Annotated in this window: 113 protein-coding genes and 1 pseudogene (1 of these 114 only partly in view); 50 read left to right on the forward strand and 64 right to left on the reverse strand. The window is 74.2% G+C overall.

Features of this window, described 5'->3' with window-relative positions; all coding sequences use genetic code 11:
- Nucleotides 1-167: 167 nt before the first annotated feature.
- From dnaE to ACZ6S5_RS20280, 3 genes are read right to left on the reverse strand one after another with little or no spacing between them, the layout of a single operon-like run.
- On the reverse strand, nt 168-3,701 hold the full coding sequence (gene dnaE, locus ACZ6S5_RS20270; RefSeq protein WP_466002554.1) for a DNA polymerase III subunit alpha: 3,534 nt from the start codon (nt 3,699-3,701) through the stop codon (nt 168-170).
- A gap of 51 nt (nt 3,702-3,752) precedes the next feature.
- Nucleotides 3,753-4,364, reverse strand: a complete 612-nt coding sequence (locus tag ACZ6S5_RS20275; RefSeq protein ID WP_466002556.1) for a GNAT family N-acetyltransferase — start codon at nt 4,362-4,364, stop codon at nt 3,753-3,755.
- Nucleotides 4,365-4,396: 32 nt separating this feature from the next.
- Entirely contained in the window at nt 4,397-5,077 is a 681-nt protein-coding gene (locus tag ACZ6S5_RS20280) for a TetR/AcrR family transcriptional regulator C-terminal domain-containing protein (protein WP_466002558.1), read from the reverse strand.
- A gap of 49 nt (nt 5,078-5,126) precedes the next feature.
- On the opposite strand from ACZ6S5_RS20280, the gene ACZ6S5_RS20285 reads away from it, so the two are divergent.
- On the forward strand, nt 5,127-6,119 hold the full coding sequence (locus tag ACZ6S5_RS20285; RefSeq protein WP_466002560.1) for a hypothetical protein: 993 nt from the start codon (nt 5,127-5,129) through the stop codon (nt 6,117-6,119).
- Nucleotides 6,120-6,198: 79 nt separating this feature from the next.
- On the opposite strand, the gene ACZ6S5_RS20290 is transcribed toward ACZ6S5_RS20285, so the two are convergent.
- The 7 genes from ACZ6S5_RS20290 to pgsA all read right to left on the reverse strand — a co-directional run bounded on the left by ACZ6S5_RS20290 (nt 6,199) and on the right by pgsA (nt 12,154).
- Nucleotides 6,199-6,948 (reverse strand): YebC/PmpR family DNA-binding transcriptional regulator, encoded by a 750-nt coding sequence (locus ACZ6S5_RS20290; protein ID WP_466002562.1) that lies wholly within the window; start codon nt 6,946-6,948, stop codon nt 6,199-6,201.
- A 216-nt stretch (nt 6,949-7,164) separates the two neighbouring features.
- Nucleotides 7,165-7,770: a pyridoxal 5'-phosphate synthase glutaminase subunit PdxT gene (pdxT, locus tag ACZ6S5_RS20295; RefSeq protein ID WP_466002564.1), complete on the reverse strand. Its 606-nt coding sequence runs from the start codon at nt 7,768-7,770 to the stop codon at nt 7,165-7,167.
- A gap of 8 nt (nt 7,771-7,778) precedes the next feature.
- A complete protein-coding gene (pdxS, locus tag ACZ6S5_RS20300) occupies nt 7,779-8,696 on the reverse strand; it encodes a pyridoxal 5'-phosphate synthase lyase subunit PdxS (RefSeq protein ID WP_466002566.1) in 918 nt (305 codons plus the stop codon).
- A 137-nt stretch (nt 8,697-8,833) separates the two neighbouring features.
- The gene (locus tag ACZ6S5_RS20305) at nt 8,834-9,328 is read right to left on the reverse strand and encodes a hypothetical protein (protein ID WP_466002568.1); all 495 of its coding nucleotides are present in this window, start codon (nt 9,326-9,328) and stop codon (nt 8,834-8,836) included.
- 90 nt (nt 9,329-9,418) lie between these two features.
- The gene (locus ACZ6S5_RS20310; RefSeq protein ID WP_466002570.1) at nt 9,419-10,579 is read right to left on the reverse strand and encodes a glycosyltransferase family 4 protein; all 1,161 of its coding nucleotides are present in this window, start codon (nt 10,577-10,579) and stop codon (nt 9,419-9,421) included.
- A 16-nt stretch (nt 10,580-10,595) separates the two neighbouring features.
- Nucleotides 10,596-11,537: a phosphatidylinositol mannoside acyltransferase gene (locus ACZ6S5_RS20315; RefSeq protein WP_466002572.1), complete on the reverse strand. Its 942-nt coding sequence runs from the start codon at nt 11,535-11,537 to the stop codon at nt 10,596-10,598.
- Complete coding sequence (pgsA, locus tag ACZ6S5_RS20320; protein ID WP_466002574.1) at nt 11,534-12,154, reverse strand: phosphatidylinositol phosphate synthase; 621 nt, start codon at nt 12,152-12,154, stop codon at nt 11,534-11,536. The genes ACZ6S5_RS20315 and pgsA overlap by 4 nt, the downstream gene beginning before the upstream one ends.
- A 251-nt stretch (nt 12,155-12,405) precedes the next feature.
- Between pgsA and ACZ6S5_RS20325 the strand changes: the two genes are divergently transcribed.
- On the forward strand, nt 12,406-14,568 hold the full coding sequence (locus ACZ6S5_RS20325) for an elongation factor G-like protein EF-G2 (RefSeq protein WP_466002575.1): 2,163 nt from the start codon (nt 12,406-12,408) through the stop codon (nt 14,566-14,568).
- A 134-nt stretch (nt 14,569-14,702) separates the two neighbouring features.
- Here the strand turns inward: ACZ6S5_RS20325 and ACZ6S5_RS20330 are convergent, their stop codons facing one another.
- Complete coding sequence (locus ACZ6S5_RS20330; RefSeq protein ID WP_466002576.1) at nt 14,703-15,761, reverse strand: aldo/keto reductase; 1,059 nt, start codon at nt 15,759-15,761, stop codon at nt 14,703-14,705.
- Nucleotides 15,762-15,863: 102 nt separating this feature from the next.
- Between ACZ6S5_RS20330 and ACZ6S5_RS20335 the strand changes: the two genes are divergently transcribed.
- Nucleotides 15,864-16,400 carry a hypothetical protein gene (locus ACZ6S5_RS20335; protein ID WP_466002577.1) on the forward strand — a complete coding sequence of 179 codons (537 nt, stop codon included), beginning with the start codon at nt 15,864-15,866 and terminating at the stop codon, nt 16,398-16,400.
- Nucleotides 16,401-16,433: 33 nt separating this feature from the next.
- On the opposite strand, the gene ACZ6S5_RS20340 is transcribed toward ACZ6S5_RS20335, so the two are convergent.
- Together ACZ6S5_RS20340 and thrS are read right to left on the reverse strand one after the other, a co-directional pair.
- Nucleotides 16,434-16,907, reverse strand: a complete 474-nt coding sequence (locus ACZ6S5_RS20340; protein ID WP_466002768.1) for an HIT family protein — start codon at nt 16,905-16,907, stop codon at nt 16,434-16,436.
- 220 nt (nt 16,908-17,127) lie between these two features.
- A complete protein-coding gene (gene thrS, locus ACZ6S5_RS20345) occupies nt 17,128-19,140 on the reverse strand; it encodes a threonine--tRNA ligase (RefSeq protein ID WP_466002578.1) in 2,013 nt (670 codons plus the stop codon).
- A 215-nt stretch (nt 19,141-19,355) separates the two neighbouring features.
- Here thrS and ACZ6S5_RS20350 point away from each other — a divergent pair, with 215 nt between their 5' ends.
- The gene (locus tag ACZ6S5_RS20350; protein WP_466002579.1) at nt 19,356-20,327 is read left to right on the forward strand and encodes a DUF1775 domain-containing protein; all 972 of its coding nucleotides are present in this window, start codon (nt 19,356-19,358) and stop codon (nt 20,325-20,327) included.
- 314 nt (nt 20,328-20,641) lie between these two features.
- Here ACZ6S5_RS20350 and ACZ6S5_RS20355 read toward each other — a convergent pair whose 3' ends face one another.
- Nucleotides 20,642-21,571: an ADP-ribosylglycohydrolase family protein gene (locus ACZ6S5_RS20355; RefSeq protein ID WP_466002581.1), complete on the reverse strand. Its 930-nt coding sequence runs from the start codon at nt 21,569-21,571 to the stop codon at nt 20,642-20,644.
- A gap of 73 nt (nt 21,572-21,644) precedes the next feature.
- Between ACZ6S5_RS20355 and ACZ6S5_RS20360 the strand changes: the two genes are divergently transcribed.
- The 3 genes from ACZ6S5_RS20360 to ACZ6S5_RS20370 all read left to right on the forward strand — a co-directional run bounded on the left by ACZ6S5_RS20360 (nt 21,645) and on the right by ACZ6S5_RS20370 (nt 24,268).
- Nucleotides 21,645-22,334 carry a response regulator transcription factor gene (locus ACZ6S5_RS20360; protein WP_466002583.1) on the forward strand — a complete coding sequence of 230 codons (690 nt, stop codon included), beginning with the start codon at nt 21,645-21,647 and terminating at the stop codon, nt 22,332-22,334.
- Nucleotides 22,335-22,363: 29 nt separating this feature from the next.
- Nucleotides 22,364-23,755 carry a HAMP domain-containing sensor histidine kinase gene (locus ACZ6S5_RS20365; RefSeq protein ID WP_466002585.1) on the forward strand — a complete coding sequence of 464 codons (1,392 nt, stop codon included), beginning with the start codon at nt 22,364-22,366 and terminating at the stop codon, nt 23,753-23,755.
- A 234-nt stretch (nt 23,756-23,989) separates the two neighbouring features.
- Nucleotides 23,990-24,268 carry a hypothetical protein gene (locus ACZ6S5_RS20370; protein WP_466002587.1) on the forward strand — a complete coding sequence of 93 codons (279 nt, stop codon included), beginning with the start codon at nt 23,990-23,992 and terminating at the stop codon, nt 24,266-24,268.
- Here ACZ6S5_RS20370 and ACZ6S5_RS20375 read toward each other — a convergent pair.
- Nucleotides 24,225-25,250 carry an adenosine deaminase gene (locus ACZ6S5_RS20375; protein WP_466002589.1) on the reverse strand — a complete coding sequence of 342 codons (1,026 nt, stop codon included), beginning with the start codon at nt 25,248-25,250 and terminating at the stop codon, nt 24,225-24,227. The two genes, ACZ6S5_RS20370 and ACZ6S5_RS20375, sit on opposite strands and share 44 nt — an antisense overlap.
- Entirely contained in the window at nt 25,247-26,077 is an 831-nt protein-coding gene (locus ACZ6S5_RS20380; protein ID WP_466002591.1) for a trans-aconitate 2-methyltransferase, read from the reverse strand. The genes ACZ6S5_RS20375 and ACZ6S5_RS20380 overlap by 4 nt, the downstream gene beginning before the upstream one ends.
- A gap of 84 nt (nt 26,078-26,161) precedes the next feature.
- Here ACZ6S5_RS20380 and ACZ6S5_RS20385 point away from each other — a divergent pair, with 84 nt between their 5' ends.
- Nucleotides 26,162-27,145, forward strand: coding sequence for an aldo/keto reductase (locus ACZ6S5_RS20385; RefSeq protein WP_466002593.1), 984 nt, complete (start codon nt 26,162-26,164; stop codon nt 27,143-27,145).
- A 91-nt stretch (nt 27,146-27,236) separates the two neighbouring features.
- Nucleotides 27,237-27,434 carry a hypothetical protein gene (locus ACZ6S5_RS20390; RefSeq protein ID WP_466002595.1) on the forward strand — a complete coding sequence of 66 codons (198 nt, stop codon included), beginning with the start codon at nt 27,237-27,239 and terminating at the stop codon, nt 27,432-27,434.
- 106 nt (nt 27,435-27,540) lie between these two features.
- Here the strand turns inward: ACZ6S5_RS20390 and ACZ6S5_RS20395 are convergent, their stop codons facing one another.
- The 7 genes from ACZ6S5_RS20395 to ACZ6S5_RS20425 all read right to left on the reverse strand — a co-directional run bounded on the left by ACZ6S5_RS20395 (nt 27,541) and on the right by ACZ6S5_RS20425 (nt 31,954).
- Nucleotides 27,541-27,744 (reverse strand): cold-shock protein, encoded by a 204-nt coding sequence (locus ACZ6S5_RS20395; RefSeq protein WP_007075740.1) that lies wholly within the window; start codon nt 27,742-27,744, stop codon nt 27,541-27,543.
- Between the two features lie 288 nt (nt 27,745-28,032).
- The gene (locus ACZ6S5_RS20400; RefSeq protein ID WP_355354688.1) at nt 28,033-28,305 is read right to left on the reverse strand and encodes a DUF4235 domain-containing protein; all 273 of its coding nucleotides are present in this window, start codon (nt 28,303-28,305) and stop codon (nt 28,033-28,035) included.
- Entirely contained in the window at nt 28,302-28,643 is a 342-nt protein-coding gene (locus tag ACZ6S5_RS20405; RefSeq protein ID WP_466002598.1) for a DUF3618 domain-containing protein, read from the reverse strand. Before ACZ6S5_RS20405 ends, ACZ6S5_RS20400 begins: the two co-directional genes overlap by 4 nt.
- The gene (locus ACZ6S5_RS20410) at nt 28,640-29,074 is read right to left on the reverse strand and encodes a phage holin family protein (protein WP_466002600.1); all 435 of its coding nucleotides are present in this window, start codon (nt 29,072-29,074) and stop codon (nt 28,640-28,642) included. Before ACZ6S5_RS20410 ends, ACZ6S5_RS20405 begins: the two co-directional genes overlap by 4 nt.
- A gap of 316 nt (nt 29,075-29,390) precedes the next feature.
- The gene (locus tag ACZ6S5_RS20415) at nt 29,391-30,626 is read right to left on the reverse strand and encodes a mechanosensitive ion channel family protein (protein ID WP_466002602.1); all 1,236 of its coding nucleotides are present in this window, start codon (nt 30,624-30,626) and stop codon (nt 29,391-29,393) included.
- A gap of 77 nt (nt 30,627-30,703) precedes the next feature.
- Complete coding sequence (locus tag ACZ6S5_RS20420) at nt 30,704-31,525, reverse strand: DUF1206 domain-containing protein (protein ID WP_466002604.1); 822 nt, start codon at nt 31,523-31,525, stop codon at nt 30,704-30,706.
- 63 nt (nt 31,526-31,588) lie between these two features.
- Nucleotides 31,589-31,954, reverse strand: a complete 366-nt coding sequence (locus ACZ6S5_RS20425) for a hypothetical protein (RefSeq protein ID WP_466002606.1) — start codon at nt 31,952-31,954, stop codon at nt 31,589-31,591.
- 74 nt (nt 31,955-32,028) lie between these two features.
- Here ACZ6S5_RS20425 and ACZ6S5_RS20430 point away from each other — a divergent pair, with 74 nt between their 5' ends.
- Complete coding sequence (locus tag ACZ6S5_RS20430) at nt 32,029-33,255, forward strand: cysteine desulfurase-like protein (protein WP_466002608.1); 1,227 nt, start codon at nt 32,029-32,031, stop codon at nt 33,253-33,255.
- Nucleotides 33,252-33,539 carry a GNAT family N-acetyltransferase gene (locus ACZ6S5_RS20435; RefSeq protein ID WP_466002610.1) on the forward strand — a complete coding sequence of 96 codons (288 nt, stop codon included), beginning with the start codon at nt 33,252-33,254 and terminating at the stop codon, nt 33,537-33,539. The genes ACZ6S5_RS20430 and ACZ6S5_RS20435 overlap by 4 nt, the downstream gene beginning before the upstream one ends.
- Before the next feature lie 56 nt (nt 33,540-33,595).
- Here ACZ6S5_RS20435 and ACZ6S5_RS20440 read toward each other — a convergent pair whose 3' ends face one another.
- Complete coding sequence (locus tag ACZ6S5_RS20440) at nt 33,596-35,095, reverse strand: glycoside hydrolase family 3 protein (RefSeq protein WP_466002612.1); 1,500 nt, start codon at nt 35,093-35,095, stop codon at nt 33,596-33,598.
- Nucleotides 35,096-35,231: 136 nt separating this feature from the next.
- Between ACZ6S5_RS20440 and ACZ6S5_RS20445 the strand changes: the two genes are divergently transcribed.
- From ACZ6S5_RS20445 to ACZ6S5_RS20465, 5 genes are all read left to right on the forward strand, one after another.
- Nucleotides 35,232-35,354: a hypothetical protein gene (locus ACZ6S5_RS20445; RefSeq protein WP_466002614.1), complete on the forward strand. Its 123-nt coding sequence runs from the start codon at nt 35,232-35,234 to the stop codon at nt 35,352-35,354.
- Nucleotides 35,355-35,421: 67 nt separating this feature from the next.
- Nucleotides 35,422-36,372, forward strand: a complete 951-nt coding sequence (locus ACZ6S5_RS20450) for a TIGR03557 family F420-dependent LLM class oxidoreductase (RefSeq protein WP_466002616.1) — start codon at nt 35,422-35,424, stop codon at nt 36,370-36,372.
- A 157-nt stretch (nt 36,373-36,529) separates the two neighbouring features.
- Nucleotides 36,530-38,161 (forward strand): RecQ family ATP-dependent DNA helicase, encoded by a 1,632-nt coding sequence (locus ACZ6S5_RS20455; protein WP_466002618.1) that lies wholly within the window; start codon nt 36,530-36,532, stop codon nt 38,159-38,161.
- A 66-nt stretch (nt 38,162-38,227) separates the two neighbouring features.
- On the forward strand, nt 38,228-38,731 hold the full coding sequence (locus ACZ6S5_RS20460) for a hypothetical protein (protein ID WP_466002620.1): 504 nt from the start codon (nt 38,228-38,230) through the stop codon (nt 38,729-38,731).
- A gap of 97 nt (nt 38,732-38,828) precedes the next feature.
- Nucleotides 38,829-39,872, forward strand: a complete 1,044-nt coding sequence (locus ACZ6S5_RS20465; protein WP_466002622.1) for an AraC-like ligand-binding domain-containing protein — start codon at nt 38,829-38,831, stop codon at nt 39,870-39,872.
- 204 nt (nt 39,873-40,076) lie between these two features.
- Here the strand turns inward: ACZ6S5_RS20465 and ACZ6S5_RS20470 are convergent, their stop codons facing one another.
- From ACZ6S5_RS20470 to ACZ6S5_RS20505, 8 genes are read right to left on the reverse strand one after another with little or no spacing between them, the layout of a single operon-like run.
- Nucleotides 40,077-41,066: a DNA topoisomerase IB gene (locus ACZ6S5_RS20470; protein WP_466002624.1), complete on the reverse strand. Its 990-nt coding sequence runs from the start codon at nt 41,064-41,066 to the stop codon at nt 40,077-40,079.
- The gene (locus ACZ6S5_RS20475) at nt 41,050-42,018 is read right to left on the reverse strand and encodes a glycosyltransferase family 9 protein (protein ID WP_466002626.1); all 969 of its coding nucleotides are present in this window, start codon (nt 42,016-42,018) and stop codon (nt 41,050-41,052) included. The genes ACZ6S5_RS20470 and ACZ6S5_RS20475 overlap by 17 nt, the downstream gene beginning before the upstream one ends.
- Nucleotides 42,015-42,719 carry an SDR family oxidoreductase gene (locus tag ACZ6S5_RS20480; protein WP_466002628.1) on the reverse strand — a complete coding sequence of 235 codons (705 nt, stop codon included), beginning with the start codon at nt 42,717-42,719 and terminating at the stop codon, nt 42,015-42,017. The genes ACZ6S5_RS20475 and ACZ6S5_RS20480 overlap by 4 nt, the downstream gene beginning before the upstream one ends.
- Nucleotides 42,716-44,212: a PfkB family carbohydrate kinase gene (locus tag ACZ6S5_RS20485; protein WP_466002630.1), complete on the reverse strand. Its 1,497-nt coding sequence runs from the start codon at nt 44,210-44,212 to the stop codon at nt 42,716-42,718. Before ACZ6S5_RS20485 ends, ACZ6S5_RS20480 begins: the two co-directional genes overlap by 4 nt.
- Before the next feature lie 11 nt (nt 44,213-44,223).
- The gene (locus tag ACZ6S5_RS20490; protein WP_466002632.1) at nt 44,224-44,904 is read right to left on the reverse strand and encodes a D-sedoheptulose-7-phosphate isomerase; all 681 of its coding nucleotides are present in this window, start codon (nt 44,902-44,904) and stop codon (nt 44,224-44,226) included.
- Nucleotides 44,904-46,121 carry a glycosyltransferase gene (locus ACZ6S5_RS20495; protein WP_466002634.1) on the reverse strand — a complete coding sequence of 406 codons (1,218 nt, stop codon included), beginning with the start codon at nt 46,119-46,121 and terminating at the stop codon, nt 44,904-44,906. The genes ACZ6S5_RS20490 and ACZ6S5_RS20495 overlap by 1 nt, the downstream gene beginning before the upstream one ends.
- A complete protein-coding gene (locus ACZ6S5_RS20500; RefSeq protein WP_466002636.1) occupies nt 46,106-47,080 on the reverse strand; it encodes a glycosyltransferase in 975 nt (324 codons plus the stop codon). Before ACZ6S5_RS20500 ends, ACZ6S5_RS20495 begins: the two co-directional genes overlap by 16 nt.
- Nucleotides 47,077-48,765: an HAD-IIIA family hydrolase gene (locus ACZ6S5_RS20505; protein ID WP_466002638.1), complete on the reverse strand. Its 1,689-nt coding sequence runs from the start codon at nt 48,763-48,765 to the stop codon at nt 47,077-47,079. Before ACZ6S5_RS20505 ends, ACZ6S5_RS20500 begins: the two co-directional genes overlap by 4 nt.
- Nucleotides 48,766-48,941: 176 nt before the next feature.
- Here ACZ6S5_RS20505 and ACZ6S5_RS20510 point away from each other — a divergent pair, with 176 nt between their 5' ends.
- Both ACZ6S5_RS20510 and ACZ6S5_RS20515 read left to right on the forward strand, forming a co-directional pair.
- Nucleotides 48,942-49,274 (forward strand): SRPBCC family protein, encoded by a 333-nt coding sequence (locus ACZ6S5_RS20510; RefSeq protein WP_466002640.1) that lies wholly within the window; start codon nt 48,942-48,944, stop codon nt 49,272-49,274.
- A 202-nt stretch (nt 49,275-49,476) separates the two neighbouring features.
- The gene (locus ACZ6S5_RS20515; protein WP_466002642.1) at nt 49,477-50,244 is read left to right on the forward strand and encodes a polyprenol monophosphomannose synthase; all 768 of its coding nucleotides are present in this window, start codon (nt 49,477-49,479) and stop codon (nt 50,242-50,244) included.
- 98 nt (nt 50,245-50,342) lie between these two features.
- Here ACZ6S5_RS20515 and ACZ6S5_RS20520 read toward each other — a convergent pair whose 3' ends face one another.
- A complete protein-coding gene (locus tag ACZ6S5_RS20520; RefSeq protein WP_466002644.1) occupies nt 50,343-51,935 on the reverse strand; it encodes a phytoene desaturase family protein in 1,593 nt (530 codons plus the stop codon).
- Between the two features lie 72 nt (nt 51,936-52,007).
- On the opposite strand from ACZ6S5_RS20520, the gene ACZ6S5_RS20525 reads away from it, so the two are divergent.
- Nucleotides 52,008-53,441: an aldehyde dehydrogenase family protein gene (locus tag ACZ6S5_RS20525; protein ID WP_466002646.1), complete on the forward strand. Its 1,434-nt coding sequence runs from the start codon at nt 52,008-52,010 to the stop codon at nt 53,439-53,441.
- Nucleotides 53,442-53,501: 60 nt separating this feature from the next.
- Here the strand turns inward: ACZ6S5_RS20525 and ACZ6S5_RS20530 are convergent, their stop codons facing one another.
- Nucleotides 53,502-53,906, reverse strand: coding sequence for a ChaB family protein (locus ACZ6S5_RS20530; protein WP_466002648.1), 405 nt, complete (start codon nt 53,904-53,906; stop codon nt 53,502-53,504).
- 144 nt (nt 53,907-54,050) lie between these two features.
- Here ACZ6S5_RS20530 and ACZ6S5_RS20535 point away from each other — a divergent pair, with 144 nt between their 5' ends.
- The 4 genes from ACZ6S5_RS20535 (at nt 54,051) to ACZ6S5_RS20550 (ending at nt 56,414) form a co-directional block, all read left to right on the forward strand.
- A complete protein-coding gene (locus ACZ6S5_RS20535; RefSeq protein WP_466002650.1) occupies nt 54,051-55,028 on the forward strand; it encodes a YihY/virulence factor BrkB family protein in 978 nt (325 codons plus the stop codon).
- A gap of 84 nt (nt 55,029-55,112) precedes the next feature.
- Complete coding sequence (locus ACZ6S5_RS20540; protein WP_466002652.1) at nt 55,113-55,529, forward strand: DUF2795 domain-containing protein; 417 nt, start codon at nt 55,113-55,115, stop codon at nt 55,527-55,529.
- Between the two features lie 55 nt (nt 55,530-55,584).
- On the forward strand, nt 55,585-56,046 hold the full coding sequence (locus tag ACZ6S5_RS20545; RefSeq protein WP_466002654.1) for an SRPBCC family protein: 462 nt from the start codon (nt 55,585-55,587) through the stop codon (nt 56,044-56,046).
- 104 nt (nt 56,047-56,150) lie between these two features.
- Complete coding sequence (locus tag ACZ6S5_RS20550; RefSeq protein WP_466002656.1) at nt 56,151-56,414, forward strand: hypothetical protein; 264 nt, start codon at nt 56,151-56,153, stop codon at nt 56,412-56,414.
- 48 nt (nt 56,415-56,462) lie between these two features.
- Here the strand turns inward: ACZ6S5_RS20550 and ACZ6S5_RS20555 are convergent, their stop codons facing one another.
- Nucleotides 56,463-57,764, reverse strand: a complete 1,302-nt coding sequence (locus ACZ6S5_RS20555) for an MFS transporter (RefSeq protein ID WP_466002658.1) — start codon at nt 57,762-57,764, stop codon at nt 56,463-56,465.
- A 179-nt stretch (nt 57,765-57,943) separates the two neighbouring features.
- On the opposite strand from ACZ6S5_RS20555, the gene ACZ6S5_RS20560 reads away from it, so the two are divergent.
- A complete protein-coding gene (locus tag ACZ6S5_RS20560) occupies nt 57,944-58,156 on the forward strand; it encodes a hypothetical protein (protein WP_466002660.1) in 213 nt (70 codons plus the stop codon).
- Here the strand turns inward: ACZ6S5_RS20560 and ACZ6S5_RS20565 are convergent.
- Entirely contained in the window at nt 58,153-58,590 is a 438-nt protein-coding gene (locus ACZ6S5_RS20565) for a hypothetical protein (RefSeq protein ID WP_466002662.1), read from the reverse strand. The two genes, ACZ6S5_RS20560 and ACZ6S5_RS20565, sit on opposite strands and share 4 nt — an antisense overlap.
- Nucleotides 58,591-58,764: 174 nt before the next feature.
- On the opposite strand from ACZ6S5_RS20565, the gene ACZ6S5_RS20570 reads away from it, so the two are divergent.
- Nucleotides 58,765-59,127 carry a DUF6401 family natural product biosynthesis protein gene (locus ACZ6S5_RS20570; RefSeq protein WP_466002664.1) on the forward strand — a complete coding sequence of 121 codons (363 nt, stop codon included), beginning with the start codon at nt 58,765-58,767 and terminating at the stop codon, nt 59,125-59,127.
- Nucleotides 59,128-59,186: 59 nt separating this feature from the next.
- On the opposite strand, the gene ACZ6S5_RS20575 is transcribed toward ACZ6S5_RS20570, so the two are convergent.
- Nucleotides 59,187-60,050: a membrane protein gene (locus ACZ6S5_RS20575; RefSeq protein ID WP_466002666.1), complete on the reverse strand. Its 864-nt coding sequence runs from the start codon at nt 60,048-60,050 to the stop codon at nt 59,187-59,189.
- 198 nt (nt 60,051-60,248) lie between these two features.
- Here ACZ6S5_RS20575 and ACZ6S5_RS20580 point away from each other — a divergent pair, with 198 nt between their 5' ends.
- The 3 genes from ACZ6S5_RS20580 to ACZ6S5_RS20590 all read left to right on the forward strand — a co-directional run bounded on the left by ACZ6S5_RS20580 (nt 60,249) and on the right by ACZ6S5_RS20590 (nt 64,520).
- On the forward strand, nt 60,249-62,387 hold the full coding sequence (locus ACZ6S5_RS20580) for an ATP-binding SpoIIE family protein phosphatase (protein ID WP_466002668.1): 2,139 nt from the start codon (nt 60,249-60,251) through the stop codon (nt 62,385-62,387).
- 41 nt (nt 62,388-62,428) lie between these two features.
- Nucleotides 62,429-63,106: an HAD family hydrolase gene (locus ACZ6S5_RS20585; protein WP_466002670.1), complete on the forward strand. Its 678-nt coding sequence runs from the start codon at nt 62,429-62,431 to the stop codon at nt 63,104-63,106.
- 118 nt (nt 63,107-63,224) lie between these two features.
- Entirely contained in the window at nt 63,225-64,520 is a 1,296-nt protein-coding gene (locus tag ACZ6S5_RS20590) for a cation:proton antiporter (protein WP_466002672.1), read from the forward strand.
- Nucleotides 64,521-64,573: 53 nt separating this feature from the next.
- On the opposite strand, the gene ACZ6S5_RS20595 is transcribed toward ACZ6S5_RS20590, so the two are convergent.
- The 3 genes from ACZ6S5_RS20595 to ACZ6S5_RS20605 form a co-directional block, all read right to left on the reverse strand.
- Entirely contained in the window at nt 64,574-65,518 is a 945-nt protein-coding gene (locus ACZ6S5_RS20595) for an NAD(P)/FAD-dependent oxidoreductase (protein ID WP_466002770.1), read from the reverse strand.
- A 283-nt stretch (nt 65,519-65,801) separates the two neighbouring features.
- On the reverse strand, nt 65,802-66,581 hold the full coding sequence (locus tag ACZ6S5_RS20600; protein ID WP_466002674.1) for an SDR family oxidoreductase: 780 nt from the start codon (nt 66,579-66,581) through the stop codon (nt 65,802-65,804).
- Nucleotides 66,578-68,410 carry a glycoside hydrolase family 15 protein gene (locus ACZ6S5_RS20605; protein WP_466002676.1) on the reverse strand — a complete coding sequence of 611 codons (1,833 nt, stop codon included), beginning with the start codon at nt 68,408-68,410 and terminating at the stop codon, nt 66,578-66,580. The genes ACZ6S5_RS20600 and ACZ6S5_RS20605 overlap by 4 nt, the downstream gene beginning before the upstream one ends.
- Before the next feature lie 120 nt (nt 68,411-68,530).
- Here ACZ6S5_RS20605 and ACZ6S5_RS20610 point away from each other — a divergent pair, with 120 nt between their 5' ends.
- Nucleotides 68,531-69,118 (forward strand): YflT domain-containing protein, encoded by a 588-nt coding sequence (locus tag ACZ6S5_RS20610; RefSeq protein ID WP_466002678.1) that lies wholly within the window; start codon nt 68,531-68,533, stop codon nt 69,116-69,118.
- Between the two features lie 52 nt (nt 69,119-69,170).
- Here ACZ6S5_RS20610 and ACZ6S5_RS20615 read toward each other — a convergent pair whose 3' ends face one another.
- Both ACZ6S5_RS20615 and ACZ6S5_RS20620 read right to left on the reverse strand, forming a co-directional pair.
- Nucleotides 69,171-69,755 carry a DUF1684 domain-containing protein gene (locus ACZ6S5_RS20615; protein WP_466002680.1) on the reverse strand — a complete coding sequence of 195 codons (585 nt, stop codon included), beginning with the start codon at nt 69,753-69,755 and terminating at the stop codon, nt 69,171-69,173.
- A 78-nt stretch (nt 69,756-69,833) separates the two neighbouring features.
- Nucleotides 69,834-70,361, reverse strand: a complete 528-nt coding sequence (locus ACZ6S5_RS20620; RefSeq protein ID WP_466002682.1) for a GNAT family N-acetyltransferase — start codon at nt 70,359-70,361, stop codon at nt 69,834-69,836.
- Between the two features lie 149 nt (nt 70,362-70,510).
- Here ACZ6S5_RS20620 and ACZ6S5_RS20625 point away from each other — a divergent pair, with 149 nt between their 5' ends.
- Both ACZ6S5_RS20625 and ACZ6S5_RS20630 read left to right on the forward strand, forming a co-directional pair.
- Nucleotides 70,511-70,993: a MarR family winged helix-turn-helix transcriptional regulator gene (locus ACZ6S5_RS20625; protein WP_466002684.1), complete on the forward strand. Its 483-nt coding sequence runs from the start codon at nt 70,511-70,513 to the stop codon at nt 70,991-70,993.
- A gap of 10 nt (nt 70,994-71,003) precedes the next feature.
- Nucleotides 71,004-71,993: a pirin family protein gene (locus ACZ6S5_RS20630; protein WP_466002686.1), complete on the forward strand. Its 990-nt coding sequence runs from the start codon at nt 71,004-71,006 to the stop codon at nt 71,991-71,993.
- A gap of 49 nt (nt 71,994-72,042) precedes the next feature.
- On the opposite strand, the gene ACZ6S5_RS20635 is transcribed toward ACZ6S5_RS20630, so the two are convergent.
- Nucleotides 72,043-72,171, reverse strand: a complete 129-nt coding sequence (locus tag ACZ6S5_RS20635) for a hypothetical protein (protein ID WP_466002688.1) — start codon at nt 72,169-72,171, stop codon at nt 72,043-72,045.
- A gap of 139 nt (nt 72,172-72,310) precedes the next feature.
- Between ACZ6S5_RS20635 and ACZ6S5_RS20640 the strand changes: the two genes are divergently transcribed.
- Nucleotides 72,311-73,900 (forward strand): phospholipase D family protein, encoded by a 1,590-nt coding sequence (locus ACZ6S5_RS20640; protein ID WP_466002690.1) that lies wholly within the window; start codon nt 72,311-72,313, stop codon nt 73,898-73,900.
- Here ACZ6S5_RS20640 and ACZ6S5_RS20645 read toward each other — a convergent pair.
- Nucleotides 73,849-74,604: a hypothetical protein gene (locus ACZ6S5_RS20645; protein WP_466002692.1), complete on the reverse strand. Its 756-nt coding sequence runs from the start codon at nt 74,602-74,604 to the stop codon at nt 73,849-73,851. The genes ACZ6S5_RS20640 and ACZ6S5_RS20645 overlap by 52 nt on opposite strands.
- Nucleotides 74,605-74,948: 344 nt before the next feature.
- On the opposite strand from ACZ6S5_RS20645, the gene ACZ6S5_RS20650 reads away from it, so the two are divergent.
- Nucleotides 74,949-75,773 carry a SigB/SigF/SigG family RNA polymerase sigma factor gene (locus tag ACZ6S5_RS20650; protein WP_466002693.1) on the forward strand — a complete coding sequence of 275 codons (825 nt, stop codon included), beginning with the start codon at nt 74,949-74,951 and terminating at the stop codon, nt 75,771-75,773.
- A gap of 90 nt (nt 75,774-75,863) precedes the next feature.
- Here the strand turns inward: ACZ6S5_RS20650 and ACZ6S5_RS20655 are convergent, their stop codons facing one another.
- Entirely contained in the window at nt 75,864-76,595 is a 732-nt protein-coding gene (locus ACZ6S5_RS20655; protein ID WP_466002695.1) for a class I SAM-dependent methyltransferase, read from the reverse strand.
- 95 nt (nt 76,596-76,690) lie between these two features.
- On the opposite strand from ACZ6S5_RS20655, the gene hrpB reads away from it, so the two are divergent.
- The gene (hrpB, locus tag ACZ6S5_RS20660) at nt 76,691-79,312 is read left to right on the forward strand and encodes an ATP-dependent helicase HrpB (RefSeq protein ID WP_466002696.1); all 2,622 of its coding nucleotides are present in this window, start codon (nt 76,691-76,693) and stop codon (nt 79,310-79,312) included.
- 1 nt (nt 79,313) lies between these two features.
- On the opposite strand, the gene ACZ6S5_RS20665 is transcribed toward hrpB, so the two are convergent.
- Together ACZ6S5_RS20665 and ACZ6S5_RS20670 are read right to left on the reverse strand one after the other, a co-directional pair.
- Nucleotides 79,314-80,045 (reverse strand): PP2C family protein-serine/threonine phosphatase, encoded by a 732-nt coding sequence (locus tag ACZ6S5_RS20665; RefSeq protein ID WP_466002698.1) that lies wholly within the window; start codon nt 80,043-80,045, stop codon nt 79,314-79,316.
- Between the two features lie 237 nt (nt 80,046-80,282).
- Nucleotides 80,283-80,552, reverse strand: coding sequence for a flavin reductase (locus ACZ6S5_RS20670; RefSeq protein ID WP_466002700.1), 270 nt, complete (start codon nt 80,550-80,552; stop codon nt 80,283-80,285).
- A 477-nt stretch (nt 80,553-81,029) separates the two neighbouring features.
- Between ACZ6S5_RS20670 and ACZ6S5_RS20675 the strand changes: the two are divergent.
- Together ACZ6S5_RS20675 and ACZ6S5_RS20680 are read left to right on the forward strand one after the other, a co-directional pair.
- Nucleotides 81,030-81,754: pseudogene (locus tag ACZ6S5_RS20675) on the forward strand (Scr1 family TA system antitoxin-like transcriptional regulator).
- Nucleotides 81,742-81,939, forward strand: a complete 198-nt coding sequence (locus ACZ6S5_RS20680) for a DUF397 domain-containing protein (protein WP_466002702.1) — start codon at nt 81,742-81,744, stop codon at nt 81,937-81,939. Before ACZ6S5_RS20675 ends, ACZ6S5_RS20680 begins: the two are co-directional and overlap by 13 nt.
- Here ACZ6S5_RS20680 and ACZ6S5_RS20685 read toward each other — a convergent pair.
- Nucleotides 81,936-82,457, reverse strand: coding sequence for a GNAT family N-acetyltransferase (locus ACZ6S5_RS20685; RefSeq protein ID WP_466002772.1), 522 nt, complete (start codon nt 82,455-82,457; stop codon nt 81,936-81,938). The genes ACZ6S5_RS20680 and ACZ6S5_RS20685 overlap by 4 nt on opposite strands.
- Before the next feature lie 22 nt (nt 82,458-82,479).
- Here ACZ6S5_RS20685 and ACZ6S5_RS20690 point away from each other — a divergent pair, with 22 nt between their 5' ends.
- Complete coding sequence (locus ACZ6S5_RS20690; protein ID WP_466002704.1) at nt 82,480-82,800, forward strand: DMT family transporter; 321 nt, start codon at nt 82,480-82,482, stop codon at nt 82,798-82,800.
- A 427-nt stretch (nt 82,801-83,227) separates the two neighbouring features.
- The gene (locus ACZ6S5_RS20695) at nt 83,228-84,136 is read left to right on the forward strand and encodes a hypothetical protein (RefSeq protein WP_466002706.1); all 909 of its coding nucleotides are present in this window, start codon (nt 83,228-83,230) and stop codon (nt 84,134-84,136) included.
- Nucleotides 84,137-84,279: 143 nt separating this feature from the next.
- On the opposite strand, the gene ACZ6S5_RS20700 is transcribed toward ACZ6S5_RS20695, so the two are convergent.
- On the reverse strand, nt 84,280-84,792 hold the full coding sequence (locus ACZ6S5_RS20700; protein WP_466002708.1) for a GNAT family N-acetyltransferase: 513 nt from the start codon (nt 84,790-84,792) through the stop codon (nt 84,280-84,282).
- A 60-nt stretch (nt 84,793-84,852) separates the two neighbouring features.
- Between ACZ6S5_RS20700 and ACZ6S5_RS20705 the strand changes: the two genes are divergently transcribed.
- The 3 genes from ACZ6S5_RS20705 to ACZ6S5_RS20715 all read left to right on the forward strand — a co-directional run bounded on the left by ACZ6S5_RS20705 (nt 84,853) and on the right by ACZ6S5_RS20715 (nt 87,369).
- The gene (locus ACZ6S5_RS20705) at nt 84,853-85,458 is read left to right on the forward strand and encodes an HAD family hydrolase (RefSeq protein WP_466002710.1); all 606 of its coding nucleotides are present in this window, start codon (nt 84,853-84,855) and stop codon (nt 85,456-85,458) included.
- A 153-nt stretch (nt 85,459-85,611) separates the two neighbouring features.
- Complete coding sequence (locus tag ACZ6S5_RS20710) at nt 85,612-86,823, forward strand: MFS transporter (RefSeq protein ID WP_466002712.1); 1,212 nt, start codon at nt 85,612-85,614, stop codon at nt 86,821-86,823.
- A gap of 12 nt (nt 86,824-86,835) precedes the next feature.
- Nucleotides 86,836-87,369, forward strand: a complete 534-nt coding sequence (locus ACZ6S5_RS20715) for a GNAT family N-acetyltransferase (RefSeq protein WP_466002714.1) — start codon at nt 86,836-86,838, stop codon at nt 87,367-87,369.
- Nucleotides 87,370-87,373: 4 nt separating this feature from the next.
- Here the strand turns inward: ACZ6S5_RS20715 and ACZ6S5_RS20720 are convergent, their stop codons facing one another.
- Genes ACZ6S5_RS20720 through ACZ6S5_RS20740 form a run of 5 tightly spaced genes read right to left on the reverse strand, consistent with a single transcriptional unit; the run spans nt 87,374 to nt 91,932 of the window.
- On the reverse strand, nt 87,374-87,631 hold the full coding sequence (locus tag ACZ6S5_RS20720; RefSeq protein WP_466002716.1) for a UBP-type zinc finger domain-containing protein: 258 nt from the start codon (nt 87,629-87,631) through the stop codon (nt 87,374-87,376).
- On the reverse strand, nt 87,628-89,208 hold the full coding sequence (locus ACZ6S5_RS20725; protein ID WP_466002718.1) for a Na+/H+ antiporter: 1,581 nt from the start codon (nt 89,206-89,208) through the stop codon (nt 87,628-87,630). The genes ACZ6S5_RS20720 and ACZ6S5_RS20725 overlap by 4 nt, the downstream gene beginning before the upstream one ends.
- Before the next feature lie 37 nt (nt 89,209-89,245).
- The gene (locus ACZ6S5_RS20730; protein WP_466002720.1) at nt 89,246-90,211 is read right to left on the reverse strand and encodes a TIGR03885 family FMN-dependent LLM class oxidoreductase; all 966 of its coding nucleotides are present in this window, start codon (nt 90,209-90,211) and stop codon (nt 89,246-89,248) included.
- 41 nt (nt 90,212-90,252) lie between these two features.
- On the reverse strand, nt 90,253-91,665 hold the full coding sequence (locus ACZ6S5_RS20735) for an NADP-dependent succinic semialdehyde dehydrogenase (RefSeq protein WP_466002722.1): 1,413 nt from the start codon (nt 91,663-91,665) through the stop codon (nt 90,253-90,255).
- 12 nt (nt 91,666-91,677) lie between these two features.
- Nucleotides 91,678-91,932 (reverse strand): DUF6343 family protein, encoded by a 255-nt coding sequence (locus ACZ6S5_RS20740; protein WP_466002724.1) that lies wholly within the window; start codon nt 91,930-91,932, stop codon nt 91,678-91,680.
- A 174-nt stretch (nt 91,933-92,106) separates the two neighbouring features.
- Between ACZ6S5_RS20740 and ACZ6S5_RS20745 the strand changes: the two genes are divergently transcribed.
- Complete coding sequence (locus ACZ6S5_RS20745; protein WP_466002726.1) at nt 92,107-92,724, forward strand: antibiotic biosynthesis monooxygenase; 618 nt, start codon at nt 92,107-92,109, stop codon at nt 92,722-92,724.
- Nucleotides 92,725-92,824: 100 nt separating this feature from the next.
- Nucleotides 92,825-93,670: a GDSL-type esterase/lipase family protein gene (locus ACZ6S5_RS20750; protein ID WP_466002728.1), complete on the forward strand. Its 846-nt coding sequence runs from the start codon at nt 92,825-92,827 to the stop codon at nt 93,668-93,670.
- Between the two features lie 7 nt (nt 93,671-93,677).
- Here the strand turns inward: ACZ6S5_RS20750 and ACZ6S5_RS20755 are convergent, their stop codons facing one another.
- The 3 genes from ACZ6S5_RS20755 to ACZ6S5_RS20765 form a co-directional block, all read right to left on the reverse strand.
- Entirely contained in the window at nt 93,678-94,415 is a 738-nt protein-coding gene (locus tag ACZ6S5_RS20755; protein ID WP_466002730.1) for an EcsC family protein, read from the reverse strand.
- Nucleotides 94,416-94,453: 38 nt separating this feature from the next.
- Entirely contained in the window at nt 94,454-94,600 is a 147-nt protein-coding gene (locus ACZ6S5_RS20760; protein ID WP_466002732.1) for a hypothetical protein, read from the reverse strand.
- A 110-nt stretch (nt 94,601-94,710) separates the two neighbouring features.
- Nucleotides 94,711-95,601, reverse strand: a complete 891-nt coding sequence (locus ACZ6S5_RS20765) for a peptidase M23 (protein ID WP_466002734.1) — start codon at nt 95,599-95,601, stop codon at nt 94,711-94,713.
- Between the two features lie 436 nt (nt 95,602-96,037).
- Here ACZ6S5_RS20765 and ACZ6S5_RS20770 point away from each other — a divergent pair, with 436 nt between their 5' ends.
- The 3 genes from ACZ6S5_RS20770 to ACZ6S5_RS20780 all read left to right on the forward strand — a co-directional run bounded on the left by ACZ6S5_RS20770 (nt 96,038) and on the right by ACZ6S5_RS20780 (nt 98,416).
- Nucleotides 96,038-96,958, forward strand: coding sequence for a proteasome assembly chaperone family protein (locus tag ACZ6S5_RS20770; protein WP_466002736.1), 921 nt, complete (start codon nt 96,038-96,040; stop codon nt 96,956-96,958).
- A 220-nt stretch (nt 96,959-97,178) separates the two neighbouring features.
- On the forward strand, nt 97,179-97,976 hold the full coding sequence (locus ACZ6S5_RS20775) for an exodeoxyribonuclease III (protein ID WP_466002738.1): 798 nt from the start codon (nt 97,179-97,181) through the stop codon (nt 97,974-97,976).
- Nucleotides 97,977-98,095: 119 nt separating this feature from the next.
- Nucleotides 98,096-98,416 (forward strand): antibiotic biosynthesis monooxygenase family protein, encoded by a 321-nt coding sequence (locus ACZ6S5_RS20780; RefSeq protein WP_466002739.1) that lies wholly within the window; start codon nt 98,096-98,098, stop codon nt 98,414-98,416.
- A gap of 4 nt (nt 98,417-98,420) precedes the next feature.
- Here the strand turns inward: ACZ6S5_RS20780 and ACZ6S5_RS20785 are convergent, their stop codons facing one another.
- The 3 genes from ACZ6S5_RS20785 to ACZ6S5_RS20795 are packed head-to-tail and all read right to left on the reverse strand — an operon-like array spanning nt 98,421 to nt 100,143.
- Nucleotides 98,421-98,813, reverse strand: a complete 393-nt coding sequence (locus tag ACZ6S5_RS20785; RefSeq protein WP_466002741.1) for a nuclear transport factor 2-like protein — start codon at nt 98,811-98,813, stop codon at nt 98,421-98,423.
- Nucleotides 98,814-98,869: 56 nt separating this feature from the next.
- Nucleotides 98,870-99,538 (reverse strand): class F sortase, encoded by a 669-nt coding sequence (locus ACZ6S5_RS20790; RefSeq protein ID WP_466002742.1) that lies wholly within the window; start codon nt 99,536-99,538, stop codon nt 98,870-98,872.
- Nucleotides 99,539-99,546: 8 nt separating this feature from the next.
- Nucleotides 99,547-100,143 (reverse strand): hypothetical protein, encoded by a 597-nt coding sequence (locus ACZ6S5_RS20795; protein ID WP_466002744.1) that lies wholly within the window; start codon nt 100,141-100,143, stop codon nt 99,547-99,549.
- Nucleotides 100,144-100,326: 183 nt separating this feature from the next.
- Here ACZ6S5_RS20795 and trmB point away from each other — a divergent pair, with 183 nt between their 5' ends.
- Complete coding sequence (gene trmB, locus ACZ6S5_RS20800) at nt 100,327-101,031, forward strand: tRNA (guanosine(46)-N7)-methyltransferase TrmB (protein WP_466002746.1); 705 nt, start codon at nt 100,327-100,329, stop codon at nt 101,029-101,031.
- A 47-nt stretch (nt 101,032-101,078) separates the two neighbouring features.
- Nucleotides 101,079-103,583 (forward strand): DEAD/DEAH box helicase, encoded by a 2,505-nt coding sequence (locus ACZ6S5_RS20805; RefSeq protein WP_466002748.1) that lies wholly within the window; start codon nt 101,079-101,081, stop codon nt 103,581-103,583.
- Between the two features lie 10 nt (nt 103,584-103,593).
- Here the strand turns inward: ACZ6S5_RS20805 and ACZ6S5_RS20810 are convergent, their stop codons facing one another.
- The gene (locus tag ACZ6S5_RS20810; protein ID WP_466002750.1) at nt 103,594-103,881 is read right to left on the reverse strand and encodes an ArsR/SmtB family transcription factor; all 288 of its coding nucleotides are present in this window, start codon (nt 103,879-103,881) and stop codon (nt 103,594-103,596) included.
- 104 nt (nt 103,882-103,985) lie between these two features.
- Between ACZ6S5_RS20810 and ACZ6S5_RS20815 the strand changes: the two genes are divergently transcribed.
- Together ACZ6S5_RS20815 and ACZ6S5_RS20820 are read left to right on the forward strand one after the other, a co-directional pair.
- Nucleotides 103,986-104,633: a hypothetical protein gene (locus ACZ6S5_RS20815; RefSeq protein WP_466002752.1), complete on the forward strand. Its 648-nt coding sequence runs from the start codon at nt 103,986-103,988 to the stop codon at nt 104,631-104,633.
- A gap of 158 nt (nt 104,634-104,791) precedes the next feature.
- Nucleotides 104,792-105,685, forward strand: coding sequence for an endonuclease domain-containing protein (locus ACZ6S5_RS20820; RefSeq protein WP_466002754.1), 894 nt, complete (start codon nt 104,792-104,794; stop codon nt 105,683-105,685).
- Between the two features lie 111 nt (nt 105,686-105,796).
- Here ACZ6S5_RS20820 and ACZ6S5_RS20825 read toward each other — a convergent pair whose 3' ends face one another.
- The 3 genes in view from ACZ6S5_RS20825 to ACZ6S5_RS20835 are tightly spaced (at most 37 nt apart) and all read right to left on the reverse strand, a layout consistent with a single transcriptional unit that may run on beyond the window.
- The gene (locus ACZ6S5_RS20825) at nt 105,797-106,741 is read right to left on the reverse strand and encodes an ABC transporter substrate-binding protein (protein ID WP_466002756.1); all 945 of its coding nucleotides are present in this window, start codon (nt 106,739-106,741) and stop codon (nt 105,797-105,799) included.
- Nucleotides 106,742-106,778: 37 nt separating this feature from the next.
- A complete protein-coding gene (locus ACZ6S5_RS20830; protein WP_466002758.1) occupies nt 106,779-107,621 on the reverse strand; it encodes an ABC transporter ATP-binding protein in 843 nt (280 codons plus the stop codon).
- Nucleotides 107,618-108,375: the 3' portion of a FecCD family ABC transporter permease gene (locus ACZ6S5_RS20835; protein WP_466002760.1), read on the reverse strand. Its footprint extends 289 nt past the window's final position; the window shows 758 of its 1,047 coding nt (coding positions 290-1,047); its start codon lies beyond the right edge, outside the window — the gene reads right to left on this strand; its stop codon occupies nt 107,618-107,620. Before ACZ6S5_RS20835 ends, ACZ6S5_RS20830 begins: the two co-directional genes overlap by 4 nt.

A 108,375-nucleotide genomic window follows, 5' to 3' on the forward strand; every position in this document is an offset into this window, starting at 1 on the left:
GGGTGGGGTGCGAGGTGGGGGGGGGGGGGGGTTCGACGACGGAACCGCCCCCCCCCCAAACCCCCCCCCCCCCCCCCCCCCCCCCCCCTCGGGGGGGCTCCCCCCCCCCCCCCCCCCCCCCCCCCACCACCTCGCGGATCGAGTGGAATCCGGCGCGCCGCGACCGGTCAGCTGACGTTGGCCGGGCCGAGGACGCTCTTCAGGTCGCCCATCAGGGCGGTGGTGGCCGCCACCCGGAACGGGCCGAGGCGCAGCGTGGTGACCTTGCCGCCGTTGAGCAGCTTGACGTGCACCTCGGTGTCGCCGGGGTGCAGCACCAGGGTCTCCTTGAGCTTCTCCACCAGCGGCGGGGTGCAGCGGTGCACCGGGATGGTCAGGGTGACCGGCTTGTTGGCCGGGTTGCTGCTGATGTCCGGCATGGACATGTCCATCGCCATGATCCGCGGGATGTCGTCGCGCCGGTCGACCCGCCCCTTGACCACCACGATCGCGTCCTCGGCGATGTACTGGCCGATCACCTCGTAGGTGTTGGGGAAGAAGAGCGTCTCGACCCCGCCGGCCAGGTCCTCCAGAGTGGCCGAGGCCCAGGCCCGGCCCTGCTTGGTGACCCGGCGCTGCACGCCGGAGAGAATGCCGGCCAGGGTGACCACCGCGCCGTCGGGCACGGTCCCCTCCTCGGAGAGCGCGGTGATGGTGCAGTCGGCCGCCGCGCCGAGCACGTGCTCCAGGCCGAAGAGCGGGTGGTCGGAGACGTACAGACCGAGCATCTCGCGCTCGAAGGCGAGCTTGTCGCGCTTGTCCCACTCCCCCTCGGCGATGGTCGGCATCACCGTGGTGCTGCCGCCGGTGTCGGCGTCGCCGAAGCCGGCTCCGAACAGGTCGTACTGGCCGACGGCCTCCTTGCGCTTGACGTCGGCGTACGCGTCGATCGCGTCGGCGTGCACCGCCAGCAGGCCCTTGCGCGGGTGGCCCATCGAGTCGAACGCCCCGGCCTTGATCAGCGATTCGATGGTCTTCTTGTTGCAGACCACGGCGTCCACCTTGGACAGGAAGTCGTAGAAGTCGGCGTACGCGCCCTTCTCCTCCCGGCACCGCATGATCGAGGTGACCACGTTTGCGCCGACGTTGCGGATCGCCGCCAGGCCGAACCGGATGTCCCGGCCGACCGGGGTGAACGGCCCGGCCGAGGTGTTCACGTCGGGCGGCAGCACCTGGATGCCCATCCGGCGGCACTCGGAGAGATAGAGCGCCATCTTGTCCTTGTCGTCGCCGACGGAGGTGAGCAGCGCCGCCATGTACTCGGCCGGGTAGTGCGCCTTGAGGTACGCCGTCCAGTACGAGACCAGGCCGTACGCGGCCGAGTGCGCCTTGTTGAAGGCGTAGCCGGCGAACGGGACGAGGACGTCCCAGACGGCCTGGATGGCCTCGTCGGAGTAGCCGCGTTCGCGGCAGCCGTCCCGGAACGGGATGAACTCCTTGTCGAGGATCTCCTTCTTCTTCTTGCCCATCGCCCGGCGCAGCAGGTCGGCCTGGCCGAGGCTGTAGCCGGCGAGGATCTGCGCGGCGCGCTGCACCTGCTCCTGGTAGACGATCAGGCCGTAGGTGGGCGCGAGGATCTCCCGCAGCGGCTCCTCCAGCTCCGGATGGATCGGGGTGATCTCCTGGAGCTGGTTCTTGCGCAGCGCGTAGTTGGTGTGCGAGTCGACGCCCATCGGGCCGGGCCGATAGAGGGCCAGCACGGCGGAGATGTCCTCGAAGTTGTCCGGCTTCATCAGCCGCAGCAGTGAGCGCATCGGCCCGCCGTCGAGCTGGAACACGCCCAGCGTGTCACCGCGGGCGAGCAGCTCGTAGGCGGCTTTGTCGTCCAGCGGCAGGGCCAGCAGGTCCAGCTCCTTGTGGTGGTTGAGCTGGATGTTCTTGACCGCGTCGTCGATGATCGTCAGGTTGCGCAGGCCGAGGAAGTCCATCTTCAGCAGCCCGAGCGACTCGCAGGTCGGATAGTCGAACTGCGTGATGATCACGCCGTCGGAGTCGCGCCGCATCAGCGGGATGTGCTCGATGATCGGCTCGGCGGACATGATCACGCCGGCCGCGTGCACGCCGGTCTGCCGGATCAGCCCCTCGATGCCCTTCGCGGTCTCGATGACCTTCTTGACGTCCGGGTCGGACTCGTAGAGGCCGCGGATCTCGCCCGCCTCGGCGTAGCGCGGGTGCTTCGGGTCGAAGATGCCGGACAGCGGGATGTCCTTGCCCATCACCGCCGGGGGCATCGCCTTGGTGATCCGGTCGCCCACCGCGTACGGGAAACCCAGCACCCGGGCCGAGTCCTTGATCGCGGCCTTCGCCTTGATGGTGCCGAAGGTCGCGATCTGCGCGACCTTGTCCTCGCCCCACTTGTCGGTGACGTACCGGATCACCTCGCCGCGCCGGCGCTCGTCGAAGTCGATGTCGACATCCGGCATGGAGATCCGCTCGGGGTTGAGGAACCGCTCGAAGATCAGGCCGTGCGGGATCGGGTCCAGGTCGGTGATGCCCAGCGCGTACGCGACCAGCGAGCCGGCGGCCGAGCCACGGCCCGGACCGACGGCGATGCCCTGGCTCTTCGCCCACTGGATGAAGTCCGCGACCACGAGGAAGTACGACGGGAAGCCCATCTGGATGATGACGCCCAGCTCGTACTCGGCCTGGACGACGTGCCCCTCCGGGATGCCGTTGGGGAAGCGGCGCTTCAACCCCGCGAAGGTCTCCTTGCGGAACCAGGACTCCTCGGTCTCTCCGTCGGGGATCGGGAAACGCGGCATCAGGTTGTGGAACTCGAACATCCCGGCGGGGTCGACCTTCTCGGCGACCAGCAGGGTGTTGCGACAGCCCTGCTGCCAGAGCTCCGAGTTGTTGACCGCACGCATCTGGTCGGCCGACTTGATGTAGTAGCCGCCGCCCTCGAGGCGGAACCGGTTGGGGTCGTCGATGTTGCTGGCGGTCTGCACGCAGAGCAGCACGTCGTGCGCCTCCGCCTGATCCTCGCGTGTGTAGTGCGAGTCGTTGGTGACCACCGGCGGGATGCCGAGCTTCCGGCCGATCTCGGTGAGCCCGTCCCGGACCCGGCGCTCGATGTCGAGGCCGTGGTCCATGATCTCCAGGAAGTAGTTGTCCTTGCCGAAGATGTCCTGGTACGCGGCGGCGACCTTGAGCGCCTCGTCGAACTGCCCGAGCCGCAGCCGGGTCTGCACCGCGCCGGACGGGCAGCCGGTGGTGGCCATGATGCCCTCGGCGTACTCGGCGATCAGCTCCATGTCCATCCGGGGCCACTTGATGTAGTGGCCCTCCATGGAGGCGCGCGAGTTGAGCTTGAACAGGTTGTGCAGCCCCGTCTTGTTCTGCGCCCACATGGTCATGTGGGTGATCGCGCCGTTACCGGAGACGTCGTCGCTCTTCTGCTCCGGGCGGCCCCACTTGACCCGCTGCTTGTGGAAGCGCGACTCCGGCGCCACGTACGCCTCGACGCCGAGGATCGGGGTGATCCCGGCGGCCATCGCCTGCTTGTAGAAGTCGTTCGCGCCGTGCATGTTGCCGTGGTCGGTCATCGCCACCGCCGGCATGCCGAGCCGCGCGGCCTCGGCGAGGAGGTCCTTGAGCCGGGCCGCCCCGTCGAGCATCGAGTACTCGGTGTGCACGTGCAGATGCGCGAACGAATCAGCCATGCGTGGCGCCCCCCGGCGGTGTGGATCTTGATGGTCGGAACCGACCGGCACCTACCCTACCGAGGTGATCCGGCGGCCTCCACCGTCCGCGCCGGGGGTGGTCTCCGTCTCCTCCCGCCACTCCGGGGCCAGCAGGGCGTACACCAGCTCGTCGGTCCACTCGCCCTTCACGAACTCGTTCTCCCGCAGGTGCGCCTCGCGGCGCATGCCGAGCCGTTCCAGCACCCGGGCCGAGGCGGTGTTGCGGCCGTCGAGGCGGCCCACGATCCGGTGCAGGCCGAGGCCGTCGAAGCCGAGCCGCAGCATCTCCCGGGCCGCCTCGGTGACGTACCCGTGGCCGGCGTGGTCCGGGTGCAGCACGTACCCGATCTCGCCCTGGCGATGCTCGGCGCTGGTCCAGATCAGCAGCACGTCGCCGATCACCTCCCCCGTCTCCGGCAACACCAGCGCCAGGTTCAGCGCGTCCCCCTGCTCGCGCAGCGCGGTGCGCACCCGCATCCGCTCGATCGCCGCCACTGCGGCGGCCCGGTCGTAGGGGTCGTGGTAGAGGTAGCGCGTGACGTCCGGGCGGGAGCGGTAGGCGTACAGGACGTCGAGGTCGTCGGCGGTGAAGGCGCGCAGCACCAGGCGGTCGGTGCGCAGCGGCAGATCGGGGACGAGCATCCCGGCAGGCTAGGGCCACGCCCGGCGGTCGGTCACCCGAGTTTCCCGGCGATGCCGTCGAGCACGATCTCCAGGCCGGCGTCGAACGCCTCGGTGGCGTCGAGCTGCCGCCCCGCGCTGAAGATCCGGGCCAGGGTGGGGTGCCGGCCGTCCCCCACCGCACGGGCCAGATAGGCGAGCTGCTCGGGCGCCGGCACGTGGGCGGTCCCCCCGGCCGGCACCCGCAGCAGCTCCAGGTGCAGCTCGCCGACCAGATAGCCGAGGAAGACGTTCGCGGCGTGCATCAGCGTGGTCGGCGACCGGCCCGGCCCGTCCAACGCGGCGAAGAGCCATTCCTGGTACGCCAGCCCGTGCGGCCCGTACGGCGGGCGGCTGCCGAGCAGCGTCACGTACCAGGGGTGGCGGCGGGCGACGGCCACGGTGGCGGCGGCGAGCAGGCGCAGTCGGTCCCGCCAGTCGCCGGCCTCGGGGGCGGGCAGCTCGATCTCGCCGCAGGTCGCGTCGGCGAGCAGGTCGAGCAGGTCGTCGCGGGAGTCGAGGTGGCGGTAGAGGCGCATCGGCATGACGTCGAGCCGGGCGGCGACGCCGCGCAGGGTCACCGCGTCGAGGCCGCCGTCGTCGGCGAGGACGCAGGCCGCGGCCACGATCGCCGGTCGGTCCAGCGGGGGCCGGTGCCGGCGGGCCGGCTCGGGGCGTTCCCAGACCACGCTCACGGCGGTACAGTGTACCGGCACCGATACGGCGTATCGATAAGGAGTGGCCATGCGGATCCGGGGCGTCGTCTACGACACCGGTGTCGAGCTGCTACCCGGCCGGCCCTCCCGTCCCGACTTCGACCCGGACCAGGTTCGCGCCGACCTGCGGGTGATCGCCACCGAACTGCACGCCACCGCGGTACGCCTGATCGGGCACGACCTCGACCGGCTGCGGCTGGCCGCCGAGGTCGCCGCCGAGGCGGGGATGGCGGTCTGGCTCTCCCCCAGCCTGCCCAACGCCACGCCGGCCGCCGCCCGCGCGCACCTTGCGGCCTGCGCCGGCGACGCCGAGCGGCTGCGTGCCCGGGGCGCGGAGGTGGTGCTGGTCGCCGACTGGGAGGCGACCCTGTTCCTGCGCGGCATCGTCGCCGGGGCCACCGCCGCCGACCGGATGGCCACCATGACCAGCCCGCGCCGGCTGTTGTGCAGCACGCTGCGGCACGGCCCGTTCCCGTACGCCCTCCGCCGCCACCTGCGCCGCGCCGCCGCCACCGCCCGGACCCGGTTCCACGGCCCGGTGACCTACGCGGCGCTCGGCTTCGAAAGCGTCGACTGGCGACCGTTCGACTACGTCGGGGTCGACCACTACCGCGCCGGGCAGTCGCCGGAGGACTGGGCCGCGGCGATCGGGCGGTGGCGGCGGTCCGGCCGGCCCGTGGTGCTGACCGAGCTGGGCTGCGCCACGTACGCGGGCGCCGAGTCGCGGGGTGCGCTCGCCTGGACGGTGGTGGACCGCGCCGCGGACCCGCCCCGGCTGCGCGAACCCGTGGTCCGGGACGAGCGGGCGCAGGCTGCGGAGGTCGGCCGGCTGCTGGACCTGGCCGCGGGCGCCGGCGTCGAGGGCGTCTTCGTCTTCACGTACGCCGCGTTCAGCTACCCGCACCGGCCCGAACCCGAACTGGACCTGGACACCGCCGGCTACGGCCTGGTCGCGGTCCGGCCCGACGGCTCGGTACGCCGCAAGGCGGCCTTCGACGCGGTCGCCCGGCGCTTCGGCTGACCCGCCGAGCCGGCACGACGAATCGCCGGGCCGGTGAGGGCACCGACCCGGCGTCCGCTGTTCCGCCTCGGCGCCGTCGTCAGCCGACGGCGGCCATCACCTCATCGGAGACGTCGAAGTTCGCGTAGACGTTCTGCACGTCGTCGCAGTCCTCGAGGACGTCGATCAGCTTGAAGATCTTGCGCGCGCCGTCCTCGTCCAGCGGCACGTTGACGCTGGGGATGAGCGAGGACTCGGCCGACTCGTACTCGATGCCGGCGTCCTGCAGGGCGGTGCGCACCGCGATCAGGTCGGTCGGCTCGGAGACCACCTCGAACGCCTCACCGAGGTCGTTGACCTCCTCGGCGCCGGCGTCGAGGACCGCCATCATCACGTCGTCCTCGGAGGTGCCGGCCTTGGGGACGATCACCACGCCCTTGCGCGAGAACATGTACGACACCGAGCCGGCGTCGGCGAACGAGCCGCCGTTGCGGGTCAGCGCGGTGCGCACCTCGGTGGCGGCGCGGTTTCGGTTGTCGGTGAGGCACTCGATGAGCAGCGCGACGCCGTTCGGGCCGTAGCCCTCGTACATGATCGTCTGGTAGTCGGCGCCGCCGGCCTCCAGGCCGGAGCCCCGCTTGACCGCGCGGTCGATGTTGTCGTTCGGGACGGAGTTCTTCTTCGCCTTCTGGATGGCGTCGAAGAGGGTCGGGTTGCCGGCCGGGTCGCCGCCGCCGGTCCGGGCCGCCACCTCGACGTTCTTGATCAGCTTGGCGAACATCTTGCCGCGCTTGGCGTCGATGACGGCCTTCTTGTGCTTGGTGGTCGCCCACTTTGAGTGGCCGGACATCTCATACCTCCGTCTGTTGACTCACGCCTGCGTCGACTGTCCGCGCCCGCGCCACACCGGGACCGACGTGCGGTCGGATGGGGGGCGGCGGCGGGCGGTGAGCCCTGCCGAACCGCGGCAATCCTACCGAGGTCGCACCCATCGGTGTCACACACGGCACCACAGCGGGCGTGGCACGGCCCCCGACCCGGCGGGTCGGGGGCCGGTGGACGGGGTTCAGGCGGCGCGCACGAGATCCACGAAGTAGCGGTGCAGCCGCAGGTCGCCGGTGAGCTCCGGGTGGAACGAGGTGGCCAGCAGGTTGCCCTGCCGGACCGCGACGACCCGGTCGGCGGCCGGCCCGTCGGTGACCCGGCCGAGCACCTCCACGCCCGCGCCGACCCGCTCCACCCAGGGCGCCCGGATGAAGACGGCGTGGAACGGCTCGCCCGTTACCCCGGCGATCTCCACCGGCGCCTCGAACGAGTCGACCTGCCGGCCGAACGCGTTGCGCCGCACGGTCATCTCGATGCCCTGGAAGCCGCGCTGGTCCGGGCGGCCGTCGAGCACCTCGGTGGCCAGCATGATCATGCCGGCGCAGGAGCCGTACACCGGCATGCCGGCGGCGATCCGCTTGTCGATCGGCTCGCGCATCTCGAAGATGTCGACGAGCTTGCTCATCGTGGTGGACTCACCGCCCGGGACGACCAGCCCGTCGACCGCGTCCAGCTCCACCGGCCGGCGGACCGCGCGGACGTCGGCGCCCGCCCCGGCCAGGGCGGCGACGTGCTCGCGCACGTCACCCTGGAGGGCGAGCACCCCGATCACGGGACGGTTGCTCATCGCGTACGTCACCAGCCGCGCTCGGCCAGCCGGTGCGGCTGCGGGATGTCGTCGACGTTGATGCCGACCATCGCCTCGCCCAGGCCGCGGGAGACCTTGGCCAGCACGTCCGGGTCGTCGTGGAAGGTGGTGGCCTTGACGATCGCGGCGGCCCGCTGGGCCGGGTTGCCCGACTTGAAGATGCCCGAGCCGACGAAGACGCCCTCGGCGCCGAGCTGCATCATCATGGCCGCGTCGGCCGGGGTGGCGATGCCGCCCGCGGTGAACAGCACGACCGGCAGCTTGCCGCTCTCGGCAACCTCCTTGACCAGCTCGTACGGCGCCTGGAGCTCCTTGGCGGCGACGTACAGCTCGTCGGCCGGCAGCGACTGGAGGCGGCGGATCTCCTGGCGGATCTTGCGCATGTGGGTGGTGGCGTTGGAGACGTCGCCGGTGCCGGCCTCGCCCTTCGAGCGGATCATGGCGGCGCCCTCGGTGATCCGGCGCAACGCCTCGCCCAGGTTGGTCGCGCCGCAGACGAAGGGGACGGTGAAGGCCCACTTGTCGATGTGGTTCGCGTAGTCGGCCGGGGTCAGCACCTCGGACTCGTCGACGTAGTCGACGCCGAGGGACTGCAGGATCCGCGCCTCGACGAAGTGGCCGATCCGGGCCTTGGCCATCACCGGGATCGAGACGGCGTTGATGATGCCGTCGATCATGTCCGGGTCGCTCATCCGGGACACGCCGCCCTGCGCGCGGATGTCGGCCGGCACGCGCTCCAGTGCCATGACGGCGACGGCGCCCGCGTCCTCGGCGATCTTGGCCTGCTCGGGAGTGACCACGTCCATGATCACGCCGCCCTTGAGCATCTCGGCCATGCCCCGCTTGACGCGGGCGGTGCCGACGACCGGGGTGGCGTTGGTGTTCGGGGAGGTGGATTCGGACACGGGTCATCGCTCCTTGGACGGTATTCGGGGTGGCTTGCGAACGAGGCTACGACGACGTCAACGCCGGTCCGACAGCCAATCAGACCCCCGGTGGCCTGCTCTGTGGCCGGGGTCACCCCAGCCCGGGACGGTCCGGGTCAGCCGGTGGGGACGTCCGCCGGAACGCTCAGAGTGGGGTCGTCGATGTCGAAGTAACGGGGCCACTCGCGGCCCCGCCCCATCCGGAACAGGCGTACCAGCGGCCGGCCGCGGGCGGCCCGGGCGTCCCGGACCAGGTCGGTGTGCACCTGCCGGGCCAGGGCCAGCCGCCGGCTCGCCGCGATCACCGCCTCGCAGGCGGCGTCGTCCGGGGCCAGCTCGACCGCGCGCAACTGCCGGGTGAGGTCGTTCTCGGCCGCCTCCCGCTCCTCGGGGACGGCGTCGAGGGCGATCCGGGCCGCCGCGTACAGCTCCACGCCGTACCGCCGCTCGGCCAGCACCGCCGCGGCCGCCGCGCGGCGCAGCAGGTGGGCGTCGAGCGCCCGGGCCGCCGACTCCGCCCGGGTCTGCAGCCGTTGGACCCGGCCGGCCGTCCAGATCAGGTACGCCGCGACCAGCCCGACGACCAGGACGCCGCCCACCACCCACCACATGCCCGGCATCGTAGTGCTGCTCCTCCTCCCGCCCGGTCCGAGCGGCCCCGGCCGACGCCCTCATCACACCGGCCCCACCGGTCACGGAGGTCAGCCCAGCCCCGCCCACTCCTGGTCCATGACCCGACCGTCGGTGGCCTCGATCGCCGCTGCGTATACCTCCAGAACCCGGCGGGCAACCACGGGCCAGTCGAAATTCGCCACCACCTGGTCGCCGCAGGCGGTCAGCGCCGCCCGCCGGTCCGCGTCGTCGAGCAGTTCGAGCAGGGCGGTCCGCAGCGCCGCCGCGTCCCCGGTCGGGAAGAGCCGGCCCGCCCGCCCGCCGTCCAGCACCCGGCGGAACGCGTCCAGGTCGCTGGCCACCACGGTGGTGCCGGCGGCGAGCGCCTCGGTGAGGATCATCCCGAAGGATTCCCCGCCGGTGTTCGGTGCGACGTAGAGGTGCAGGCTGCGCAGCATGCGAGGTTTGTCCGCCTCGGAGACCATGCCGAGGAAGGTGACCCGGTCCCGCAGCTCGGCCGGGAACTGCCCGTACAGGTCCCCCCTGTCGCCCGGGCCCGCGACCAGCAGGCGCAGCCCGGGGCGCTCCGGGGCGAGCGCGACGAAGGCGTCCCGCAGGATCGGGAAGCCCTTGCGCGGCTCGGTGAACCGGCCGAGGAAACCCAGCGTCCCGCCGGTGCCCGGCGCGCACTCCCCCGGCCAGCCCGGCAGCGGCTCGACGCCGGCGAACTTCGCCACCGCCACCCCGTTGGGGATCTCCACCGCGCCGCCGTCCATGTGCTCGACCTGCACCTTGCGGGCCAGGGCGCTGACCGCGATCCGGGCGGTGATGCGTTCCAGCAGGATCTGCAGCACCCCCTGGGCGGCGGAGAGCACCCGGGAGCGGGTCATCGCGGTGTGGAAGGTGGCCACCACCGGGCCGCGGGCGCAGAGCACCGCCAGCATCGACAGGCTGGGGGTGAGCGGCTCGTGCACGTGCAGCACGTCGAACTCGCCCCGGGTGATCCAGCGCCGCGCCCGGGCCGTGGAGACCGGGCCGAAGGCGATCCGGGCCACCGAGCCGTTGTACGGCAGCGGCACCGCCCGCCCGGCCGACACCACGTACGCCGGCAGCGGCGCGTCCTCGTCAGCCGGCGCCAGCACGCTCACCTCGTGGCCCAGCCCGATCAGCGCCTCGGCCAGGTCCATCACGTGGTTCTGCACGCCACCCGGCACGTCGAAGGAGTACGGGCACACGATGCCGATCCGCACGTCAGTGCCCTCTCCCTCAGATCGTCCCGGTGGTGGCGGGCGGTGCCGGGGCGTCCGTGCCGCCGCCGCCTGCCGCGCGCTGGTCCAGCCACATCCGCTGCAACATGTGCCAGTCTTCCGGATGCCGGGCGATGCCCGCCGCCAGACCGTCGGCAATCCGCTGGGTCACCGTCCGGACCCGGTCGTCCAGCGGGCCGCTCTCCGGATCGGGCAGCTCCAGCGGGCCCTCGAGCGAGGCGCAGGCGGCGTCCGGCTCGTACCACAGTGAGGCGACGTAGAGCGGGGCGCCGGTTCGGATGGCCAGCAGGGCCGGGCCGGCCGGCATCCGGGTGCGGCCGCCGAAGAACTCCACCTCGACACCCCGGGCGGAAAGGTCCCGGTCGGCCAGCAGCGGCACCACGGCGCCCGCCCGCAGCCGGTCGACCAGCACGTCGAACGCGGGGCGGTCGCCGCCGTGGGTGGGCAGGATCTCCATGCCCAGGCCCTGCCGGAAGGCGAGGAACCGCTCGTAGACGCCCTCCGGCTTGAGCCGTTCGGCGACGGTGGTGATCGGCCAGCCGGTGGCGGCCACCCAGGCGCCAGCGGCGTCCCAGTTGCCGGCGTGCGGCAGGGCGACCACCGCGCCCCGGCCGGACTCCACGTCGGCGGCGAGCTTCTCCACCCCGCCCAGGCGGAACCCGGCGAGGATCTCCCGGCGGCTCAGCGCGGGCAGCCGGAATGCCTCCAACCAGTACCGGGCGTAGGAGCGCAGGCCGCGCTTCACCAGGTCGTCCAGCTCCGCCTCGGACACCTCCGGGCCGACCACCCGGCGCAGGTTGGCGCGCAGCCGGGCCGTACCCCCGCCGCCCCGCCGGTGGGCGCGGTCGGCGCCCGCCCGGAAGGCCGCGGCGACCACGGGCCGGGGCAGCGAGCGAACCAGCCGCCACCCGGCGACGTAGCCCGCCTCGGTGAGATTCACTCCTGGCCGACCAGCTGCGCCTGCTTGTACACGTGGGCCATCCGCTGCCCGACCGTGAAGATCGAGACGGCGGCGAGCAGCCAGAGCGCGATCGGCAGGGCGGGGTCGAGACCGAGGCCGGTGAGCAGGCCGCCCACGCCGACGATCAGCAGCCGCTCGGTACGCTCCGCGATGCCCACGTTGCAGGTCATGCCCAGCCCCTCGGCACGGGCCTTGACGTACGAGACCAGCCCGCCGGCGGCCAGGCAGAGCAGCGCGGCGGCCACCCCGGAGTAGTGGTGCTGGGTGGCCAGCAGGTACGCGACTGCGCCGAAGACGGCGCTGTCGGCGATCCGGTCCATGCTCGAGTCGAGGAAGGCGCCGAACTTCGTGGCGCCGCCGCTCATCCGGGCCATCGTCCCGTCGAGCAGATCGGTGAGCGCGAAGACCGTGACGATCAGCGCGCCGGCGACCAGCTCGCCACGCGCGCCGAAGCCGAGCGCGCCGACGAGCACGCCGAGGGTGCCGGTCACGGTGACCGCGTTGGGGGAAACGCCGGCGCGGAGCAGCCCGCGCGCGACCGGCTCCACGACGCGGGTCATGCCCGCGCGGGCCGTTACTTGGAAGATCTTCGCCATGGCGGTCCCACGATAACGGCCGGCAGCGGCCGGGGACACAGCCGGTCGTACCGACCCGCCAGCCGCTCTTGTGTCGACTCGGTAACGGGTGTGAGATCGAGCGTGGGAGGTGAGCCAGTTCACCGGAACACCGGTCCGCGTACCCGTCGTCCAGGAGACCACCGGAGGATATCGCCGCGGCACCCGCCCGGGCCGCTTCCCCGTCGCGCGCGGCGGTCGCCACCACCACCGGCTGAGGGAGGTGCGCCGCGATGGCGCAGAAAAATCAGGAGAAGGGGGTCACCGGCGGCGCGCCGGTGGTGACCGAACCCGACAGGGTTCGCAACGTGGTGCTCGTCGGGCACTCCGGTGCGGGCAAGACCACGCTGGTCGAGGCGCTGCTCGCGGCCAGCGGCACGATCGGCCGGGCCGGCAGCGTCACCGACGGGACCACCGTCTGCGACCACGATCCCGCCGCCGTACGCCAGCAGCGCTCCGTCGCCCTGGCCTGCGCCCCGCTGCTGCACCGCGACGTCAAGGTCAACCTCCTGGACACCCCCGGATACGGCGACTTCGTCGGCGAGCTGCGCGCCGGCCTGCGCGCGGCCGACGCGGCGCTGTTCGTGGTCTCCGCCGTCGACGGCATGGACGCGGCCACGGCCGCGCTCTGGGAGGAGTGCGCCGCGGTGGACATGCCGCGGGCCGTGGCGGTGTCCCGACTGGACCACCCGCGCGCCGACTTCGACGAGGCCGTCGCGCTCTGCCAGCGGGTCTTCGGCGACAACGTGCTCCCGCTCTACCTGCCGATGCTCGGCGACGACGGCGAGTCCGTCGCCGGCCTGATGGGGCTGATCACCCGGCGCGTCTTCGACTACTCGAACGGGCTGCCGCCGACCGTCCGCGAACCGGACCCGGAGCACCTGCCGGCGATCCAGGAGTCCCGCAACGAGCTCATCGAGGGGATCATCGCGGAGAGCGAGGACGAGACCCTGATGGACCGCTACCTCGGCGGCGAGGAGATCGACACCGAGGTGCTCATCACCGACCTGGAGAAGGCGGTCGCCCGCGGCCACTTCTACCCGGTGGTGCCGGTCTGCGCGGAGACCGGGGTCGGCCTGGACGCGCTGCTCGACGGCCTGGTGGCGGCGTTCCCGTCGCCGCTGGAGCACGAACTGCCGGCGGTCACCGGGGTGGACGGCTCGCCCCGGCCCCCGCTGGCCTGCGAGCCGGACGGCCCGCTGGTCGCCGAGGTGGTCAAGACGACCGTGGACCGGCACGTCGGCCGGGTCTCCCTGGTCCGGGTCTTCTCCGGCACGCTCCGCCCCGACCAGCAGATCCACGTGTCGGGACACGGCATGGCCGAGCGCGGCCACCCCGACCACGACGCCGACGAGCGGGTCGGCCACATCTACAGCCCGCTCGGCGCGACGCTGCGCGAGGTGGCCGCCGCGGTGGCCGGCGACATCTGCGCGATCACCAAGTCGGGCAGCGCGGAGACCGGTGACACCATCTCCGCCAAGGACGAGCCGCTGCTCGTCGCCCCGTGGGAGATGCCGGAGCCGCTGCTGCCGGTGGCGATCGTGGCGAAAAGCCGGGCCGACGAGGACGCCCTGGCCCGCAACCTGGCCCGGCTGGTCGCCGGCGACCCGACGCTGCGGCTGGACCGCAACGCCGAGACCCACCAGTTGGTGCTCTGGTGCATGGGCGAGGCGCACGCCGACGTGGTGCTGGACCGGCTGCGCGCCGGCGGCGTCGAGCTGGAGACCGAGCCGGTCCGGGTGGCGCTGCGCGAGACGTTCACCGCCGCCGCCAAGGGGCACGGCCGGCACGTCAAGCAGTCCGGCGGGCACGGCCAGTACGCGGTCTGCGACATCGAGGTGGCGCCGCTGCCGCGCGGGACCGGATTCGAGTTCGTGGACAAGGTGGTCGGCGGGGCGGTCCCGCACAACTACATCCCGTCCGTGGAGAAGGGCGTCCGGGCCCAGATGGAACGCGGTCTGGTCGCCGGCTGCCAGGTGGTGGACCTGCGGGTGACCCTCTTCGACGGCAAGGCGCACAGCGTCGACTCCTCCGACGCGGCGTTCCAGACCGCCGGCGCGCTGGCGCTGCGCGACGCCGCCGAGAAGGGCCAGCCGGCGCTGCTGGAGCCGGTGGACGAGGTGACCATCCGGGTGCCCGACGCGTCGGTGGGCGCGGTGATGGGCGACCTCTCCGGGCGGCGCGGCCGGGTGCTGGGCACCGAGCCCGACCCGGACGCCGAGGGGCGCACCCTGGTCCGGGCCGAGGTGCCCGCCACCGAGCTGCTCCGCTACGCGGTCGAGCTGCGCTCGATGACCGCCGGCACCGGCACCTTCCGTCGCGAGTTCGCCCGCTACGAGCCGATGCCCGCCCACCTCGCCGAGCAGGTCCGCAAGGAAGCCACCACCCATCCCTGACCCTCACCCCGCCGCGCCCGCCCCGCCGGGCGCCCGCCCTGCGGCGACCAATTCACGGAAACAGTGGTCTCCGCAGCGCGGGAGGCCACTATTTCCGTGAATTTGTACGGATCTTGGCCGCGTGGCGTGAGGCGTCAGGGGCGGGCGGCGGGAACGGGGGGCATCGGCCAGTGCGGGCGATCGGCGTCCCGCAGGGCGGCCGAGCGCAGGGCGGCGAGCTGGCGTTCCACCTCGGCGAAGTGGTCGGCGGCGAGCGGGCCCCAACGCAGCGCCGCCGCGTTCTCCTCGACCTGGGCGACCGTGCGCGCCCCCGGGATCGGCACGGTCCGGCCGCTGCGCGCCCAGATCCAGCCGAGGGCACCCTGGGCGAGGGTCCGGCCGTCGGCGGTCAGCGCGCCCCGCACGGCGGCCACCCGGCGCAGCCACTCGGGCGCCGGCCGGCCGCTGCGGAACCACTCCAGCCAGGTCGGCGCGGTGCCCCGCACGTCGTCGCGGGGCAGCGTGGACTCCGGCGTGTACTTCCCGGTCAGCAGCCCCATCCCGAGCGGCCCGCGGGCGATGCTGGCCAGGTCATGCTTGTCGCAGGCGGCCAGCATGGCCGGTGCGTCGCGAAGCACCGACAGGCCGTGCTGCACCGCCGTGGCCCGGCGGGCGACCTGGGCGAACGCGCCGGCCCGGTCGGCCCGGTCGGTGCTCCAGCCGTACGCCCGGACGAGCCCGTCGGCGACCAGCTCCTCGAGGGTGTCGATCAGCGCCTCGGCACGCGGCACCGGCAGGTCCCCGAGGTGCAGCTGGTAGAGGTCGATCCGGTCGGTGTCCAGCCGGCGCAGCGAGTCGGTGACCGCCCGGCGCAGGTACCCGGGCGAGGCGTCCTCCCCGGTGGCCTGCCGGGTCGCCTCGTCGAAGGTGTAGCCCCACTTGGTGGCGATCACCGCCCGATCGCGGCGGCCGGCGAGCGCCCGGCCGAGGATCCGCTCGCCGTGCCCGGCCCCGTACGTGTCGGCGGTGTCGAAGAGGGTCACCCCGAGGTCGAGTGCGCGGCGGACCGCCCGTACCGACTCCGCGTCGTCGACCGCGCCCCAGCCCAGCGGCCGGGACCCCTCCGCCCACGGCCCGCCGATCGCCCAGCACCCCATGCCGAGGGCGCTGACCTCGATGCCGCTGCGGCCCAACGTCCGCGTGCTGACTGCCATCGCCGCATCCTGCCACTTCGAGCACACTTGACGGGAAGGAAGTCACGACGCGTGCAGCCCGCAGGCACGGTCGGTCGGCGGCCCGTGACCGGCGGAGGAACGATGAGCACGACGACGGACGAGATCGACCGGGCGACCGAGGTGCGGCCGGTGCCGCGCTGGGTGGCGCCCACCTTCGTGGCGCTGGCCCTGCTCACCCTGCCCTGGATCGGCTACCTGGCGCTGACCCTGCCCCGGCACACCGTGACCGTGCACTACCGGGCCGCCTGGGTCGGCTTCGACCTGGGCCTGGTGGCCCTGCTCGGGCTGACCGCCTGGCACGCGTACCGGGGTGACCGGCAGGTGGTGCTCGCCGCCGCCGGCACCGCGACCATGCTGGCGGTGGACGCCTGGTTCGACGTGGTCACCACCCCGCGCGGCCCGGACCTGGTGGTGTCGGTGCTGCTCGCCGTACTGGTCGAGCTGCCGCTCGCCGGGGTCTGCCTCTGGATCGCCCGGCACGGTGACCAGATGGTCGCCCGCCGGCTGCGCCAGCTCGCCGTCCGCGCGCAGCTCGCGACCGACCGGGCCGAGTCGGCCCAGCGCACCGCCGCCACCGCCCGCCGGCGGCTGGCCCGCGTCCGGGGCCGGCTGCGCTGAGGTACGGCCGGCGCGCGGCCGCCGGCGCCCGGGTCAGACCGGCCAGGCCTTGGCGAACAGGTCCCGGGTGTCGGCGAGCAGCTGCGGCAGCACCTTCGTCCGGCCGATCACCGGCATGAAGTTGGCGTCCCCGCCCCAGCGCGGCACCACGTGCTGGTGCAGGTGGGCGGCGATGCCGGCGCCGGCCACGCCACCCTGGTTCATGCCCAGGTTGAAGCCGTGCGCGTTGGAGACCCGGCGGACCACCCGCATGGCGTCCTTGGTGAACGCGGCCAGCTCGGCGGTCTCCGGGACGTCCAGCTCGGTGTAGTCGGCGACGTGCCGGTACGGGCAGATCAGCAGGTGGCCCGGGTTGTACGGGTAGAGGTTGAGCACCGCGAAGACGTGCTCGCCCCGGGCGACGATCAGGCTCTCGTCCGGCGGCAGGCCGGGGGCACGGCAGAACGGGCAGCCAGTGGGCTTCTCGTAGCCGCCCTCGGGACGGTCCTCGCCCGAGATGTAGGTCATCCGGTGCGGCGTCCAGAGCCGTTCCAGCCCGTCCGCCAGACCGTTGTCGGTGCCGTCCTCGAACCGTCGATCCGCCCCAGTCACACCGCAGATCCTACGGCCGTCCCGCCGGGGCCGGCCGCGGGCGCACGGCAGGACCGGGCACCGGCGGCCGGCCCCGGAGACGCGACACGGCGGCGTCCGGTCGCCCGGAACGCCGCCGTGTCGGCAGGTCGTACGGTCAGCCCTCGGCCGACGGCCCCGCGTTGGTCCGCGAGGTGACCACGTCGACCACGTGCGCCACCGCCTCGGCGATCGGCACGCCGTTGCGCTGCGACCCGTCCCGGTAGCGGAAGGAGACCGTGCCGGCGGCCACGTCGTCGTCACCGGCGATCACCATGAACGGGATCTTCTGCTGCTGGGCGTTACGGATCTTCTTCTGCATCCGGTCGTCGCCCGCGTCGACCTCGGCCCGGATCCCCTGCTTGCGCAGCGTGGTGACGAAGTCCTGGAGGTAGTCGGCGTGGTCCTCCCGGATCGGGATGCCCACCACCTGCACCGGGGCGAGCCAGGCCGGGAACGCGCCGGCGTAGTGCTCGGTGAGCACGCCGATGAAGCGCTCGATCGAGCCGAACTTGGCGCAGTGGATCATGACCGGCTGCTGGCGCGTGCCGTCGGCCGCCTGGTACTCCAGCCCGAAGCCCTTCGGCTGGTTGAAGTCGTACTGGATGGTCGACATCTGCCAGGTGCGGCCGATGGCGTCCTTGGCCTGCACCGAGATCTTCGGGCCGTAGAAGGCCGCGCCGCCCGGGTCGGGGACGAGGTCGAGCCCGGTCTCCCGCGCGCACTGCTCCAGCACGGCGGTGGCGGTCGCCCAGTCCTCGTCCGTGCCGACGAACTTGTCCGGCTTGGCGTCGTCGCGGGTCGACAGCTCGAGGTAGAAGTCGTCGATGCCGAAGTCCCGCAGCAGGCTGAGCACGAAGCCGAGCAGGTGCTTGATCTCGGCCGGCGCCTGCTCCCGGGTGCAGTAGGAGTGCGAGTCGTCCTGGGTGAAGCCGCGCACCCGGGTCAGCCCGTGGATCACGCCCGACTTCTCGTACCGGTAGACGGACCCGAACTCGAACAGCCGCATCGGCAGCTCACGGTAGGACCGCCCGCGCGACCGGTAGATCAGGTTGTGCATCGGGCAGTTCATCGCCTTGAGGTAGTAGTCGCTGCCCTCCATCTCCATCGGCGGGAACATCGTGTCCTTGTAGTAGGGCAGGTGTCCCGAGGTGTGGAAGAGACCTTCCTTGGAGATGTGCGGGCTCCCGACGTACTGGAAGCCCTCCTCGATGTGGCGGGTGCGGACGTAGTCCTCCATGACCCGCTTGAGCACGCCGCCCTTGGGGTGGAAGACCGCCAGGCCGGAGCCGATCTCGTCGGGGAAGCTGAACAGGTCCAGGTCGGCGCCGAGCTTGCGGTGGTCGCGCCGGGCGGCCTCCTCCAGCAGCTTCAGGTACGCCTTCAGCTCGTCCCGGGTCGGCCACGCGGTGCCGTACACCCGCTGGAGCTGCGGGTTCTTCTCCGAGCCCCGCCAGTACGCGGCGGCCGACCGCATCAGCTTGAACGCGCCGATCAGCCGGGTGTTCGGCAGGTGCGGGCCCCGGCAGAGGTCCGACCAGCAGACCTTGTCCTCGTTCGCGGCGAGGTTGTCGTAGATGGTCAGCTCGCCGCCGCCCACCTCCATCACCTCGGAGGAGTCCAGCCCCTCCCCCTTGACGTCGATCAGCTCCAGCTTGAACGGCTCGGCGGCCAGCTCGGTCCGCGCCTCGTCCAGGCTGGTGAAACGGCGCCGGCGGAACCGCTGGCCGGACTTGACGATCTCCTGCATCCGCTTCTCGAGCTTGGCCAGGTCGTCCGGCTGGAACGGCTTGTCGACCTGGAAGTCGTAGTAGAAGCCATTCTCGATGGGCGGGCCGATGCCGAGCTTGGCCTCGGGGAAGACGTCCTGCACGGCCTGGGCGAGCACGTGCGCGGTCGAGTGGCGCAGCACGTTCAGCCCGTCCGGGGAGTCGACGGAGACCGGCTCGACGCTGATCTCCTCAGCCGGCTTCCAGTCCAGGTCGCGCAGCTGGCCGAGCGGGTCACGGACCACCACGACGGCCTTCGGGCCGGTCATCGGCAGTCCGGCCGCGGCCACCGCGTCGGCCGCCGTCGTCCCGGCGGCGACGACGACGGGGTCGGCCACGACGGGGGTACGGGGTGCGGACACGGTGACTCCTGTCGTCGATGGGTATCGGAGGTGCCGGTTGCCGGCCCCTGCGATGCTATCGGTCGCCCGTACCGCACCGTCGGCGACGCCGCGTCGTCCCGACCGGTGGCCCCGGCGAGTTCCGTCCCCCGTTGAACCTTTCCGTGCTCCGGACCGAACTACCGGGTGTGGCCGGAGCCGGTGCCGGCCCGCGTTCGAGACGGATGGGGGCGACCATGCGGATGAACCGTCGGGGCCGGTGGTGGGCGGTGGCGTTGCTCGCCGCCGCGGTGGGGGCGGCGGGCTGGCCCGGCGCCGCGAGCGCGGCCGAGGTGACGGTGACGACCTCACCCGCGCAGGTGCGCCAGGGCGACGCGATCGAGTTGGCCGTGGTGCTGCCCGAGGTGCGGTCCGGCAGCCGGACCACCCGGATCGAGCTGCGGATGCCGGCGGACGCGCCGATCGGCGAGGTCTACCCCCTGTCGGTGCCGGGCTGGGCGCCGAGCATCACCACCCGCTCCCTCGACCGGCCGGTCGCCGGCATCCACGCCGCCGAGCTGGACCAGGTGACCGACGCGGTGACCTGGATCCGGATGCCCGGGGCGGCCGGCCCCGCCCGGCTGTCGCTGGGCATGGGCCCGATGCCGGCCACCGACCGACTCACCTTCCAGGTGGTCCAGACGTACGCCGACGGGACCGTGGTCCGGTGGGTCGACCCGCCGGGCGGCGCGCACCCGGCCCCGACGGTGCCGCTGCTGCCGGCGCTGCCGAACGCCGGCGGACACGACGGACACGACGGACACGACGGAACCCTCGCCGAGGCGCCGGCCGACGCGGCGGGACCGGCGGCCGGTCCGGCGGCGGGGCCGGCCGGCGACGACGGCCCGAGCGCGGATCTCCTGCTCGGTGGCGGCCTGCTCGCCGGGCTCGGCGGCGGCGCGGCCCTGGGCTGGCTGCTCAGCCGCCGGCGACGCGAAACGCTGACCCGCCCCGCCGCGGACGACGCCGCGGACGACGGGATTCCCGCCGGCGACGCCGCCGACGACAGGGCCCCCACCGACGACGCCGGCGATCCGGAGCCGGCCGACACGGGCGGGCCCCGCCGTGGTCGGGGCGACACCGGCGAGCCCTACCCCGCCCGGGGCGACACCGGCGAGCCCGTCCTCACCGCCGACGACCGGTCGACCGCCGCCGCGCCCGCCCACTGACCCGACCCCCCGCCCCGCCAACGCCTGCCGCTGGCGGGCCTGCGGAGGCAGCACTTTCCGGGAAAGTGCTGCCTCCACAGGCCCGAAGGGGCCACCTTCACGGAAAGTGCTGCCTCCGACCGGTGAAGGCCCCGGCGCACGAGGCCGCACGCCGGCGGAGGTGGCGCGGACGGACGCGAGCCCACGCTTTCCGGGAAAGAGTGGCCTCGCGGCAGCGGGTAGGGCCCTCTTCCGGGAAAGAGTGGCCTCGCGGCGGCGGGAAGGGCCCTCTTTCCAGGAAAGTGCGCGGATCTTGGAGGGCAAGGCGGGGCGGGTCAAGCGTGGGTGGCCAGCCAGGTGGGGAGCGGCTCGCGGGCGGCGAGCCAGCCGTCCGGGACGCCGCCCTCGGTGCCCACCCCGGTGTACGCGGCGACCACCCCGCCGACGATGGCCGCGGTGGTGTCCACGTCCCCGCCGGCCACCACGCAGGCCCGGATCGCGGACGGGTAGTCGTCGAGGTGGGTGGCGGCGGCCCAGAGGGTGAACGGGACGGTGTCCTGCGCGGTCACCCGGGAGCCGTTGCCGAGCGCGGCGACGGCATCCTCGGCCGGGTGCCCGAGCAGCGCCGCGGCCCGGCGTACGCCCCGGTGCACCGCGCCGACCGGGTCCAGCGCGCCGGCCACCGCACCGAGGAACCGCGCCGGGTCGGGCCGGTCCCCGTCGAGCCGGGCCCGGGCGGCCAGCGCGGCGGCCACCGCCACCGCGACCGCCCCGGCGATGCCCTCCGGGTGGGCGTGGGTCACCTCGGCGGCGGCGCGGGCCTGGTCGGCGGCGCGGCGGGTCGAGTCGGCGTACCAGGCGCCGAGCGGGGCGACCCGCATGGCGGCGCCGTTGCCGCAGGAGCCCTGCCCGTCGAACGCGGCGGCGGCGGCCACCGGCCAGGGGGTGCCGGTCCGGATCAGCCGCAGGATGGTCACCGCCCCCGGCCCGTACCCCCGGTACGGCTCGCAACGCTCGGCGAAGGCGAGCGCCAACCGGTCCCGGTCGATCCGCCCCGACGCGTTCAGCTCGGCGACCACGGAGCAGGCCATCTCCGTGTCGTCGGTCCACGGCCAGGGCGGCGCGGGCAGCCGGCCGGCGGCCAGGTCCGCCGGGCGCCGGCCGGGGACGAAGAACTGGGAGCCGAGGGCGTCGCCGACGGAGAGGCCGGCGAGCGAGTCACGGGCGAGCGCGAGGCGGGTGTCGGGGAAGAGGGTGAACGTCATCGCCGTCCCAGCTTGCCCCGTTCCGCAGAGTGCCGCAACGCGATCAACTTGCCACGCCGAGTACGGTGCTGACGTGGCAACCGTCCTCCTGGTCGAAGACGATCACGTCGTACGCGGCGCGATGTTGCGGTCCCTCACCGACCGGGGGCACGCCGTGCACGCCGTCGGCACGGCGCTGGACGCGCTGCGCCGGGTGGCCGCCGAGACGCCCGACCTGGTCGTGCTCGACCTCGGCCTGCCCGACCTGGACGGCTCCGACGCGCTGCGCATGCTGCGCGGCATCACCGACGTGCCGATCATCATCGCCACCGCGCGGGACGACGAGCAGTCCGTGGTCCGGCTGCTGCGGGCGGGCGCCGACGACTACATGGTCAAGCCGTTCACCGGGGCGCACCTGGACGCCCGGATCACCACGGTGCTGCGCCGGGCCGGCCGGGCCAGCCGGGCCGTACAGCCGGCCGTGCACACGGTGAGCGGCCTGCGGGTCGACGTCGGCGAGCGCAGCGCGGTGCTGGACGGCGAGCCGCTCGCGCTGACCCGCAAGGAATTCGACCTGCTGGCGTATCTCGCCGCACGTCCCGGCCGCGTAGTGTCCCGGCGGGAACTCTTGGAGGAGGTATGGCGGCAGCCATCGGTCGGCGAGGACCAGACCATCGACGTTCACCTGTACTGGCTGCGCCGCAAAATGGGCGAGTCCGCGGCGAAGCCGCGCTACCTGCGCACCGTGCGGGGGGTCGGCTTCCGGCTGGTGGCGCCGGACTGAGGTCGACGCTGGCCTGGCTCACGGCCGGCATGTGCAGCCTCGTCGCGCTCGCCTTCCTCGTCCCCCTCGGGATCACCCTCGGCGACCACTCCCGCGACGAGAAGCTGGACGACGCGGCCCGGCGCGCCGCACTGGTCACCGGCGCCCTCGCGGTCAGCACCGATCCGGTCGTCGTCCGGCGGGCGGTGGCGGCCAGCGGGGACGACCCGGCGCTGCGACCGGTCGTGCACGGCATCGGGGACGACGAGGCCCGCGGCCGGGCCGACGCGGCGACGCTGGCCCGGGCCGAGGCGGAGCGACACTCCCTGGTCACCGACGTGCCCGGCGGCGTGCTCCGGCTGGACCCGGTGGTGCTGGGTGACAAGGTGGCCGTGGTGGAGGTCTTCGTCCCCGACCGGGTGCTCGACGAGGGCGCCCGCGACCGGTGGCTGCTGCTGCTCACCGTGGCGGTGGCGCTGGTCGGGGCCGCGGTGATCGTGGTCGACCGGGTGGCCGCCCGCGCGGCGGACGCCACCGGGGAACTGGTCAAGGCGGCGCTCGCGGTCGGTGACGGCGACCTGGGGGTACGGGTCGAGCCCGCCGGCCCGCGGGAGCTGGCCGAGGTCGGCCATGCCTTCAACCGGATGGCGGAGCGCCTGGTCGCGCTGCGCGCCGACGAGCGGGAGCTGGTAGCCGACCTCTCCCACCGGCTGCGCACCCCGCTGACCGCACTGCGGCTGGACGCCGAGGCGCTGGAGTCCGACGACACGAGCATCGGCACGTTCAGCGAGGCGGAACTGGACCGCCGCCGGGGCATCCGGCGGATCCGGCAGGCCATCGTCACCCTGGAGGGCGAGGTCGACCAGCTGATCAAGACCACCCGCAAGGCGGTCAGCCAGGAGACCGGGCCGGCCAGCTGCGATGTCAGCGAGGTGGTCCGGGACCGGATGGTCTTCTGGTCGGCGCTGGCGGGCGACCAGAACCGGCCGCACCGGGTGACCGGCGCCCAACTGCGCATCCCGGCGCCGGTTCCCCGGGCCGAGCTGGCCGCCGCGCTCGACGCGGTGATCGGCAACGTCTTCCGCTACACCCCTCAGGGCACCGCGTTCGAGGTGGCGGTGAGCCGGCGCGACGGCTGGGTGGCGATCCGGATCGACGACGCCGGCCCGGGCATCGCCGACCCCGACCGGGCGCTGCGCCGCGGCGCCAGCGACCGGGGCTCCACCGGCCTGGGGCTGGACATCGCCAAGCGGGTCGCCTTGCAGGCCAACGGGTCGGTCAGCATCGACCGGGCCGGGCTGGGCGGGGCCAGTGTGGTGATGCTGCTCGCCGACCCGGAGGCGATTCCGCGGCAGGTCAACCGGTTCGGGCTGGTCGGCCGGATGGCCCGGGACGTGCGGGAGCAGAAGAGCAGTGCCCGCCGCTGGCCGCGGCCCCGCTGACCGGTCCGGTTGTGGGCCGACGCAAGTCTTCCTTAGATAAGGGTTAACGACGGCCGGCCGGCCACCCCGGACTGTCAGGATCAGGACCGAACCCATCAGTTCCACCGGCCGGGACGCCCCGTAACACCTCCGGTCGGTGGAGCGTGCGCGCGGCGGGAGTTCGGTCCCCCCACACCTCGCTCCCGTCGCGCGCCACTCCCCGTCGAACCGCACCCCGGGCGTGAGGTGACCGTGATGACACCGACCGTCAGCCGCCTGCTCCGCTGGGCCGCCGTGATCGGGGCGGGTGTCGCCCTCACGCTCGCCGTCTGGCAGGACCCGGTGCTCGCGTACGGCCCGGCCCGCCCCGGGCCCGGCGCGCCCGGACCCGGGCTGGCCGCCTCGGTCGGCGTGCTCGGGGTCGCCCTGGCGCTGTCCGGGCGGCGCCGGCCGCTACGGGTGTCGCGGCGGCCGGTGCCGTCCCGTCCGGTCAGCGTGTCGCGGCCGCCAGGTAGGCGTCGATCTCACCGTTGATCCGGGCCTGCTCGCCGGGCTCCAGGAACGACGCGACGACCGCGTCGCGGGCCAGCGCGGCGAGTCCCTCGGGGCCGAGGTCGAGCAGCCGCGCGGCCACCGCGTACTCGTCGTTCAGGGTGGTGCCGAACATCGGCGGGTCGTCGGAGTTGATGGTGACCGGCACCCCGGCCTCGACGAGCTGCCGCAGCGGGTGCTCCTCGATGGTGGCCACCGCGCGGGTGCGGACGTTGGAGGTGGGGCAGACCTCCAGCGGGATCCGCCGCTCGGCGAGGTGGGTCAGCAGCTCCGGGTCGAGCACGGCGGCGATGCCGTGGCCGATCCGCTCCGCGCCCAGCTCGCGCAGCGCGTCCCAGATCGTCTCCGGGCCGGTGGTTTCGCCGGCGTGCGGCACCGAGCGCAGCCCGGCCGCCCGGGCCTGGTCGAAGTACGGCTTGAACTGCGGCCGGGGCACCCCGATCTCGGGCCCGCCCAGGCCGAAGCTGATCAGCCCGTCGGGCCGCTCCTCCAGCGCGATCCGCAGGGTCTCCTCGGCGGCCGGCAGGCCCGCCTCACCGGGAATGTCGAAGCACCAGCGCAGGGCGATGCCGAAGTCCGCCTCGGCCCGCTTGCGGGCGTCCTCGATCGCCTCGCAGAACGCCGGCGCGGGGATGCCCCGGTGGACGTGGGAGTACGGGGTGACGGTCAGCTCGGCGTACCGCACCTGCTGCCGGGCCAGCTCCCGGGCCACCTCGTGGGTCAGCAGCCAGACGTCGTCGGCGTCCCGGATCAGGTCCACCACGCTGAGGTAGACCTCGATGAAATGGGCGAAGTCGCGGAACGCGAAGTAGTCGGCGAGCGCCTCCGGGTCGGCCGGGACCGGGCTGCGCCCCTCGTGCCGGGCGGCCAGCTCGGCGACGATCCGGGGCGAGGCGGAGCCGACGTGGTGCACGTGCAGCTCCACCTTGGGCAGTCCGGCGATGAAGGTGGGCAGGTCGGTCACGAATTCTCCTCTGCGCGGGCGCCGGTACGGGCCACCACGAAGATCCGGCGGAACGGGAAGTACACCTGACCCTGCCGCACCGGGTACGCCTGGGCGAGGCGTACCCCCAGCTCGGCGCGGAAGTCCGCCCAGCCGGCGGCGTCCAGCGCGGCCCGGACCGGGCGCAGCGCGGTCCCTTCCATCCAGGCGAGCACCGGGTGGTCCGCGTCGGCGGCGGCCGGGAGCAGGTGCACGTAGGTAGTCTCCCAGGCGTCGACCGCGCAGCCGGCACCGACCAGCAGCGCCGCGTAGTCGGCCGGGTCGTCGACGGGCGCCTCGCGCAGCAGCGGCGCGACGCTGTCGCGCCAGCGGTCCCGCCCGGCGACCTCGCGCAGCGCCCGATGCGACGGCGCGGCGAAGTTGCCCGGCACCTGGAACGCCAGCCAGGTCCCCGGCGGCAGCTCGGCGGCCCAGCGGGTGAGCAGCTCCTGGTGGCCGGGCACCCACTGGAGCACGGCGTTGCAGACCACCACGTCCACGTCCGGCTCCGGGTTCCAGGCCCGGACGTCGCCGATGGTGAAGGAGATCGGCTCGGCCAGGGCGCCGGCCCCGGCCAGGGCGCGGACCCGGGTCAGGGCGCGGGCCCGTGCGATCATCTCGGCGGAGGAGTCCAGGCCGGCGATCCGGCTGTCGGGCCAGCGACCGGTGAGCGTGGCGGTCAGCGTGCCCGGGCCGCAGCCGAGGTCGACGACCGCCCGGGGTCGCTCCGCCGGGACCCGGGCCAGCAGGTCGTGGAAGGGTCGGGAGCGCTCGTCGCCGTAGCGCAGATAGGTGGTCGGGTCCCACATGACTTCCTCCAAACCGTACGTACGTCTTGCTAGACCGTACGGCCCGACGCGCGGCTCGGCAAGGGCATCACTAGGCTCGGAGCCGTGGAACAGCGCAGCTTCGACCGGCTCGGCCGGCACGTCGGCATCGTCGGACTCGGCGCCTGGCAGCTCGGCGCCGACTGGGGCGAGGTCAGCGAGAGCGCCGCCCTGGACGTCCTGGCCGCCGCCGTCGACGCCGGGGTCACCTCCCTGGACACCGCCGACGTGTACGGCGACGGCCGCAGCGAGCTGCTGATCGGCCGGTTCCTGCGCGAGCACCCCGGGCACGGGCTCACCGTCGCCACCAAGATGGGCCGGCGGGTGCCGCAGACGCCGGAGGCGTACATCCTGGACAACTTCCGGGCCTGGACCGACCGCTCCCGGGCCAACCTCGGCGTGGACACCCTCGACCTGGTGCAGCTGCACTGCCCGCCCACCCCGGTCTTCGCCGACGACCGGGTCTTCGACGCCCTGGACACCCTGGTCGCCGAGCAGCGGATCGCCGGCTACGGGGTCAGCGTGGAGACCTGCGACCAGGCGCTCACCGCCATCGCCCGCCCCGGCGTGGCGAGCGTGCAGATCATCCTCAACGCGGTCCGGCACAAGCCCCTGGAGCGGGTGCTGCCCGTCGCGGCCGCGGCCGGGGTCGGCATCATCGCCCGGGTGCCCCTGGCCAGCGGGCTGCTCTCCGGCCGGTACGACGAGCACACCACCTTCCCGGCGAACGACCACCGGAACTTCAACCGGCACGGCGAATCCTTCGACGTCGGCGAGACCTTCTCCGGCGTCGACTACGACCTCGGCCTGGCCGCCGTGCGCCGGCTCGCCCCGCTGGTCGGCACCGAGCGCACCATGGCCCAGTTCGCGCTCCGCTGGATCCTCGACCAGCCCGGCGTCACCGTGGTCATCCCCGGCGCGCGCGACGCCGAGCAGGCCCGACGCAACGCCGCCACGGCCGACCTGGCACCGCTCACCGACGCGGAACTGGCCGCCGTCCGCGCGACGTACGACGAGCTGATCCGGCCGCAGGTCCACGACCGGTGGTGACCCCGGCCGACCGGCCGCGCGGCGCGGCGCCGCCGCGGGCCGACGCCGACGGGCATGCTGGGGCCGGACGGGCGTCGTCGGAAGGGGAACGATGAGGGGCTGGTTCCGGCTCACCGTGGGGCTGCTGGCCGTCGTGCTGGGCGCGCTCTGGACCGTCCAGGGGCTGGGCTACGTGGACGGCAGCGTGATGACCGGCCGGCGCGTCTGGGCGGTGATCGGCCCGGTGCTCGTCCTCATCGGACTCGTCGCCCTCTGGTACGGGATGCGGGCCCGCCGCCGGCGTGGCTGAACCCGGCGCGGCCGAGTCTGAAAACGAGCCACGGAAACGGAAAAGCCCCGCATCCCGAAGCGGGACGCGGGGCTTCGCGCCGGCCGGCGGGGGCCGGCTCGGTGGCTCAGATGGGGCGGACCTGCTCGGCCTGCGGACCCTTCTGACCCTGGGCGATCTCGAACTCCACCCGCTGGTTCTCCTCCAGCGTGCGGTAGCCGCTGGTCTGGATGGCCGAGAAGTGGACGAACACGTCAGCACCCCCGCCGTCGACGGTGATGAAGCCGAAGCCCTTGTCAGCGTTGAACCACTTCACGGTTCCCTGCGCCATGTGTATCTCCTTCTAAAACTGGCGGCCGAGCACGCCGTGCGGCCGATTGGCCGTTTTCGAGCAGCGGCGCCTGAGGCGGCCCCCGGTGAAGGAGACTTCTCTCAACCCACGCGTCTCTCAACAGCGTGAGACAGCAAACCACGTACGCAAAAACTTCGCACAGCCTACCCGACGAAATTCTCCGACATGTGACCTGACGGTTGCGGCAGATCCACTGGGTGGACCGGGCGGACCATGCGAAAGGCCCCTTCCCCGGGCTGTGGGAAAGGGGCCGGCACGCGTCGGAGGTCAGTCGGGCCAGTGGCCGGTGAGCCGGCGTACGCCGACCGCGCCGCCCCGGTCCACAGCGGCCCGGACGACCGCGAAGATGGCGCCCTGCAACGCCGCGGCGGCCAGGATCTCGCCCCAGCGGCGGTCCTCGTCGGTGGCGCTGGGCGCCTCGCCGTCGCCCGCCGTGATCTTCCAGACCTGCCGGAAGATCACCCCGGCGACCGTACCGGCGGCCAACCCGAGCAGCACCCCGACGGGCTTGTAGGCGGCCTTGCCGATCCTGTTGCTCACCTGCGCCTCCCTCGGACGATCAGCAGCGCCACCGCGGTCGCCACCGCGCCGGCCGCCACGGCCGCCCACGGCAGCGGGCTGCGCCCGACCGCCCCACCCTTCTCGTACGCCCGCGCCCGCACCAGCCGGGCCTTGCTCGCCGCCCGCCCGCGCACCCGAGCCGCGGTCAGCGACGCCTGCTCGCGCAGCCGCACCTTCGCCTGCTCGGCACCCTGCCGCAGCAGGGCCTTCGGGTCGGCCCGGGCGGCCAACAGCTCCATCGTCTCACCGAGCTCCACCCGAGTCCGGCGGATCTCCTCGCGGAGCGCCGCCACGTCGCCGGTCCCGTTGCCGGTCATGCCCGCCTCCCGTCCTTCACCGCGGCGGTGACGGTGTCCACGTCCGCCCGGACGCTGCGGACCGTCGCCTCCGGCACCGGCGGGACGGCACGGCTGACCTGATTCTTGCCGACCAGCGCGAGTATCCCGGCGAGCAGGAAGAGCGCCACCGCCACGATCAGGGCGGCCAGCCACGCGGGCATCACCAGCGCCAGCAGCAGGATCACCGTGGCGACCAGTGCGCCGGCGCCGTACAGGGCCATCACCCCGCCGCCGCCGAACAGACCGATCCCGATCCCCGCGTGCTTGCCCTTCTGGGCCAGTTCCGCCCGGGCCAGTGCCAGCTCGTCCCGCACCAGGCGGGAGACCTGCTCGGTGGCCCGCTGCACCAGTTCGGCGGTGGACGGCTCGGTCCCGGTCCGGGACGTGCTGCGACTCGCGACGTCAGCCATGCTGTCCTCCTTTCATCATCACCGCGCTGTATGCCCGGAGTCGCCGCCCGTCAATCCTGCGCGGAACGGCCGGTCGGCCCGGCCGCGCGCCGCCGTGCGTCCCGGCCCGTCCGAAGGCGGGCCGGAGGCCGGGGCGTGCGCAGCAGGTCCCCCGGAACGAGCGAAACAAACCCGCGGCGCGCGAATCGGCCCGCACGGTCGCCTTGATCGACTCACGCGCTGCCGCAATCCGGTGCCTCCCGTCATCGGGACAGCCCGCGCTGCCGCAAGTCGAGTCGATCAAGGGCGGCCAGCGGCGCGTACGGCGGTGAAGGGATCAGCGGCGGGCGTCGGCCCGCTCGTCCCGGTCCGCGCCGGCCGCGTCGCGGGCGTCGGTGTCGTCGCTGCCGCCGAAGACCTCGCTGCGGGCCTCGCCGTCGTCGCTGCCGCCGAAGACCCGCGCGTCGTCGGGGATGTCGGTGTCGGGCCGCCGGCGGATCGTCCGGCGCGGCGCCACCACCTGCCAGGGCAGCGGTCCCGCGGCGTCGCCCACCTCGGCGCGCATCCGGGGCAGCGCGGTCGGCCGCTGGTCGCGGATCCACGCCACCAGGTGCTCGCGGACCAGGCAGCGCAGGTCCCAGAGGCTGCCGGCGTCGGCGGCGCTGACCAGGGCCCGGACCTGGATCATGCCGCCCGTGGCATCGGTCACCTGGAGCACGCACACCCGGCCGTCCCACAGCTCGGTGCTCTCGCAGAGCCGGCGCAGCTCCTCCCGCATCGCCTGCACCGGCACCGCCCAGTCGACGTCGAGCTCGGCGGTGCCGAGCACCGCCGCCTCGGTCCGGGTCCAGTTCTGGAACGGGGTGCTGGTGAAGTACGAGGTGGGCAGGATCAGCCGGCGGTCGTCCCAGATCTGCACGACCACGTAGCTGAGGGTCAGCTCCTCGATCCGGCCCCACTCCCCCTCCACCACGACCACGTCGTCCAGGCGTACCGCGTCGCTGAAGGCGAGTTGGAGGCCGGCGAAGACGTTGCCGAGCAAACTCTGCGCCGCGAGGGCGGCGACCACACCGACCACGCCGGCGCTGGTCAGCACGCCGGCGCCGATGCCGCGGACGGCGGGGAAGGTCATCAGCATCACGCCCACGGCCAGGATGACGATCACCGCGATCGTGATTCGGCGGAGCATCACGACCTGGGTACGCACCCGGCGGGCGTGCCGGTTGTTCGGCACGTCCACCCGGAACCGGGCCAGCGCGGTGTCCTCGATCACCACCAGCAGCGAGGCGACCAGCCAGGCGGTCGCCGCGATCACGGCCAGCACGAGGGCGTGCAGCAGGACCTGCCGCCACGGGCTGCCCACCCCGTAGAGGGTGGTGAACCGGACGGCGAGCTGCACGGCGAGCGCGGTCGCCGCCACCTGGAACGGGCGGTGCGAGTGGTCGGTGAGCTCGGTCATCAGCAGCGACCGGCGGCCGAGCCGCCGGGTGACCCGGTGCACCACCTCGACCAGCAGAAGAGCGACCGCCGCCGCGACAATCGCGGCGACGGCCGTTTCGAGGTAGCTCCGCACGAACGCTTTCTCCCTCCAACCGGGGACGGATCGGGCAAGGGCCCAATGGTGCCCGGCGGTCCGGATATCGACCAGGATCAGACGCGGCGGTATCGGGACTGGAGGAAGCAGTAGATGCCGAAGGCGGCGATGCCGAGCGCGGCGAGCGTCAGCAGCACCGGCCCGTACGACTGGTCGCGCAGGGTACGCAGCGCGGCGTCCAGGCCCCGGGCCTTCTCCGGGTCGTATTTGACCGCCGCCACCACGATCAGCAGGCCGGCGAGGGCGAAGACGGCGCCGCGGGCGGCGTACCCGGCCATGCCGAGCCGACGGGCCAGGGTGTGCGTCTTCGGGCTCATCTCACCGATCTTGAGGTTCTTCTCGAACTTCTTCTTGAGGCCGTAGATCACCATGCCGATGCCGACCGCGGCGAGCACCAGACCGGCCAGCCCGACCAGGAATCGGCCGCCGCCGGAGGCCATCAGCTTCTCGGAGAGCTGTTGCTGCTGCTGCGACGCGTTGGCGCTGGCGTCCTGGACGACCTTGATCGCGGTCCAGCCCAGCCAGACGAAGACGATGGTGCGGACGACGGAGGTGATCCGCTCGAAGAGCCGGTCCCGACCCTGCAGGCCGCGCTGGCCGGTGATCGCCTCGAAGGCCTGCCAGATCGCCATGGCGAACAGCCCGACGGCGATCGCCACGAGCAGGAACTTGCCCAGCGGCTGGGCGCCCAACGTGCGCAGGGCCCCGTTCTGGTTGCCCTCCTCCCCCGACTTGCCGAAGGCGATCTGCAGCGCGATCCAGGCGAAGAGGAGGTGCACGATCCCGTAGCCGATGAATCCGGCCCGGGTCAACAGTTCGAGCCACCTGCTGTTCGCGGCCTGGGCGGCGGTGGCTCCGGCGTTCCGGGTGAGTGACATGGCGCCACAATCTCCCGATGCGAAGATTTCCAAACGTCGGCCGCCGCCGCCCGCGCCGGCGGGTCAGCTGTTGGGGTTGCGCGCGACCCGGATGACGACGTTCTGGTCGGTGACGCTGTCCAGGCTCACCTGGAAGCCGCCCACCTCGGTGGCCTGCTGACCGACGGTGAGCGACAGCTGCTCGCCGGCGACCTCCACGGTGACCTGGTCACCCTGGGCGCCGATCAGCTTGGCCTCGACGCCGAGGATGGTGGCGCTGGCGTCGACGCCCCGGTCGAAGGTGACCGTGCAGGAGTCCAGGCCGCAGTCGGTGGAGGCGCCCTCCGAACTGCACCCGGCCAGCAGCGCGGCGCCGAGTGCGAGGCCGGCGAGCAGGCCGGCGGCGCGACGGACGGGGGTCGGCGAGGGGGAAACGCGTCGGTTCGTCACCCGGCCAAGGGTACGAGACTCCGGCCAGGCCGCCGCCACCCGGTGATCATCGGGCGGCACGTTAGGGTCCCGGCATGCCCTTCGACATCGCCCGGACCCGGGCCGCCTACCCCGCCCTGACCGAGGGATTCGTCCACTTCGACGGCGCCGGCGGCACCCAGACCGCCCAGCCGGTGATCGACGCGGCCGCCGCCGCAATGGGCGCCGCGACCGGCAACCGGAGCACCGCCTTCGTACCCGGCCGGCGGTCGCTCGAGCTGATCGCCGCCGCCCGCTCGGCGGTGGCCGACCTGGTCGGCGCGCAGCCCGAGGGCGTGGTGCTCGGGCCGAGCGCCACGGCGTTGACGTACACCCTGGCCCGGACGCTCGGCGCGGGCTGGCGCCCGGGCGACGAGGTGGTGGTCTCCCGGCTGGACCACGACGCCAACGTGCGGCCGTGGGTGCAGGCGGCGGAGGCGGCGGGCGCGACGGTCCGCTGGGCGGAGTTCGACCCGGCGACCGGCGAGTTGCCCGCCGGCCAGTACGCCGACCTGGTCGGCGAGCGCACCCGGCTGGTCGCGGTGACCGCCGGCAGCAACGCCATCGGCACCGCGCCGGACGTGGCGGCGATCGCCAAGACCGCCCACGCGGCCGGCGCGCTGGTCTGCGTGGACGGCGTGCACGCGGTGCCGCACGGCCCCACCGACGTGGCCTCGCTGGGCGCGGATTTCCTGGTCACCAGCGCGTACAAGTGGTCGGGGCCGCACCTGGCGGCGATGGTCGCCGATCCGGCCCGGTGGGAGACGCTGCGCCCGGCGAAGCTGCTGCCCTCCTCCGACGCGGTCCCGGACCGCTTCGAGTACGGCACGCCGAGCTTCCCGCTGCTGGCCGGGGTGGCCGCCGCGGTGGACCACCTGGCCACCCTCGACCCGGCGGCGACCGGCAGCCGCCGGGACCGGGTGCGGGCCGGGCTGGCCGCCGCCCAGGCGCACGAGGAGGCGGTCTTCGACCGGCTGCTCGCCGGCCTGGCCGCCCACCCGGCCGTCACCGTGTACGGCTCCCCGGCCCGGCGCTGCCCCACGGTGTCGTTCCGGCTCGCCGGGCGGACCCCGGCGGAGACCGCGGCGGCGCTCGGCGCCGTTGGCTGCTGCCTCTCCTCCGGCGACTACTACGCCTACGAGTACTTCCGCGCCATGGGGCTGCGGGACAGCGGCGGCGCGGTCCGGGCCAGCGTCTACCACTACAACACCGTCGAGGAGGTGGACCGGTTGCTGGCCGAACTGGACCGGCTGGCCGGCGACGGGGAGAGAATGGCCCGGTGAGCTTCCTGGTCGAGGAGAACCCCGCCAAGCACCGGTTCGAGATCCTGGTCGACGACGCGCTGGCCGGGTTCACCGCGTACCTGCCGCGGGGCGAGGTGCTGGTCTTCACCCACACCGAGGTGGACGAGCGCTACCAGGGCATGGGGGTGGGCGCGGCGCTGATCCAGGACACCCTGGACCAGATCCGCGCCCGCGGCGGCCGGGTGGTGCCGAAGTGCCCGTTCATGGCCGCGTTCATCAAGCGCCACCCCGACTACGCGGACCTGGTGGTCCCGGAGCCCTGAGCCCCCTCGCCGGCCCGGACCGGCCGGGGTTCGCCGCCGCCCGGCCGGACCGGGGGTCAGCGGGGGCCGGCGAGCAGCTCGGCGGCGGCCTGCGTGGCGGCCCGGGTCGCGCCGTGGGTGGCCACGTGCACCGCGCCGGTGACCAGCTCGGGCACGCCCAGCTCGACCACCACCGCGTCGGGGCGGGCGGCGAGGGCCCGGGTGACGGCCGCCCGCATCCACTCGTGGCGGTGCAGGTCGCGCACCACCAGCACCAGCGGGCGGCCGGCCGAGTCGGCGGCCGGGTCGGCCGGCACCTCGCCGTCGGCGTACCGGGCGGTGGTGGTGCCGGGCACCAGTCCGGCCAGCGGCGCGGCGATCCCCCACGGGGTCTCCTCGCCGATGGCGATGTTGCGGGGCGGGGCGAACTCCACCACGTGCGCCGGGCCGGCCAGCGGCAGCCGGCCCGCCTCGGCGGCCACCCGCACCGCCCGCCGGGCGGCGGCCAGCCCGACCGCCGAGCCGTCGCCGCCCCGGACCGGGGCCGGCCGGTCGGCGCGCGCGGCGACGCTCCACGCGGCGAGCTGACCGACCCGCTTCGCCGCCTCGGCCAGCCGCTCCTCGGGCAGCTCCCCGGCGATCACCGCGGCCACGATGGCGTCCCGCAGCTCGGCGGCGTCGGCCTCGGTGGCCCGCTCCCCGCCGATGCAGATCGCGTCCGCCCCGGCGGCGAGGGCGCGCACCGCGGCGCCGGTGAAGCCGTACCGGTCGGCGACCGCCCGCATCTCCACCGCGTCGGTCACCACCACCCCGTGGAAGCCCAGTTCGTCGCGGAGCAGCCCGCCGAGGATGCGCGGGCTGAGGGTGGCCGGCAACTCCGGGTCGAGCGCCGGCACCAGCAGGTGCCCGGTCATCACCGCCTGCACCCCGGCGGCCACCGCGGCCCGGAACGGGGCCAGCTCGACCGCGTCCAGCCGGGCCCGGTCACCGCCGATGCGGGGCAGGTCGTGGTGCGAGTCGACCCGGGTGTCGCCGTGGCCGGGAAAGTGCTTGGCGCAGGCGGCCACGCCGCCGGCCTGGAGTCCGCGTACCCAGGCGGCGGTGTGCCGGGCCACCAGGGCCGGGTCGGGACCGAACGAGCGGACCCCGATGACCGGGTTGGCCGGGTTGGAGTTGACGTCGGCGTCCGGGGCGTAGTTCAGGGTGACGCCCAGGGCGGCCAGTTCGGCGCCGAGGTCGCGGGCGACCTCCTCGGTCAGGCCCTCGTCGTCGACCGCGCCGAGGGCGAAGTTGCCGGGCCGCGAGCTGCCGCGCGCCGACTCGATCCGGGTGACGTCGCCGGCCTCCTCGTCGATCGCGACGATCACGTCGGGTCGCTCGGCCCGCAGCGTCGCGGTGAGCGCGGCGAGCTGGTCGTGGTCGACGACGTTGCGGGCGAACAGGACCACCGAGCCGAGTCCCTCGCCGAGCCAGCGGCAGACCCAGGCCGGCGGGGTGGTGCCGACGAACCCCGGCTGCAGGACGGCCGCGGCCAGGGCCGCCAGGTCCGGGCTCGCTCCCACGATCCGCTCGCTCATGCGCTGTCGTACCCCCGTCTCCCCACGGCCCGCCGCCCCGGCGGTGCTGACATGGTCACACCCGCGTCCCTAAATAGTCAACATTCCTAACTGTTAGCTGCTGGCGGACCCGGACCGCCCGTGGGAGAGTGCGAGCATGCCCGCCGCGCTGCTCGCCGACGCCACCACCGCCGCCGACATTCCCGGCGTACGCCTGCTCGGCCTGGTGCTCGGCGGCCTCTTCCTGCTGATCGCGATCCGCGCGATGTTCCGCCGCTGACCGGCGTTCGGACGGCGTCCCTCCGGGTACGGCAATCGTTGTCCGTACGGACCGGCGAGGGGGCAGCGTGAAGATCGGCTATTTTCTGTCCAGCGAGGAATACACCCCCGCGGAACTGCTGGAGCAGGCCCGGGGCGCGGAGCGGGCCGGCTTCGAGGCACTGTGGATCTCCGACCACTACCACCCGTGGGTCGACGCGCAGGGCCAGAGTCCCTTCGTCTGGTCCACCATCGGCGCGCTCAGCCAGGTCTGCCGGCTGCCGGTGACCACCGCGGTCACCTGCCCCACCATGCGCGTCCACCCGGCGGTGATCGCCCAGGCCGCGGCGACCAGCGCGGTGCTGCACGAGGGCCGGTTCGTGCTCGGGGTGGGCAGCGGGGAGGCGCTCAACGAGCACATCCTCGGCGCCGCCTGGCCGCAGACCGACGTCCGGCTGGAAATGCTGGCAGAGGCCGTCGAGGTGCTGCGCGAGCTGTGGCGCGGCGACTTCGTCAACCACCACGGGAAGCACTACACCGTCGAGCACGCCCGGATCTACACGCTGCCGGACACGCCCCCGCCGATCCACGTCTCCGGCTTCGGTCCGAAGTCGATCGAGCTGGCCGCCCGGATCGGCGACGGCTACGTCAGCACCATGCCGGACGCCGACATGGTCCGCCGGTTCCGCGACGCCGGCGGCGGCGACAAGCCGTGTCAGGCCGGCTTCAAGGCGGCGTACGCCGACAGCGTGGACGAGGGGGCGCGGATCGCCTACGAGAAGTGGCCCAACGCCGGGGTGCCGGGCGAGCTGTCCCAGGTGCTCCCCTCGCCGCGCCACTTCGAGCAGGCCGCGCAGCTGGTCCGGCCGGAGATGATGACGGAGTCGTTCGTCTGCGGCAACAGCGCCGACGCGCACCTGGAGATGATCGACAGGTACGCGAAGGCCGGTTTCGACGAGGTCTACGTGGCCAACACCGGACCGCACTGGGCGGGCCTGTTCGACCTCTACCGGCGCGAGGTGCTGCCCCGGCTGCGTTGAGGCCCGGTCGACGCGCACCGGCAATCACGCGCGCCTGCGCGGCGGGCTACCTCGCCGGCGTCTTCGCGGTCGTCGTCACCCTGGTCGCCCTCGCCCCGTTCGTGGGCTGAACCAGCCCGGTTTCGGCGGTGATCGCCGGGGGTACCTGCGGCCACTGATGAGACTGACCACGCACTCGACGACGTTGCGCCGCGCGGCGCGCAGCCTCTTCGGCTGGACCGCGCTCCGGCCCAACCAACTGGCCGCCATGCGCGCGGTGATGAAGCGACGCGACGCCCTGGTGGTGCTGCCCACGGGCGCCGGCAAGTCGGCGATCTACCAGATCCCGGCCAGCCTGATCCCCGGCCCCACGGTGGTGATCTCCCCGCTGCTGGCCCTCCAGCAGGACCAGATCGCGGCGCTCAACGAACGACAGCGTCCCGAGCTGCGGGCGGTGCGGATCAGCTCCGACGAGACCCCCGCGCAGCAGGCCGAGGCGATCGAGGAGGTCCGCCGGGGGCGCGCCGAGTTTCTCTTCATCACCCCGGAGGCGCTGAGCAACCCGGACCGGATGGCCGAGGTCCGGTCGCTGAAGCCGGCCCTGGTGGCGATCGACGAGGCGCACTGCATCTCCGCCTGGGGGCACGACTTCCGCCCCGACTACCTGGCGCTCGGGCACCTGATCGCGGGCATCGGCCGGCCGCCCGTGGTGGCCCTGACCGCCACCGCCTCCCCGCCGGTACGCGACGACATCATCGCCCGGCTCCGCCTGCGCGACCCCGAGGTGGTGGTCTCCGGGCTGGACCGGCCGAACCTCTTCCTCGAGGTGGCCCACTGCCCGACCGACGACTACCGGTGGCGCCGGCTGATCGCGCTGCTGCGCGACGACAAGCGCCCCGGCATCATCTACGTGCCGACCCGGCGGGCCGCCGAGGAGCTGGCCGGCCGGTTGACCGACGCCGGCTTCCCGGCGCAGTACTACCACGGCGGCATGCCGACCAACGCCCGGCACGAACTGCACGAGGCGTTCCTCGCCGACCAGGTGCCGATCATGGTGGCCACCTCGGCGTTCGGCATGGGCATCGACAAGCCGAACATCGCCTGGGTGGTGCACATGGCGCTGCCCGACTCCCCGGACAGCTACTTCCAGGAGATCGGCCGCGCCGGCCGGGACGGTGAGCCGGCCCGGGTGCTGCTGCTGTGGCGGGCCGAGGACATCGGGCTCCAGCGGTACTTCACCGGCGGCCTGCCCGACGAGCGGGAGCTGCGGGAACTCGCCGCGCTGCTGCGCAAGCAGGCGCGGACCAAGAAGGAGCTGCGCGAGCTGACCGGCCTGGGCCCGCGCAAGCTCGGCCAGTACCTGTCCCTGCTGGAGCAGGTGGGCGCCGTCGAGCCGCACGCCCGCCAGCGCGTCGGCTCCCCCCGGTACGCGCCGAAGGCCGCCGAGTCAGGCCGGGCGGCACTGGCCGAAGCGGAACGGCAGCAGGCCGTCACCCGGTCACGTACCGACATGATGCGCGCCTTCGCCGAGACCACCGGCTGCCGCGGCCAGGCGCTCCTGGCGTACTTCGGCGAGCAGATGCACGAGGTCTGCGGGCACTGCGACAACTGCCACGCCGGCACCAGCGTCGCCGACGACCGCGCGGTCGGGCCGTTCCCGGTGCACAGCCAGGTCCGGCACCCGGAGTGGGGCGCCGGCCTGGTGCTCAGCTACGAGGAGGACCGGATGACGGTGCTCTTCGACGAGGTGGGCTACAAGACGCTGTCCGTGCGCGTGGTGTCCGAACAGGGCCTGTTGACGCTGGACTAGCCTGACCCGGGCACCGTGGCGGTGCCCGTTGACGACAACGACGACCACGGCGAAAGGGGCTTGATCGTGATCGAGCAGCCGGCGTACACCGGGTTCGGTTTCTCCGACGAGGAGTGGGGCCTGCTGGTCGGGCTGCCGCAGGCGGTGCTCACCGCGGCGAGCGCGGCCGAGTCCGACGGCACCAAGCGCACCATGACCGAGAACGCCGCCGGGTTGGAGACCATCTCGGCGGGGCGGGAGTCGGCCAGCCCGCTGGTGGCGGCCGTCGCCGGCGAGGTCGTGTCCCGGGTGGGCGACCCGGAGGCCGGCGCGGAGCTGCCGGTGATCACGCCCGCCGAGCCGCAGGCGATGATCGACGACGTCCTCGCCCGGGCCGGCCAGGCGGCCGCCCTGCTGACCGCGAAGGTGGACGAGGGGCAGGCCGGGGCGTACAAGCACTGGCTGGTGGAGATCGCCGAGCAGGTGGTCACCGCGGCCGCCACCGGCGGCATCCTGGGGCTGGGCGGCGACGTGGTGAGCGACTCGGAGCGGCGCTTCCGGGACCGGCTCGCCCAGGTGCTCAACGACTGACGCCCCACCCCTGTCGCACAATGGACGCCCCGCGGCTGTCGCGCCGACGCCGTGGGGCGTCCGCCATGGTGGAGGGCGGACGACCACGGGGAGCCTCATGGACACGAAGCTGAACCGACACATCCTGGACACCGAGCAGGTGCCGCCGCGCGACCGCTTCGGGCTGTGGCTGGACATGCTCGCCGACACCCCCGGGCTGGTGCGGGTACGCACCGAGCACGCCGACGACTTCGTCGCGCGGGTGGAGACCATCGAGCTGGGGCCGCTCCAACTGGTCCGCCACCGCTACCCCTCGCTGGACGCCGTCCGGACCCGGAAGCTGATCGAGCGCTCCGACGCGGACTGCTATCTGCTGGCGCTGACCCTCGCCGGTAACGCCAGCGTGGACCAGGAGGGGCAGCACAGTGTCTGCGGCCCCGGCGACCTCACCTTCTACGACTGCGCCCGGCCGCATGAGCTCAGCCATCACGGCGACGACCGCGGGCGCGGGGCGTCCGGCTCGATCGTGGTCTTCATCCCGTACGACGCCCTGCCGCTGCCGCACGCCCGGCTCGCTCCCCTGTTCGCCGGGCGGATGTCCGGCACCGAGGGGATCGGGGCGTTGCTCGCCGACTACCTCATCCAGCTCACCGGGCATCCCGAGCAGTACCACGCGGCCGACGCGGAGCGGCTGGGCGGCATCGGGCTGGACCTGATCTCCACCCTGCTGGGCCGGCACCTGGTCTCCGAGGACGCGGTCCCCACCGAGGTGCGGCGCCGGGCGCTGCTGGCCCAGGTCCGCTCGCACATCCGGCAGCACCTGGGCGACCCGTCGTTGAGCCCGCAGTTCATCGCGGCCGCGCACCACATCTCGGTCCGCTCGCTGCACCGGATCTTCGAGGAGGAGGAGACCGGCGTCGCCGCGTACATCCGGCACCAGCGACTGGAGCGGTGCCGGCGCGACCTCGCCGACGCGGCGCTGCGCGACCAGCCGATCCAGCTCGTCGCGGGCCGGTGGGGATTCCGCGACAAGGCGCACTTCAGCCGGGCCTTCCGCGCCGCGTACCAGGAGACCCCGCAGGCGTACCGGGCCCGCCACCTGGAACAGGCGCGGATCGTCAACACTCCGGCGTCCGCGGTCAACTCGCGACGGACATACTGATTGCGGGCCGACCACCGGGTGACCGGGGCCGGCCCACTGGTATCGGGGGGCCGTGGCGAGGCGCCCGCGACGGTCCGTCGCGGGCGGCCGCCCGGTGCCGATCCCGCCGCCGACGCGGCCGACTCCCCCGCGCCACCGGCCAACGACGGCCACACCGGACCCCGGCCCCGTCGTACTTCCCCCCAGGACCGGCGACGGGGCCGGTCAGGCCGTCTCCTCCTGCAGCAGGGCCAGCACGGCCTTCTCCACCGACTCCCGGGGCATCTCCGGCTCCACCGAGGCCAGCACCCCGTCGTGGAAGAGGTCGACGACCCGCGGGTCCACGTAGGACGTCCGGGCCACGGTGGGGGTGTTGCCGAGCAGCTCGGCGACCGACCGCATCACCGCCGCGACCGCCCGCCTGCGGGCCGTGGCCGAGCGCTGCGGGCCGGCCGTGGCCAGCTCGGTGGCGGCCAGCACCGTAGCGTGCCAGGTACGGAAGTCCTTGGCGGTCATCTCCCCGCCGCTGGCGTCCCGCAGGTAGCCGTTGACCTCGTCGCTGCGCACGTCCCGCCAGGTCCGGCCGTCCCAGTAGCCGAAGAGGCGCTCCTGCGCGCGCCGCCGGCGGCGCAGGTTGGTCAGCACCCGGCACAGCTCGGCGTCCTCGATCCGGCGGACCTGCTCGACGCCGCCCTTGGCGGGGAACTCCAGGACCACGCAGCCGCCGCGGGAGCGGGCGTGCTCGGGGCGCAGCGTGGCGACGCCGAAGGTGGGATCGTCCCCGGTGGCGTACTGGTCGCTGCCGACCCGGAACATGCCCATGTCCAGCAGCCGCGTCACGGTGGCGAGGACGCGGTCCCGCCGCAGGCCACGCAGCGTCAGGTCGTGGTCGACCCGGTCGCGCAGCACCGGCAGCCGGTGCGCCACCTCCAGCAGGCGGTCGAACTTGGCCTCGTCCCGCTTCTGCCGCCACTGCGGGTGGTAGAGGTACTGTTTGCGCCCGGCCGCGTCGATCCCGGTGGCCTGGATGTGCCCGTTCGGGTACGGCGAGATCCACACGTCCTGCCAGGCCGGCGGGATCACGAGGTCGCGCAGCCGGGCCAGCTCGTCGGGGTCGCGGACCTGCTCGCCCTTCGCGTCGACGAAGAGCCAGCCCCTGCCGCGCCGCCGGCGTCCGTACCCCGGCCTGCCCGGATCACTACGCCGCAATCGCACCGGAGACCCGCACCGCCCGTTCCGCCTCGTGGACGGCGGCCAGCACCTCGTCGACACCGATGGCCGCCAACGTCGGATGGGTACCTACCCCGCCCCGAGCACCGCAGTCCCGCTCGGTCCCCGGGTGGCGCATGACCCCGAGCACGCGGTGCCGGGGGCGGTCCGGTGGCGGACCCCAGTGCGCCGGCGGCACCGGGCCGAAGAGCACCACCGAGGCGGTGCCGTACCCGGTGGCCAGGTGGGCCACCCCGGTGTCGCCGCTGACCACCAGCCGGGCGTCGGCGACCAGGGCGGCCAGCTCGGCCAGGCCGGTCCGGCCGGCGAGCACCGCCGCCGGGGACAGGCCGGCGTCGGCGGCCACCCGGTCGGCCAGCTCCCGCTCGTCCGCGCTGCCGGTGAGCACCACCCGGTGGCCGCGCGCGGCCAGCGTCCGGGCGAGCGCCGCGAAGCGCCCCGCCGGCCAGCGCTTCGCCGGCACCTTGCTGCCCGGGTGCAGCACGGTCGCGCCGGCCGGCACCCCGGCGGCCGGCGGGCGGCGCAGCGCCAGGTCCGCGGGGTCGGCCCGCAGCCCGTACGTGTGCAGCAGCCGGCACCAGCGGCGGACCTCGTGCTCGTCGTCGTGCCATGCCGGCCCGCCGGGATGTCCGGCCTCGGTGTTGCGGTAGGCGAGCAGGCGGCCCGGCCGGGTGGCGGCGAGCGCCCGGTGCGACTGCGGGCCCCGGCCGTGCAGGTTGACCGCCACCTCCGGCGGCGGCCCCGGCCAGGCCAGCCGGTCCGGCCCGCCGGTGGGCAGCACCCGGTCGACCGCGCCGACCAGGTCGGCCAGCGGCGCCAGCCAGGCCGGCGCGGCCAGCACCAGTTCCCGGCCCGGGAAGGCGGCCCGCAGGCCGCGCAGCGCCGGCACGGCCGTCGCGAGGTCGCCGACCCCGAGCGCCCGCAGCACCAGGATCACGGGTACGACGACTCCTGCTCGGCGCAGACCACCATCTCCCGTACCGCGCAGCCGGGCGGCTGGGAGAGGGCGAACATGATCGCGGCGGCGGTGTCGGCGGGCTCGTTGAGCGCGGCGTCCGGCCCGGGGCGGTACTGGGCGTCCCGCTGGTCGAAGAAGGCGGTGCGCATGCCGCCCGGGATGAGCAGGGTGACCCCGACCGTGCCGGCCAGCTCGGCGGCGAGCGCCCGGGTGAAGCCGACCACCCCGAACTTCGCCGCGCAGTACGCGGTCGCGTCGCTGACCGCCTTGACCCCGAGCGTGGAGGCGACGGTGACGATGCTGCCCCGGGACGCCGCCAGGAAGGGCAGCGCGGCCCGGATCACCGCCGCGGTGGCGAGCAGGTCCACCGCGACGATCCGCTCCCAGGTCTCGGCCGGGACGTCGGCCAGCTTCCCCGGGACGTCCATGCCGGCCGCGGTGACCACGGCGTCCAGCCCCCCGGAGCGTTCCGCCAGCTCCCGGGTGGCCGCCTCGGCGGCCCGGGTGTCGGACAGGTCGCACTCGACCCACGGCACCCCGTCGGCCGGCCGCTGCCGGTCCAGCGCGAGGGGGCGGCCGCCCGCCCGGGCCACCGCGGTGACCACCGCCGCCCCGAGCCCGCTCGACCCGCCGGTGACCAGGACGGTAGGGCCGGCCCCGGGTGGTGGACTACTGATCATCGTGCTCCCTCCGCCGTCGGCCCGAGGACCGGCTCGCGGCGCGCCCCGTCCGCCGGGACCGCCACCTCGGGCCAGGCGGCCGAGCCGCGACCGGACCGGGCCGCCGCGATCATGTCGGTGGTGGACCGCCCGTCCAGGTACGGCACGACCACCGTGTGTCCGCCCCAGCGGGCCAGGATCTCCGCCTCGGGCAGGGTCTCCTCGCCACCGCCGGTGGCGTAGTCGCCGCCCTTGACCCAGATGTCCGGGCGCAACCAGGACAGCGCCGCGTGCGGGGTCGGCTCGTCGAAGATCAGCACGGCGTCGACGCAGCTCAACGCCGCGAGCAGCCGACTACGGTCGCCCTGCGGCACGACCGGGCGTGCCGGGCCCTTGAGCCCCGCGACGCTGGCGTCGGAGTTGAGGCAGACGACCAGGCAGTCGCCGAGCTGGCGGGCCGCCTGGAGGGTCGCCACGTGCCCGGCGTGCAGCAGGTCGAAACAGCCGCCGGTGGCGACCACCGTGCCGCCCGCCGCGCGTACCTCGGCCACGACCGCGCCGGCCGCGGCCGCGCCGATCCGGTCGCCGTCCCCGCTCACCACCAGCGGGGAGGCGGCCCGCACCGGCGCGGGCAGCGCGGTGGCGACTCCCCCGCCGGCCACGTACGCGGACGCCTCGGCGACCGCCTGCTGCACCGCCTCCGAGACCAGCGCGCCCCGGGCAAGCGCGAGGGCGGCGGTGGCCGCGAACCGGTCCCCGGCCCCGCAGGTGTCCCCCTCGGCCGCCGGTGCGGGCACCACCAGTGGGGTGGAGCCGGCGTGGCAGAGCAGCGCGCCGTCCCCGCCCAGGGTCACCGCCACCGCGCCGGCCTGCCAGCGCTGCCGCAGCGCTTGGGCGCCCCGCGCGGCGGTGACCAGCCGGGACGCGCCGGCCGGGGCCTTCGCCAACTCCCGCGCCTCAGACTCGTTCGGGGTGGCCAGATGCACCCCGGGCACCGCCGCCGGGCCGCGCGGGTGCGGGTCCCAGACCACCGGGGCTCGGGTGGCGGCGAGCGCGGCCCGCAGCGCCGGCTGCCGGGCGACGCCCCGGCCGTAGTCGCTGACCAGCACCGCGGCGGCGTCGGCGATCAAACGCAGCACCGCCTCGCTGGGCTCGCCCGGCTCGCCGGCCCGGCCGCCCCGGTCGTGGCGCAGCAGCACCCGCCCCCGGACGCGCAGCCGGATCTTCTCGGGCGTGGCCCCGGCCAGCGGCAGCGCGTACAGCTGCACCCCGGCGGCGGCGAGCAGGGCGCCGATCCGGGCCCCGCCGGCGTCGTCGGCGATGGCGGTGACCAGCGCGACCTCCGCGCCCGCAGCGGCGGCGAAGACCGCGGCCAGGCCGGCGCCGCCGGGCCGGTCGACGTACGTGGTCTCGTCGAGCACCGGCACCGGGGAGTCCGGGCAGAGCCGGTTCACCGTCCCCTCGACGTCCCGGTCCAGCAGGGTGTCACCGATCACCACCACGGGTCCCGTCATGCTCGACCTCCTCATCGGGCCTGCACCTCCCGGTCGGGGGCGTCCCCGAGCACCACCTCGACCCCGGTACGCACCGGGGCGGCCCCGGACCGGGTCGCGAGGGCCGCCGGCAGGGCCCGGTCGACGTACTCGCAGAGCACGTGGGTGGCGACCAGGTGCAGTTCCTGCACCACCTGACTCTCCGGCGAGTCGACGGCGAGGGTCTCGTCGCACAGTTCGGCGAGCGGGTTGGGGGTGGGGCCGGTGAAGGCCCAGCAGCGCAGGCCGGTGTCGCGTCCGGCGTGGGCGGCGGTGAGCAGGTTGGTGCTGGTGCCGCTGGTGGACATGAGCAGGAGGATGTCGTCGGGTCGGCCGTGGGCGCGGACCTGGCGGGCGTAGACCTCCTGGTAGCCGTAGTCGTTGCCGATGGCGGTGAGTGCGGAGGTCTCGGCGTGCAGGGCGATGGCGGAGAGGGGTTCGCGGTCGTCGCGGAGTTTGCCGACCAGTTCGGCGGTGAGGTGCTGGGCCTCGGCGGCGCTGCCGCCGTTGCCGGCCACCAGCAGCCGCCCGCCGCCGGCCAGCCGCTGCGCCACCTCCCCGCCCCAGCGGGCCAGCAGCTGCTCGGACTGCCGGAACGGCAGCAGCGCGGCGGCCAGGTGGGTCAGGTGGTCCTCGAGCACCGTGCCGCCGATGGCGGGACCGGGCGCCGCCATCAGGCGACCACCCGGGTGGGTCGACGCACCGTGGACACCTCGGCGTACAGCTCCGCCAGGCGGTCCGCGGTGGTGGACCAGGAGTAGCGGGTGCGGGCCCGGTCCAGCGCCGCCGTGGCGTACGCGAAGCGGCGGATCCGGTCGCCCAGCAGAAGGCGGATCGCCGCGCCGAGCGCCGCCGGGTCACGGGCCGGCACCAGGTCGCCGGTGCGACCCGCGACGACCGTGTCGATCAGGCCACCCACGGCCGTCCCGATCACCGGCACCCCGCACGCCATCGCCTCGAGCGGGGTGAGGCCGAACGGCTCGTACCAGGGGGCGGCGACCAGCACGTCCGCCGAGCGGTACCAGCGCCCCATCTCCTCGCGCGGCACCGCGCCGATCAGCTTCACCCGGTCCGCGACGCCGCACGACTCGGCGAGGACCCGCAGCCGCAGCGCGTACGGGTCGGTCTCCAGCAGCCCGGCCGGCGGGCCGCCGACCACCACGCACTCCGCGTCGGGCACCAGCGCGGTGGCCCGGATGACGTCCTGGAAGCCCTTGCGCTCGACCAGCCGGCCGACGGTGAGGATGCGCGCCCGGCCGCCGTCCCGCCCGGCGACCGGACCGAGCGGGGCGAAGGTGGAGAGGTTCACCCCGGACGGGACGACGGTCATCCGGGACCGGGGCACGCCCATCCGGACCAGCTCGGCGACCTCGTCCTGGCACTGGGCCACCACCCGGTCGACCGAGCGGCCCAGCTCCCGCTCGTGGGTCAGCCGGCCCGGTGGGCTGGTGTCCTGCGCGCCCTGGTGGCGCCGCTTCACCGTGCCGAGCGCGTGGTACGTCTGCACCACCGGCACCCCGGTGCGCCGGCCGGCCGCGAGGGCGGCGAGACCGCTCATCCAGAAGTGCGCGTGGACCACCTCGGGCTGCCAGTCGCCGGTGCGCCACCGCTCGGCCAGCCACTCCCCGAACGCCGGCATGTACGGCAGCAGGTCGTCCTTGGCCACCGGCTCGGCCGGTCCGGCGGGGACGTGCACCACGTCGTACCCGTCCGGGGTGCGGACCGTCACCGGCAGGTCCACGGCATCGAGCCGGGTGTAGACCCGCACGTCGTGGCCGGCGGCGGCGAGCGCGGCGGAGAGCTCCGCGACATGCGTGTTCTGGCCACCGGCGTCCTCCCCGCCGAGGACGGCGAGCGGGCTGGCGTGCTCCGAGATCATCGCGATCCGCATACTTCCTCCTCCAGCAGCCGGTCCCAGTCGGCGAGGAACCGCTCCAGGCCGTAGCGGTTCCGTGCGGCGGCCCGGGCCGCGGCGCCTGCCCGGCGGGCGGCGGACGGGTCGTCGACGAGGTCCCGGGCCGCCGCCAGCAGCACGTCGACCCGGGTGGAGAGGGCGCCGGCGGACGGAGGCACCGCCTCCACGGCCTCGGTGGTGGCCAGCGCCACCACGGGCATGCCCATGGTCATCGCCTCGATCAGGCTCAGCCCGAGGGAGGTCCACCGGCACAGGTGCAGGTACGCCCGCCGCCGGGCCAGCTCGGCGTGCATGGCGTGCTGGGGCACGTCGTCGTGGCTGGTCAGCCGCTCCGGGGGCAGGCCGAGATGGTCGGCGAGCCCGGCGACCTTCATGCCGTAGACGTCCAGCGGGGCGATCTCGGCGAACCGGGCCAGCAGGTCGCTGCCGGTGACCCGCCAGCGGCGTACCGGCTCGTTGATGACCACCGCGAGCCGGTCCAGCTCGCCGGTCCACTCGACGGCCGGGGCCACCACCCCGTGTTCGACCACCGTGGTGCGGGTGCCGCCGTTGTCCCAGAACAGCTCGTTGAAGTGGGTGACGTGGGTGAGCAGCAGGTCGTCCCGGTCGGCCATCGGGTGCCGGGTGTTCGGCACGTCGCCCTTCGGGGTGTTGTGCTCCACGTAGATCGCCGGCACGTCGCGACCCACCCGCCGGCCCAGCCACTCGCAGGCCAGGTCGAACTCCTCCGGGCGTTGCAGGATCACCAGGTCGACCTCGGCGCGGCGCAGCTCCTGCGGGCTCGCCTCGACGGCGGTGTCCGGCCACGGGTACGTCCGGGCCCGACCCAGCCCGTACGGGCCCCGGTCCGGGGTGACCGGCACCAGGTACCGGTGCTTGCCGTGCACGAACGACGTGGTCCACGACCCGTGCACGTGCCAGACCAGGACGTTCATCGCGCCACCCCACCGGGGACCGGGACCGCCCCGACGACCGGCTCCGCCGCGTCGGGGGCCACGCCGAGCAGCCGCAGTGCCTCCAGCACCCGCCCCGGTTCCAGGTCGGTGAGGCAGGGGTGGCCGGGGACCGGGCAGCGGGTGGCCCGGGTGTCCCGGCAGGGCGCCCCGGCGTCGCCGAGCCGCACGGTCGGCACCCGGTACGGCCCCCACTGCCCGAACGGGACGGTCGGCGCGAAGAGGCTGACCACCGGTACGCCGAGCGCGGCGGCCAGGTGCGCCGGGCCGGTGTTGCCGACCACCAGCGCGCCGGCCCGGGCGACCACCGCGGCCAGCTCGCCGAGCCCGGTGCGGCCACCCAGGTCGAGCCCGCCGGCAGCCGCGACCCGGGCGGTCAGTTCCCGCTCGTCGGGGCCGCCGGTGACCACCACCCGGTAGCCGGCCGCGGCGAGCACCCGGACGATCCGGGTGGCCAGCTCGGACGGGCAGGCCCGGGTCTCCGCCGAGGAGCCCGGGTGCAGCACGACGTACCCCGGCGTCCCGAGCGTGGCCGGGGCCGGGGGCAGCCGGTCCGTCCGCAGCCGCAGCCCCGGTTCGTCGCCGGCGGGCAGCGCGAAGCCGGCCGCGGCGGCGAGGGAGAGGGCCCGTTCCGGTTCGGGCACGCCGACGGGTACGCGGTGTCGTACGTCCAGCAGGGAGCCGGGGTAGTCGTCGCTGATCGCGCTGATCCGGGGCACCCCGGCCAGTCGTAGCAGCAGCGCCAGCGGCAGCGGGGACTGGTGGAACGAGGTGAAGACCACGGCCTCCTCAGCGCCGAAGGCGGCGATCCGCGCGACGAGTTCCCGCAGGCCGGCCGGATCGACCGGCGGTGCGGGGGCGTCGATCCACGGCAGCGGCCACTCGACGATCCCGTCGACGCCGGGCAGCAGCTCGGCCGCCGCCCGGCCGCGTGGCCCGCAGAGCAGGACCACCCGCTCCGCACCGGCCGCGACGGCCCGGATGCCCGGCCCGGTGACCAGCACGTCCCCGGCGGCATCGCTGCGCGCCACCAGGACGGTGCCCCGGCGGGGAGTCGGGCCGGGCGCGGCCACCAGCCGCATCCGGCGCAGGATCTCGGCGACCGCGTCCGGCAGGTCCGCCGCCACCGTCGACGCGGCGGCCACCTCCGCCGACCGGGTGGCCGGGGTGGGCACCAGGACGCCGGCGGCGCCCGCCGCGGCGGCGGCGGCCATGTCCGCGCCGATGTCCCCGACCAGCACACAGCGGTCCGGGGTGGTGCCGAGCGCTCGGGCGGCCGCGTGCACCATCCCCGGGGCGGGCTTGCGGCAGGCGCAGCCGTCCGGCTCCCCGTGCGGGCAGATCTGCCAGGTGTCGAACGGCCCGAGCAGTTCCTCCACCCGGGCGTTGACCCGGCGCAGGTCCTCGACCGTGAAGCAGCCCCGAGCCAGGCCGGACTGGTTGCTCACCACCGCTAGGCGCAGGCCGGCCGCGCGGAGCCGGTCCACCGCCTCCCGCGCCCCGGGCATGGGGCGGACCTTCTCCGGGTCGCCGTTGTAGGGCACGTCCTCGATCAGCGTGCCGTCCCGGTCCAGCAGGACGGCGTCGTACAGGCCGGACGGGGGCCGGCCAGCACCCGGGTCAACCCCGGCTGACCTGCACTGATCCCGCTCGTGGTCCCGTCGCACGGGCGGCGGGTTCCCGACCCCCCGAGGAGTAAACATCAACTTCGGCGGAGCCGCCTCCGCCGGTGTTCGCCGGGCGGTCCGTACCGCGCCGCGCCGGCCTGGTCCGGCGATACCCGTCGCCCCCGAGAAGCTAACCCGGGCGGTATCGGCGGACCCGGCGGGGGTATGGGACACCGGTGGCGATTGTGGAGAAAGTGATCGACGCGCCCCCGCAGCAGGTGTTCGACGTGCTCGCCGACGGGTGGACGTACAGCGACTGGGTGGTGGGCACCGCGCACGTCCGCGACGTGGACGACACCTGGCCACGGGTGGGCAGCCGGCTGCACCACCGGGCCGGACCGTGGCCGTTCTCGCTGCAGGACGCCTCCACGGTGCTGGCCTGCGAGGCGCCGCACAGGCTGGTGCTCAAGGCGGGGCTGTGGCCGGCGGGCGAGGCGACCGTGCTGTTCAGCCTGGAGACGTTGAACCGGCTCTCCGACATCGCCACCCGGCAGATGGCGGACCGGTGACTCGGCCTGGCGGGACAACCGGCGCTGTCCGTGGCGGCGCTCGGCGGGCTGCTGCTGGCCGCCACCGGCGTGGCCGGCCGGTTACGCTGACGGGCCGGTGTCGCGACGCTCCGGAGCCTTCCGGTGGGCGTCTGTGCCGACGCGCACGGAGGACTGGCTACCCTCTCAGGTGAACCCTGTCGGCCGACCGAGGAAGTCCGTGATGATCGAACCCGTGCAGTTGCCCTCCCCGTGGCGCGACGCACGTCTGACCGTCGTCGTTCCCACCTACAACGAGGCGGGCAACCTCCCGGTGCTGGTCGAGCGGCTTCTCGCGCTGCCGCTGCCGGGCCTGAAGGTGCTCGTGGCGGACGACAACTCCCCGGACGGCACCGGCGAGGTCGCCGACAAGCTGGCCGTCGAGCACCCGGAGCGGGTGACGGTGGTGCACCGTCCCGGCAAGGAGGGCCTGGGCCGGGCGTACGTGGACGGGATGGGCCGGGCGCTGGACGACGGCGCGGACTTCGTCGCGCAGATGGACGCCGACCTTTCGCACCCGCCGGAGGCGCTGCCCGGCATGCTCGGCGCGCTGCTGTCCACCCAGGCCGGCGTGGTCATCGGCTCCCGCTACGTGCCGGGCGGCGAGCTCGACGAGAACTGGCCGCTGTACCGGCGCGCGCTGAGCGGCTGGGCCAACCTCTACGTGCACACCCTGCTCCAGGTGCGGATCCGCGACCTGACCGCCGGCTTCAAGATCTGGCGGGCGGACGCGCTGCGGGACATCGGCCTGGACCGGGTGCAGTCCAACGGCTACAGCTTCCAGGTGGAGATGCACTACCTCGCCACCAAGCTGGGCCACACGATCCTGGAGGTGCCGATCCGCTTCGAGGAGCGGCGCGAGGGGCTGTCGAAGATGACCACCGCCACCAAGATCGAGAGCGCGCTGATGCCGTTCAAGCTGCGCGCCAAGCACCGCAAGCTGGAGCGCTGACCCCGACCCGCTGGAACGGCCTCGCCCGGTTCGTCGCCGACGGTGACGTCCAGAGCGGGGCCGTTTCCATCTCCCGCACAAGGTGTGAGTCGCGCGGTTCACCGGTAGACCGCCCGGTGCGCCACGTCGATGAGGCCCGCGTACAGGTCGCCGGTGAGGGCGCGGTCGCGGGCCAGGGCGGCCCGGGCGGCGTTCGCGCCGGGCGCGCCGTGCACCCCACCGCCCGGATGCGCCGACGAACTGGCCAGGAAGAGCCGGTCCACCGGGGTGTCCGCCCGCCCGAGCCCGGGGATCGGCCGCAGGAAGAGCTGCTGGTACGCGGCCGCGGTGCCGCCGCCGAGCGCCCCGCCGACCAGGCTCGGGTCGCCGGCCTCCAGGTCGGCCGGCCCGGCCACGTGCCGCCCGACGATCAGCGAACGGAAGCCCGGGGCCGCCTCCTCCAGCACCTCCTCCATCCGCGTCACGTGGGCGGTGATCTCCTCCGCCCGCCAGTGCCGGCGGAACGGCAGGTGGGTGTAGGACCAGAGCGACTCGGTGCCCGGCGGGGAGTGGCTCGGGTCGGCCACCGACATCTGCCCCACCAGCAGGAACGGGTCCCGCGGTACCTCGCCGCGGGCCAGCTCCGCCGAGTACGTGGTCAGCCCGTTCAGGTCCGCGCCCAGGTGCACGGTGCCCGCCCCGACCACCGCCCGGTTCTGCCACGGCACCGGCGCCGACAACGCCCAGTCCACCTTCAGCGTGGAGCCGTCCCACTTGAAGTGGGCCAGGTCCTCGATCAGCCGGGGCGGCAGCGCCACCGCGCCGACCAGGTCCAGATAGAGCGCGGGGGCGGGAACGTCCGCGACGACCGCCCGGCGGGCCTGCCAGCTGGCGCCGCCGACGGTGCGGGCGCCCATCGCCCGGCCCCGGGCGGTGAGCACCCGGTCGACCCGGGCGCCGTAGTCGATCCGGCCGCCCCGCCCGACCAGCCGGGCCACCAGCGCATCGGTGATCTGCTGGGCGCCGCCGACCGGCACCGGCCAGCCGACCTGCTGGCCGAGCATGGCGAGCAGCCAGCCGTACACCCCCGAGCCGGCCTCCTCTGGGGACAGGTCGGTGTGCAGCGCGCAGCCGGCGAGCAGCGCCGGCCCGCCCTCACCCCGGAAAAGCTCCTGGCCGAGCTTGCGGACCGGTACCACGAGCCGGCGGGCCAGGCGCAGCGCGCCGGACACCCGGAGCCGGCGCAGCAGCCCCAGCCCGCCCCTGACCGGCGGGAAGGGGGCGGTGATGGTCGCCAGCATCGGTTCGGCCACCTCGCGCCAGTCGGCGTACGCCTGCCGCCAGCGATCCCCGTCGCCGGGGGCGAACGCCTCCAGCGAGGCGGCGGTGGCGGCGAGGTCCCGGTTGACCACGGCCGCCCGGCCGTCCGGCAGCAGGTGGGCCAGCACGTCCGGGGCGTGCGTCCAGCGCAGCCCGTACCGGTCGAGGTCCAGCCCGCGCAGCACGGGCGAGGCGTACCCGAGGGGGTAGAAGGAGCTGTAGAGGTCGCTCAGGTAGCCGGGAGCGGTCACCTCGGCCGAGCGGACCGCCCCGCCGGCGGCCTGGGTCGCCTCCAGCACCAGGACGTCCCAGCCCGCGTCGGCCAGCAGGTTCGCGGCGACGAGGCCGTTGTGACCGGCCCCGATGACGACGGCGTCGGCGGTCGAAGTCATCCGAGCCGCCTACCCGGCCGGTTACCGGGTGAAACGCGTTTGCCTCGGCCGGGTCGGGGCACTCCCCGACGCATGTACACGGTTGCGCAGCTCATAGGTGGAGTGTGGGGCGCAGGTGGCGAGGGAGGCGAGCTGGTCGTACACGATCCGGCCGACGGCTCCCCGGTGAGCACCGTGCCGGTGGCGACGGCGGACGAGGTGGCGAAGTCGGTCGAGGCCGCCCGCGGCGTGGCGACGGAGTGGGCGGCGACCGACCCGGCGGAGCGGGCGGCGGCGCTGCACCAGGCGGCGGACGCGGTGTCGGCCGCCGCCGAGGAGCTGGCGCAGGCCACCACGGCGGAGATGGGCAAGCCGCTGGACGACGCCCGCGGCGGCGTCGCGGCCGGCATCGGCACCCTGCGGCAGTACGCGGAGCTGGGCCCGCTGCGCGGCGGCCGGACCCTGCACGGCGGCCGCTCCTCGATGGACTTCATGGCCCCCGAGCCGCGCGGCGTGGTCGCCGCGATCACCCCCTGGAACGACCCGGTGGCGGTCTCCTGCGGGCTGCTCGGCGCGGCGCTGGTCACCGGCAACGTGGTGCTCTACAAGCCGAGCGAACGCACCCCGGCCACCGGCTGGCTGCTGGCCAAGGCCCTGGACTCGGCCCTGCCGGCGGGGGTGCTCTCCCTGCTCACCGGCGGGGCGGAGGTGGGCGCGGCGCTGGCCGGCCAGGACGTGGACGTGGTGGCCCACGTGGGCTCAACCGCCACCGGCCGGGCGATCGCCGCCGCCGGCGCCCGCACCGGCGCGAAGGTCCTGCTGGAGAACGGCGGCAGCGATCCCCTGGTCATTGACGCGAACGTCGACCCGGTCTGGGCGGCCGAGCAGGCCGCGCTCGGCTGCTTCGCCAACGCCGGCCAGATCTGCGTCGCGGTGGAGCGGATCTACGTGCACCGGGACATCGCCGAGGATTTCGTCGACGCGCTGGTCGAGCGGGCCGAGGCGCTGACGACCGGTCCCGGCCGGGACCCGAAGACCGAGCTCGGGCCGCTGGTCGACCGGCGGCACCGGGACCACGTGCACGGGCAGGTCACCGCGGCGGTGGCCGAGGGGGCGCGGCTGCGCACCGGCGGGGTGGTGCCGGACGGGCCGGGGGCCTTCTACCCGGCCACCGTGGTCGCCGACTGCCGGCACGACCTGGTCCTGGTCCGCGAGGAGACGTTCGGGCCGGTCGCCCCGGTCGTCGTGGTCGACTCGTTCAGCGAGGGGCTGCGCTGCGCCGCCGACTCGCCGTACGGGCTGGCGGCCACGGTGCTGACCGGGTCGATGAGCCACGCCCAGCGGGCCTGGCGGGAGCTGCCGGTGGGCACCGTGAAGGTCAACGCGGTCTTCGGGGGCGCGCCGGGCGGTGCCGCGCAGCCGCGCCGCGGCAGCGGCCAGGGCTTCGGGTACGGCCCGGAACTGTTGGACGAGTTCAGCACGGTGAAGACGGTGCACATCGAGGCGCCCGGCGGCGGCCACTGGTGACGCATACGCGGAAGCCCGGGACCTGTCCGGTCCCGGGCTTCCGTTTGCTGTCGCCCGCCGTCAGCGGCCGCCCCGCGCCTCGCGGGTGGCCTTGTCGTTCGCCTTCTGGATCGCCTTGACCAGTTCCGGCTTGGTCATCCGGGACCGGCCTGGGACGTCCAGCTTCTTGGCGACCTCCATCAGGTGTTCCTTCGGGGCGTTGGCGTCCACTCCGGCAGCCGTGGGGGCGCGCCGTGCCGGGCCGCCGCCCGCGGCCTGCCGGTCGCTCGGGCCCTTGCGGCCCTTGGACTCCCAGTGGTCACCGACCTTCTCGAACTCGTGCTTCAGGGCGGCGAACGCGGTGCGGTGCGCCCGCTCGCCCTCGCCGTACGTCTCGACCGCCGAGTCGTGCGTCTTCTCCCAGGTCCGCTGCGCCTTCGCCGGGGAGCGCCGCAGCGTGCTGGGCAGTACCTCGCGCCCGGGCATCTCGTCCTCCTCCGTCTCCGTGGGTTCCTATGACCGTTCCCCCACGCCCGGACGGCAAACCGGCACCCGGTTTGTCGATTTTCACCACGGGGTACCGCCGGGCCACGCGCGGGAGGTGCGCCCGGGCGGCGGAGGGAGCGGATCATGGCGGCGACGACGGAGCCGGTGCTCACCGGTCGGCAGCGGGCCCGCTTTCCCCGGCGGATGCGTCAGCTCAGCTGGGCGACCTGGCGCGGGGTGCTGGTGCGCAGCGGGCGGAACTTCGTCAAGGACAACTGCGCCGACTGGGCCGCGGCGCTCACCTACTACGGGGTGCTCGCGCTCTTCCCCGCCACCATCGTGGTGGTCGCCCTGGTCGGGCTGGTCTCCGACGGCGAGCGGACGGTGGACACGGTGATCGGCCTGGCCCGCGAGATCGGGGCCGGCTCGGTGGTCGGCAACGACGCCTTCGTCGGCGTGGTACGCGGCGTGGTGACCCAGCGGGGACCGGTGAAGGTGCTGCTCAGCTTCGGTCTGATCGGCGCGCTCTGGTCGGCGTCCGGGTTCATCGGCGCGTTCACCCGGGCGTCCAACGCCATCTACGGTGTCGAGGAGGGCCGCCCCTTCTATCGGCTGCGCCCGCTGCAGATGGGGCTGGCCGCGGTGTCGCTGCTGATGCTCGCGGTGGTGGCCACCGGGCTGATCGTCAGCGGCCCGGTCACCGACACCGTGGGCGACCGGCTGCACGCCGGCGGGTTGACCCGACAGGTGTGGACGGTGGCGAAGTGGCCGGTGCTGGCCCTGGTGGCGATGACGCTGCTGTCGCTGCTGTTCTGGATCGCCCCGAACGTCCGGCAACCCCGGTTCCGCTGGCTCACCCCCGGGGGTGCGCTGGCCCTGCTGGCCTGGGTGCTCGCCTCCTTCGGATTCGGCCTCTACGTCGCCAACTTCGGCTCGTACGACGTCACGTACGGCAGTCTCGGCGCGGTGATCGCCTTCCTGGTCTGGCTCTATTTGTCCAACTGCGCCCTGTTGCTCGGCGTGCAGGTCAACGCGGAACTCCAGCGGGGCCGGGTGATCCAGGCCGGCAACGACGACCCGGGCGAGCCGATCCTGCCGCCGCGTGCCCCGGCCGACTCCTGACCGGTCCCGACCGCTTCGTGACCCGCCGACCGGGCGGGCGGGCGGGCCGGTTTACCGGCGGTCCCCTCGGGCATGTCTGTCGGCATGGAACGTGGCAACAGCAAGCACTCGCCGAGGGTCGACGACAACATGAGCCAGGATGTCAGCGGCCTGATCCAGGGGCCGGGGGCCGGGGGTTCGCGCGTCGAGGAGTCCCGCCAGCCGGAACCGGCGGGCGAGGACCAGCCGGAGCCCAAGACGCTGACGGCCGGCGCGAGCCGCGGTGGCAACCCGCAGGGCATGAGCATGGACGACGTCGAGGGGCGCAGCCGCCTCGGCCGGTTCATCACGATGACCGCCCTGCCCGGGGACCGCGAGACGCTGCTCGCCAACGCGCGGGAGAACCAGGCGCCGGCCGACATCGTCGCGGCCCTGGAGCGCCTGCCCGACGGCACCCGTTACCAGACGATTTCCGAGGTGTGGGCCGCACTCGGGCACAAGAACGAGACGACTCGCTGGTGAGCGGACCGGCCCACGATCCGCGAGACGACACCGGCGGAACAGGAGGATCCCCGACATGAGCGACGTCATGGAACACGTGGACGTGTCCGTCCCGATCCGGACCGCGTACGACCAGTGGACCCAGTTCGAGGAGTTCCCGCACTTCATGGAGGGCGTCCAGGAGGTCCGGCAGCTTTCCGACACGATGACCCACTGGACCGTGGAGATCGCCGGCGTGAAGCGCGAGTTCGACGCCGAGATCACCGAGCAGTTGCCGGACGAGCGGGTGGCCTGGCGCTCCACCGGGGGCACCCAGCAGGCCGGCGTGGTGACCTTCCACCGCCTCGACGGGGAGCACACCCGGGTCACCCTGCAGATGCAGTTCGAACCGCACGGCGTGGTCGAGCAGGCCGGCGACAAGCTCGGCGTGGTGGACCGGCGGGCCAAGGGCGACCTGGAGCGGTTCAAGCAGTTCATCGAACGACGCGGTCAGGAGACCGGCGCCTGGCGCGGCTCCGTCGACCGGCCGACCCCCTGATCCCGTCCCCCTGGCAGAGTTCGCGCGATGGCCGCCGGAGTTCCGGCGGCCATCGCCGTGTCCGGCGGCCGTTTGCGATCATCCACCCCGGGTACGGCTGGGGAATGACCGACAACGACAGCCACGTCTGGCGTGACGACGACCGCACTCCCCTGCACGAGCTGGACCGGGCGATCGCCCGGTCGACCCTCGACGGGCAGGCCGACGACGCCACCGGCAACGACGCCGGTGAGGAGTCCGCGTTCGGCCACGGGCCGGAGGCGGTGGACCGGGGCGCCGGCCCCGAGGCCGAGCGTCGGGAGATGACCGACGCGGACCGGGCGTACCGGCCGTCGACGACCGGACGTACCGGCCCGGACAGCATGTGAGCCGCCGCCCGGGCGCCTCGTCCCGGCGCCCGGGGCCCGACGCGCCCGTCAGGACCGGGTCACGGCACCGGCGGGCTCAACCGGCCGGGGCTGCCGGGACCCGGCGGCCTGCAGGGCGACCAGCGCCACCGTGAGCACCACCAGGGTGGCCCCGAGCAGCACCACCGAGGTCCGCGCGAGCAGCACCCCGACGGCCGCCGGCACGAGCGCGGCCCCCACCCCGGCCGCGCCGATCTGCAGGCCGATGGTCCGGTCCGCGTGGGCCGCGCCGACCCGTTCCGCCGTGCTGAGGGTGAGCAGCGGGAAGACCGGCGCCGCGGCGAAGCCGACCACCAGCAGACCGGCCACCGTCACCCAGGCCGGGGCCGGCAGCGCGATCAGCACCGCGCCCCCGACCAGGCCGAGCAGGCTGCCCCGCAGCACCCCGGCGGTGCCCAGCCGCTCCGCGACCAACCCCTGCACCACCCGCCCGACGAACAGGCTGCCCCAGTAGCCGGACACGCACAGCCCGGCGACCGGCCGGTCGAGGCCCCTCCCCTCGGTGAGCAGCAGGAACGCCCAGAGCCCGGTGGTCACCTCGACCGCCACGTAGACGGCGAAGGCGGCCCCGCCCAGCCAGACGGCCGGCAGCCGCAGCGTCTCGGCGATCCGGGGCGGCGCCTGGCGCCCGCCCTCCCCCGCCCCGGCGGACGCGACGACCGGCTCGGCGAGCGCGGCGACCGGCTCGGCCGGGTTGCCCGGCACCACGCCGGGCGCGACCGGATCGGCCGGCACCGGGACCGGCGTGCGGTCCCGCCAGGCCCGTACGGTGAGCGCGAAGGCGGTGGCCAGGGCGACCTGGGCGGCGGCGACGAGCCCGTATCCCCAGCGCCAGCTCAGGCCGGCGCCCATCACCCCGGTCATGATCAGTGGGCCGATCGCCACCCCGAGCCCGAAGAACGCGTGCATCCAGTTCATGTGCCGGGGCCCGAAAGCGCCGGCCGCGTATGCGTTGAGCCCGGCGTCGATCGCGCCGGAGCCGAGCCCGAGCAGCAGGGCGAAGCCCACCATGAGGGCGAGCGCGGGGGTGAGCGCGTACCCGGTGAGGGCCAGGCTGGCGAGCAGGGTGCTGCCGGCCAGCAGCCAGCCCACGCCGAGCCGGGCGAGCGTGAAGCCGGCCAGCACGCTGGAGGTGAGGTAGGCCACGGTGCCGGCGGTGAGCACCACGCCGACCGCCTCGGTGGGGACACCCAGGTCGACCCGGATGGAGGGCCAGCCGACCCCGATCAGGCCGTCGGGGAGGCCGAGGCTGACGAAGGCCAGGTAGGCGAGGAGGAGCAGGGACGGCCGGGGCGGGGAGGTGCGGGACACAGTGCGCCATCCTGCCCCACCGGGCGCACCGGCCGAGCACCGGATAACCGCCTTAAACCCGCGGCACCTCCCCCAAAACGACAAAAAGTGAGGTACGGACGGTCGGAAAAACGGACAGCCCATCCAGAATCGACCGAACGGGGGACGGCGATGGCCCGGTCCCGCGTAAGACTTTCGGGATGCAACAGGGCACCGGCTTCCTCACCCCTCGTCAGCGCCGTCTCGCTTGGCTCGGCTTCATGCTCGCCGCCGTCCAGGCACCCGTGGCCGCCAGGCTCGTCTCCGACAGCTCCTGGCTGTTCAGCCTGGTGGTGGCGCTGATGGTCGCGACGGTCATCATCGCGGACGACGCGATGCGGCGCCAGCCGGCGGACGCCCGCTCCTCCGACTAGCCGCCCGCGCCGGGGCGCGCCTCGTGCCCCGGCCGCCCGGGGGTGCGCCGCCGCTCCTTCATCTCCGCCTCGTAGAGGTGCCGACGACCGCCGACCAGTTGGTCGCGGGCGCGCCGGTCCAGCTCGCGGAAGAGCGCGTAGTAGCCGTCGTCGAAGTCCTCGACGATCTGGAACGTCCAACGGCCCGCGATGACGTTGCGGCCGAGCAGGTCCCGGCCGATCCGGTCGGCGAGATCGTGGTGGCCGGCGGACCGGAACAGCGCCACCGCGTCGTCCAGCATGAGGTCGGCGTGGCCGATCAGTTGGTGCAGCGAGTAGAGGTGGCCCCGGGCCCGTTCCACGGTCTCCAGGGCCTCGCTGAGCTTGCCGAGCGCCTCGACCGTGGCATCAGTCACGCCGGCCGGCCGGCGGTGCGCCTCGTCCGGTCCGTCCACCTGCCCGTCCCCTTCCGTTCCGCCTGGGTCGCCCGCGCCGAACGCGCGGTTTCCCTTTGCCCCCGGACGGGCGGGTCAATCCCCGTGGCGGAGCCCGGACGTCAGCCGGACGACCAGGGCATCGGCCGGTCGGACGAGGCCGGCCCCCGGGCCGCGCGGCTAGCCTCGGTCACCATGCGCGTGCCTGACAACCGGGTGGCGACCCGCTCCGCGGCAGTGTCCGCGCGGACCACCCTCACCACGCTGACCGCCGTCGTCGGCACGGCCGGGCTCGCCGCGGCCGCCGCCAACCCCGGCCTGCTCGCCGTGGTCGACCAGCACGCCGCCGCCGTACGGGACAGCCTGCACGGCGATCGCCGGACGCTGACCGTGGCCGCCCTCGCCGGGTACGCCGAGGGGGTCCGCGCCGCGGCCCTCGATCACGGCTGGCAGCCGCCGGCCGAACCGGTCGACTGGTCGCAGCCGAGCTGGCTGTTCACCCGCCTGCTCGCGGTCTGCGCCCTGGCCCGCTCGCTGGACCCCCGCCACCTGGCCTGAGGCACGGCGGAGGGTGCCCGCGATCGCCCCGCGGACACCCTCTCCCACCCCGCTCCCGCTCAGCCGTTCGGCCGGCCGAACTGCTGGGTCTCGTCGCCCACGTTCCCGGACCGGTACTGTCCCCCGGCGCCGGACATCGACGTCTGCGGCGCCGCCGGGCTGGGCTGCCGGCCCCGGTCGGCCATCTGCCGCTCGTAGTCGCTGCGGCCGGCACCCTGTGCCTGCCGCTGCTCGCGGATCGCACGCGACTCCTCGGACATCCGGTCGAGCCAGCCGCCCCAGCGGTCCTGCATCGGCTTCACCAGACCGCCGCCGACGCCGACGATCAGGATGCCGGCCACCGTGGCCAGCACCGCGATCAGCACCGGCGTGGTGACCGTCGTGGCGATGCCGACCTGGTTCAGCGCGGCGATGATGCCGAGCGCCAGGATGAAGACCGCGGTCAGGTCGGCCAGCACCCGGCCGTACGACAGGCCGCCGAGGAATCCGGTGATCAGGTCGCGGACCGCGTTGGCGATGGCGGCGGCGATGACCACGATGACGATCGCCACGAACGCCCGCGGCAGCCACGCCACCACGCCCCGGATCAGGTCACTGATCGCGTTGGGTCCCCAGACGCCGAAGGCGAACTGCAGGGTGAACAGCAGGACGGCGTAGTAGGCCAACTTGGCCAGGATGTCGCTCGCGTCGTACTTCGTTCTCTCGAGCGCGCGTCTGATGCCGCCGCGTTCAACGGCCCGGTCGAACCCCACCCGTTCCAGTGCCGCGTCCACGATCTTGAGGACGGCTCGGGCGATGAGCCAACCCACCACGAGGATCACGATGAATGCGATGGCCCTCGGGATGAAGAGCAGCACCGACTTCCAGAACTCGGTCAGGGCGTAACCGATGTCGGCCTGCCCGACCGCGAGGGTTTTCTGCATGATGTCCCTCCTGTCGCGTGAACTGCGACGCCCGCATACCCGGTGCTTGCGGCAGCACGCCGCGCCGACCAGGGCAATTTCCCGACATGTCCCGCCGAACCGCCCTGACCTGCTTGGACAGCGGCACCGGGCCGACGCGGTACGCCACCCGGACACATGATCGGAACGTCCGCGCCACGCTCCGGATAGGCTGCGGTCATGCCAGGCACCGTCGGGCGGGTTCCCACGCCATCCGCTCCCACCCCGGGACCCTCCCCGCAGCGGCGCGCCGCCACGGCCGGGCCGGCCGGGGCGGTGCTGACCCATTCGTGGGCCGACACTCCGCTCGGCGCGCCCGAGGGCTGGGACCCGGCGGTCCGGGCCGTGGTCGACCTGGTGCTCGCCTCGCCCGTGCCGATGGCCCTGCTCTACGGCGAGGACCTGATCCTGCTCTACAACGACGGGTACGCCGAGCTGATCGGCGCCCGGCACCCCGGCGCGCTCGGGCGCCCGGCGGCGGAGGTGTACGCCGACGTCTGGCACGAGCCGGGCGCCGGGGAGGTGCTGGAGCGGGCGTACCGGCGGGGCGAGCCCTTCCTGGAGCGGGAGGCCGTGCTGCCGGTCGACCGGCACCGGGGCGGCGCTGAGCCGGCCGTGTTCACCCGGGGCTACTCGCCGGTCCGGGACAGCTCCGGCCAGATCGTCGGTGTGCTCACCGTGGCCGCGCAGACCACCCAGGTCACCCAGCAGCTGCAGAGCCTGAGCGACTTCGCCGCCGCGCTCTCCGGCACGCTCACCCTCGACGACGTCGCCCGGGTCACGCTGCGCTACTGCCTGCACTCCTTCGACGCCGACCGGGTCTCGTTCCTGGTGGACGAGGGGACGGCCTGGCGGATGGTCCGCCGGGTCCGCGGCGAGCTGCTGGACGAGGCCGACGAGCGGCTCCCGCCGCTGTGGCGCCGGCTGCCGGCCGACTCGACCGTCCCGACCGTGGTGCCCGCCCGCAGCGGGGTGCCCTCCTTCACCACGGACGGCTATCCGCTGCGGGAGACCGCGGCGGACCGGCACGACGAGAAGATCCGGGCGCTGGCCTCGCTGCCGCTGCGCTCGACCGTGGTCCGGGGCGCGCTGACCGTCGGCTACCAGGCGAAGCATCCCTGGTCCCCGGCGGAGCGGGCCCTGCTCGCCGCGTCGGCCGAGCTGGTCGGCCAGGCCGCCGAGCGGGCCCGCCGGTTCGAGACCCAGCACGGCACCGCCCAGCTGCTGCAGCGCAGCATGCTGCCCGAGCGGCTGCCCGACCTGCCCCGGCTGCGGATCGCCGCCCGGTACGACCCCGGCGTGGACGGCAACGCCGCCGGCGGCGACTTCTACGACGCGTTCGTGCTGCCCACCGGCGCCCTCGGCGTGGTCCTCGGCGACGTGGCCGGGCACGACGTGCAGGCCGCGGCCCGGATGGGCCAGGTGCGGGCCGCCCTGCGCGCCCTGGCGCTCACCGACCCCCGCCCGGACGCGGTGCTGGCCGGCCTGGACCGGCTGGTCGCCAGCCTCGGCGTCGAGGGCGGGACGCAGGAGCTCTTCGTCACCGTGGTGTTCGGGGTGATCGAGGCCGACCGGGAGCGGATCACGCTGGCCAGCGCCGGCCATCCCGCTCCGCTGATCCGGCGCTGCCCGGCCGACACGGAACCCGCCGCCGAGTACGTCGAGCTGCCGCCCGGCCCGCCACTGGGCCTCGGCTGCCGGCCCCGGACCGCCACCGTGCCGTTCCACCCCGGCGACACCCTGCTGCTGTACAGCGACGGCGTGGTGGAGCGGCGCTGGCAGGACCTGACCACCGGCCTGGCCGGGCTGGGTACGGCCGTGACCGCCGCGGGCAGCGGCGACCCGCGGGCCCTCTGCGCGGTGGCCACCGCCGCCGTGCCCGGCGCCACCGAGGACGACGTGGCGGTGCTGGCGGTGGAGCACGCGGTGCACCCGAGCCGCTCGGCCAGCATGGACGTACCGGCCGAGCCGACCGCGCCGAGCCGGGTGCGGCACTGGATGACCGCGCAGCTCACGGAGTGGCAGGTGCCGGAGGGAGTGGTCGGCGCCGCCGTGCTCTGCACGAGCGAGCTGACCACCAACGCGCTGCTGCACGCCGGCACCGCCGCCCGGGTGGACATCGACCTGAGCGCGGAGCGGCTGCTGGTCTCGGTGGCCGACTCGGGCACCCGGGGTCAGGTCACCCGGGCCCGGACCGACACGCTGAGCAGCCGGGGACGCGGCCTGGGCCTGATCGAGGAGTTGAGCGACGCCTGGGGCACCGATCCGACGGTGCGCGGTTCGACGGTCTGGTTCGAGATCCTCATCCCGTCCGGCTGAGCGGCGCGTCGGCGGCGACCCGGCGGGGTAGAACGAGCGCCATGCCTGACGACAACCGCTGCGGCGTCCTCTTCGACGTGGACGGCACCCTGGTCGACACCACGTACCTGCACACGGTGAGCTGGTGGGAGGCGCTGCGCCAGGCGGAGCACGGCGTGACCATGGCGCGCATCCACCGGGCCATCGGCATGGGCTCCGACAAGCTCCTCGACCACCTGCTCGGGCCGGAGCGCGACCGCGGCGGCGACGGCAGGCTGCGCGACGCGCACGACGCCCTCTACGCCGAGTACTGGGAGCGGCTCACGCCGCTGCCCCGGGCGGTCGAGCTGCTGCGCGCCTGCGCCACACGCGGGCTGCGGGTGGTGCTCGCCACCTCGGCGGCCGAGCACGAGGTGGCCGCCCTGCGCGCCGCGCTCGCCGCCGACGACGTGATCGACACCGTCACCTCCTCGGCGGACGCCGAGGAGAGCAAGCCGGCGCCGGACATCCTGGTCGCCGCGCTGGACCAGTCCGGACTGGCCGCCGAGCGGGTGGTGTTCGTCGGCGACTCGGTCTGGGACGTAGCGGCGGCCGGCAAGCTGGACATTCCCTGCATCGGCCTCACCTGTGGCGGCACCAGCCGGGCGGAGCTGGCCGGCGCCGGCGCGGCGGCCGTCTACGACGACCCGGCCGCGCTCCTCGACGGGCTCGGCGACAGCGCCATCGCCGCGCTCGGCTGACCGCCGCCGGTGACCGGGCCCACCTCGGAGAACCCGGACACCCAGGCATAGCGACCGGCAGTACGGGGCACAGGTGACCACTTGCCCGGGTGCGCGGGCAGGTGGGAAGGGTGGTGCCGTGGAACCGGTCGATGTCACGTTCGCGCTGCTGGGCGTCGGTGCGCTGCTGGCGGGGATCCTGCCGCGCGTGCTGGAGCGCCGGCCGCTGTCCATGCCGATCGCGTTCCTCGGGCTCGGGATGCTGGTCTTCCTGCTCCCCACCGGGCTGCCCTCGCCGGACCCGCTGCGCTGGCCGGAACTCACCACCCATCTCACCGAGGTCGGGGTGATCGTCGCGCTGATGGGCGCCGGGCTCAAGATCGACCGGCCGCTGAGCTGGGCCCGCTGGTCGTCCACCTGGCGGCTGCTGGCCGTCGCCATGCCGCTGTGCATCGCGGCGGTGGCCCTGCTCGGCTGGTGGTGGGCGGGGCTGGTGCCGGCGGCGGCGCTGCTGCTGGGCGCGGCGCTCGCCCCGACCGACCCGGTGCTCGCCTCCGACGTGCAGGTGGGCGAACCGACCGACGTCGAGGACTCCGAGGACGAGGTGCGCTTCGCCCTCACCTCGGAGGCCGGGCTGAACGACGGCCTGGCGTTCCCCTTCGTGTACGCGGCCATCGCGATCGCCACCACCAGCCTCGCCCCGGCGAACTGGCTGGCCCACTGGGTCACCGTCGACGTGCTCTACAAGCTCACCGTCGGGGTGGGCGGCGGCCTGCTCGTCGGCTGGCTGCTCGGCAAGCTCTTCTTCCGCGCGCCGAGCGAGCTGCGGCTGGCCCGGCACGCCGAGGGTTTCCTCGCCCTCGCCGCGACCTTCCTGGCGTACGGGCTGGTGGAGGTGGCCGGCGGGTACGGCTTCCTGGCCGTCTTCGTGGCCGCCCGGGCGATCCGGGCCGCGGAACGGACCCACGAGTTCCACTCCGTGCTGCACGACTTCGCCGAGCAGGTGGAACGGCTGCTCACCGTGCTGTTGCTGCTGCTGCTCGGGGGCGCGGTGATCGGCGGGCTGCTCGCGCCGCTGACCTGGCCGGCGGCGCTGGTCGGGCTGGCCCTGGTCTTCGTGATCCGGCCGCTGGCCGGCTGGCTGTCGCTGCGCGGCGCCCCGGGCCGGCCGGCGGAGCACTGGGTGATCTCGCTGTTCGGCATCCGCGGCGTCGGCTCGTTCTACTACCTGGCGTACGCCACCAGCAGGACGGAGTTCCCGCAGGCCGAGCTGCTCTGGGCCACGGTCGGCCTGGTGGTGGTCGTCTCGGTGGTGGTGCACGGGATCGCGGCCACCCCGGTGATGCAGTTGCTGGACCGGGAGGGTGAACGGACCCGCGATGCCTCGGAGACGGGCCGGACGGACGAGCCCGCCCTGGGCGGCGTCCGGGGCTGACCGGGGCGTCGACCCCGCCCGGACCCGAGGGCGGCCGGCGGCCGGGACGCCGGTCAGCGACCGCCCGCGCGGCGGGCGGCCAGCGCCCGACCGAGGTCCCGGCCGGAGCGCCAGGCGCTCTGCACCCGGGGCCGCCCGAACGCGTCGCCGGCGAGGCCGATCCCGTCGTCGTCCAGGTGGTACGTCCCGTCGCCGCCCGCGACCGGCTTGGCGTACGTCCAGCGGTGCACGTGGGTCAGCTCGGCCGGCTCGGGCAGTCCGAGCAGGTCGCGGACCGCCTCCTCGATGGCCGGGGCGGCGGCGGTGGGCTGGAGCAGGTTGCCGGCGGCGAAGTCCGGGGTGGTGTGCGCGACCAGCACGGGTGCCCGGTCGCCGCGCCGGTCCCCGTCGTCGCAGACCAGGCCGAGCACCGGGTGGTCGTTGACGAACGCGCCGGCGAAGTCGGGCCAGCGGCGGGCCGGGAAGCGCAGCACCCCGGCCAGCGCCGACGACCAGCGTTGCCGGGCCACCGCCCGGGTCGCCGCCGCCAGCGCCGGGTCCAGCAGCAGGGCCGCCTGCGGGCCCGGCATGGCGAGCACCACTGCCTCGGCGGCCGAGCCGTCCACCCGGGGCCCCGGCTCGACCGTCATGACCAGGCGGTTGTGCGCCACGGGGAGGTCCCGGGCCAGGTGCTCGACCAGTGAGCGGAGCCCGTGCGGCGCCGCCCACCGGCCCGGACCGGGCGCGTCCTGCCGCCCGTCCGGCCCGTACGCCACGAAGGTGTCGGTCCACTCCCGCACCAGGCCGGCGGTCCGCCACTGCTCGACCACTGAGGCGAAGTCGGGGTCGTCGACGGTGAAGTACGCGGCGCCGAGGTCGGCGGGGCGGCCGTCGAAGCGTTTGCTGGCCATCCGCCCGCCGGTCACCCGGGCCCGTTCCCGCACCTCGACCGGGATGCCGGCGCGGGCCAGCTCGTTGGCGCACGCCACCCCGGCGATGCCCGCGCCGACCACCACCACACCCGCCCGGTCCGCAGTCACCCGATGATCGTATTCGGCCGCGGGCATGAAGAACGGAAGGCCCGGGTAGTGGTACACGTGTTCGAGGAAGGGGTGATCGTCATGGCCGACCGCACGGCTGGGCCCGCCGGTCGGTGGGCGCGCAGCTCCGGTCCGTCGTTGTTTGCCGCACACGCCCCCGCCAACCCTCCCGTCGATCATGAGGTTGGCGGCGGTCATGGAGATCGACTTCGCCGTCAACCTCATGATCGACCGGGGCGTGGGCGGCGCGGTCGGTCGATGGTCAGGCGCCCTGGCCCTGGTTCTGCATCAGGCCACCGTCCATGAAATACGTCGACCCGGTCACGTAGTCGGCGTCGCCGCTGGCCAGGAAGACCGCCACCTTGGCGATCTCCTCCGGCATCGCGGCCCGCTTCCAGGGGATGCTCTGCACCTGCTCCTCCAGGTACTTCGGGTCGTCGATGGCCCGCTGGTTGAACGGCGTGAGCACCATGCCCGGGCCGATGTTGTTGACGTTCATGTGCATCGGCGCGACCTCCAGCGCGAGGCTCTTGGCGAACTCGAGCATCGCGCCCTTGCTGGTGTCGTAGTCGGCGCCGCCGGCCCGGGCCACCTCCTGGTGGATCGAGGTGATGTTGATGATCTTCCCGCCGCCGCCCTGGTCCCGCCGGTGCCGGACGAAGCGGCGGGAGCAGAAGAACGTGCCGTAGACGTTGGTGCGGATGCACCGGTCCCAGGTCTCGGTGTCCAGGTCGGCCACCGGGATGCCGGAGGCGTCCACCCCGGCGTCGTTCATCAGGATGTCCAGCCGGTCGAACTCCGCGAGGGCCTCGTCGAACATCGCCTCGACCTGGTGTTCCACGCTGATGTCGCCCTGTACCACCACGGCCCGCCGGCCGGCCTTCTCGATCTCGGCCCTGGTGTGGTTCGCCCCGGCGTGGTCGTGCAGGTAGTGCACCACCACGTCGGCGCCCTCGCGGCCGAACTCGATGGCGGTGGCCTGGCCGATGCCCGAGTCCGATCCGGTGATCAGGGCGGTCCTGCCCGCCAGTCGTCCGGTCATCCGGGTGCTCCCTCCGTGATCGCCGTACCCGCCGGCACGGTCTGCCGGGCGGCGCCGCCGAGCCGTTCGGCGGCCTCGGTGATGTGCCCGGCGGCGTTGATCAGGCCGATGTGCGAGAACGCCTGCGGGAAGTTGCCGAGCTGCTCCCCGGTGGCCTGGTCGATCTGTTCGGCGTAGAGGCCGAGGTCGTTGACGCGGGCGGCGAGCTGCTCGAAGAGTCGCCGGGCCCGGTCCAGCTCGCCGGCCTTGGCCAGGCAGCCGACCAGCCAGAACGAGCAGATCACGAAGCCCGCGGGGTCGCCGTCCCAGCGCCGCAGCAGGCCGTCGCGGGAGAGCCGGCGCTCCACCACGTCGACGGTGGCGCGCATCCGGGGGTCGTCGGCCGGCAGGAAGCCGACCAGCGGCATGATCAGCACCGAGGCGTCCAGATCGTCGGAGCCGAGGGCCCCGGTGTACGCCCCGACCCGCTCGCTCCAGCCCTGGGTCAGCACCACCTCACGTACCTCGTCGCGGGCGGCGGCCCAGCGGGCGACGTCCTCGGCGTCACCGATCCGCGGCCCGAACCGCACGGCCCGGTCCAGCGCGGTCCAGCACTGCACCTTGGACGAGAGGTAGTGCCGCTCGGCGTCCCGGGCCTCCCACATCCCGGCGTCCGGGCGGCGCCAGTCCCGCACCGCCTGGTCGGCGAGGGCGTGCAGCAGGTGCCGGACGTCCGGCGACATCGGGTCGAGGTAGTGCCGCATCAGCCAGGCGGCGTCCAGGATCTCGCCGAGCACGTCGGTCTGCCGCTGCCGCCAGGCGTCGTTGCCGACGAAGACCGGCCGGCTGTCGGCGTACCCGGAGAGGTGGTCGAGCCGGTGCTCGGTGAGGTCCCGCTCGCCCTCGACGCCGTACATGATCGGCACGGGCTCGTCGCCGATCCGGCCCATCGCCCGGGCGACCCAGGCGAACTGCCGGTTCGCCTCGTCCGGGCAGGCGGCCAGCCAGAGCGCCTGCAGGGTGAGGCTGAAGTCGCGCACCCAGACGTAGCGGTAGTCGTAGTTGCGGTCCCCGCCCAACTCCTCCGGCAGCGAGGTGGTGGCCGCCGCGACGACCGCCCCGCTCGGGGCGTAGGTCATGCCCTGCACGACCAGGGCGCTGCGCCGCACCTCGTCCCGGTAGCACCCGTGGTACTCGTGCAGCCCGGCCCAGGACCGCCAGCCGGCCACCGTCCCGGCCACCACCTCGTCGGCGTCGGGCAGCCCGGGCGGGCCGCCGTCGTAGGTCGGCGCGTACCCGAGGGTGAAGTGGTGGGCGGTGCCGGCGCGGGCGGCGAACCGGCCGGACGCCATCCCGTCGCCGCAGGTCATCGGCACGTTGGCGCGCAACTCCAGGTGGCAGGCGCCGGCGGTCGCCTCGATCACCCCGTCGGTCTCGACAAGGTAGGCACGGACCCGGCCGTACTCGAAGCGGGGCCGGTACTCCACCCGCATCGGCACCTCGCCGGCGAGCCCCTCGACCACCCGGGCGAGGACCCGCGGCGACCGTGCGCCGACGTCGTGGCCGCGCGCGCCGGGCTCCAGCGCCAGCGCGTCGGTGACGGCCACCGCGCCGGTCCGGGTGGTGAACACGGTACGCAGCACCAGCGTGTCGACCAGGTAGGACTGTTCACTGGTGTACTCGCCCTCGGGCCGGATGCTCCAGTGCCCGGCGGTGTCGTCGAGCAGCCGCCCGAAGACCGAGGGGCCGTCGAAGCGGGCCGGGCACCACCAGTTCACCGCGCCGTCGCGGTCGACCAGCGCCGCGCTGCGCCCGTCCGCGAGGAACCCGTGGTCGTTGATCCGTGGCACGTTCGTGTCTACCCGGCCCGCCCGCCGGCATGCGCGGCGCGGGGTGCACGATCCGTCGTCCGGCACGCGTTACCGCTCGGGGGCGGTGGGAACGCGACGGGCTGACGAAGGAGGATGCTCATGACCAGACCCTCGACTCCGACCGCGGCCTGGCGACCCGGTATGCCGGGCGGCGACAACCTCCCGTCCGGTCCGGGCGGTCGACCGGCCGCGCCGAGCGGGGACGGTCACGGACCGCAGGCGGGTCCGCCGACTGTCACGATCGGGTCGTACCCGGACTATCCGTCCGCCCAGCGCGTGGTGGACTACCTGGCCGACAACCGGTTCCCGGTGGAACGGACGGCGATCGTCGGCACGAACCTGACCCTGGTCGAGACGGTGATGGGCCGGATGACCACGGGCCGGGCCGCCCTGGTGGGCGCGGGTACCGGTGCCTGGTTCGGCCTGTTCATCGGGTTGCTCTTCGGCATCTTCACCGTCGGCAACTGGGTCGCGGTGATCCTGGCCGGCCTGGTGATCGGCGCCATCTGGGGTGCCGTGTTCGGCGCGGTGGCGCACGCGATGAGCGGCGGCCAGCGCGACTTCACCTCGGCCAGTTCGCTGCGGGCCAGCCAGTACGCGGTCACGGTCGAGGCGGACGTGGCCGACCAGGCTCGCCAGTTGCTCGGCCGGATGCACCTCACGCCGACCGGCGCGACCGCCCGCTGACCGATCCTTCCCCGACGTCCCGGCGCGCCCGTCGCGCCGGGACGTCGCCGGTTCAGTGGTACGCCAGCTCGCCGGCCCGGATCGGCACGTCCACCCGGTTCTCGGGCGGGGCGAGCGGGCAGGCCCAGCGGTCGTCGTACGCGCAGCTGGGGTTGTAGAGGTAGTTGGCGTCGAGCCGGACCCGGCCGCCGGGCAGCATCGTCAGCCCCCGCCCGAACGTGCCCTTCACGGTGTCGGTGAGGTAGCGCCCGCCGCCGTAGCTCCCGGCGCCGCAGGTGGCGTCCCGCACCGGCAGGAAGAGCCCGCCCCCGTACGCCTCGATCCACCAGAGGGTGAGTGGTCCCCACGGCGTCTCGGCCACCGCGATCCGGCGGTACCGGACGACGCCGTCGGGGCCGCCGGTGTCGATGCTCTCGGTGCCGGTGGCGGGGCGCAGCGGCGCCTCCACCACGGCCGCCGGATCGGGTCGGTACCAGCGCGCCCCGGTGAACCCGGGCCGGTCGGCGGCCGGCAGCGGGCTGGCGGGATGGGTGCGGAACAGCTCGTCCCGGGCGGCCCGGAACCCGGCCAGGTCGAGGTCCGACAGGTACAGCCGGGCCACCTGTTCCCGCCAGTCGAGGACGTCGAGATCATCCATCCCTTGACCCTAGCCAGCAGCGCGAACCCGACCCGCGGAACCCCGCCAGGTGCCGTCGTCGGGCAGGCATGGCGCAGCTCAGCGGTCGGTGGCGAGCCGGGCGTGCAGGTGCTCGTCGTGCCGGCGCCCGTCGCCGTAGCGGTGGGATTCCCGCAGGACGCCCTCCAGCCGGTACCCGGACCGCTCGGCCACCCGGCAGGACGCCTCGTTGTCGACCGCGTGCCACAGCTGAACCCGGTGCAGGCTTAGCTCGCCGAAGCCCCAGGCGGTGAGGGCGGTGACCGCCCGGGACGCGACGCCCCGACCCCGGGCGGCGGCGGCCGTCCAGTAGCCCATCGCGGCGTTGCCATCCTGGATCTGGTGCAGCGACGCCGCGCCCAGCAGCCTCCCGTCGGTGGCGTCGGTGACGGCGAGGGAGACGTGGGTGCCGGAGCTCCGGTCGGCGCGCCGGCGCACCCAGGCGAGGGCCCGTGGCAGGTCGGTCACCCCCTGCGCGTTCCACCGGGCGATCTCGGGGTCGGCCAACTCCACCAGCACGGCCGCGGCGTCCCCGTCCCGCCAGGGGCGCAGCAGCAGGCCGGGGGCGGTCAGCTCGAGGTCCTCCACGGGGCGGAGTGTGGCACGGCCGGTCGGGCCGCCGCTCGCCGGGCATCAATTCAGATTTCAACGTCATCGTCGTCAAGCACCGTTGTCGCCCCGCTCACAGAGATGGCGAGCGGCTTGTTTAAATTTTAAGTAGTGCTACTCTTCAAGCCATGACGGAGAGCCTGGACAGCGAGCGGATGGCCTGCTGGCGCGCGTACATCGAATCCAGCCAGCGGCTCTTCACGCAGCTAGAGGACGACCTGCGCGCGGACAGCGAGCTGAGCTTCGCCGACTACCACGTGCTGGTGCTGCTCTCCGAGGCGCCGGGGCAGCGGCTGCGGATGGGTGAGCTGGCCGGGCGGCTGGTCTTCTCGCCGAGCCGGCTGACGTACCAGATCTCCTCGATGCAGAAGCGGGGCCTGGTCGCCCGCCAGTCCTGCCCGGAGGACCGCCGCGGCAGCGAGGCCGTGCTGACCGCCGCCGGCCTGCTGGCGCTGCGCGAGGCCGCGCCGCACCACCTGCGCTCCGTGCGTACCCACCTGATGGACGACCTCGACGACGCCGAGGTCGCCTGCCTCACCCGGGTCTTCGAGCGGCTCGGCCGGCGCCTGCGCGCCGACCGCGACGCGTCGTCCACCCCGGCCGACAAGTAAGGAGCCCGAGATGCCCGCGATCACCGTCGACGACGTCCTCGTCCTGCCCCGCCTGCCGCAGCTGGACGAGTCCACCACCGCCTTCCGGCCGGTCCGCCGGCTGACCACCGCGCCGAGTGGCTACGAGGGTGAGGGCTTCCCGGTCCGCCGGGCCTTCGCCGGCGTGCCGCTGACCGAGCTGGACCCGTTCATCCACCTCGACCAGATGGGCGAGGTCGACTACGCCCCGGGCGAGCCGAAGGGCACCCCGTGGCACCCGCACCGCGGCTTCGAGACGGTGACCTACATGATCGACGGGATCATGGACCACCAGGACTCGCAGGGTGGCGGCGGCACCATCACCGACGGCGACACCCAGTGGATGACGGCCGGCAGCGGCCTGCTGCACATCGAGGCGCCGCCGGAGCACCTGGTGATGAGCGGCGGCCTCTTCCACGGCCTCCAGCTCTGGGTCAACCTGCCCAAGGTGGCGAAGATGATCCCGCCGCGCTACCAGGACATCCGGGGCCGGGAGTCGGCGCTGCTCACCACGCCCGACGGCGGCGCGCTGGTCCGGGTGATCGCCGGGGAGATCGCCGGGCACCAGGGGCCGGGCTCGACCCACACCCCGATCACGATCGCGCACGTCACGCTCCAGCCGGGCGCGGAGCTGAGCCTGCCCTGGCGGCCGGACTTCAACGCGCTGGTCTACGTGCTGGCCGGTCGGGGCACCGTGGGCACCGACCGCCGGCCGATCCGCCTCGGCCAGCTCGCCGTGCACGGCCCGGGCGACGCGCTGCGGGTGACCGCGGACGCGAAGCAGGACGGCAACACCCCCGCCCTGGAGCTGTACATCATGGGCGGGCAGCCGATCCGGGAGCCCGTGGCGCACTACGGCCCGTTCGTGATGAACACCCGGGCCGAGCTGATCCAGGCGGTCGAGGACTACCAGGCCGGCCGGCTCGGCGTGATCCCGGCCGAGCGCCTGCCGCACACCGGCGGCGAGGGCGCGCGCCCCTGACCAGTGGACGACGGGCGTCCCGGCATAGTCCGGGGCGCCCGCCGGTGGTTCAGGAGACGGCGAAGATGCCGGCGACGCCGAGCAGCACCATCACCAAGACCGCGACCAGCGCCCCCCGCTCGCTCTCGACCGCCTGCTCGCGGTACTCGGTCACGGTGTTCGTGGTCTCGGCGTGCATGGTGTGGCCTCCTCGGTTCTCGTGCTCCAGGGGTGCGGTGGGGCCCCGCGTCCGAGCTGCGCCGGCCTGGGGCGGTCGGCGTGCAACCAGGTGTCGGGGGTCCTACCGTGAGGACGGTGTCGACCTCGGGAGGCTGGACGTGACGATGCGGGACTGGTTCCTCACCGCACAGGAACGCGCCAACCCAGGGTCTGAGTTACCCGTCTGGGCGACGGGAAACCTCGCCGAGCCGTTGATTCACGGCGCCGCCTACTTCGACCGGCTGGTCGAGGAGGTGACGGCGCTCAAGGCCGGCGACCATCTCTTCTTCACCGACTGGCGGGGCGATCCCGACCAGCTGATGCGCCCCGACGGCCCGACCGTGGTGCAGCTCTTCGCCCAGGCCGCCCAGCGTGGGGTGATCGTCAAGGGCCTGATCTGGCGCTCCCACCTCGACGCGCTCTCCTACAGCGAGGCGGAGAACCGTAGCCTCAGCGAGGCGCTCTGCGCGGCCGGCGGCGAGGTGCTGCTGGACCAGCGGGTCCGGCGCGGCGGCTCGCACCACCAGAAGCTGGTCGTGCTGCGCCACCCGGACGACCCGTCCCGCGACGTGGCGTTCGCCGGCGGGATCGACCTCTGCCACAGCCGGCGGGACGACGCCGCGCACCACGGCGACCGCCAGGCGGTCGCCATGTCCCCGAGGTACGGGCCGCACCCGCCGTGGCACGACGTCCAGCTCGCCCTGCGCGGCCCGGTGGTCGGCGCGTTGGACACCACGTTCCGGGAGCGGTGGACCGACCCGATGCCGCTGGACTCGGAGAACCCGCTGGCGTACCTGCGGGACCGGCTGCGCGGCGCGGACCTCAGCCCGGACCCGCTGCCCGACCAGCCGGCCGACCCCCCACCCTGCGGCCCGCACCAGATCCAGGTGCTACGCACCTACCCCGCGGTCCGGCCGCGATACCCGTTCGCCCCGGACGGGGAGCGGACGGTCGCCCGTGGCTACACCAAGGCGGTCCGCCGGGCCCGCCGGCTGATCTACCTGGAGGACCAGTACCTCTGGTCGACGGAGGTGGCCGACCTCTTCGCCCGGGCGCTGCGCGAGCGTCCGGAGCTGCACCTCGTCGCGGTGGTGCCGCGCCACCCGGACGTCGACGGCCGGCTGGCGCTGCCCCCGAACCTGGTGGGCCGGGAACAGGCCATCTCGCTGTGCCAGCGGGCCGCCCCGGGACGGGTGCACGTCTTCGACGTGGAGAACCACGAGGGCACCCCGGTGTACGTGCACGCCAAGGTCTGCGTGGTGGACGACGTCTGGGCCAGCGTGGGCAGCGACAACTTCAACCGCCGCTCCTGGACGCACGACAGCGAGCTGTCCTGCGCGGTGCTGGACGAGACCCGGGACGAGCGGGCACCGGCCGATCCGGCCGGGCTCGGCGACGGCGCCCGGCGGTTCGCCCGGGACCTGCGGCTGCGGCTGTGGCGGGAGCACCTGGACCGGGATCCGGACGGCGGGGAGGACCACGACCTGCTCGACCCGGCGGACGCGGTCGCGGCAATCACCGGGGCGGCCGAGGCGTTGGAACGTTGGCACGCCTCGGGGCGTACCGGGCCCCGGCCGCCGGGGCGGCTGCGGCCGCACCAGCCGGAACGGTTGCCCTGGCGGACGCGGCTCTGGGCGTTGCCGGCCTACCGGCTGGTCTACGACCCGGACGGAAGGCCGCTGCGGGCGCGGCGGGCGGGCACCTGGTGAACCGGCGCGGGCAGGTCGTCGGCCGGCACCGGCTCGTCCAGCCGGTTCGGCCGGGCCGGGTACGCGAACGACACCCGGGGCGAGTAGAAGCCCCAGCAGACGTGCAGCGGGTTGGCCGGGCGTAGCGGGTAGACCGGGTGGTCCGGGGCGAGGAACTCCACCGACTCGATCTCGAACGGCGACACCGGCTCGGCGACGTACGGGTAGTCGGCCACGATCAGTTCGCCGTGGCGCGCGGTCAGGTAGCGGTGGTGCCCGTTGTGCGCATCGGTGCCGGTGTGCCCGACCTGGCCGGTGACCCGGATCAGCGGGCGGCCGTCGGCCCGGGTCTCCGTGCTGAGCCGCCCGCTTCGCACCGCGACGCACGTCTCCCCGGCTGCCGCCGGGGCGCCGCGGGCGGCGGCGTACTGCCGGACCAGGGGGCTGGACGCGAGGTAGTGGGTCCACCAGCCGCCCGGGGTGTGCCCGTCGGGCGGGTCCTGGTCCTCCAGCGAGACACCCAGGAAGGTGAGCGAGTATGGGCCGAAGCCGGAGGTCTGGCACCCGTCGTCCACCACGTACTGACAGAGGAAGACCTGACGGTCCGCTCGGGCGCGCAGGCCTGCCGGGACGAGCGCCACGACCGCCTCGGGATCCGCCGGCAACCAGCTGAACAGCAGCGTCGGGGCGTTGACGACGAGTTGCGGGGCGGCGGGATCCAGCACGGTGCCTCCGTAGACATGTACACAGGGGACGCTACGGGCGGTCTCGTCAGCGGAACAACGACGGAAGGCCGACACTGCGCGCCGATTGTCGGGTTTCCCATTGACCGGTCGGCCGGCCGCCATCACCGTCCGGGCGGCCCGGGATGGGCCCATCGGAGAGCGATTCACGAAGGCTTTTGTGGCAGATTCTGGACGTTGATGCCCGGACACGGCTTAAGTACATCGTACTTTCGGCTAGATTTCGAAGAGCCGATCGGGTTAAGGTGGCTTCCGAACGGACCACCAGAACCTAAACCGAAGCGTCACGTCTTTTTTCCGCGGACGAGGTGCAGGGAGGACCACCCATGACCGCGAAGACCATGACCGAACAGGCGGCCGCCGCGCCGTCCACCTCCGCGAAGCTCGACCCGCGGGCGCTCACCGACAGCGCCGCCGACCTGCTCCACGCGATGGCCGCCCTGCCCACCAACCACCCGTCGCGCCCGGCGCTGCGGGACAAGGCGATCGAGGCCTGGCTGCCGCTCGCCAACCACCTCGCCCACCGCTACAGCGGCCGGGGCGAACCCACCGACGACCTGGCCCAGACGGCCGCGGTCGGCCTCATCAAGGCGATCGACAAGTTCGACCCCACCCGGGGCGTCGACTTCGCCGGTTACGCCATCCCGACCATCATCGGCGAGCTCAAGCGGCACTTCCGCGACCGCACCTGGGACATCCGGGTGCCGCGTCGCCTGCAGGAGCTGCGGCTGGCGATCTCCGACGCCAACAGCTCGCTGCTGCAGACCCTCGGCCGCTCGCCGACGGTCGCCGACATCGCCGCCCACCTCAACCTCACCGAGGAAGAGGTCCTGGAAGGGCTGGAGGGCGCCCGCGCGTACAACGCGGTGTCGCTGTCCACCCCGACCGGCGACGGCGACCGGGCGACCGAGTTGGGCGACATGCTCGGCGGCGAGGACTCCGAGTTCGAGCTGGCCGAGCTGCGGGTGGCGCTCGGCCCGGCGCTCGCCACGCTCGACGAGCGCGAGCAGAAGATCCTCACGCTGCGCTTCTACGGCAACCTGACCCAGTCGCAGATCGCCGATCAGATCGGCGTCTCCCAGATGCACGTGTCCCGGCTGCTGGCCCGGGCACTGACCAAGCTGCGGGGGCAGCTGGACGGAACGTACTAGGGGGTGGAGACGATGGCCGGGTCGGCGGGCCCGGCCATCGTCGTGTCCACGCGGGCCCGGTCGGTGGTTCACCGACCGGGTCGTTCCGTCTCAGCGCAGCACGAGCAAGTCCAGCACGTCGACCACCGGGGCGTCCGGTGTCCGCCCCGCCGCGGCGCGCAGCCGGCGCAGGCCCCGGTCGTAGTCGGCGTCGTCGAGCAGGGCCAGCGGGGTGTGTGCCGCCCGGCGCAGCCCGTGCGCGGCGTCCCGCAGTGACCGGGCGCTGACCTGCGGCACCGGCGTCAACGCCACCGGGGCGAAACCGGCCGGCTCGAACGCGGCGCAGACGTCGGCCACCGAGGGATAGCCGTCCACCACCCGCAGCGCCTCCGGGAACCAGCGGAACAGCGTGACGCCACCGCCGCGCCCCGCGAAGACCGACCGGATCAGCACCGGCGCGCCGGGCCGCAGCACCCGCCGCAGCTCGGCGGCGACCGCCGGCAGGTCCGACAGGTGGTGCACCACGGTGGAGAGCCAGGCGCCGTCCAACCCGGCCGCCGCGATCGGCAGCGCCTCCGCCCGCGCGGCCACCATTTCCGGGTACGCCGAGCGGGCCCGCATGGCCGCCGCCGGTTCCACCGCCACCACCCGCACGTCGTACCAGGACCGGAAGGCGGTCGCCCAGGCGCCGGTGCCGGCCCCGAGGTCGAGCAGCCGGGCACCGGGCCCGACCGGCAGGTGCCGGGCGACCGCGGCCCGCCAGCTCGCCAGCCCCGCGGCGGGCAGGTGCCGGGTCGCCGCGAAGGCGGCGGCGGCCGGGTCGCCGTACGCCATCATCGCCATTCCGTCACCCTCCGCCATCCAACGGTGACGGTCAATGTGAGAAGCGGAACAGGGGGCCGGCGGCCGACCCGGGCCGCGGGTGCGAGAGTGGGTCCGTGCTCTCCGACGTACCCCTCGACCTGCCGGTCCGGCCGGTGCTGCCGGCGCTGGTCGGGGCGCTGCGCGCGGCCGGCGCGGCGGTCCTGGTGGCGCCGCCCGGCACCGGCAAGACCACCCTCGCCCCGCTCGCGGTGGCCGACGAGGTGGCCGGCCGGGTGGTGATCGCCCAACCCCGGCGGGTCGCCGCCCGGGCCGCCGCCCGCCGGATGGCCGCCCTGCTCGGCGAGCGCGTCGGCGGCCGGGTCGGGTACGCCGTACGCGGCGAGCGGCGGGTCGGCCCGGACACCCGGGTCGAGGTGGTCACCACCGGGCTGCTGGTCCGGCGGCTGCACCACGACCCGGAGCTGCCCGGGGTGGGCGCGGTGCTGCTGGACGAGTGCCACGAGCGGCAGCTCGACGCCGACCTGGCGCTCGCCTTCGCCGTGGAGGCCCGCGGCGCGCTCCGGCCGGACCTGTGGCTGCTGGCCATGTCGGCCACCCCGCAGGCGGACCAGTTCGCCGCGTTGCTCGGCGGGGCGGCCGGACCCGCGCCGGTGGTCCGCGCGGAGGCGGCCCTGCATCCGGTGGCGCGGATCTGGGCGCCGCCGCCCCGGCCGGTCACCGCGCCCGGTGCCGGCCGGGTCGACCCGGGGCTGCTCGACCATGTGGCGGCCACCCTCCGACGGGCGCTGCGCGAGCGGGACGGGGACGTGCTGGTCTTCCTGCCCGGGGCCGGCGAGATCAGCGCGGTGGCCGGCCGGCTGGCCGACCTGTCCAACTCCGTCGCCGTGCTGCCGCTGCACGGCCGGCTGCCCGGGGCGGCCCAGGACGCCGCCCTCCAGCCGGCGGATCGGCGACGGGTGGTGCTGGCGACCTCGGTGGCGGAGAGCAGCCTGACCGTGCCCGGTGTCCGGGTGGTGGTCGACGCCGGGCTGAGCCGGGTGGCCCGGACCGACCTGGCGCGGGGGCTGGGCGCGCTGGTCACCGTGCCGGTGTCCCGGGCGGCGGCCGCCCAGCGGGCCGGCCGGGCCGGCCGGGAGGCCCCCGGGGCGGTCTACCGGTGCTGGTCGGAGGCGACCCACGCCCGGCTCGCCCCGCAGCCGGAGCCGGAGATCGCCACCGCCGACCTGACCGGGTTCGCCCTGGAGCTGGCCGCCTGGGGCGACCCGGACGGCAGCGGGCTGGCGCTGCCCGACCCGCCGCCGCCGGCCGCCCTCGCGGTCGCCCGGGAGACGCTCACCACGCTCGGCGCCGTGCACCCGGACGGTCGGATCACCGCGCGGGGGCGGGCCGTCGCTGCCGCCGGCACCCATCCCCGGCTGGCCCGGGCGCTGCTGGACGGCGCGGAGCGGGTCGGCGCCGACCGGGCCGCCGAGGTGGTCGCCCTGCTCGCCGAGGAGACGCTCGGTGGGGCGGGCGACGACCTCACGGCGCTCTGGCGGCGGCTGCGCGCCGGCGCCGACCCGGCCGCCACCGCCCGCTGGCGCGCCGAGGTCCGCCGGCTGCGCGCGACCCTGCCCGTCCGGGTTGCCGGGGCCGGCCCGGGCGCCGCCGAGGCGCCGCCGCACGGCGCGACCCGCGACGCGGACCGGCCGCACCGGACCGCCGGGGCCGCGCCTCCGGCCCACGCCGGGCAGGGCGGGACCGCCGGGCACCGGCTGCCCGATGACCTGGCCGCCGGGTTGCTGGTCGGGCTGGCGTACCCGGAACGGCTGGCCCGAAGGCGGCCCGGCGGCTCCGCGTACCTGATGGCCGGCGGGACCGCCGCGGAGCTGGCGGCCGGGTCGGGGCTGGTCGGGTCGGCCTGGCTGGCGGTCGCGGTGGCCGACCGCTCCCCCGGCGCGCCGGCCGCCCGGGTGCGGCTGGCCACGCCGGTGGACGAGGCGACCGCGCGGGAGGCCGGCGGGCCGCTGCTGCGCACCGACCGCGAGGTCGGCTGGTCCGGCGGTGACGTGGTGGCCCGGGAGGTGGTCCGGCTCGGCGCGATCGAGCTGGTCGACCGGCCGCTGCCCGCGCCGGACCCGGCCCGGGTCGCCGAGGCCGTGCTGACCGGGTTGCGCCAGGGCGGCCTGGGCCTGCTGACCTGGACGCCGGAGGCGACCGCGCTGCGCCGCCGGCTGGCCTTCTGCCGGCAGGCGCTCGGCGACGAGTGGCCGGACGTCGCCGACCCGGCGCTGCTCGACGCCGCGCCCATCTGGCTGGGCCCGGAGCTGGCCCGCGCCCGCCGGCGGGCCGACCTGGCCCGGATCGACGTGACGGCGGCGCTGCGCCGGCTGCTCGACTGGCGGCAGGCCGGCCGGCTGGACGAGCTGGCCCCGGAGCGGCTCCCGGTGCCCAGCGGCTCCCGGATCCGGGTGGACTACGCCGACCCGGCCGCCCCGGTGCTCGCCGTCAAGCTCCAGGAGACCTTCGGCTGGCGGGACGCGCCGCGCATCGCCGACGGCCGGGTGCCGGTGCTGCTGCACCTGCTCTCCCCCGCCGGCCGGCCGGTGGCGGTCACCGCCGACCTGGCCTCGTTCTGGCGCACCGGCTACCCGCAGGTCCGGGCGGAGCTGCGGGGACGCTATCCCCGGCACCCGTGGCCGGAAGACCCGACCACGGCCGAGCCCACCCGGCGCGCCACCCCGCGCCGGCGCTGACTCAGGCCGGCTCGTCCACCACGTCGGCGATCAGCACGGTCACGTTGTCCGGGCCGCCGGCCCGCAACGCCAGGTCGATGAGCTTGGCCGCGCACGCCTCCCGGTCGGCGTATCCGCCGAGCACCTCGGCCAGCGTGTCCGCGCGGACCACGTTGGAGAGGCCGTCACTGCACAGCAGCCAGCGGTCGCCCGCCCGGGGCACCATGGTCGCGTACGCCGGGGAGACCTCGTCGCCCTGCAACGCCTGGGTGACCACGGCCCGGCGGGGGTGGCTGCTCGCCTGCTCCGGGGTGATCACGCCCTGGTCGACCAGCATCTGCACGAACGTGTCGTCGCGGGTGACCTGCTTCAGCACGCCCTCTCGGAACAGGTAGGCCCGGGAGTCGCCGACGTGCGCCAGGGCCAGGCAGCTGCCGGTGCGGGCGAAGAGCAGTCCGGTCAGTGTGGTGCCCATGCCCTGGCGTTCCGGGTCCTCCTCGACGGCTCGCCGGATCCCCGCGGTGGCCAGCTCGATGCCGCTCTGCAGGGCGGCGACCAGCGCGTCCTCCGGGGTCTCCACGTCGAGTGGGGCCACCGCGTCGATGGCGATCCGGCTGGCCAGATCACCGGCCGCCATGCCGCCCATGCCGTCGGCGACGGCGACGAGCCAGCTGCCGGCGTGGAGCGCGTCCTGGTTCCCGCTGCGGATCAGCCCTCGGTCGCTCGCCCCCACGGAACGAAGCTTCAGGGTCATGGGAGGCAGCCTGCCAGGCGAAGGCATCAGTTGTCTCTAGGAGATCAGGACGATGCTGCCTGGCGCGGCGAATCTCACTGTCGGCCCGCCCCGCAGCGCATCGGGCCAAGCCGATTGACAGGCCATCCTGAAAACACCCCGCCGGAAACGCTCCCACCTCTCGGTGGCAGCAACTTCGGGGAAGTTGCTGCCACCACCGGTCGCGGAGGCAGCAACTTCCCCGAAGTTGTCGCACGGTCAGGGCGGCGTGGGGTCCTGGCCACGGGCGCGGGCCCAGGTGAGGAAGCGGTCGGTCAGGGCGGGCGGACGGGTGTGGGCGTTGAGCTGGGCGAGGTGGTCGCCGGCCTCCTGCATCAGGGTGCCGAGGTAGACCAGCAGCGCGGTCCGGTCGTGGCGGTACTCGACCAGCAGCGCCAGCCGCGCGGGTTGGCACGGCCACTCCGCGCCGCACGCCCGGCACCGCCACAGCGGCCGCATGGGTACGTGCGGTCGCGCCGGCCGGCTCACGCGGCCCCGCCTCCGGGGCCGCCGGCACGCCGCCCGCCGCCCGGGCCGGCGTCATGCCGTCCGCCCGCAGCGCCGTGACGCCCGCCCCCGGGACCGGCGTTGCGGCACCAGCCGCCGGCCCGCCACCGCTGGGCCGGGGTCAGGCTGCCGGCCCGGCCGGGCGCCATGGTCGGGAAGACCTGGGTGGGCGCGTTCTCCCAGGCCGGGCGGGGACGCGGGACGCGGGGCGGGGGCGGGAGGGGGTCACGACGGCGGAACCGGAACAACGGGGCCTCCTCGACGGTCGATGGAGGGCCGCCCGGACGCCGTTGTCCGGGCGGCCCGCGGTCCCGCCGCCAGTTCGGGCCACGGCGTCGGTTCCGCTCACCGGAATGCTTCCGCGCGTCGCGAGACGGTCACACCGCGTGGCGGTAGGGTCGGCGGACGTCCGGGACGTCCTGTGTGGAGGCGGGTGTGAACGAGGCGCTGCGGATCGCCATGGCCGAGGCGGGCGAGACGGCGGAGTCCCTGGCCGACCGGGTCGGGGTGGACCCGAAAACCGCCGCCCGCTGGGTCACCCCGGGCGCGTCCCGCATCCCCGGCATCGGGCGGCGGTGTCCCGGGCGCTCGGCCGGGAAGTGGGCGAACTCTGGCCGGACGTGGTCCGCCGCCGCGAGCCGGTCTGGTTCCTGCCCTGGGCCGAGGTGGAGCGCCGGGCGGACACCCTCCGGTCGTTCGAGCCGTCCGTGCTGCCCGGCCTGCTCCAGACCGAGGCGTACGCGCACGCGGTGCTGAGCAGCGGCCCGCTCGCCGACGACGCGGTGGAGGGCTACGTCGCCGCCCGGCTCGCGCGGCAGGCCGCCGTCTTCGACCGGCCCCGGCCACCGCTGACCGTCTTCGTGGTGGACGAGGCCGCGCTGCGCCGGGGCGAACCGGAGATCATGCAGCCGCAACTCGACCACCTGGTGGCCATGGCGCAGCGGCCCCGGGTGCTGCTGCACGTGCTGCCGCTGCGCGCCGGCTTCCACCCCGGCCAGGCCGGCGCGTTCGTCATCGCCAGCACGGACGACCGTGCCGACGTGGCCTACCTGGACGACCAGGCGGCCGGGCGGACCACGAAGGACGTTGCCGCCCTCTGGCAGGTCTGGGACACTCTCAGGTCGGTGGCGCTGCCGCGCGACCAGACCATCCAGTTCCTGAAGGCGCGACCATGGCTGACCTGACCGGCGCCCGCTGGCGCACCAGCACCCGCAGCAGCTCCAACGGCGGCAACTGCGTCGAGGTCGCCGACAACCTGCCCGGCGTCGTCGCCGTCCGCGACTCCAAGGACCGCACCGGCGGCACCCTCGCCTTCCCTCCCGCCGCCTGGCAGGCGTTCGTCGCCGGGCTCCCGGGCTTCCGCCGCTAGGCCGGCCGGCCCGCCGAGGGACGACGCAGCTCGTACAGCAGGCTCGGCCGGCCCGCGGCGTCCGGTCGACTGCCCGCCCGAACCGCACCGATCTTCTCCAAGGCGCGCTGCGAGCGCCGGTTCTCCGGGCCGACGATGAAGACCACCCGCTCGACGAAGCAGAACGCGTGGCCCACCATCAAGGCCTTGAGCTCGGCGTTCGCCGCCCCGCCCCAGTACGCGCGGGCGAGGAAGGTCCAACCGATTTCGACCTCGCTGCGCGCCGCGTCGTAGCCGTGGAACCGGGACGACCCGATGACCTCGCCGCCGACGGCGGTGACGGTCAGCGCCCCGCCGCAGGCGAGGGACTCCGCGAAGAACTGTGCGAACACCGCCCGCCGGTGCCGGTCCCGCACAGGATGCTGCGCCCAGATCAGCGGGTCCCGCGCCACCGCGTACAGGTCGTCGAAGTCGATCGGACGGAGTGGCCGCATCCCGACGAGCTGCCCCGACATGGTGGGCTGTGCGCCGAACGGCATGGCGCAGTGTATGACGGGGCGCATGGCGTACCTCTTCCTGCTCGGCGCGATCACCGCCGAGGTGATCGGGACCAGCCTGCTCAAGGCCACCGACGGCTTCACCCGGCTCTGGCCGACGCTCGGGCTCGCGGTGGCGTATCTGTCGGCGTTCGGGCTGCTCGCCCTAGCAGTCAAGGAGATCCCGGTCGGCGTCGCGTACGCGATCTGGTCCGGGCTGGGCACCGCAGCCATCATGGCGATCGGGGCGACCTTCCTGGGCGAGCCGCTCAACCTCGCGAAGGTGGTCGGCGCCGGCCTGGTCGTCGCCGGGGTCGTCGTGCTCAACCTCGGCGGCGCCCACTGACGGTCGGCCGGCGAACCGGAGGCGGGTCGGGTCGTGCGGGCACTCCGGCCCTGGCACCGGTTCGTCGGGATCCGGGTCTCCGGCGGCCGGCATGGCCGCGAGGATCTCCAGATCACGGTTGACGCGGTGCGCCGCCCGCGCGAAGACCGGGATGGCCAGGGCGAGCAGGAACAGCAGCAGGACGATCACCCTGATGACGGTCACCCGTTGTCCTCAATGGACAGAGGCAACCCGGCCGTCACGCTCATCCGAAACCCCCCGCGGCCGACCATTGGACGACGATTTGTTGATCAAGCTACCAGCAGGATCTTGTCGGCCAACAACTGTTGCCCCATCAAACAGGTCACCCCTGCCTGCGTTGACGCCACCTGTCGGCCGGACGAAACCCGGTGGACGCACGGCGAGCGCGTACGCGATGGTGGCGGCCATGGACGACGGCGAAATGTCCGGCGCGGAGCGTCGGGTGTGGGCGGCGTTGCCGGCGGGCACCCGCGCCGCGCTGGCCGGCCTGCCCGCGGCGGACCTGCGCACGCTGCTGTTGTCGGTGGCCCGGGACCGCGCCGCGACCGTCCGCCCGGCTGACGTGCTGCGGCGCTGGCGCGAGGACCGCTTCGTCCGCCCGGCCGACGTCGACCCCCGCGCGGTGACCCGGGTGGAGGCACGGCTGTGGGAGCTGCTGCCCGCCGACGTGGCGGGCGTGGAACTGTCCCCCGTCGCCCCGCTCGGCACCTGCACCGCCGTCGCGCCGGTCAGCCAGCACCGGATCGTCAGCACGGTGCGCGGTACCGAGGTGGTGAGCGACCCGACGAACGCCCTGGCCGTCGAGGCGGCCGTACGCCGACGGCGCGGCGACGAGGTGCACCTGGCCGCCGTGCAGCGGGTGCTGCGGGCGCAGGACTTCGGGCCGGCCGCCTCGGCGCACTTCCGGCTCTTCACGCTGGTGTCCAGCGCCCGGGACGCCGGGTCGGGACGCACGGAGGCGCGGCTGCTCGTCCGGCACCTGACCTGGTGGCACCGGGTCCTCGCCGACCTGGCGTCGCCGGCCGGGCCCCGGCTGCACGTGACGGTCCTCGACCGGGTCGCCGGCGAACGGCTCGCCGACACCGTCCGGCCGGCCCTCACCGCCGACGGGATCACGCTGCACGACGAGCCCGAACGGCAACGCGGGCGCGGTTACTACCGCGGCGCCGCGCTGCGCCTCACCCTGGCCGACGGGACGCTGGAGGTCGGCGACGGCGGCGGCACCGACTGGACGGCCCGGCTGCTGGGTGATGCCAAGGAACGCTGCCTGGTCTCCTGCCTCGCCACCGAACGGCTGGTCGGGGTGCGCCGGTGAGCAGGTTGGTGGTGCAGCGGATCGTGGTCCGCTGGACCAGCCGCGACGCCCGGTGGGCCCGCGACCGGGACGACCGGGTGCACCTGTACGGCGGCCCGCGTCCCGGTCGCCGCTGACAGCTCGCGGGCCGGCGCGGTGACGGGTCAGCCGACCGGCCGGCGCATCGCGATCCGGTCGGCCGGGTCCAACCCGAGCGCCGCCTCGGCCGCCAGCAGCCCGGCCAGCCCCGGGGTGACCTCCGCCCCGGTCAGCTCCCGGAAGCCGCAGCGCGCGTAGTACGGTCCGTTCCACGGCACGCTGCGGAACGTGGTCAGCGTCAGCGCCGGCAGTCCCTGCCCGGCGGCCCAGGCGGCCACGTCGTCGAGCAGCCGCCGCCCGATCCCCCGCCGGGCGTACGCGGGGTCGACGCTGAGCTGCTGCACGTGCGCGCAGCCGTCCACCAGCTCGACCACCACGAAGGCGACCGGGCGGTCGTGGGGGCCGACGGTGACCCGGAGCCGACCCTCACCCTGGGCCGCGGCCAGCACCTCCAGCGGCAGCGGCGGCATGTCGGCGACGTCGGTCATGCCGATCTCGCGGAACGGTGCGCCGGAGGCGACCTCGATCCACTGCACGGCGGTCAACTCGTCCGCCCGGGCGGACCTGCTGGGTTCCACGGCTCGGACCCTGGCAGAGGGGTGACGGGGCGGCCAGCGAATTTCCCGTAACCTGCACCGGTGCTCCTGCCTCTGCCGCCCGGCGGCTTCCGCGCGTACCTGTTCGACTGCGACGGCACCATCGTCGACTCGATGCCGCTGCACCACGCCGCCTGGCTGTCGGCCCTGGACGAGTGGGGCTGCGAGTTCCCCGAGGAACTGTTCTACGCCTGGGGCGGCCGGCCGGTCGCCGACATCGTCGCCGACCTGAACGAACGCCACGGACTGGCCATGCCGGTCGAGCTGGTGGCAGGCCGCCAGGAGGCGTTCTACCAGCGCGGGCTGCCCGCGGTGACCGCCGTTCCGGAGGTGCTGGCGCACATCGAGGACGCCCACGGGCGGGTTCCCTTCGCGGTCGTCTCGGGGAGCACCCGGGAGTCGGTCACCGCCTCGCTCACCGCGCTGGGCCTGCTCGACCGGTTCGAGACGCTGGTCTGCGCCGGGGACTACACGCGGCCCAAGCCCGACCCGGAAGGTTTCCTGCTCGCCGCCCGGCGGCTGGGCGTGGCCCCGACGGACTGCCTCGTGTTCGAGGACACCGACCTGGGCGTGCAGGCGGCGACGGCGGCAGGCATGGCTGCGGTACGCGTACCGCAACCGTGGGAGCGGCTCGCCCGTCCCGTGTGACCGGCGTCGCGTCCGTCGGGAAACCACGCCGGCGCGGACCTGCCTAGGGTCGATGGCATGGCCGTCGACGGGGACGTCGCAGCTCGGCGTGGGTGGCGCCGGCTGTTCGGCACGTCGCCGATCCCGCCGCCGGGACACCTGCGTGCCCTCTTAATGGCCACCCTGGCCAACACGGTCGGCCTGGGGCTCTGGACGGCCGGGTCCGCGCTCTACCTGACCCGGGACGTCGGCCTCTCCCCCGCCTCGGTCGGTGCCGGGCTCACCGTCGCCGGGCTGGTCGGGCTCACCGCGAGCGTGCCGCTCGGCGCGCTGGCCGACCGGCGCGACCCGCGTACGCTGCGCGCCCTGCTCCAGGTGTGCCAGGCGGTCGTGGCGGCGGCGTACCTGCTGGTCGACTCATTTCCGGTGTTCCTCGCGGTGGCGGTGCTGGACGCGCTGCTCACCTCGGGCAACCTGGCGGTCCGGGCCGCGCTGGTGGCCGCGGTCGGCGGACCCGAGGGTCGGGTGCACGCCTTCGCCACCCTGCGCGCGGTCGCCAACCTGGGCATCGCGGTCGGCACGGCGCTGGCCGGGATCGCACTGGCCGTGGACACCCACCGGGCGTACCAGGTGCTGGTGGTCGGGGACGCCGCCACCTACCTGCTCTCGGCGGCGCTGTTGCTGCGGCTGCCGGCCCAGCCGCCGGCGACCGGCGGCCGGCCGGCCCGGCGCGGCGCGTTCCGGGCCGGCGGCGCGCTGCGCGACGGGCGGTTCCTCGCCGTCAGCGGGGCGTCGGCGGTGCTGGCCCTGCACCTGACGGCGCTCACGCTCGTGGTGCCGCTGTGGACGGTGACCCGGGCCGGCGCGCCACCGCCGGTGGTCTCGGCGGTGCTGCTGACCAACACGGTGCTCACCGTGCTGCTGGCGGTACGGCTCAGCCGGGGCGCGGACACCGCCGCCCCGGCGGCCCGGAAGCTGCGCCGGGCCGGCCTGGTGCTGGCGGCGGCGACCCCGCTCTACGCGGCCACCGCCGGCCTGCCCACCGGGCCGGCGGTCGCGGTGCTGCTGCTGGCCACGGCGGTCTGGACGCTCGGCGACCTGTGGCACGGCCCCGCCGCGGCGGGCCTCGCCTACGACCTGGCCCCATCGGCGGCGATCGGCGCGTACCAGGGCGCGGACGGCCTGCTCGCGGGCCTGGCCCGCGCGGTCGGCCCGGCGCTGCTCACCGTGCTGGTGCTGCACGGCGGGGTGCCCGGCTGGCTGGTGCTCGGCGCGCTCTTCACGGGTGTCGGCCTGGTGGCGCCGGCGCTGACCCGGTGGGCGCTCGCCAACCGGGCGGCCGGCGAGCCGGCGGTGGCCGATGATCGACCGGCCGCCGCCGTGTAGCAGCATGGCGGCATGACCGACCAGCAGACTCTCCCCATCCGTCGGGGCGGCCCGGACGACGCCACCACCGTGCTGCGGCTGCTCGACAGCGCCACCGCCTGGCTGGTGGCGCGGGGCCGGACCGGCCAGTGGGGCACCGAGCCGGCGTCGTCCGACCCGCGTCGGATCGCGCAGGCCGAGGCGTGGGCCACCGGCGGCGGGCTGTACCTGGCGATGTTCGGTGACCACGCCGTGGGCGCGCTGGTGGTGGGCGAGGCCACCTCCTACGTCCCGCCGGCCGCCGAACCGGAGCTGTACGTGAACCTGCTGGTCACCGACCGGGCGTACGCCGGCCACGGGATCGGGGCGCGGCTGCTGGCGTACGCGGCGGAGCTGGCCCGCGAGCGCGGCGTGGGGCTGCTGCGGGTGGACTGCTACGGCGGCGACGACCGGGCGTTGGTCCGCTTCTACGAGGGCTGCGGCTTCACCGCCACCGACCCGTTCACCGTCGAGCGGCCCGGCCGGGAGCCGTGGCCCGGCCAGGTCCTCGCCCGCCGGCTCGACTGACCGGTCAGCCGATCTCCTCGTCGACGAAGCACCAGCGCCAGGCCTCCCCCGGCTGGATCGAGCGCATCACCGGGTGCCCGGTGTTCTCGAAGTGCTTGCTGGCGTGCTGGTAGGGCGACGAGTCGCAGCAGCCGACGTGCCCGCAGGTCAGGCAGGCCCGCAGGTGCACCCAGTCGTCGTTGCCGACCGCGACGCAGTCCGGGCACTCGGTCGTGGTCTGCGGCTCGGCGTCGCCGGCCTCGGCCAGGTGCTGACAGCTCATCCCTTGTCCTCCTGTCGCAGCAACGACTCCTCCAGGTCCAGGTCACGATAGGCGCGGACCAGCACCTCCTCCGGGATCCGCCCGGAGTCGCGGGCGGCCCGGAAGACCTCCCGCTCGGCGTCGATCATCTCCTGCCGCAGCCGACCGTACGCCTGGGAGGGGGTCTCCCGCTCGGTGCCCCCGAGCCGTTCCCAGGCCAGGTTGGTGCGGCTCTGCACCAGCCCACGCAGCCGCTCGACGACCGCTTCCGGTGCCCCCTCGGCCAGCTCCTCCAGGCGTTCCCGGGCCGCCCGGCCGGCCTGCTGCTGCACGGCCGCGGCGGAGAGCGCGTCCTGCACCGGGTCGTCCGGGGGCAGCCTGAGCATGCGGGCCACCGCCGGCAGGGTGGCGCCCTGCGCGACCAGGGTGACCACGATCACCGCGAACGCCAGCCAGATGAACAGCTGCCGCGGGTACGCGCGGCCGTCGGCGAGGGTGAGCGGGAGGGCGAGCGCGGCGGCCAGGGTGACCACGCCGCGCATCCCGGCCCAGCCGATGACGAGCGGGGCCCGCACCGACGGCGCCGGGTCGCGGCGGCGGACGCGCGGCACCAGCCGGGCCAGGTAGGTGGCCGGGAAGAGCCAGACGAACCGGCTCAGCACGACGGCGGCCAGCACCGCGGCGGTGATCCCGACCAGCCGACCGACCGGCTCGTCCAGGTCGCGGAGGACCTCGCGCAGTTGCAGCCCGACCAGCAGGAAGACCAGCCCCTCCAGCAGGAACTGGATCAGCTTCCAGAAGGCGCTCACCTGGAGCCGGGAGGCGGCGGACATCAGCAGCGGCTGCTTGTGCCCGATGCCCAGCCCGGTCACCACCACCGCGACCACCCCGGAGGCGTGGATCTCCTCGGCGGCGAAGACCACCGCGAACGGCACGATCAGCGACAGCGCGTTGTCCAGCACCGCGTCGGTGATCCGCTTGTGCAGGTGGCCGAAGACGACCACGCCGAGCAGGCCGACGAGGATGCCGCCGCCGGCGGCGACCACCACCTCGCGGGCCACCTCGCCGAACCCGACGTGACCGCCGGCCGCGGTGGCCGCGGCGACCGCCACCCGCAGCAGCACCAGCGCGGTGGCGTCGTTGACCAGGCTCTCGCCCTCCAGGATGGTCACGATCCGCCGGGGCAGGCCGACCTTGCGGGCCACCGCGGTGGCGGCGACCGCGTCGGGCGGCGCCACCACCGCGCCCAGGGCCAGGCAGATCGCGTACGGCACGCCGGGCAGGAGCAGGTACAGGACGGTGCCCACCACGAACGCGCTGAAGATGACCAGCCCGACGGCGAGCAGCAGGATCGGCCGCAGGTTCAGCCGGAACGCCGGCACCGAGGTCTTCAGGGCCGCCACGTAGAGCAGCGGGGGCAGGATGCCCACCAGCACCAGGGTCGGGTCGAGCCGCACCTGCGGGACGAACGGCAGGAAGGACAGGCCGAGGCCGAGCACCACCAGCAGGATCGGGGCGAGCAGGCCGAGCCGCCGGGCCAGGGCGGCGCCGAACGTGGCGATCGCGAGAAAGACCACGACCTCGAACAGAGCTTCCATGGGGTACGAGCCTAGGCGGCCCGCGTTTCCGGCGTGATCAACCCGCAGGGCGCAGTTTCGGCAGCACCTCCGCACCGAACGCGTCGATGAAGGCCCGCTGCTCCTGACCGACGTGGTGCAGGGCGATCTGGTCGAAGCCCAGCTCGACGTACTCCTCCAGCCAGCCGACGTGCCGGCCCAGGTCGGCGGAGACGTTGACCACGGAGGTCACCTTCGCCATCGGCACGTCCGCGCTGACCACGTCGAAGTGGTCGGCCAGCTCCAGGTCCCAGCAGACCGGCGGGGCGAAGACGTTGCTGCGCCACTGGTCGTACGCGATCGCCTCGGCCTCGGCCTGCTCGCGCGCCCAGCTGACGTGCACCTGCAGGTGCAGCGGCCCGCGCCCGCCGGCGTCCCGGTACGCGTCGACCATCCGGCGCAGGTGCTCCGCCGGGGCGTTGACGGTGATCAGGCCGTCGGCCCACTCGGCGCACCAGCGCGCGGTCGCCACGCTGACCGCCGCCCCGATGAGGGCCGGCGGTTGCTCGGGCCGGGTCCACAGCCGGGCCCGGTCCACGGTCACCAGGCCGTCGTGGCTGACCTCCTCACCGGCGAGCAGCGCCCGGATCACGTCGACGCACTCGCGCAGCCGGGCGGCGCGGACGTCCTTGCGGGGCCAGGGGTCACCGGTGATGTGCTCGTTGCTCGCCTCGCCGGTGCCCAGCGCGGCCCAGAACCGGCCCGGGTACATGGCGGCGAGGGTGCCGATGGCCTGCGCGACGATCGCCGGGTGGTACCGCTGGCCGGGCGCGTTGACCACGCCGAACGGCAGGTTGGTGGCCTGGAGCGCAGCGCCCAACCAGGACCAGGCGAAGCCTGAGTGGCCCTGCCGGGCGCTCCACGGCGAGAAGTGGTCCGAGGACATCGCGGCGCCGAATCCGGCGCGTTCGGCGTGCACGACCGCCTCCAGCAGCCGGGCCGGGTGGATCTGCTCGTGGGACGCGTGGAAGCCGAACACCGTCATGGGCGCACCTCCTACCCATGACGGTGTCCGGCCAATCGCGACTACTCGGCGTGCGCCCCGGCGCCGGGGCCGGCCCGGCCTTCGCCGATCCAGACGGTCTTGGTGTTGCAGAACTCCCGCATGCCCAGGGCCGACAGCTCGCGGCCGTAGCCGGAGTTCTTCACCCCGCCGAACGGCAGGTCCGGATAGGACGTGGTCATGCCGTTGATGAAGACGCTACCGGCGTCCAGATCGGTGGCGAAGCGCTCCTGCTCGGCCGGGTCGGTGGTCCAGGCGTTGGAGCCGAGGCCGAAGTTGGTGCCGTTGGCGACCTCGATGGCCTCCTCGTACGAGGACACCCGGTAGAGGCCGGCGACCGGGCCGAACACCTCCTCGGCCCACATCCGCATGCCCGGCCGCAGGTCGGTGACCACGGTCGGCGGGTAGAACCAGCCGTCCCCGGCCGGTTTCTCGCCGCCGCAGAGGATCGTGGCGCCGTTGTCGACGGCGTCCTGCACCTGCTCGTGCACCTCGTCCCGGCCCCGGTCGGTGGCCAGCGGGCCGACGTCGGTGTCGTCGTCCATGGGGTCGCCGACGCGCAGCGCTGACATCCGGGCGGCGAACTTCTCGGCGAAGGCGTCGAAGACGTCGGTGTGCACGATGAACCGCTTGGCGGCGATGCAGGACTGCCCGTTGTTCTGGCAGCGGGCGGTGGTGGCCACCTCGGCGGCCTTGTCCAGGTCGGCCGAGGGCATCACCACGAACGGGTCGCTGCCGCCGAGCTCCAGCACGGTCTTCTTCAGTTCCCGGCCGGCGCTCTGCGCGATCGACCGGCCGGCGCCCTCGCTGCCGGTCAGGGTGGCGGCCCGGACCCGGGGGTCGCCGAGGATCCGGTCGACGGCGTCCGAGCCGACCAGCAGGGTGGTGAACGCGCCCTCGGGGAAGCCCGCGCGGCGGAACAGGTCCTCCAGATAGAGGGCGGTCTGCGGCACGTTGGAGGCGTGCTTGAGCAGGCCGACGTTGCCGGCCATCAGGGCCGGCGCGGCGAACCGCATGACCTGCCAGAGCGGGAAGTTCCACGGCATCACCGCGAGGACCGGGCCGAGCGGCTGGTAGCGGACGAACGCCCGCTTCGCCGTGACGGCGGCGGCGTCGGCGGGTTCGTCGGCGAGCATCCGCTCCGCGTTGGCCGCGTAGAAGCGGCAGGCGGTGGCGCACTTGGTCACCTCGGCCTTCGCGGCCGCGTACGTCTTGCCCATCTCGGTGGCCATCAGCCGGGCGGTCTCGTCGCGCTCGGCCTCCAGCAGGTCGGCGGCGGCGGTGAGCCACTGCCCGCGCTGGGCGACGGTCGTGCCGTGCAACTGCCGGAAGGCCAGGTCGACCCGCTCGATGGCGGCGTCCACCTGCTCGTCCGACATCGGGTCGTACGTCTTGAGCACCTGTCCGGTGGCGGGATTGGTGGTGGCGATGGGCATCTCGTACTCCTGTCACTCGAACAGTGAGTGCCGCACGCCCGGCTCCTCCCGGTGGCGGGCGGCGCGGCGGCGCTGGATGACGACGAGGTCGACCACGGCCACCACGGCGAGGACCGCGCAGACGACGCCGAGCCAGGCCAGGTGCGCCCAGAAGGCGACCACGGCGAAGAGGGTCATGGTGACCAGGCCGAAGGTGGCGAGCACGAGCCGCAGGTTCAGCGCGCTGTACGCGGCGTTGACCCGGCGGCGGGGCTGTGATCGGGTCATTCCTTCCGGCTACCCCCGCTCGGGCGGCCCTAACCGGTTGCCGCCGGGGAGCGCCCGCCGGCCCGGTGATCCCGGACACGGACCGGGTACTCGGCGGATGCCGCCGCCGCACCGGTGCGTTACACCGGTCTGCCACGACCGGACCGATCCCGGCGACGGCGGAGAGGATGAGGCATGACCACGACGCAGGCGGTTCCCGTCACCGTCGCCGTCGCCCGGCGCGCCGACCCGGCGCGGACCGACGAGATGGTGGCGTGGATGCGGGCCGGTACGGCGCTGGCCGAGTCGTTCCCGGGATTCCTCGGTGCCGGCTTCGTGCAGAGCGCCCCCGGGTCGCCGGAGTGGCACGTCATGTACCGCTTCGCCGACGCCGAGACCCTGCGCCGCTGGGAGGAGTCGCCGCAGCGGAACTGGTGGCTGAGTTCGGCGCAGGGCATCGTCGAGCACACCCGGATCGAGCGGCGGACCGGGATCGAGGGCTGGTTCGATCCGCCGGTGGACCACGTGGTCGAGACGTTCGTCGCGGGCGACGCCGAGCCGGCCGTGCCGGCGGCCCCGCCCCGTTGGAAGCAGGCGGTGACCATCTGGCTGGCGTTCTTCCCGCTGAGCCTGACCGCGACCCTGCTCACCGCCCGGTTCATCGCCGACGTGCCGCTGGCGGTGCGCACGCTGCTCATGACGCTCTGCCTGACCCCGCTGATGACCTACCTGGTGCTGCCCCGGATCACCCGGGCGCTGCACTGGTGGTTGCACGGCCAGCCGGCGCCGTGGCGACGTAACACGCGAATGTGAACGACGGCTGTCGATGCCGGAAAGTCGACAGAAGTCCCGGCGTCACGGTGGGTGTGCATAAGGTCGACGCGCTGCTGCACGCCGCCGGACGGGGGACGGGATGTCTCGACGTTGGCTCAGCGCGCTGGCCTGCCTGGTGGCGCTGGTCGCCCTCGCCTGCGACGGCGCCGGTTCCGCGTCACCCCGACCGTCCGGCAGCGCTCGCCCCGGCGGACCCGCCGTGCTGGTCGCGCTGGGCGACTCGATCAGCACCGGGTTCGGCTCCTGCCTGGTGCTGGTGAGCTGCGAACGGAACTCCTGGTCCACCGGCACCAGCGTCCGGGTGGACAGCCACTACCGGCGGCTGCGCGAGCGCGACCCGGCGCTGCGGGCGGTAAACCGGGCGGCGCCGGGTGCCCGGGCCCGGGCGCTGACCGGGCAGGCGGCCGCGGCGGTCCGGGACCGGGCCGACCTCGTCACGGTGCTGGTCGGGGCGAACGACGCCTGCCAGGCCAGCGTGGACGCGATGACCCCGGTGGCCACCTTCCGCACCCAGGTCGACGCCGGCCTGCGCAGGCTGCGGGCCGGCCGCCCGAAGGCCCGGGTCCTGGTGGTCAGCATCCCCGACCTGTACCGACTCTGGCAGGTCGGCCACACCGACCAGCGGGCGGCACGGGCCTGGGCGCACGGGGTCTGCCCGGCGCTGCTGGCCGACGCGACCGCCACGTCCGCGGCGGCGGTGGCCCGGCGGGCCCGGTTCCGGGAGCGGATCGAGGACTACAACGACCAGCTCCGCGCGGCCTGCCGGGCAGACGGGGCCCGGTGCCGGTGGGACGGCGGCGCGGTCCACCGGGCCCGGTTCGACCTGGACCAGGTGAACAGCCTGGACTGGTTCCACCCGAACGCCTCCGGGCAGGCCCGGCTCGCCGGGGTGACCTGGGGTGTCGCCCGCTGGGTGGACGACTGACCCCGGCTCAGGACCGGCGCTGCTGGGGCAGGTTGCCCGGGCCGCCCCGGTAGAGGGCCCGGGCCCGCTCGGCGAGGTCCTTGGTGGCCGAGGAGTTGGCCCAGGTGCCGAGGATGATCGCGGCACCGGGCACCACCTTGGCGAAGATCCGCTTCGCCGCGCGTACCCCGGCCATCTGGGCCAGCCGGATGCCGAGCTGCACCATCACCCGCCCCAGCGGGCGCTCCCCGGCCATGCCGAAGAGCGCGCCGGCGCGCTCCCGCCCGGCGGCCACCCCGAGGGCGAGCCGGGCGCTCTCGGCGACCTTGTGCACCTTCTGCAGCACCAGCAGGTCGGTGGCCCGGTCGGGGTGCACCGGGTCGACCCCGTACGCGGCGGCGACGTGCAGCACCAGCCGGGCCTGGGTCCAGGCCAGCACCCCGACGTCGAGCACCGCGCCGGGCAGCCCGGCCGCGCCGGAGACCGCTCCGGAGAGCCGGGCGTGGTTGACGAACTTGCGGACGGCCTGGTCGGCCAGTTCCTCGCCGGAGATTTCGGGCCGGTGCGCCCGCTCCCGGGCGGCCCACTGCGCCGCCTCCGGTCCGAGCCGCCGCACCGCCTCCAGCGCCAGGTGCTCCGGGGCGTACTGCGGGTCGTCCCGCATCCGGTCCCAGAGGGTGGCCGGCGGCGCTTCGGGGGCGTCCTGGGGCGCGGCCGGCTGCGGCGGGACGGTGTTCTCGCCGTCGACGGGGGCGGAGTCGGTCACGTGGGGCTCCCGGGGCTCGTACTGCGGGGGCGGAGCGGTCAGCGCCGGCGGCTGGACAGCCGGGTGGCGAGCTGCTTGAGCCGTTGCTGGTTCTCCGGCTTGGCCAGCTCCCGCCGGCCGCGTTCGACCAGCTGCTGACCGCGCGGCGACCGCAGGAAGGCGCTGATCCGTTGCATCAGTGACATGTCGTCCTCCCGTCCGCGGTCCCTCATCATGTGTACCCGGGACCGGCAACCCGCTGATACCCGGGCCGACCACCGGGCAACCGCCCACAGTGGCCGCCCCGGGCGTCCGGTCAGCTCAGGATCGCGTCGACGACCTCGGTGGCCCGCCACTCGTGCTGGGCGTACGCCCACGGGAACGCGGAGACCTGCACGGCCTGGGCGGCATCCGTGAGCGCCATGTCCTGCCAGCCGGGGATCTGCACCAGGACGGAGAGGAACGCCTTGGTCGCGAACTCCGGGTCCATCAGCTCCTCGACCGTGCCCCAGCCGCTGCTCGGCCGCTGCTGGAACAGCCCGACCGAGTCGTGGTCCCAGCCGATGGCCTGGTGCGGGTAGTTCTGCGACTCGGGCAGCACGCCGCTGGCGTAGTTGTAGAGGTTGCTCTCCTGCATCGCGGTGGCCACCGCGATCACCAACCCGCGCCGCGGCACGCCCATCTCCCGGCCGGCCTGCACGATCTTCTTGGCGTTGTCCATCTGGTCCTGATCCAGCCCGGCGACCGGGACGATCCGCTTCGGCTTGGGCTTGGGCTTGGCCTTCGGCTTGGGCTTCTTCGTCGCCACCGGGGTGGCGGTGGCGGTGGCGGTGGGGCTGGCGGTCGGGGTGGCCGGGGCGGGCGTCTGCCGCGCCATGCCGCGCGAGGCGGCGTCGAGGGCCGCCCGCTGGGCGACCTCCTGCGCCGACGGCGCCGGGCTCGTCGAGCCGCCGACCCCGCCGACCCCCACCTGGCTGAACCCGACCAGGCCGAGGCAGCAGACCGCGCCGGTGGCCACCGCCAGCTTCGTCCGGCCGGGACGGGCGGCGAAGGGGTTAGCGAGCCCGCTCAGGCGGGTACGGAGGGAACGTCGGGGAGTGGAGGTCTCCACGGAGTCGGTTGACCGGACGGTGGAGGGGGTATCGTCCGAACGGTCAATCGCGCCGTCGAGGCCGTACTGGTCGTCGAGGGTGCCGTCGTCACGCATTCGACGAGGCTAGGCAGGAGGAACGCCCGTCACCCACCGTGATCGTGTGGCCCTCGGCACAATTCGGCCCCGGCAATCCGGACAGCCTCACCCAGCCAGGCCCGACATCCGGCGTTCCTCGCGAAGCGGGCGAACCTCCGGTCCATCCGGAGTCGCACCGGTCCGGGCAGGAACCGGGACACGGTGCGGCGCGATGCCCCAAGGTCCACTAACTCGTCCGTTCGGTGGATTCACCCTTGGGCCCTTCGCCCGAAACCCCGAGCAAGATCAACGTATTCGCCCCGATCTGCACCCCTCCTCGACCGGCTCGCGATCATCCGCCGGCCCCTGAACCGGGCCGTAACGGAATGGACCAGGATGGCCGGTACGTTGGCCCCACGGAGGAGCCGTGCGCGCACGGCCCGCCGCACGCGCGTTTTCAGGGAGGTCTCCACCGGTGCTCGACCCACACGAGCTCTACGAACTCAGCGACGATCTGCCCGAACTCGGCCAACCGGTGCTGATCCAGGCGCTCACCGGCTTCGTCGACGCCGGCAGCGCCACCCGGCTGGCCCGGGAGCAGCTGCTCACCTCCCTGGAGGCGCGGCCCGTCGCCCGGTTCGACGTCGACCAGCTCTTCGACTACCGCTCCCGCCGGCCGGTGATGACCTTCGTCGAGGATCACTGGGCCGACTACGATGCGCCGGCGTTGGAGCTGCACCTGCTGCGCGACGACGACGAGACCGCGTTCCTGCTGCTCACCGGCCCCGAACCGGACCTGCAGTGGGAACGCTTCGTGGCCGCGGTCGCCGCGCTGGCCAAGCGGCTGGACGTCCGGCTCACCGTGGGCCTCAACTCGATCCCGATGGCGGTGCCGCACACCCGGCCCAGCGGGGTCACCGCGCACGCCACCCGGCCCGAGCTGATCGCCGGCTACGAGCCCTGGCTCCAGCGGGTCCAGGTGCCGGGCAGCGTGGGGCACCTGCTGGAGTACCGCCTCGGTGAGCAGGGCCGCGACGCCCTCGGCTTCGCCGCGCACGTGCCGCACTACGTCGCCCAGACCGAATACCCGGCCGCCGCCGAGGCACTGCTCGCCGCGGTGTCCCGCAGCACCGGGCTGCTGCTCCCCCGGGACGGTCTGCGCAGCGCCGCCGAGGTGGTCCGGGTGGAGATCGACCGTCAGGTCGCCCAGACCGAGGAAGCCGCCACCCTGGTGCAGGCCCTGGAGGAGCAGTACGACGCGTTCGCCCGCGGTCGCGGCCAGAAGAACCTGCTCGCCGCCGAGACCGGCCCGCTGCCCACCGCCGACGAACTCGGCGCCGAGCTGGAGCGCTTCCTCGCCGAGCAGACCCGCCCCGGCGACACCCCCGAACGCTGACACGGCCCGCCCACCCGGCCGCCCCGCCCGTACGGCCGCCCGGCGCGGGCGGCCGCGCGCCCCGGGCGGGTGGCGCGGTCGCGGGTTGCGGCATCCCGCGGTTTCCCGCGCCCGCGACACTGCGGGATGCCGCAACCCGAGTGGACCATGGCGTCGGCCGGCCGACGGGGACGGCGCGGCTGACTCGGCGGGCGGGGGCGGGATGCGGCAGGCTGGAGTCATGCGCCTGGCGACCTGGAACGTCAACTCGGTGAAGGCCCGCCTGCCCCGGCTGCTCGACTGGCTGGCCGGTACGAAGCCCGATGTCGTCTGCCTGCAGGAGACCAAGTGCCCCGATGGGGCGTTCCCGGTCGCCGAGGTGGGCGAGCTCGGCTACGAGGCGGCCAGCCACAGCGACGGTCGGTGGAACGGGATCGCCATCCTGTCCCGGGTCGGGCTGGCCGACGTGGCGGTCGGTTTCCCCGGCGAGCCGGGCTTCCCCGAGCCGGAGGCGCGGGCGATCTCCGCCACCTGCGACGGGGTCCGGGTCTGGTCGGTGTACGTGCCGAACGGCCGGGCCCCCGACGACCCGCACTACGCGTACAAGCTGGCCTGGTTCGCGGCGCTGCGCGACGCGCTGGAGCCGGAACTGGCCACCGGGCTGCCCCTGGCGGTCTGCGGGGACTTCAACGTCGCCCCGACCGACGCCGACGTCTGGGACCCGGCGCTCTTCGTCGCCTCCACCCACGTCACCCCGGCCGAGCGGGCGGCGCTGGCCGCGCTGCGCGACCTGGGGCTCAGCGACGTGGTGCCCACCCCGATGAAGGGGCCGCACCCGTTCACCTACTGGGACTACCGGGCCGGCATGTTCCACCAGAACAAGGGCATGCGGATCGACCTGGTGTACGCCTCCGCGCCGTTCGCCCGCGGGGTCCGCTCCGCGTACGTGGACCGGGAGGCGCGCAAGGGCAAGGGCCCGTCGGACCACGCCCCGATCGTGGTCGACGCCGACCTGGTGCCGGCCGTCGAGGGCTTCTGATCGGCGCGCTTTCGCAGGCTCGGCGAGGTCGCGGCGACCGGCGGCCCGGGATGCCGCAACCTCGCCGGGGCGGCGGCGGAACAGCCCGAGCGGGCCGCCGCCTGGTTAGGGTGGGTCGCATGGCAGTCGTGAAGATCAACGCGATCGACGTCCCGCCCGGCGCCGGCGAGGAGCTGGAGAAGCGGTTCGCGGCCCGGGCCGGCGCGGTGGAGAACTCCCCCGGCTTCCTCGGCTTCGAGCTGCTCCGCCCGGTCGCCGGGGAGAGCCGATACTTCGTCTACACGCGCTGGGAGTCCGAGGAGGCGTACCAGGCGTGGGCGCAGGGCCCGTCCCGGGCCGCGCACGCCGGCGGCGAGGGTGGCGAGCCGCGCAAGCCGGTCGCCACCGGGGCCACGCTGCTGGAGTTCGAGGTGGTCCAGCAGGTCCCCGGCAAGGGGTGAACCGTCAGCTGACGGTCAGGGCGTCGGATGCCGGCCACACGCCGGCCGGCGGCATGTCCAACCGCTCTCCGAGCTCGCGCCGCCACTCGGGGGCGGTGAAGGGCTCGCCCCAGTAGTCGGTCACCCGAACCGCCTCGCCGTGGCGCAGCTCGGCGATCGAGACGTTGCGGTAGATCCGGCCGTCGCCGTAGTCGTTGCTCCACTCGACGACCAGGGTGTCGCCGCAGCTGTGCCGCCGCCCGACAGCGAGCCGCAGCCCGACGAAGTGCGACTCGACCTCCGCTATCCGGGCTCTACCCCGGATCAGCTCACCGGACTGGGGCCACTGCCGCACCGCATCCTCGGCGAGCGATACCCCGAGGATGCGCTCAAGTCGCGTGTTCGCGTCGCCACCCACTCCTCGGACCTTACCGACAAACTGCGCCAACCGGGCCGAGATGTTCACGGTTTGCGTCACGGGGTCCGGGTGCCGACCAGGGAGGCGAACGTGATCACGTTGTCCTGGTAGCCGGTCCGCCCGCCGAGCCACTCGCCGCCGCAGGTGATCAGGCGCAGCTCCGGAGGGCCGGAATCGCCGTAGACCCGGTCGGCGGGGAGGTTGGCCTTGTCGAAGTACTCCACGGTGTCGACCTTGAAGGTCACCACGCTCCGGTCCGACCGGGTCACCTCGATCCGGTTCCCTGGCTTGAGCTCGCGCAGCTGGTAGAAGACCGCCGGCCCGCTCTTGGTGTCCACGTGCCCGACGATGATCGCCCGGCCGGGCTCGCCCGGGACTGCGCCGCGGTCGTACCAGCCGGTCTGGTTGTGCTCGGTCAACGGGGGGACGTCCACCGAGCCGTCCCGGGCCTGGCCGACCGGGGTGATCGGGGCGGTCACCTTGATCGCCGGCACGGAGAGGCGCACCGGCCGGCTGGCCGGCGTCCGGACCGGCGCGGGCGCGGCGGCGCGCGGCGTCGCGCCGGTCGACGCGTCGGTCCAGTCGAACGGGCCGACGGTCCGGCCCAGCCCGGCCCCGGTGGCGAAGACGCCGACCAGCACCAGCAGCACGGCGAGCGGCGCCGACCACGGGCTGCGGCCACGGGCTGCCCGGGTGGGCGGCGGGGAGGCGGGGTGCGCGGCCATGGCGGGGCTCAGCGGCGGGCGGCGCCACGGAGGGTACGCGGTCGGCGGGAGGCGGCCACCCCCACGACCGCCCCGGCCAGGGTGAGCGCCAGGCCGACCGGCACCAGCAGCCCGCCCAGCCCGATCCCGCCGGCGGTGCCGCCGAATCCGGTCGCCGGCCCGCGGCTCGGCCGCGGGCTGCCGGTCGGCTGCATCTGCCTGACCACCTGGAGCATGGTCGACGCGGTCTGCCCGCTGGGGCACTCCAACTTGACCCGGTAGTTGCCGGGGCGGGTGCGCTCCTTGACCATCGGCGAGGCGGTGAGCAGCCCGCGCTGCGGCTGCACCTGCACCCGGCCGAACGCGTCGGAGACCATGGTCGCCGGGATCGAGTTGTCCCGGCAGCTGGCGCGGATGCCGACCAGGAAGCCGGGCTCCACGGTGCTCGGGGTGACCTCGGCGAAGATCACGTCCTCGGGCGGCGGCGGCTGGCTATCCCCGGGCGCGGGCTCGGCGGCGGGCAGCGCGACGGGACGCGGGCCGGCCGACGCGGGGACCGCCCCGACCAGCGGGGCGCAGGCGGCGGCCGCGATCAGCAGCGCCGCGCGTCGCGTGACTGACACCATGCCCCCTCCCGGCGCCTGTCGGTCTCCGACAACTCCAGCTCGGCGCGTCTGACACCGCGCGTCGACCTGGAGCCGCCGGTCGGGCGGCGGGCCACCCGTCCTGCCGTTACGGGATGAATCCTCTCACCCCGGGCCGCACATCACATCCGATCCGCACCGCCGGTCGCGTACGCTCGGACCGCTGTGACCTCCACCGACCTGAGCGCCGCCCCGTCGGCCCACGCCGCCCGCATCCGCACCTTCCATCCGCGTCGCGGCCGGATGAGCGACCGGCAGCGCGACGCGCTGGCCCGGCTCTGGCCCGCGTACGGGCTGGAGATCGCCGACCTCGACGGGCCGTTCGATCCGGCGGCGCTGTTCGACCGGCGGGCCCCGCTGGTGTTGGAGATCGGCTCCGGCATGGGCGACGCCACCGCCGCGATGGCGGCGGCCGACCCGGACCGACATTATCTGGCGGTCGAGGTGCACACGCCCGGAATCGCCAACCTGCTGGAGCTGGTCGAACGGCACGGGCTGGGCAACGTCCGGGTGGCCCAGGGCGACGCGCTGGACCTGGTCCGGGCGATGCCGGCCGGCTGCCTGGACGCGGTGCACGTCTTCTTTCCCGACCCGTGGCCGAAGGCCCGCCACCACAAGCGGCGGATCATCCAGCCGGCGCACGTGGCGCTGCTGCGCTCCCGGCTGGCGCCCGGCGGGACGCTGCACTGCGCCACCGACTGGGCCGAGTACGCCGAGTCGATGCGGGAGACGCTGACCGCCGACCCGGAGCTGGTGGACGTGCACGGGGCCTTCGCGCCCCGGCCGGCGCACCGGCCGGTGACCAAGTTCGAGCGGCGCGCGCTGACCGCCGGGCGGGAGATCTTCGACCTGATCCACCGGCGGCGCTGAACCCGGTTGGCGCGGGGGCCCATGATCCAGGCACGATGGGAGCCGCCATGACTCTCACCGCCGCGCTGCCGAAGAGCGCCGACCCCGACACCCTCTACGACGCGTTCGCCGGCTGGGCGTCCGAGCGCGGTCTCGACCTCTACCCCCACCAGGAGGAGGCGGTCATCGAGATCGTCTCCGGCGCGAACGTGATCATGAATACGCCGACCGGCTCCGGCAAGAGCCTGGTGGCGATCGCGGCGCACTTCGCGGCCCTGGCCGACGACCGGACGACGTTCTACACCGCGCCGATCAAGGCGCTGGTCTCGGAGAAGTTCTTCGCGCTCTGCGAGGTCTTCGGCGCGGAGAACGTCGGCATGCTGACCGGGGATGCCAGCGTCAACACGGACGCCCCGATCATCTGCTGCACCGCGGAGATCCTGGCCAACCTGGCGCTGCGCGAGGGCACCCGGGCCGACGTCGGTCAGGTGATCATGGACGAGTTCCACTTCTACGCCGAGCCGGACCGGGGCTGGGCCTGGCAGGTGCCGCTGATCGAGCTGCCGCAGGCGCAGTTCGTCCTGATGTCCGCCACGCTCGGCGACACCACCCGGTTCGTGGACGACCTGACCCGGCGCACCGGGCGGCCGACCGCCGTCGTCCGCTCGGCCGAGCGGCCGGTCCCGCTCCTCTTCTCGTACGCGATGACCCCGCTGCACGAGACCCTCGAGGAGCTGCTGGAGACCAAGCAGGCCCCGGTGTACGTCGTGCACTTCACCCAGGCCGCCGCGCTGGAACGGGCCCAGGCGCTGATGAGCGTGAACGTCTGCACCCGGGCCGAGAAGGACATGATCGCCCAGGCGATCGGCAACTTCCGGTTCACCTCCGGCTTCGGCAAGACGCTGTCCCGGCTGGTCCGGCACGGCATCGGCGTGCACCACGCCGGCATGCTGCCCAAGTACCGCCGCCTCGTCGAGACCCTGGCCCAGGCCGGCCTGCTCAAGGTCATCTGCGGCACCGACACCCTCGGCGTCGGCATCAACGTGCCGATCCGCACCGTGCTCTTCACCGGCCTGTCGAAGTTCGACGGCACGCGTACCCGGCAGCTCAAGGCCCGCGAGTTCCACCAGATCGCCGGCCGGGCCGGGCGGGCCGGCTTCGACACCCTCGGCCGGGTCGTGGTGCAGGCCCCCGAGCACGTCATCGAGAACGAGAAGGCCCTCGCCAAGGCGGGCGACGACCCGAAGAAGCGCCGCAAGGTGGTGAAGAAGAAGCCGCCGGAGGGCTCGATCGGCTGGGGCGAACCGACGTTCCAGCGCCTCGTCGAGGCCGAGCCGGAACCGCTGACCTCCAGCTTCCAGGTCAGCCACTCGATGCTGCTCAACGTGATCGGCCGCCCCGGCGACGCGTTCGCCTCGATGCGGCACCTGCTCACCGACAATCACGAGGACCGGGCCGCCCAACGCCGGCACATCCGGCGGGCCATCGCCATCTATCGGGCGCTGCGGGCCGGCGGCGTGGTCGAGGAGCTGCCCGAGCCGGACGAGCAGGGCCGGCGGGTCCGGCTCACCGTCGACCTCCAGCTCGACTTCGCGCTCAACCAGCCACTGTCGCCGCTCGCCCTGGCCACCATCGAGCTGCTCGACCGGGAGTCCCCGGCCTACGCGCTGGACGTGCTCTCGGTGATCGAGTCGATCCTGGACGACCCGCGCCAGGTGCTCTCCGCGCAGCAGTTCAAGGCCCGCGGCGAGGCGGTCGCCGCGATGAAGGCCGAGGGCATCGAGTACGAGGCCCGCCTCGAACTGCTCGACGAGGTGACCTGGCCCAAGCCCCTCGCGGAGCTGCTGGAGTCCGCGTACGAGATGTACCGGCAGGGCCACCCCTGGGTCGCCGACCACCAGCTCTCCCCCAAGTCCGTGGTCCGGGACATGTACGAGCGGGCCATGACCTTCCCCGAGTACGTGCAGTTCTACGGCCTGTCCCGATCCGAGGGCCTGGTGCTGCGCTACCTCGCGGACGCGTACAAGACGCTGCGGCAGACCGTCCCCGAGGACGCCAAGACCGAGGAACTGGTCGACCTCATCGAGTGGCTGGGCGAACTGGTCCGCCAGGTCGACTCCAGCCTCATCGACGAGTGGGAGCGGCTGCGCAATCCCTCCGACGTCGAGGCGGTCGCCGCTTCCCTGGACGACCGGCCGCCGGCGGTCACCCGCAACGCCCGGGCGTTCCGGGTGCTGGTCCGCAACGCCCTCTTCCGCCGGGTCGAACTGGCTGCCCTGCGCCGCTGGGACCTCCTCGGGGAGCTGGACGCCGGGGACGGCTGGGACGCCGACGCGTGGGCGGACGCGCTGGAGCCGTACTTCGAGGCGTACCCCGAGATCGGGGTGGGTCCGGACGCGCGCGGGCCGGCGCTGCTCATGATCGAGCAGGGCCGGGAGCGGTGGACCGTACGCCAGATCCTGGACGACCCGGAGGGCGACCACGACTGGGGCATCAGCGCCGAGGTCGACCTCGCCGCCTCTGACGAGACGGGGGCCGCGGTCGTTCGGATCATCGACGTCGGACAGCTGTAGGGGCGTTCGGTCACTGGCCGGCCAACTGATCGCCCAAGGGGCTGCGGCGGTAGAGCACGTGCCGTCCGTCCCGGGTGCGGGTGATCAGTCCCGTCGCGTGCAGCACCTTCAGGTGTTGGGACACGGCGCTGGGCGTCACCGCCAGCCGGCGGGCGATCTCCGCAGATGGCGTCGCGGAGCCGGCGGACGCGGCGGCAGCGCGGGCTCCTGGCTCGGGGTCCGGGCATACGCCCACTTCGGCTGGCCGGGGGTGTGCGGCCTCCTCGCGTCGCTCGCCGGTGTGGCGCTGACCCGGCACCTGGCGGCGACCACCCTCGGCAATCCCTCCCGACCCCTGGGCGATGTCAGACCTGTCGATTAGAATGTATGTACTAATCGAGCTGTTGACCTGGGAGGATGCTCGTGAACGCGCCCACCTCCACCACCCCGCTCACCCCCTACGCCACGCTCCTCGGGTTCACCAGGTACGTCGACCGCACCGGGCCGACGAAGGCCACCTTCGTCGGGGGCCTGCGCAAGCAGCGGGCGAGCCGGCACGGGTTCAACCCGCACGGCCAGTTCGTCAAGGCGCTCAAGGCCGACATCGCCTTCCACACCGGTGGCACCCACCTGGCCCAGGTCGCCGACCTGGTCAAGCCGCGCTGGCGCCCGCTCTACGAGGCACTCGTCCCGGGCGCGACGACCTGGCTGCACTCACTCGGCGAGCCGATGGGCGTCGACCTGGCCCAGACCCGCGACGCCCTCGCCATGCTGGGCGACCTCCCCGTCAAGATCAATCCGCACTTCGGCGTCCGGTACGCCGACGGCCACGCCGAGGCCGTCCGGCTGCACTTCGACGAGGCGCCGCCGAGCGAGGAGGCCACCCTGGCGACGCTGCACCTGATGGCCCGGCACATGGACGCCGTCCTTCCACACGCCGAGCCGGTCCTGGTCGACGTCCGCCGCGGCGAGTCCCACCGCATGCCGACGGACACCAAGCCCGACCGGGTCGAGCAGTGGCTGGCCGGCGAAGCCGCCGCCTTCCGCGCCATCTGGTCCACCGCCGCCTAACCCCCCACCCCCACCCTCAAGGTCCGCGCAACTTCGGGGAAGTTGCCGCCTCCCATCTCCTGGAGGCGCCACTTTCCCTGAAGTTGCGCGGATCTTGTCGTCTCGAGGGTTATCCACAGGGGGTGGTGGGAGGGGCCACGGATGGCGAGGGTGAAGGGGTGGGTGTTGTTCCTCGGCGGCTGTCGGCGTTGCGCGGGCGCGTTTTCCGTGGCTCGGAAGCGGTGGCGAGCGGAGTGCTGAGCCGGACCGAGCTGCGCAGTCGTGCATGGCGACCGCTGTTCAAGGACGTCTACGCGGATGCGCAACTGACCATTTCGCACCCCGTGCGCTGCGCCGCGGCGAGCCGGTGGATCCTGCCGGCCGGCGCGGCGATCGCGGGGCGGAGCGCGGCCGCTCTCTTCGGGGCCGGAGCCGTCCGCCTCGACGAGCCGATCGACGTGCTGGTGCCGGCCGGCCAGCGCTTCGGACCCGTCCGCGGCTTTGTGGCGCACAGCGCAAACCTTGCGGAGCAGGACCTGCTCAGGCGAGCCGGCCAGCTGATCACCACCCCTTGCCGAACCAGTTGGGATCTGGCCCAGTGGCTCCCCGTCGAGGAATCGGTGCCGGTTGTCGACGGCCTCCTACGACGACGACTGGTCACCACCGACGAGTTGCGAGAACTCGCCCGGGCGCGGTCGGGAACAAAGGGATGGAAGCGGATGCGACGCGTCGCGGACCTCGCCGACGGCGGGGCGGAGTCACCGCAGGAGTCCCGGCTGCGGGTACGACTGGTGCTGGCCGGTCTACCCAGGCCCGTCACCCAGTTCGTGATCGAACGGGACGGCCGGTTCGTCGCCCGGGTCGACATCGCCTGGCCGCAGTGGAAGATCGCAATCGAATACGACGGCCTCTGGCATCACGACGACGAGCAGTTCCATCGCGACCGGCAACGCCTCAACCGCCTGCTGGGCGAGGACTGGCTGGTCCTTCACCTGACCGCGAAAAGCTTCAAGGACGACTTCCCCGTTTTCCTCGCCGAGGTCCGCCGTGCCATCCGCACCCGCGCCCGCTGAACCGGCCCCAGACCCACGCATCTTCACGGAAAATGCTGCCTCCCGACGACGCGAGGCAGCATTTTCACCGAAGTTGCGCGGTTCCGGGTGGGTGGGTGGGGGCGGCTTGCGTCAGGCGGAGAGGTACTTTTCGAGGTCGTCGAGGATCTTGTTGGCGGCGGTGACGCCGATGCCGGTCATCCAGGTCTCGTCGGAGACCACGTGCGCCTTGCCGGCCTTGACCGCGGACAGGCCCTGCCAGAGGGTGCCCCCGGTCACCTTGGCCTGCTCGGTGGCGGCCTTCTCGCCGTACGCGGTCACGAAGATGACGTCCCCGTCGACCTCGTCGACCCGCTCGGGGCTGACCAGGTCGAACCGCTTGTCCTCCTTGCCGTCGAGGCGCTGCCGCTCGGGGCGACCCAGCCCGGTGTCCCCGACCACGATGCCGGAGAACGACTCGGGGCCGTACACCCGGATGTTGCCAGGGATGAAGCGCACGATGGAGATCTTCCGCGATGCGGCGTCGCCCAGCGAAGCGCCGAACTCCTTGGCCCGCTTCTCGTACGCGGCGAGCAGGTCATGGGCCTGCTGCTCGCGACCCAGGGCCTTGCCGTCGAGGAGGAAGTTCTCCTTCCAGGTGACGCCCACCTTCTCGGTGAACACGGTCGGCGCGATGGCGGACAGCTCGTCGTAGAACTTCTCCTGGCGGAACTTGCTGCCCAGGATGAGGTCCGGCTTGAGCGCGGTGATCGCCTCCAGGTCGGGCTCGGTGAGCACGCCGACCTCCTTGATGCCGGTGAGCTTCTCCGCGCCGAAGTAGGTCGGCCAGCTCTTCGCCTCGCCGGCGGTCGCCGCGCCGACCGGCGTGACGCCCAGCGACAGCGCGGTGTCGATCTTGTCGGTGTCGAGCACCACCACGCGCTTCGGCTCGGCGGGCACCTTGGTGGTGCCCATGGCGTGGGTGATCTCCCGGGTCTGGCCGGTGGCCGTACCGGCAACGGGATCGCTCTCCCCGCAGGCGGTGAGGCCGACGCCGAGGGCGAGGGCCGCGGTGAGAGCGGCGGCGAGTCGACGCATCAGGTTCCTTTCGTTCAGGTACGAAGTCGGCGCCCGCTCAGGCGTCGCCGACGGAGGAGCCGGCCGGGGCCGGCACGGCGGCCGGTGCGGCCGCGGTCTGGGTGAGTGCGGGGACCACCAGCGGGGCGCCGGTGACCGGGCAGGGCACGACCACGCAATCGAGCCCGAAGACGTCCCGTACCAGGTCGGCGGTGAGGATCTCGCGGGGCGGGCCGGCGGCGACCACCGCGCCGTCGCGCATGGCGACCAGGTGGTCGGCGTACCGGGCGGCCTGGTTGAGGTCGTGCAGCACGGCGACCACGGTCCGGCCGCGCTCGGTGCGCAGCCGGTGCAGCAGATCGAGGACCTCGACCTGGTGGGCCAGGTCGAGGAAGGTGGTGGGCTCGTCCAGCAGCAGCGCCTCGGTGTCCTGGGCGAGGGTCATCGCGATCCAGACCCGCTGGCGCTGGCCGCCGGAGAGGGTGTCCACCGACCGGTCGGCGAGCCCGGCGACGTCGGCCAGGGTCATGGCCTCCTCGACGGCCCGGCCGTCCGCTGCGGACCACTGCCGCCACCAGCGCTGGTACGGCTGCCGGCCCCGGCCGACCAGGTCCGCCACGGTGATCCCCTCGGGCACCAGCGGGCTCTGCGGCAGCACGCCGAGGCGCTGGGCCACCTCGCGGGTGGGCAGGTCGCGGATCGCCGTACCGTCGAGCAGCACGGCGCCGTGGCGGGGCGTGAGCAGCCGGGCCATGGTCCGCAGCAGGGTGGACTTGCCGCAGGCGTTCGGCCCGACGATGACGGTGAACGCGTCGGCGGGCAGGTCGAGGTCGAGCCCGTCCAGGACGGTCCGGCCCTCGTAGCCGACGACCAGGTCGCGGGTGGACAGCAACGCGGTCACGACCGCCTCCCTCGGGTCCGCAGCAGCAGGAACATCAGGTACGGGCCGCCGATGGCGGCGGTGAGTACGCCGGCCGGCAGCTGGGTGGGGGCGAGCAGGCGCCGGCCGGCGAGGTCGGCCAGCACCAGCAGCAGCGCCCCGAGCAGGGCCGCGCAGAGCAGCGGGGGCCGTTCGGCGCGGACCAGTCGGCGGGCCACCTGCGGCGCGACCAGGGCGACGAAGTCCACCGCACCCACCTGGGCGGTGACCGTGGCGGCGACGAGCACACCGGCGCCGGCCAGGCCGATCCGCCGAGCCACCGGGCGCAGTCCGATGCCCCGGGCGGTGTCGTCGTCGAGGGCGGCGCTGTGCAGCGCCCAGCCGGCCCAGAGCAGCACCGGCAGCAGGACGGCGAGGGTGGCGGCGATCCAGGCCGCCTCGGTCCAGCCCTTGCCCGCCAGGGTGCCGATCAGCCAGACCTGGGCGCGCAGCCCGTCGATCGGGTCGGCGGCGAGCATGGCGACCTCGGTGAGCGCCCGGAACGCGAAGGCCACCGCCACGCCGGCCAGTACGAAGCGTTGCGCGGCCAGGCCGTGCCGGGCCCCGAGGGCGAACACCAGCACGGCGGCGAGCAGCCCGCCGAGCAGGGCGGCCGGGGCGACCAGGAACGCCGCCGCGCCGCCGGTGAGCGCCACCGTGGCGGCCAGTCCGGCGCCCTGGGTGACGCCGATGACGTCGGGGCTGGCCAGCGGGTTGCGCGCCACGCTCTGGATCA

Source organism: Micromonospora sp. NPDC051924 (assembly GCF_055586005.1).

Excerpts from the sequence above, each read along its gene's own strand:
- dnaE (WP_466002554.1), bottom strand. The coding sequence starts at position 3,701 with ATGGCTGATTCGTTCGCGCATCTGCACGTGCACACCGAGTACTCGATG.
- ACZ6S5_RS20275 (WP_466002556.1), bottom strand. The coding sequence starts at position 4,364 with ATGCTCGTCCCCGATCTGCCGCTGCGCACCGACCGCCTGGTGCTGCGC.
- ACZ6S5_RS20285 (WP_466002560.1), top strand. The coding sequence starts at position 5,127 with ATGCGGATCCGGGGCGTCGTCTACGACACCGGTGTCGAGCTGCTACCC.
- ACZ6S5_RS20290 (WP_466002562.1), bottom strand. The coding sequence starts at position 6,948 with ATGTCCGGCCACTCAAAGTGGGCGACCACCAAGCACAAGAAGGCCGTC.
- pdxT (WP_466002564.1), bottom strand. The coding sequence starts at position 7,770 with ATGAGCAACCGTCCCGTGATCGGGGTGCTCGCCCTCCAGGGTGACGTG.
- ACZ6S5_RS20305 (WP_466002568.1), bottom strand. The coding sequence starts at position 9,328 with ATGTGGTGGGTGGTGGGCGGCGTCCTGGTCGTCGGGCTGGTCGCGGCG.
- pgsA (WP_466002574.1), bottom strand. The coding sequence starts at position 12,154 with ATGGCGAAGATCTTCCAAGTAACGGCCCGCGCGGGCATGACCCGCGTC.
- ACZ6S5_RS20325 (WP_466002575.1), top strand. The coding sequence starts at position 12,406 with ATGGCGCAGAAAAATCAGGAGAAGGGGGTCACCGGCGGCGCGCCGGTG.
- ACZ6S5_RS20330 (WP_466002576.1), bottom strand. The coding sequence starts at position 15,761 with ATGGCAGTCAGCACGCGGACGTTGGGCCGCAGCGGCATCGAGGTCAGC.
- ACZ6S5_RS20335 (WP_466002577.1), top strand. The coding sequence starts at position 15,864 with ATGAGCACGACGACGGACGAGATCGACCGGGCGACCGAGGTGCGGCCG.
- ACZ6S5_RS20340 (WP_466002768.1), bottom strand. The coding sequence starts at position 16,907 with ATGACCTACATCTCGGGCGAGGACCGTCCCGAGGGCGGCTACGAGAAG.
- ACZ6S5_RS20350 (WP_466002579.1), top strand. The coding sequence starts at position 19,356 with ATGCGGATGAACCGTCGGGGCCGGTGGTGGGCGGTGGCGTTGCTCGCC.
- ACZ6S5_RS20355 (WP_466002581.1), bottom strand. The coding sequence starts at position 21,571 with ATGACGTTCACCCTCTTCCCCGACACCCGCCTCGCGCTCGCCCGTGAC.
- ACZ6S5_RS20365 (WP_466002585.1), top strand. The coding sequence starts at position 22,364 with ATGTGCAGCCTCGTCGCGCTCGCCTTCCTCGTCCCCCTCGGGATCACC.
- ACZ6S5_RS20370 (WP_466002587.1), top strand. The coding sequence starts at position 23,990 with ATGACACCGACCGTCAGCCGCCTGCTCCGCTGGGCCGCCGTGATCGGG.
- ACZ6S5_RS20380 (WP_466002591.1), bottom strand. The coding sequence starts at position 26,077 with ATGTGGGACCCGACCACCTATCTGCGCTACGGCGACGAGCGCTCCCGA.
- ACZ6S5_RS20390 (WP_466002595.1), top strand. The coding sequence starts at position 27,237 with ATGAGGGGCTGGTTCCGGCTCACCGTGGGGCTGCTGGCCGTCGTGCTG.
- ACZ6S5_RS20395 (WP_007075740.1), bottom strand. The coding sequence starts at position 27,744 with ATGGCGCAGGGAACCGTGAAGTGGTTCAACGCTGACAAGGGCTTCGGC.
- ACZ6S5_RS20405 (WP_466002598.1), bottom strand. The coding sequence starts at position 28,643 with ATGACCGGCAACGGGACCGGCGACGTGGCGGCGCTCCGCGAGGAGATC.
- ACZ6S5_RS20410 (WP_466002600.1), bottom strand. The coding sequence starts at position 29,074 with ATGGCTGACGTCGCGAGTCGCAGCACGTCCCGGACCGGGACCGAGCCG.
- ACZ6S5_RS20420 (WP_466002604.1), bottom strand. The coding sequence starts at position 31,525 with ATGTCACTCACCCGGAACGCCGGAGCCACCGCCGCCCAGGCCGCGAAC.
- ACZ6S5_RS20430 (WP_466002608.1), top strand. The coding sequence starts at position 32,029 with ATGCCCTTCGACATCGCCCGGACCCGGGCCGCCTACCCCGCCCTGACC.
- ACZ6S5_RS20440 (WP_466002612.1), bottom strand. The coding sequence starts at position 35,095 with ATGAGCGAGCGGATCGTGGGAGCGAGCCCGGACCTGGCGGCCCTGGCC.
- ACZ6S5_RS20445 (WP_466002614.1), top strand. The coding sequence starts at position 35,232 with ATGCCCGCCGCGCTGCTCGCCGACGCCACCACCGCCGCCGACATTCCC.
- ACZ6S5_RS20455 (WP_466002618.1), top strand. The coding sequence starts at position 36,530 with ATGAGACTGACCACGCACTCGACGACGTTGCGCCGCGCGGCGCGCAGC.
- ACZ6S5_RS20465 (WP_466002622.1), top strand. The coding sequence starts at position 38,829 with ATGGACACGAAGCTGAACCGACACATCCTGGACACCGAGCAGGTGCCG.
- ACZ6S5_RS20480 (WP_466002628.1), bottom strand. The coding sequence starts at position 42,719 with ATGATCAGTAGTCCACCACCCGGGGCCGGCCCTACCGTCCTGGTCACC.
- ACZ6S5_RS20485 (WP_466002630.1), bottom strand. The coding sequence starts at position 44,212 with ATGACGGGACCCGTGGTGGTGATCGGTGACACCCTGCTGGACCGGGAC.
- ACZ6S5_RS20490 (WP_466002632.1), bottom strand. The coding sequence starts at position 44,904 with ATGGCGGCGCCCGGTCCCGCCATCGGCGGCACGGTGCTCGAGGACCAC.
- ACZ6S5_RS20495 (WP_466002634.1), bottom strand. The coding sequence starts at position 46,121 with ATGCGGATCGCGATGATCTCGGAGCACGCCAGCCCGCTCGCCGTCCTC.
- ACZ6S5_RS20500 (WP_466002636.1), bottom strand. The coding sequence starts at position 47,080 with ATGAACGTCCTGGTCTGGCACGTGCACGGGTCGTGGACCACGTCGTTC.
- ACZ6S5_RS20515 (WP_466002642.1), top strand. The coding sequence starts at position 49,477 with ATGATCGAACCCGTGCAGTTGCCCTCCCCGTGGCGCGACGCACGTCTG.
- ACZ6S5_RS20520 (WP_466002644.1), bottom strand. The coding sequence starts at position 51,935 with ATGACTTCGACCGCCGACGCCGTCGTCATCGGGGCCGGTCACAACGGC.
- ACZ6S5_RS20525 (WP_466002646.1), top strand. The coding sequence starts at position 52,008 with ATGTACACGGTTGCGCAGCTCATAGGTGGAGTGTGGGGCGCAGGTGGC.
- ACZ6S5_RS20530 (WP_466002648.1), bottom strand. The coding sequence starts at position 53,906 with ATGCCCGGGCGCGAGGTACTGCCCAGCACGCTGCGGCGCTCCCCGGCG.
- ACZ6S5_RS20535 (WP_466002650.1), top strand. The coding sequence starts at position 54,051 with ATGGCGGCGACGACGGAGCCGGTGCTCACCGGTCGGCAGCGGGCCCGC.
- ACZ6S5_RS20540 (WP_466002652.1), top strand. The coding sequence starts at position 55,113 with ATGGAACGTGGCAACAGCAAGCACTCGCCGAGGGTCGACGACAACATG.
- ACZ6S5_RS20545 (WP_466002654.1), top strand. The coding sequence starts at position 55,585 with ATGAGCGACGTCATGGAACACGTGGACGTGTCCGTCCCGATCCGGACC.
- ACZ6S5_RS20550 (WP_466002656.1), top strand. The coding sequence starts at position 56,151 with ATGACCGACAACGACAGCCACGTCTGGCGTGACGACGACCGCACTCCC.
- ACZ6S5_RS20560 (WP_466002660.1), top strand. The coding sequence starts at position 57,944 with ATGCAACAGGGCACCGGCTTCCTCACCCCTCGTCAGCGCCGTCTCGCT.
- ACZ6S5_RS20570 (WP_466002664.1), top strand. The coding sequence starts at position 58,765 with ATGCGCGTGCCTGACAACCGGGTGGCGACCCGCTCCGCGGCAGTGTCC.
- ACZ6S5_RS20575 (WP_466002666.1), bottom strand. The coding sequence starts at position 60,050 with ATGCAGAAAACCCTCGCGGTCGGGCAGGCCGACATCGGTTACGCCCTG.
- ACZ6S5_RS20580 (WP_466002668.1), top strand. The coding sequence starts at position 60,249 with ATGCCAGGCACCGTCGGGCGGGTTCCCACGCCATCCGCTCCCACCCCG.
- ACZ6S5_RS20585 (WP_466002670.1), top strand. The coding sequence starts at position 62,429 with ATGCCTGACGACAACCGCTGCGGCGTCCTCTTCGACGTGGACGGCACC.
- ACZ6S5_RS20600 (WP_466002674.1), bottom strand. The coding sequence starts at position 66,581 with ATGACCGGACGACTGGCGGGCAGGACCGCCCTGATCACCGGATCGGAC.
- ACZ6S5_RS20610 (WP_466002678.1), top strand. The coding sequence starts at position 68,531 with ATGACCAGACCCTCGACTCCGACCGCGGCCTGGCGACCCGGTATGCCG.
- ACZ6S5_RS20615 (WP_466002680.1), bottom strand. The coding sequence starts at position 69,755 with ATGGATGATCTCGACGTCCTCGACTGGCGGGAACAGGTGGCCCGGCTG.
- ACZ6S5_RS20625 (WP_466002684.1), top strand. The coding sequence starts at position 70,511 with ATGACGGAGAGCCTGGACAGCGAGCGGATGGCCTGCTGGCGCGCGTAC.
- ACZ6S5_RS20630 (WP_466002686.1), top strand. The coding sequence starts at position 71,004 with ATGCCCGCGATCACCGTCGACGACGTCCTCGTCCTGCCCCGCCTGCCG.
- ACZ6S5_RS20635 (WP_466002688.1), bottom strand. The coding sequence starts at position 72,171 with ATGCACGCCGAGACCACGAACACCGTGACCGAGTACCGCGAGCAGGCG.
- ACZ6S5_RS20650 (WP_466002693.1), top strand. The coding sequence starts at position 74,949 with ATGACCGCGAAGACCATGACCGAACAGGCGGCCGCCGCGCCGTCCACC.
- ACZ6S5_RS20655 (WP_466002695.1), bottom strand. The coding sequence starts at position 76,595 with ATGGCGATGATGGCGTACGGCGACCCGGCCGCCGCCGCCTTCGCGGCG.
- ACZ6S5_RS20665 (WP_466002698.1), bottom strand. The coding sequence starts at position 80,045 with ATGACCCTGAAGCTTCGTTCCGTGGGGGCGAGCGACCGAGGGCTGATC.
- ACZ6S5_RS20680 (WP_466002702.1), top strand. The coding sequence starts at position 81,742 with ATGGCTGACCTGACCGGCGCCCGCTGGCGCACCAGCACCCGCAGCAGC.
- ACZ6S5_RS20685 (WP_466002772.1), bottom strand. The coding sequence starts at position 82,457 with ATGCCGTTCGGCGCACAGCCCACCATGTCGGGGCAGCTCGTCGGGATG.
- ACZ6S5_RS20690 (WP_466002704.1), top strand. The coding sequence starts at position 82,480 with ATGGCGTACCTCTTCCTGCTCGGCGCGATCACCGCCGAGGTGATCGGG.
- ACZ6S5_RS20695 (WP_466002706.1), top strand. The coding sequence starts at position 83,228 with ATGGACGACGGCGAAATGTCCGGCGCGGAGCGTCGGGTGTGGGCGGCG.
- ACZ6S5_RS20710 (WP_466002712.1), top strand. The coding sequence starts at position 85,612 with ATGGCCACCCTGGCCAACACGGTCGGCCTGGGGCTCTGGACGGCCGGG.
- ACZ6S5_RS20715 (WP_466002714.1), top strand. The coding sequence starts at position 86,836 with ATGACCGACCAGCAGACTCTCCCCATCCGTCGGGGCGGCCCGGACGAC.
- ACZ6S5_RS20720 (WP_466002716.1), bottom strand. The coding sequence starts at position 87,631 with ATGAGCTGTCAGCACCTGGCCGAGGCCGGCGACGCCGAGCCGCAGACC.
- ACZ6S5_RS20725 (WP_466002718.1), bottom strand. The coding sequence starts at position 89,208 with ATGGAAGCTCTGTTCGAGGTCGTGGTCTTTCTCGCGATCGCCACGTTC.
- ACZ6S5_RS20730 (WP_466002720.1), bottom strand. The coding sequence starts at position 90,211 with ATGACGGTGTTCGGCTTCCACGCGTCCCACGAGCAGATCCACCCGGCC.
- ACZ6S5_RS20735 (WP_466002722.1), bottom strand. The coding sequence starts at position 91,665 with ATGCCCATCGCCACCACCAATCCCGCCACCGGACAGGTGCTCAAGACG.
- ACZ6S5_RS20740 (WP_466002724.1), bottom strand. The coding sequence starts at position 91,932 with ATGACCCGATCACAGCCCCGCCGCCGGGTCAACGCCGCGTACAGCGCG.
- ACZ6S5_RS20745 (WP_466002726.1), top strand. The coding sequence starts at position 92,107 with ATGACCACGACGCAGGCGGTTCCCGTCACCGTCGCCGTCGCCCGGCGC.
- ACZ6S5_RS20750 (WP_466002728.1), top strand. The coding sequence starts at position 92,825 with ATGTCTCGACGTTGGCTCAGCGCGCTGGCCTGCCTGGTGGCGCTGGTC.
- ACZ6S5_RS20760 (WP_466002732.1), bottom strand. The coding sequence starts at position 94,600 with ATGTCACTGATGCAACGGATCAGCGCCTTCCTGCGGTCGCCGCGCGGT.
- ACZ6S5_RS20765 (WP_466002734.1), bottom strand. The coding sequence starts at position 95,601 with ATGCGTGACGACGGCACCCTCGACGACCAGTACGGCCTCGACGGCGCG.
- ACZ6S5_RS20775 (WP_466002738.1), top strand. The coding sequence starts at position 97,179 with ATGCGCCTGGCGACCTGGAACGTCAACTCGGTGAAGGCCCGCCTGCCC.
- ACZ6S5_RS20780 (WP_466002739.1), top strand. The coding sequence starts at position 98,096 with ATGGCAGTCGTGAAGATCAACGCGATCGACGTCCCGCCCGGCGCCGGC.
- ACZ6S5_RS20790 (WP_466002742.1), bottom strand. The coding sequence starts at position 99,538 with ATGGCCGCGCACCCCGCCTCCCCGCCGCCCACCCGGGCAGCCCGTGGC.
- ACZ6S5_RS20795 (WP_466002744.1), bottom strand. The coding sequence starts at position 100,143 with ATGGTGTCAGTCACGCGACGCGCGGCGCTGCTGATCGCGGCCGCCGCC.
- ACZ6S5_RS20805 (WP_466002748.1), top strand. The coding sequence starts at position 101,079 with ATGACTCTCACCGCCGCGCTGCCGAAGAGCGCCGACCCCGACACCCTC.
- ACZ6S5_RS20825 (WP_466002756.1), bottom strand. The coding sequence starts at position 106,741 with ATGCGTCGACTCGCCGCCGCTCTCACCGCGGCCCTCGCCCTCGGCGTC.